This is a genomic window from Paramixta manurensis (assembly GCF_013285385.1).
GTDB classification, from domain to species: domain Bacteria; phylum Pseudomonadota; class Gammaproteobacteria; order Enterobacterales; family Enterobacteriaceae; genus Paramixta; species Paramixta manurensis.
Genome location: NZ_CP054212.1, coordinates 2,981,792 through 3,097,134 on the forward strand (window position 1 = coordinate 2,981,792; position 115,343 = coordinate 3,097,134).

The window sequence follows — 115,343 nt, forward strand, 5'->3', positions numbered from 1 at the left end:
ATCCGTCGATATGGGCCGGTTTAATCACGCTAATTGTTCTTGAGCTGGTGCTGGGTATCGATAATCTGGTTTTTATCGCCATTCTTGCCGAAAAGCTGCCAACCGCCCAGCGCGATAGAGCGCGCATCACCGGTCTATTGTTTGCGTTGTTAATGCGTCTATTGCTGCTGGCTTCCCTCTCGTGGCTCTCTACCCTCACCGCACCGCTTTTCACGTTTCCGGGGCACGCTTTTAGTGCACGTGACCTGATCATGCTCTGCGGCGGCGTCTTTTTGCTGTTCAAAGCGACCACCGAGTTAAATGAGCGGCTGGAAGGAAAAGACGAGGACGAGGAGGCTCAGCGGCGAGGCGCCGGTTTTTGGGCGGTGGTCGCGCAAATTGTGGTGTTGGACGCGATATTCTCCCTCGACTCGGTGATCACCGCCGTGGGCATGGTCGATAGCCTGCCGGTGATGATGGCGGCCGTTACCCTCGCTATCTTCCTGATGATGTTAGCCAGCAAGCCCCTGACACGTTTTGTGAACAGCCACCCGACCATCGTGATTCTTTGTCTCAGTTTTCTGCTGATGATCGGTTTCAGCCTGGTGGCAGAAGGATTTGGTTTCCCGATCCCGAAAGGCTATTTGTACGCTGCCATTGGCTTCTCGATCCTGATCGAAGGGCTGAACCAGTTGGCGCAATTCAATCGGCGCCGCTTTCTTTCGGCCCGTATGCCGTTGCGTAAGCGCACCGCCGAAGCCGTGCTGCGCTTGCTACGTGGGCACCATGAAACTGCGGAACTGGATAGCGAAACCTCTTCGCTGGTGGCGGATAACGCGGAAAATCGCGCCATCTTTAATAAGCAAGAACGATTAATGATTGTACGCGTAATGGGGATGGGGCAGCGTAGCGTCAGCAGTATTATGACCTCACGCCACGATATTCAGCATATCGATCTGGCCGACTCGCCGGAAGCAATCCTGTCTCAGCTCGATCGTAACCAACACACACGCATTTTAATTACTGATAACAGTGACGACCCGCTGGGCGTGGTACACATTATCGATTTGCTTCAGCAATCGCTACATGAGCACTCACTGGATTTGCGCGCGTTAATCCGCCAACCGCTGGTGTTCCCTGAACAATTAACCTTGCTACAGGCGCTGGAGCAATTTCGCCATGCACGCACCCACTTTGCCTTCGTGGTGGATGAGTTTGGTTCGGTAGAGGGCGTGGTCACGCTCAGCGATGTGATGGAGACCATTGCCGGGAACTTACCCAATGAAAGTAATGAGGTGGATGCCCGCCACGATATTGTGCATAACGAGGACGGGAGCTGGACGGCGAATGGTCATATGCCGCTCGACGATTTGGTGATGTACATTGAACTGCCGCTGGACGAAAAACGCGACTACCACACCATCGCCGGATTGTTGATGGAGCATTTACAACGCGTTCCGCAGCAAGGTGAGGAGGTACAAATCGGTGATTATCTGTTCCGTACGCTACAAGTTGAACATCATCGGGTACAAAAGGTGAACATCACCTTCGTCGCGCCCACGCCAGAGTGGGATTATGAAGTTTGACGGCGGGAAACCTCCCGCCGTGCTCTGTTAGGGTTGTTTTAGCAGCTTTTTAACATCATTGGCTTTATTGTTATCGGGATGGCGATCAACCCACTGATTTAAGCGCGACTTGGCGGCATCCTGCACCCGTTTACGCAGCAATTGATCGACCTGCAGTGAGTATTGCAGGCTGTCCCAGCTACCGTAAATACGCAACGGTACAGCCGTTTGCCTGAGGGTTTCCACCAGCGCGTCATCCCCTTTCCAACCGGCGGTGACCTTGATATTAAAGGTTATATCGCACTGCTGTTTCGCCATATCCACCGCGCCGCCGCCGGTTAAATTCAACCGGGAAGAGTTCCCTTCAAGTTGCGTCAAACTAAGCGTGCCATGATTCAGCGTGGTGCTCCCCTGTAACCGCTCAATCTGCGTATCATTACTTTCCGCATCATCGCCGCTAACCCGACCGCTGTTTCGTTCCACCGCGCGCTGGATCATTTGTTGGAAATTGAGGCCGGCAAAACGCGCGTTGGTCAACGCCACTGACGCCCTGCCCTGCCAGACTTGTCTAAAGGCGTCAACACTCAACCCTTCGCCTTGCAGAACACCTTGCAACGAAAGCAGGCCATCAACGGTGTCCGGTAGCGCAAATGCTTTCAAAAGCGGCGACAGAGCAATATCTTGCAAATCCGGCCGCAAATTGACCTGCGTCTGCGCGGCGCGAACATCAACCGAGCCAGGCAGTGAGAAACGCCCTTTGCCTTGCTGACCGGAGAAAGTATTTATCGCTAATAACCCTTGCTGGTTCTGCGCATCAAGGGTGACATTTTGTAGTTCTACTCCTCGCCAACGCAGCGCATCGAGCCGCATTTTCAGCGAGGCCACCATAAAGTTGAGCGGATTGTTCGCGTTGTCATGCTCCGTGCGCTCAGCAATCACTGGCGCGCGCGATATGCCAGCGCCTGCCGCGCCGCCAACCTGCCCGGCAGCATTGTCACTGCTAATACCCAGCAATTTGTCAAAATCCAGCCTCGGTGAATGTAACGCCACCTCAATCTGCGGTTTTGTACCGAGCGTACCGCTCAGAGTGCCATTTAACTGGCTTTCATTCGCTTTAAGCTGCAAATCACTCAGAGTGAAGCGCTGCGCATCGTTATCCCAACTGGCGCTCATCACTGCATCGCCCTGGATGCCCTGGGTTGGTAAATCGGCGCCATTGAGTTGGTAAGTCAGCTCATCAATCTTACCGGAGAGACGATGCGGATATTCGCTGACATCCATCGCGCCTTTTAGTGACAGCTGGAGTTTGCGTTGGTCGCGGTTAACCCGGGTACTGACTTCGAGGTTAGCCTGCTTTCTATCGCTCTGCTCCATATCCAGATTGAGATCGCGGAAGGTAATCTCTTCACCGCCCGGCGGTTGCCACACCAGCAAACTATCCACCACCTGAAGTTTACCGATATCAAACTTCCAGCCGCTAATGGCTTCAGGCGTTGATGAATCACGCGGGCCGACCGGCGCGTTCTCCGGCTTTTGCGTTTCGCTATCCGCGGTTACACGCACCACGGCATTTTTCAACAACACCTGTTTTACGCTGAGTTGATGGGAAAGAAGAGGAAGAAGATTAACGTCCAGACGCATGTTTTCCGCCGTCACTAACGGTTGATGCGCGCCGGGCGCGGTAACCGACATACGGCCAGCAAGGATGCTCAACTGCGGCCAGACATGCCAGCGCAGGCTACCTTCGAGATGTAATTGGTAACCGCTACGCTGCTCAACTTGTTGTACCATGTAAGCGCGAAAATCGTTGGGATTAACCAGCAACACCAACGCAGTCATACCGGCCACAACCACTACCAGCAAAATAGCCAGCGTGGTAATCAGTCTTCTCATCAGTTCCTCTGTTCAGGCGCTTAATCTTTATCGATACGGCTGGCCACGGCGCCCTGCTGGCCCTTGTATTTGGCATCCTGGCGGCGGTTGTAAGGACGTAACGCCGGGCCGGAAAGCGGCTCAAAACTTAATGCGCCAATCAACATGCCCGGACGTAATGCCAACGGTAATTTTCCGGAGTTATAGAACTCCAGCACAATACGGCCCTGCCACCCCGGATCAATACGATGCGCGGTAACATGAACCATTAACCCCAAACGCGCCAGCGAGGAGCGGCCATCCAGCCAGCCGACCAGATCATCCGGCAGCGTAACCGACTCAAAAGTTACCGCCAGCGCCAGTTCGCCCGGATGCAGGAAGAACGCTTCGCCTTCCGGCAGCACAATTTCATCGCTCATTACGCGATCCAATGCGGCGCTCACTTCATCTTTCGGGCCGCTTAAATCTATAAACGCGGCGGTATGCCCGCGAAAAGTGCGAAATTGATTACCTAAACGCACGTCCACCGTGGCGCCATTAATACGCTCTACCGGCGGGCGCGGCGTAATATCTAACTTGCCGCTATCAAGCCAGGCTTCGATATCGCGGTCGCATAATCTCATTGCCGTTTACTCCATTAACGTCGTCAGTATAGCTAACAGTACCGTGCTCTATTCAAAGAACTGATTGATTTTCGCCTTAAGAATATCAATCGCGATGCGGTTCTTACCGCCGCGGGGCACAATAATATCGGCGTATTGCTTCGAGGGCTCAATAAACTGTAAAAACATCGGGCGCACGGTTTTCTGATACTGCGCCATCACCGAGTCCATCGAACGACCGCGCTCATTTACATCACGCTTCATACGGCGCATCAGACAAATATCCAGCGGGGTATCGACAAAAATCGAGAAATTCATCTCCTGGCGCAAACGCGCATCGGTCAGCAACAAAATGCCTTCCAGGATAATGACTTTCTTCGGTTTAAGATGGATGGTTTCTTTGGTCCGCGTATGTTCGACATAGCTATACACCGGCAGTTCAATGTCCTGGCCGGATTTCAACATCTGCAAATGCTGAAACAAAAGGTTATGGTCCATTGCGCTTGGATGGTCATAGTTGGTCTTAACCCGCTCTTCCATCGTCAGATGACTCTGGTCTTTGTAGTAGCAATCTTCCGGGATCACACCAATATGCTCGTCACCGACGCGGTCACGGACTTCGCGGTACAACGTACTGGCAATTAAACTTTTTCCCGATGCTGATGCGCCTGCGATACCGACGATGACGCACTGATGAGACTTGTCAGTCATAAAATTAAAGACCTGATAACTGTGTGACATACCGCAGAGCTTTGCTTAAGAGCAAAACGGATGCGATTGGTCAGGGAATGAGAGGGTTGATTCGCGGCAATTATAGGGAGTTAGCGAATTTGATGCCACAAAAAAGCGGCCCTCACTTTTCAGATTAACCCCTTTTGCGCATTTATGTTTCACCGATAAACTAGCGTAAATGCGATCGCACTCTCATTGTCATCACAAAGATTCAGAGCAATCCGCTGGTACAATGCCGATCGTACATTATCGATAAAGGAAGGCTATGACCTGGAAAGTATTAACCTATTTTGGCGATAGCATGCTGCTGCTGCCAACCGCAGTGATTATTGCCTTAATCATGCCGTGGAAAAGCGATAATCGCCGCGCCGTGTGGTACTGGCTATTGGCCTTTGGCTTAGCGGGCCTGATCGTCAGCGTGTCTAAAATTCTATTTATGGCGTTTGGAATTGGTAGCGCACGCTATAACTTTACCGGGTTTAGCGGCCATAGCGCCATGTCCGCGACGCTTTGGCCGGTCATGCTGTGGCTGCTTTCAGGCCGCCTTCCCCCTGTTTGGCGCCGCATTACGCTGGTTATCGGTTACCTGATCCCACTGATGGTTGGCGTCTCTCGGTTGGCGATCCATGCGCACTCGGTTAGTGAAGTTATTGCCGGACTGATACTCGGTTATACGTTAAGTAGCCTATTTTTGCTTTCTCAACGTCGCTCACAGTTAAAGGGCTTTAATCTGCCGCAAATCGGCGCGGCGCTACTGGTCCCGTTATTGATTATGGGGCACGGGCGCATCGCAACCACGCAAAGTTTTCTGGAGCACCTCTCAATGAACCTGGCCGGTCTGGAGAAACCCTGGACACGGTCCGATCTGCTAAAACTGCGCCAGCCCACGTCGCACGCTGTCGGCGCCCCGCAGTCCGATACCGCGCCATTATGATAATTAATGGGTAAACCAGGCGTATGACTTGCGCCATGCCGCAATATGATGATTTGTAACGAGCGCGTCGCAACGAATGTGTTATCCTGGCTGAAGTATTGTTGGGCGCGCTAAATCAGCTTGTTCGGTTCATGGCGCGATGCATGGCTGGATCCATTGATGACCACAGACACCTTATCGTCGCCGCGACCTTACTGGCAGACCTTTAGCCAGGCGCTGCGGCTTGGCGCACTAAGCTTTATTCTCACACTGTTTTGCCTCTCGCTTATCGCCGCAGACGGGCAGCTCTCGCCTATCTGGTTTCCCACGACGCTTATCACCGTGGTGGTATTTCGCGCTTCATCGCGCGCCATTCCGTGGTTGGTACTCGGTTGCATGGCAGGCCTTCTCCTCGCCAGCGCCATCATTATTGCCCCTTCGATTACCAGCTTAAAATATGCCGCGGTGAACTTGCTGCAAGGGCTGGCAGGCGGCTATCTGTTACGTTTATTACTCAACCGCAACGCACCGCTTAACTCGTTGCTAAACTGGAGCAAAATGGCGGTCGCCGTCGGGCTATTTACGCCATTATTAGGGGCCCTACTGGCGCTATGGTGGCTGCCAAAATCCGGTAGTGGCGCACTATCCTTTTTTAATACTTGGGTCATTGCCGAAATCATCGGCATGCTCGCACTTGGCCCGGTATGCTTGCTTTGGCAACCGGATGATGTGAAAGCTAAGGTTCGGCAAACCCTGCTACTTGAAACGCTCCTCACTCTGTTGATCACGCTAACGCTTTGTTTCTGTGCATTACGCTTTCTCCCCTGGCCATATACCTTTGTAATTGTGATCTTATTTTGGAGCGCGATACGCTTGCCGCGCCTTGAAGCCCTGGTGGTGTTTTTAGCCACTATTGCCATGATGGCGCTGATGCTGGTTCATGGGTTGATGCCAATGCCGCCACCGGTGCATACCTCATCTCGCCTCTGGCTGGCGCCGTGGCTCCCGTTTCTGCTGGTGCTATTACCGGGTCATATCATGGCGCAGGTGATGCACTCATTTCGGGAAGAGCGCAAACATATCAGCGAAAGCGAAGCCCGTTTCCGCAACGCAATGGAGTATTCCGCCATCGGAATGGCGTTGGTTTCCCCTTCCGGCGTTTGGCTGCAGGCCAACCAGGCGCTCTGTCGACTGTTGGGGTATCGGCAGGATGAGTTGCGGGACTTGACCTTCCAACAAATCACCCATCCCGACGATCTGTATGTCGATTTACAACAGCTTGAAGCACTACTGGCGGGTGAGATTAATAGCTATACCCTGGAAAAGCGCTATCTGCATAAAGAGGGGCAAGTCGTCTGGGCGCTGCTGGCGGTTTCGCTGGTGCGAGATGCCGAACATCAGCCGCTGTACTTTATCTCGCAAATTGAAGACATTACCGAACTCAAACAGACCGAAGACGTTAACCGTAAGTTAATGGAGCGGATCACTTTAACCAACGAAGCGCTCTTTCAAGAGAAAGAGCGCATGTTAATTACGCTCGACTCCATCGGCGAGGCGGTGATTAGTACCGATGAGGATTTGCGCGTGACCTTTATGAACCCGGTCGCCGAAAAGATGAGTGGCTGGACGCAGCGCCACGCGGCAGGCAAACCGTTGCGTGAAATTTTGCACATTACGCAAGGCCGTGAAGGGCCGGAGATGGAAAACTTGCTGCTGTGCGCACTACCGGAGAGTAAAACCTCCCCAAACCTTGATCGTGATTTGGTGCTGCATAACCACGTGGGCGAACAGTTCGACATTCATTACAGCATCACCCCGCTGAAAACCCTTGCCGGCGACAATATTGGTAGCGTAATGGTCATTCAGGACGTGAGCGAATCACGGGAGATGATGAAGCACCTAAGCTATAGCGCCTCACATGATATGCTCACTCGCTTACCTAACCGTGTCAATTTCGAGCATCAACTCAAGCGCTTATTACACTCTGCTAACGAATTGGCGCATCAACATCTGTTGGCCTTTATCGATCTGGACCGTTTTAAGGCGGTGAACGATACCGCGGGCCATGCGGCGGGTGACGCGTTATTACGTGACCTGGCGGAGTTGATGCAACGCTCGCTGCGCAGTAGCGATTTCCTTGCCCGTCTCGGCGGCGATGAGTTTGGTCTATTGCTGCCGGACTGCGACATCGATAACGGCAGAGAGATTGTTCAGCGCATCGTTAATGCAATTAATGACTTTCGTTTTTTATGGGAAGGAAGGCTGTATCGGATTGGCGCCAGCGCCGGGTTAACCTGCATTCATCACGACAATAGCTCCGCCAGTGAAGTCATGGCGCAGGCCGATCTGGCCTGTTATAACGCCAAGCACAGCGGTCGTGGTCAACTCGCTTTCTATGAAGCGCGGCTACAGAGCGATAAACACGCGCAAACCAACCAACAAGAAAGTGAAAAAATCATTCAGGAAAACCCACTCCGCCTGGTCGCCTGGGCAGTCGCGCCGCCGCGCAAAACACAAGCTATCAGCTTCTACTTACTGGATGCGCAGAGCCATACGCACGACGGGGTTCTGGTGGAAGCCACGGCGCTACGCGCCAGTTTGCAAGATGACAGCGCACTCATTTTATTAGACAGGAAGCTGCTGGAGACTTTTTTCAATGACTACGCTGCGGATATTGCGCGCAAGGGGTTAACCGTTGCGTTACCGCTCTCTACCGCCGCGCTACGCGACAAAAACTTTGTCGACCAGCTTTGCCAGAACATCGCCGCTCATGCGCTCCCGGCGTCACAACTCTTATTCAGCGTGGATAGCGAGGCGGTACTCACGCAACATCCAGACCTCCGTTACCACTATCGTCGCTTACAGGCGCTCGGCTGCCGCCTGATCTTGCGTGAGTGTGGCCGCAATTTAGATATTTTCCAGCAGCTACACAGCGGCGATATTGATTATCTGCTGTTTAGCGCGGACCTAGTGGCTAACGTCCACTGTAATTTGATGGATGAAATGCTGGTCTCCATTATTCACGGGCATGCCTCACGGTTGAATATTGCGACAATCGCTGGTCCCATTGAGCTACCGATTGCGTTAACCACCCTCGCCGCAATCGGTGTTGATGGCGCATGGGGCGAAGCGATTGCCAGCCGGGAAGCACTTCGTCCGCTGCTCTCAAACGGCTATTTCGCGATTAAATAGCCTGAACGCCGGCAAGTTGCGTCAACGGGACGCCACCGCTCAACCGTATAAATAACGAACATATTGCCATCCTGGGCGTCGTGCGCTAAAGTTTGCCCCTTTTTTTCTCTACAGGGGGCGAGAAAATGTATATCGGTTTCGATTACGGTACGGCAAACTGTTCGGTCGCGGTGATGGAAAAAGACTCACCAAGGTTGCTGGCGCTGGAAAACGGTTCACCCTGGCTACCCTCCATGCTTTGCGCCCCCACGCGTGAGGCCATCAGCGAATGGCTCTTCCGTCAGCACCAAATTCCAACGCCGGATGAAGAGAGCCAGGCATTGTTGCGTCGCGCCATCCATTTCAATCGCGAAGAAGACATTGAGGTCACCGCGCATAGCGTACAGTTTGGCCTGGCGGCGCTGGCGCACTATATGGAAGACCCGGACGATGTCTGGTTTGTTAAATCCCCCAAATCCTTTCTCGGCGCCAGTGGCCTGAAACCACAACAAATTGCGTTATTTGAAGATCTGGTGTGCGCCATGATGTTGCATATCCGTCAGACCGCCGAGACGCAATTACAGCAACCCATTACCCAAGCGGTTATCGGGCGCCCGATTAACTTTCAGGGCCTGGGCGGCATTGATGCCAACCGCCAGGCGCAGGGAATTCTTGACCGGGCGGCGAAACGCGCCGGGTTCCAGCAGGTCGTCTTTCAGTTTGAACCTGTCGCCGCTGGGTTGGAATATGAAGCCACCCTACAACGGGAAACCCGGGTACTGGTGGTCGATATCGGCGGCGGCACCACCGACTGTAGCATGCTACTGATGGGGCCGGAGTGGCGGGCAAAAGCGGAACGCAGCGCCAGTTTGCTCGGTCATAGCGGCTGCCGCGTAGGCGGTAACGATCTTGATATTATGCTGGCGTTTAAAGAATTAATGCCGCACCTGGGCCTCGGCGGTCAAACCAATAAAGGGATGGCCCTCCCGGCACTCCCCTGGTGGAATGCGGTCGCTATCAACGATGTTCCGGCACAGAGTGATTTCTATGCTGCCGCCAACCGCAAACTCTTGTTGGATTTAATTCGCGATGCACAACATCCGGATCAGGTGAAACGTTTGCTGAAAGTACAAGAACAACGCTTAAGTTATCGTCTGGTACGCGCGGCGGAAGAGAGCAAAATTGCGCTATCGGCGCACAGTGAAAGCGAGGCGTCGTTGCGGTTTATTGAGGCTGCGCTGAGTACGCAAATCACGGTTGACGGTTTGAAAGCGGCCATTGCACAGCCGCTGGAACGTATTCAGGAACAGGTCAAACTGGCGTTAGAAACCAGCGATACCCGCCCTGATGTCATTTACCTAACCGGCGGGAGCGCCAAGTCGCCATTGCTGCGTCAGGCATTGCAGCAACAGCTCCCGTCGATCCCGCTTGCCAGCGGCGATGACTTCGGTTCAGTCACCGCCGGATTGGCACGCTGGGCGCAGGTGGTCTTTCAGTAACGGCTCGCGTCGGCAAGCTGTTTTATTTCGTCGGCGCTGAGCGTTAAGGTCGTGGCTTTTACCAACTCATCAACCTGCGGTAAAGAGGTGGCGCTAACAATTGGCGCGGTGATCCCCGGCCGGGCGATTAGCCACGCCAGCGCAACCTGTGAAGGGGATGCCTGATGAGCAGCGGCCACGTCATCCAGAGCCTGGATAATCCGCTCGCCACGCGCATTCAGGTATTGCTCCACCACTTTTGCGCCGCGTTGGCTTTTATTCGCGTCTTCCGCCTTACGGTATTTGCCACTCAGAAAGCCGCTGGCCAGTGAATAGTAGTTAATGACGCCAAGACCGTTATCAATCGCCACCTTCTCCAGCCCGCTTTCATACTCCTGACGGTCATACAGGTTATATTCCGGCTGTAGCGTCTCGTAACGTGCCAAGCCATGTTGATCGCTGATGTCTAATGCCTCGCTAAGCCGTTCCGCACTATAATTCGAGGCGCCAATCGCCCGGACCTTCCCTTCTTTGATCAGCGCATCGAAGGTCGCTAAGCTTTCTGCCAGCGGCGTATCCTGATCATCGCGGTGTGCCTGATACAGATCGATATAATCGGTTTGTAAGCGCCGCAATGAGTCTTCAACCGCCTGACGGATATAGCCAGGTGCTAAACCACTTTTCCCCGGCCCCATTTCAATTCCGACCTTGGTCGCCAGAATAATACGGTCGCGCTTACCGCTTTTCTTTAGCCATTCACCGATAATGGTTTCTGATTCGCCGCCTTGATTACCCGGCGCCCAGCGCGAATACACATCGGCGGTATCAATAAACCACAACCCTTTTTCTACCAATGCATCAAGCAGCGAAAACGAGGTATCCTTGTCGACCGTCCAGCCAAAAACATTGCCGCCAAATGTTAGATGTGGAACCTGAATATCGGTGCGGCCTAGTTGACGTGTAGCAGAGTGACTCATGATTGTTCTCCGTAAGCGTGAGTGATTTCTGGCAAGAGATTGAGCTTAGCAAACATTTTTCGATCCGCTTTGACGATTTCCGGCCCCGGTTATATACCCTAAATAATTCGGGTGAACGAATGCGGCTAACGCTCCTGCCGCTTGAAGTATGACGGGTATAGCTGAATACTTACGCTACCAATACAGTTATCCTTATTTCCTCCATTTTTTAGCGCAGTGACATGGCTACACTATTTATCGTGCGGGTTGTCGTTTTTTACCCCGCCAGGACCGCACGACTACACGCCGGAGAGCAATAAAACACGATGAATGCCACACGCCAGTTTCCTAAAAAAGTTCTGATTATCGCCCTTGCCGTCATCATAGCCGCAGGCGGCTATTACCTCTGGCAACATCATAACGGCAGCGCGCCCACGGCGGGAAAACAGGCCGCTGGCCAGTCGCACCGGGGTAAAGGCGGCCGTCGCAATATGCCGCTGGCGCCCGTGCAGGCAAGCAGCGCGCAAACGCAAAGTGTGCCGCAATACCTTTCCGGGCTGGGTACCGTCACCGCCGCCAATACGGTTACCGTGCGCAGCCGGGTTGATGGGCAACTGATGGCGCTTCATTTCACCGAAGGGCAACAGGTGCAAGCCGGTCAGTTGCTGGCGGAGATCGATCCGCGCCCTTTCCAGGTGGCGTTAACCCAGGCACAAGGGCAGTTAGCGAAGGATCAGGCCACGCTCGCCAACGCACGGCGTGACTTGGCGCGTTTTCAGAAACTGGTAAAAACCGGCTTAGTTTCGCAACAGGATTTTGATACTCAACAATCGCTGGTTAATGAAACGCTTGGCAGCATTAAAGCCGATGAAGGGAGCGTTGCCAGCGCACAGCTTAATCTGACCTATAGCCGCATTACCGCGCCGATTACCGGTCGGGTCGGCCTCAAGCAGGTGGATCTTGGTAACTATATTACCAGCGGCGATACCACCGGCATTGTGGTCATCACGCAAACGCATCCGATTGATGTGGTATTCAGTCTGCCGGAAAATGATATTTCGTTAATTCTTCAGGCGCAAAAAAGCGGTCAACCGGTTGAAGTGGACGCCTGGGATCGCAGCAATCAGACGCGTCTCGCCAGCGGGCAGTTACTGAGCCTCGATAACCAAATTGACACCACCACCGGCACCATCAAACTCAAAGCCCGTTTCACCAACGATGATGACGCCCTGTTTCCTAACCAGTTCGTTAACGCCCGGCTCAAAGTGAATACTCTGCAAGATGCGGTGGTTATCCCGGCGGCGGCGCTGCAAATGGGCAATGAAGGTAATTTTGTTTGGGTAGTGAATTCCGACAATAAAGTCAGTAAGAAGCGCGTCACGCCGGGTATTCAGGACAGCCAGAAAGTAGTGGTGCGCGATGGGCTGGAGGCGGGTGAACGCGTGGTAACCGATGGCTTAGACCGCCTAACCGAGGGCGCAAAAGTCGAAGTGGTCGCGCCACAATCAACGCCGCTCACCTCCGGCAAAAAAGTGCAGCCTGCCAAAGGGGATCGTGACTGATGCAGGTGATGCCTCCTAACGCGACCGGCGGTCCGTCGCGTCAGTTTATTCTTCGTCCGGTAGCCACTACCCTGCTGATGGTGGCGATTCTGCTGGCCGGGATTATCGGTTATCGCTTTTTGCCGGTCTCCGCCCTACCGGAAGTTGATTACCCCACCATTCAGGTGGTTACCCTTTATCCCGGCGCCAGCCCGGATGTGATTACCTCGGCGATTACCGCGCCGCTTGAACGTCAGTTTGGTCAAATGTCCGGCCTGAAACAGATGTCTTCGCAAAGCTCGGGCGGTGCTTCGGTAGTCACCCTGCAATTCCAACTGACTTTGCCGCTGGATGTCGCCGAGCAGGAGGTGCAAGCGGCGATTAACTCTGCCACCAACCTACTGCCTACCGACCTGCCGAACCCGCCGGTTTACAGCAAAGTTAACCCGGCCGATCCGCCGATTATGTCTCTGGCGGTCACCACCACCAGTATGCCAATGACCCAAGTGCAGGATATGGTTGAAACCCGTATCGCACAGAAAATTTCCCAGGTTTCCGGCGTGGGGCTGGTTACGCTTTCCGGTGGGCAACGCCCGGCGGTGCGGGTAAAAATGAATGCACAGGCGCTGGCGGCGCTCGGCCTGAATAGTGAGGATGTACGCACCGCTATCAGTAATGCCAACGTAAACTCCGCCAAAGGTAGCCTGGATGGCCCGGCACGCTCAATCACGCTTTCTGCCAACGATCAGATTCAATCGGCGGAAGATTATCGCCAGATTATTGTGTCCTATAACAACGGCGCGCCGGTTCGCTTACGCGATGTCGCCACCGTTGAACAGGGCGCGGAGAATAGCTGGCTTGGCGCCTGGGCCAATCGCCAGCAAGCGATCGTGATCAATGTTCAGCGTCAGCCGGGCGCCAATATTATTACCACGGCGGATAATATTCGGCAGATGTTACCAGGGCTAACCGCATCACTACCCAAATCGGTCGATGTGAAACTCCTCTCTGACCGCACCACCAATATCCGTGCCTCAGTACATGATGTTCAACTGGAACTGATGCTGTCGGTAGCGCTGGTGGTGATGATTATCTACCTGTTTTTGCGCAATGTTCCCGCCACCATTATTCCGGCGGTGGCGGTTCCGCTCTCGCTAGTCGGTACATTCGCCGCCATGTATCTGCTCGGCTTCTCGGTCAATAACCTGACCTTGATGGCGCTCACCATCGCCACCGGTTTCGTGGTGGATGACGCGATTGTGGTGATTGAAAATATCTCACGCTATATCGAACAAGGCGAAAAGCCGCTGGCCGCTGCGCTGAAGGGCGCCGGCGAGATCGGTTTTACCATTATCTCCCTCACCTTCTCACTGATTGCGGTTCTGATCCCGCTGCTGTTTATGGGTGATATTGTTGGTCGCCTGTTTCGTGAGTTCGCCGTCACGCTGGCGGTCGCGATTTTGGTGTCGGCTATCGTCTCGCTGACGCTGACGCCAATGATGTGCGCACGTATGCTTAGCGCGGAATCCTTACGTAAACAAAACCGCTTTTCTCGTGCCAGCGAAGCGATGTTTGAACGGGTGATCGCCGCCTACGGGCGTTTTCTGACCCGCGTATTGAACCACCCGTGGCTCACGCTCAGTGTTGCCATCGGCGCCCTGCTGCTCTCGGTGCTATTGTGGATTGTGATTCCAAAAGGGTTCTTCCCGGTGCAGGATAACGGCATCATTCAGGGAACGGTACAGGCACCGCAGTCGGTTTCTTACGCCAGCATGGCCCAGCGCACCCAAGATGTCGCCTCAATCATTATGAAAGATCCGGCGGTACAAAGTCTCACCTCGTTTGTCGGGGTTGACGGGACCAATCCGGCGTTAAACAGCGGGCGTCTGCAAATCAACCTCAAGCCGCTAGATGAACGTGATGATCGCATTCCGGCGGTGATCTCCCGCCTGCAAAATGAAGTGGCGAAGCAGCCTGGCGTGCAGCTTTATCTCCAGCCGGTGCAGGATTTAACCATTGATACCCAAGTCAGCCGCACGCAGTATCAATTCACCTTGCAGGCCGGATCGCTCACCTCATTGAGTAAATGGGTGCCGCAACTGTTAGAACGCCTGAAACAGCTACCGGAGCTGCAAGATGTCAGCAGCGACTGGCAGGACCAGGGGCTTGAGGCTTATGTAGAAGTCGATCGCGATAACGCTAGCCGCCTCGGCATTTCGATGTCTGATGTCGATAATGCGCTGTATAACGCCTTCGGGCAGCGCCTGATTTCAACCATTTATACCCAGGCTAACCAATACCGCGTAGTGCTGGAGCAGGATAATCGTGAAACACCCGGCCTTGCCGCGCTGGAGGGTATCCGCCTCACTAGCAGTGAAGGCGGTAGCGTGCCGCTAAGCGCCATTGCCACCATCCAGCAACGACACGGGGCACTTGCCGTTAACCATCTCGACCAGTTCCCGTCGACTACTTTTTCGTTCAACGTCACGCCAGGTCATTCACTGGGCGAAGCGGTGCAAGCAATCACCGAAGCGGAACAGCAGTTGGAGATGCCGTCGGAAATTATGACGCAGTTCCAGGGAAGCACCCTCGCCTTCCAGGCGGCGCTAAGTAGCACCGTTTGGCTGATTGTCGCGGCGGTGGTGGCGATGTATATCGTACTGGGCGTGCTATATGAAAGCTTTATCCATCCAATAACCATTCTCTCCACCTTGCCTACGGCGGGAGTCGGCGCGTTACTGGCGTTGATGTTAAGCGGTAATGAACTGGATATTATCGCCATCATCGGGATTATTTTGCTGATCGGCATCGTGAAAAAGAACGCCATCATGATGATTGATTTCGCGTTGGCCGCCGAGCGCGAACAGGGAAGAACGCCGTATGATGCCATTTATCAGGCCTGTTTATTGCGCTTCCGCCCAATTCTAATGACCACGCTGGCGGCGTTACTTGGCGCTCTGCCACTGATGCTCAGCACCGGCGTCGGCGCAGAACTACGTCGCCCGTTGGGGATTGCGATGGTTGGCGGTTTGATTTTGAGCCAGATACTGACGCTGTTTACCACGCCGGTTATCTACCTACTGTTTGATCGCCTGTCGCATGCCACGCGCCGCCGCTTCAAACGTGGGGAGGTTGCGTGAAGTTTTTCGCCCTGTTTATTCATCGCCCGGTGGCTACCTGCCTGTTAACACTGGCGATCGCGCTGGCCGGGATCCTCGGGTTCCGGTTGCTACCGGTGGCGCCGCTGCCGCAGGTGGATTTTCCGGTCATTATGATCAGCGCCTCGTTACCTGGCGCCTCGCCGGAAACCATGGCGTCTTCAGTCGCAACGCCGCTGGAGCGTTCGCTTGGGCGAATTGCGGGCGTCAGTGAAATGACCTCCACCAGTTCGCTCGGTAGCACGCGGATCATTCTGGTCTTTGATTTTGACCGTGATATCAATGGCGCGGCGCGTGACGTGCAGGCCGCCATCAATGCGGCGCAGAGTCTGTTGCCGACCGGGATGCCCAGCCGCCCCACTTACCGTAAAGCTAACCCGTCCGATGCGCCGATTATGATCATGACGCTAACGTCGGACACTTACTCTCCCGGCCAATTGTATGACTACGCCTCGACGCAACTGGCGCAAAAACTGTCGCAAATTGACGGCGTCGGTGACGTGACGGTTGGCGGTAGCTCTCTGCCCGCGGTGCGCGTAGAACTGAATCCACAAGCGCTATTTAATCAAGGCGTTTCGCTGGACGCAGTGCGTCAGGCCATTGCTGCCGCCAACGTACGCCGTCCGCAAGGCGCGCTCGAAGATCATCAGCAGCGCTGGCAGGTGCAAACTAACGATGAACTAAAAACGGCGAAGGACTATCAACCGTTGGTGGTGCATTACAACAACGGTGCGGCGGTACGGCTACGCGATGTCGCCACCGTGAATGACTCGGTGCAGGATGTGCGTAACGCCGGGATGTCCAACGCGCGTCCGGCGGTACTGCTGGTGGTGCGGAAAACCGCCGATGCCAACGTCATCGACACGGTGGATCGTATTCGCGCTGAAGTGCCGGAGCTGCAGGAAATCATGCCAGCGGCCATCAGTCTTGAAGTGGCGCAAGATCGTTCCCCCACTATTCGCGCCTCGCTGGATGAAGTCGAACAGTCGTTAGTGATTGCCGTGGCGCTGGTTATCCTGGTGGTGTTTTTATTCCTCGGTTCCGCCCGCGCCACCTTAATTCCGGCGGTAGCGGTTCCGGTCTCGCTGATCGGCACCTTTGCCGCAATGTATTTGTGCGGCTTTAGCCTCAATAACCTGTCGCTGATGGCGTTGACCATCGCCACCGGTTTCGTGGTCGATGACGCCATTGTGGTGCTGGAAAACATTGCGCGCCATATTGAGGCGGGATTAAAGCCGCTGCAGGCCGCGTTGCAAGGGGTGCGCGAAGTTGGCTTTACGGTGTTGTCGATGAGTATATCGCTGGTGGCGGTGTTTATTCCGCTGCTACTGATGGGCGGCATTGTCGGACGACTGTTTCGCGAATTCGCCGTGACATTATCGGTCGCGATTTTGATTTCATTGGCAATCTCTATCACCCTCACGCCGATGATGTGCGCGTATTTATTAAAAGGGCACAGTAAACACAGTCAGCCACGGATCCGCGGCTTTAATCGGCTATTGCTGGCGCTCCAGCGCGGCTATGGCCGCTCATTACATTGGGTACTGGCGCACGCGCGCTGGACGCTGTTTGCGCTGCTCGCAACCATCAGTTTGACCATTTATCTGTATATCTCCATTCCAAAAACCTTCTTCCCGGAGCAGGATACCGGTCGTCTGTTGGGCTTTATTTCCGCCGACCAGAGCATTTCATTCCAGGCGATGCGCGGGAAGTTGGAAGACTTTATGAAAATTGTCCGGGAAGACCCGGCGGTAGACAATGTGGTCGGTTTTACCGGCGGCTCGCGCACCAACAGCGGATCAATGTTTATTTCCCTAAAACCGCTGAGCGAACGGAAAGAAAACGCGCAGGAAGTGATCGCTCGCCTGCGTGGGAAACTGGCGAAAGAGCCAGGCGCCAGCCTGTATTTGAATGCAGTACAGGATATCCGTGTTGGCGGGCGCGAAGCTAACGCCAGCTATCAATACACCCTGCTGTCCGATAACCTGGCCGATTTGCGTGAGTGGGAGCCGAAAATCCGCCAGGCGTTTGCCAGCCTGCCAGAACTGGCGGATGTGAATTCCGATCAGCAAGATAAAGGCTCGGAAATGGCGCTGACGTATGACCGGCAAAGTATGTATCGCCTCGGTATTGACGTGTCGGACGTCAATGCTTTATTGAACAATGCCTTTGGTCAACGACAAATTTCCACTATCTATCAACCACTTAACCAGTACAAAGTGGTCATGGAGGTGGAGCCACGTTATACCCAAGACATTAGCGCGCTGGATCAGATGTTCGTGATCAATAAAGAGGGTAAATCCATCCCCCTCTCTTACTTTGCGCAATGGCAACCGGCTAACGCGCCACTCTCAGTCAACCACCAAGGGCTTTCCGCCGCCTCCACCATCTCGTTTAACCTGCCGGAAGGCGTTTCTCTGTCGCAAGCGTCCGATGCGATCGACCGTTCAATGGCCGCGCTTGGCGTACCATCCAGCGTGCGCGGCGCGTTTGCCGGTACCGCGCAAATCTTCCAGCAGACGCAGAGCAGCCAGATTTGGTTAATCATTGGGGCGATTGCCACGGTGTATATCGTGCTGGGTATTTTGTATGAGAGCTATGTACATCCGCTCACTATTCTGTCGACCTTGCCCTCAGCTGGCGTCGGAGCGTTACTGGCGCTGGAGTTATTTAGCGCGCCGTTTAGCCTGATCGCCCTGATTGGCATCATGCTGCTGATTGGCATCGTCAAAAAGAACGCCATCATGATGGTGGACTTCGCACTGGAAGCGCAACGTAATGATAATTTATCGGCGCGAGAGGCAATTTTTCAAGCCTGTTTACTGCGTTTTCGTCCCATTTTGATGACCACGATGGCGGCGCTGTTAGGCGCGCTGCCATTGGTGCTGACCAGCGGAGATGGCGCCGAATTGCGTCAACCGCTCGGTATTACGATTGCAGGTGGCCTGGTAATGAGCCAGTTGTTGACGCTGTATACCACGCCGGTGGTTTATCTCTTTATGGATAAACTGCGGCGGAAACGGAAGATAACGGTCGCCACGGCATCTTGATTGCCGAATGGTAAACAACCGAGGACGGCGTTCCCGCAGGCCGGTTAACAGCCTCTTGCGCTCGCCGCCAGAGGCGCTAAGTATCAGAGGATATTTTTGCTCATGAATACCCAACCCGCGACAATACGCTGGCAGTTGTGGATTGTTGCTTTTGGCTTCTTTATGCAAACGCTGGACACCACCATCGTCAATACCGCCCTGCCCTCTATGGCGCACGATCTTGGCGTCAGCCCCTTGCACATGCATTCGGTGATTGTCTCCTATGTATTGACCGTCGCCGTCACGCTGCCGGTAAGCGGTTGGTTGGCGGACCGTTTTGGCGTGCGCAATATTTTCTTCTCGGCGATTGTGCTGTTTAGCGTGGGGTCGCTGTTGTGCGCCATGGCCGGTAGCCTTGACCAATTGGTGATGGCGCGCGTGGTACAAGGCGTTGGCGGAGCGATGATGGTACCGGTGGGGAGACTTACGGTAATGAAAATTGTGCCGCGTGAGCAGTATATGGCGGCGATGACTTTCGTCACCCTGCCAGGCCAGGTTGGGCCGCTGATGGGACCGGCGCTCGGCGGTGTGCTGGTGCAATATGCAAGCTGGCACTGGATCTTTTTAATCAACTTACCGGTTGGATTAATTGGCGCAATTGCCACCATCACGCTGATGCCGAACTATTCGCTACAAACCCGCCGCTTTGATTTTCTCGGCTTTCTCCTGCTGGCGGTTGGTATGGCGACCTTAACCATGGCGCTGGATGGGCAGCGCGGTCTGGGTATTTCGCCATTGCTGCTCAGCATCTTGATCCTTGCCGGGGTCTTTTCATTGTTGTTTTACCTGCTGCACGCACGCGGCAACGACAATGCCTTATTTAGCCTGAAGCTGTTTGATAATCGCGTCTATTCGATTGGTTTACTGGGCAGCCTGACCGGACGTATTGGTAGCGGGATGCTGCCGTTTATGACGCCAATCTTCTTGCAAATCGGGCTGGGCTATAGCCCGTTTCACGCCGGTTTAATGATGATCCCGATGGTGTTGGGCAACATGGGCATGAAACGCATTGTGGTACAGATAGTCAACCGCTTCGGCTACCGCAACGTCTTGGTTGGCGGCACTCTGGCGCTCACGCTGGTGGTACTGTTATTTCCGCTGGTGGCGCTACTCGGCTGGACGTGGGCGCTACCGGTGGTGCTGTTTTTGCAGGGTATGGTCAACGCGATTCGCTTTTCCTCAATGAATACGCTGACCCTGAAAGAACTGCCGGATGAGTTAGCCTCCAGCGGTAATAGTCTGCTTTCAATGATTATGCAGTTGGCGATGAGTATTGGCGTCACCATTGCCGGTTTACTGCTGGGCGCGTTCGGTCATCCGGCGGCGGCGGATAGTAGCGTGGCGCATCACACCTTTATTTATACCTACCTGTGCATGGCAGTGGTGATTTTGCTCCCCGCGCTGGTGTTCTGGCGCGTGCCGACCGATATCAGTAAAAACGCAGCGTTTAACCGCAGGAGAAAATCATCATCATGAAGAGGATGCGAACCGGCATCAGCGCGAAACTGTTTTGTGCAATTTTCTCCACCTGCATGCTGGTGTTAATCACCATGCATTGGGGCGTGCGGCTCAGCTTTGAACATGGTTTTATCGATTACATTAAACGCGGTAATGAACAGCGTTTAATGATGCTTAGCGAAGCATTAGCCGATCAGTATCAGCAGCACGGTAACTGGGCGTTCTTACGCAACAATAATAAGTTGGTGTTTAATATTTTACGTTCGCTGGAGCAGAACCCGGACGCGAATAATCAGTTACCACCGCACGGCTGGCGTACACAATTCTGGATTATCGACCAGCAATACCACGTGCTGGTTGGCCCGCGCGCGCCGGTTCCGCCGGAAGGCTCAAGGCGTGATATCACTACAGATAACGGGCATGTGGTCGGTTGGGTCATCGGCTCACCATCGGAACGTTTAACCCGCAGTGCCGATATTAATTTCGATCAACAACAAAAACGGACCAGTTGGCTGATTGTCGGTCTCTCAACCTTGCTGGCGGCGGCGGTAACCTGGCTAATGTCGCGCGGCCTACTGGCACCGGTAAAACGGCTGGTCGACGGGACTCATCGTCTGGCGGCGGGCGATTTTGCCACGCGCGTTGAGGTGGGCAGCCGCGATGAGTTAGGCCGCCTGGGGCAAGACTTTAATCGCCTTGCCAGTTCGCTGGAAAAAAATGAAAGTATGCGCCGCGCTTTTATGGCTGACATCTCACACGAGCTACGGACGCCGTTAGCGATTTTGCGCGGCGAACTGGAAGCGATGCAAGATGGCGTGCGGAAATTGACCCCAGCGGCAATCGGCTCACTGCAGGCCGAAGTGGTCACCTTAACCAAGCTGGTGGATGATCTACACCAGCTTTCACTCTCTGACGAAGGCGCGCTGGCTTATCGTAAAGGCAATACCGATTTGGTCGCCCTGCTGGAGGTGGCCGCCGCCAGCTTTTATGAACGTTTTAATAGCCATCAGCTTTCGCTAACGCTCAACTTACCGGAATCGGCGGCATTTTTCGGCGATCCTGACCGCTTGATTCAGTTATTTACCAATTTAATGGAGAACAGCTTGCGTTATACCGACGCGGGCGGCGGGCTGCAAATCAGCCTGGTCGCCACACCGGATAAGCTTCTGCTCAATTTTGACGATTCGGCGCCAGGGGTCGATGACCGGCAACGTGAACAAATTTTCGAACGTTTTTACCGCACGGAGGGCTCGCGCAATCGCGCCAGCGGCGGCTCGGGGCTTGGGTTAGCCATCTGTCAAAATATTGTCGACGCACACGGCGGCAAAATCAGCGCGCAACACTCTGATTTAGGTGGGCTGCAAATAAGCGTAGTATTACCGAATGACAAACATTAGATAACCAAGCTATGAGCCAAGATTATTACGAACCCCTGATTCTGGTAGTGGAAGATGAGCCTAAACTCGCCCAGTTGGTGATTGATTATCTGCAGGCTTCCAACTACCGCACTCACCATATCGCACGCGGTGACGATGTGTTGGCATTTGTTCAGCAAACGCCGCCTGACCTGATTTTGCTGGATTTAATGCTGCCCGGCGTTGATGGCCTAACATTGTGTCGTGAAATACGGCGTTTCTCGGAACTGCCGATTGTTATCGTCACGGCGAAAATTGAGGAGATCGACCGCCTGCTGGGGCTGGAAATTGGCGCCGATGACTATATCTGCAAGCCGTTTAGCCCGCGTGAAGTGGTGGCGCGCGTTAAAACCATTCTCCGGCGCTGTAAACGCACGCCGGAAGAGGTTCAAAAAGCCTCGTTACTGGTAATGGATGAAAGCCGCTTTCAGGCTAACTGGTGCGAGAAACCGCTTGATTTAACGCCGGCGGAATTCCGTTTGCTAAAAACGCTCTCACAGGAGCCGGGTAAGGTATTTTCTCGTGAACAGTTGCTCAATCATCTGTATGACGATTACCGCGTAGTGACCGACCGTACCATCGATAGCCACATTAAAAACCTGCGTCGTAAGCTGGAAGCGCTCGACAGCGAACAGCCGTTTATACGCGCGGTATACGGTATGGGCTACCGCTGGGAGGCGGATGTCTGTCGTTTGATCTAGCGCAATTTACATTACGCGTCAGTCTGCTTAGAATCCCTCACCTTTTACAAGGCAATTGAACGGTGGCCGCTGGCCGCCGTAACAGCAATATCTGACCTGATATCAGACTGAGAATACCATGTTTAAACCGGAACTCCTTTCTCCGGCCGGCACGCTGAAAAATATGCGTTACGCATTCGCCTATGGCGCTGATGCGGTCTATGCCGGTCAACCTCGCTACAGCCTGCGCGTGCGCAATAATGAGTTTAACCACGAAAATCTCGCTAAAGGGATTAACGAAGCCCATCAGTTGGGCAAAAAGTTTTACGTGGTCGTCAACATTGCGCCGCATAATGCCAAACTGAAAACCTTTATTCGCGACTTACAACCGGTTATCGAGATGGGGCCGGATGCGCTGATTATGTCCGATCCGGGGCTAATTATGCTGGTGCGTGAGGCTTTCCCGACGATGCCGATTCATCTCTCAGTGCAGGCCAACGCGGTTAACTGGGCGACGGTGAAATTTTGGCAGCAAATGGGGCTGACGCGCGTGATTTTGTCGCGCGAGTTGTCGCTGGAAGAAATTGAAGAGATCCGCCAACAAGTTCCGGAGATGGAGATAGAAATCTTCGTCCACGGCGCGCTATGTATGGCCTACTCCGGGCGTTGCCTGCTCTCTGGCTATATCAATAAACGCGATCCGAATCAGGGAACTTGCACCAATGCCTGCCGCTGGGAATACAAGGTGCAGGAAGGTAAACAAGATGATATTGGGAATATTGTGCATCAACATCAACCGATTCCGGTGCACAATGTGGAACCTACTCTGGGTGAAGGTCAGCCGACCGATAAAGTGTTTATGATCGAAGAAGCCATGCGTCCCGGCGAATATATGACGGCGTTTGAAGATCAACACGGCACCTACATCATGAACTCGAAAGATTTGCGCGCCGTCGCGCATGTTGAGCGCCTGACGCAGATGGGCGTGCATTCGTTAAAAATCGAAGGCCGCACCAAATCATTCTATTATTGTGCGCGGACCGCTCAGGTCTATCGGCGGGCAATTGATGATGCCGCCGCCGGAAAACCGTTCGATCCTACTCTGCTGGAGACGCTGGAAGGCTTGGCGCACCGTGGCTATACCGAGGGGTTTTTACGCCGCCATACGCATGAGAGCTATCAAAACTATCAGCACGGTTACTCGGTTTCAGACCGCCAGCAATTTGTCGGAGAATTTACCGGCGAGCGGCGCGGTCATCTGGCGCAGGTTGACGTGAAGAATAAATTTTCACTGGGCGATAGTCTGGAACTGATGACACCCGCAGGTAACGTGACCTTTAGCCTGAACGAGTTGGAAAACCAGAAAGCGCAGGCGGTCGAGGTGGCGCCGGGTAACGGCCATTTGGTTTGGCTACCGGTTCCTGCCGATGTTGATTTACGCTACGCCTTGCTGATGCGTAATCTGCCCGGTACCACCACGCGCCAGCCACATGAACTCGCCTAATCTGGTGGTTATTAGAATTCGATCACAGTCAACGCATCATTTTCCGGCTACCATCGCGCTTGCTTAAAATGAGCAATAAAAAATAGCAGGTTATATCTAAGAACCACCTCATTCACCCGCCCGGCTCCCCCGAGCGGGTTTTTCTTTTTTCTCCCGCTAAGCGCTAACCTCGACTATCCTCCTATCGTTAAGATCATCCGCTCACCAAAGAGAAAAACTATGGAACAACAATCACTCACAATGGTGATTCTGAATGGTAAAGGCGCCGGTAATGATGTGCTGCGCGCGGCAATAGGCACCTTGCGGCAGGAAGGTTTTCCGATCGAGGTGCGTGTAACATGGGAACATGGCGACGGCGAACGTTATCTCAATGAAGCGATTGAGCGCGGCGCAGCTACCGTGGTGGCGGGCGGCGGCGACGGAACAATTAATGAAATCGCCAGCGCACTGGCGAAGCGCCCCCCTTCCCACCGTCCGGTACTGGGGGTTTTACCGTTGGGTACCGCCAACGATTTCGCCACCAGCGCCGGGATCCCTGAAGAAATGGAGCCAGCCCTTCGCCTGGCGATTGTTGGTAAAGCGGTAGATATTGATTTAGCGCGCGTCAATCACGATCACTATTTCATCAATATGGCGACCGGCGGCTTTGGCACCCGGATTACCACCGAAACACCGGAAAAACTCAAATCGGCGCTTGGCGGCGTCTCCTACATTATTCATGGCCTGATGCGGATGGACACCTTGAAAGCCGATCGCTGTGAAATTAACGGACCAGATTTTGCCTGGCAAGGCGATGCGCTGGTAATCGGCATTGGTAATGGCCGTCAGGCCGGCGGCGGACAGCGGTTATGTCCATCCGCGTTAATTAACGACGGTAAGCTTGAGCTCAGCATCGTCACGTCGCAGGAGCTGTTGCCAACGCTGCTACACTCCATCACCCGCGATGACGAAAACCCGAATATTGAAGCGGCCTCGCTGCCGTGGTTAACCATCCATGCGCCGCACCCAATGACCTTTAATTTGGATGGCGAACCGCTGAGCGGTACGGATTTCCGTATTGAGGTGATCCCCAACGCGCTCTCCTGCCGCCTGCCTCCTTCCTGCGCATTATTGGCCTAACCCCGACGAGGCGTTTCTACGCCTCGGCTTAATGCGTACAGAATTTCAACAACGTGATCCTGCTCGCGGCTTTTTTATCGCCAACTAGTATGGTAGTCAGCATAAAAATATCACCGTCATCTTTAATAACGATAAAGGCACGTTTATGACACAGACTGATTCCACGCTTGATTTAGGCCAGGCAGAGAAAAAATCGCTGATCCGCCGCGTTGCCACCGCATCGGCTATTGGTACCGCCGCTGAATATTACGACTTTTTCGCCTATGGTACGGCGGCAGTGTTGTTTTTCGGTCACCTGTTCTTTCCCTCCAGCGATCCACTGATTGGTACGCTCGCCGCCTTCGCCACTTATGCGGTCGGCTTTCTCGCCCGCCCGCTGGGCGGCATTGTCTTCGGCCATATTGGCGACAAGGTCGGACGAAAAAAGGCCTTGGTTATCACCATTCTGATCGTTGGGTTGGGAACCGTTTGTATTGGGCTGCTGCCCACGTATGACAAAATTGGCGTGTGGGCGCCAGTGCTACTGATTGCGATCCGCGTATTGCAAGGCTTTGGTGTTGGCGGTGAACAGGCTGGCGCGGTGTTGATGACCGCCGAATATGCAGAACCGCCGCGGCGCGGTTATTTTGCCAGTTGGGTACAGATTGGCGCGCCGGCCGGTTTCCTGCTGCCGCTGGCGCTCTTCACGCTGCTTAATGCGGTACTGACCCCCGACAGTATGATGGCATGGGGTTGGCGCGTACCGTTCTTGCTCAGCGCGGTGCTGGTTATCGTCGGCCTGTTTATTCGCCTGCGTATTGACGAGTCACCTGTGTTTGCGCAAATTCGCGCCACCAAAGCTGCCGAATCACGCCCATTACGCGAAGTGGTGCGTGATTATCCGGGCATTATCTTCTACGGCGTGCTGGCGAAACTGATTGAGGCCTGCGCTTTTGCCATGTTTACCGTGATCATTCTCGCCTGGGGAAAAGCCAATAATCTGGATTCCACACTGCTGATGGAGACCATGATTATCGCGGTTGTGCTGGAAATTATCGCCATTCCGCTAATGGGCCAACTCTCCGATCGTATTGGCCGTAAGCCGGTATATATGCTCGGCGCACTGCTGCTCACCCTCAGCATCGTCCCCTACTTTATCGCGCTTGGTCAAAACAGTTTTTGGTTAACGCAAATTGCAATGATCGTTGCGCTCACTCTCGGCCACAGTATGTGTTATGCGCCGCAGGCTTCCTGGTTTCCGGAACTGTTTCCAACCCATATTCGTTGTAGCGGTATTGCGCTGATCTGGCAGATTGGCTCACTGATCGGTAGCGGCGTATTGGGGCTGGTCGCGGTAAAAATTTTGCAACTGACCGGCGGTCACTATTATGGGTTGGCCATTTATGTGGTGGTACTGGGCGTGCTGTCGATAATCGGCCTCGCCAAGCTGCCGGAAACCGCGCCGTTAAAACGCGGCGCCGAGTATTGCGACTGGCACCAGCGTTAATCAAATTGGCGCGATTGCACTGTGATCGCACCGATAAAATTTGCATTCTCAACTTGTATGGTAGTAAACAAAAGATTATTTTTTCATCATTACAGCAGTCATAAAAGGCAATGGATATGAAAATCGTTAACGCTGAAGTCTTTGTCACCTGCCCCGGCAGGAACTTTGTTACCGTTAAAATTACCACCGACGAGGGGCTAACCGGCATCGGCGACGCGACCTTAAATGGGCGCGAGTTGCCGGTTGCGTCCTACCTGAAAGACCACCTTTGTCCGCAATTAATTGGTCGCGATGCGCACCAAATTGAGGACATTTGGCAGTTTTTCTATAAAGGCGCCTACTGGCGGCGTGGGCCGGTGACCATGTCGGCGATATCCGCCATTGATATGGCACTGTGGGATATTAAAGGGAAAGCCGCCAATATGCCGGTTTATCAACTATTGGGCGGCGCGTCGCGCACTGGCGTAATGGTGTATTGCCATACCACCGGGCACACCATTGATGAAGTGATGGATGATTACGCGAAACATAAAGAGATGGGGTTTAAAGCGATTCGCGCGCAGTGCGGCATTCCCGGTATGAAAACCACCTACGGCATGGCGAAAGGCAAAGGCATGGCCTATGAGCCCGCCACCAAAGGGAGCTGGCCGGAAGAGCAACTCTGGTCCACGGAAAAATACCTCGACTTCACGCCAAAACTGTTTGCCGCCATTCGCGATAAATTCGGTTTTGATCAACATTTACTGCATGACATGCACCACCGTCTGACGCCGATTGAAGCCGCCCGTTTCGGCAAAAGTATCGAAGATTATCGGCTGTTCTGGATGGAAGATCCCACCCCGGCAGAAAACCAGGAAAGCTTCCGCCTGATTCGTCAGCATACCGTAACGCCTATTGCCGTCGGCGAAGTATTTAACAGCATCTGGGATTGTAAGCAACTGATCGAAGAACAGCTTATTGACTATATCCGCACCACTATCACCCACGCGGGCGGGATTACCGGTATGCGCCGTATTGCGGACTTCGCTTCGCTCTATCAGGTGCGCACCGGCTCACACGGCCCCTCTGACCTCTCTCCGATTTGTATGGCCGCCGCGCTGCATTTCGATCTTTGGGTGCCTAACTTTGGCGTACAGGAATACATGGGGTATTCCGAGCAAATGCTGGAAGTGTTCCAACATAACTGGACCTTTGACAACGGCTATATGCATCCAGGCGACAAGCCTGGGCTGGGCATTGAGTTTGATGAAAAGCGCGCGGCGAAATATCCCTATGAAGCCGCCTATCTGCCGGTAGCCCGTCTGGAAGACGGCACGCTATGGAACTGGTAAGGAGCAAAGATGAAAAGCGTTGTGATTGAACGTCCTGAGGTGTTGCGCGTGCAGGAACGCGAACGCCCGCAACCGACAGCGGGCCAGGTGAGAGTAAAAGTACGTTATGCCAGTATCTGCGGTTCTGACGTGCATATTTGGCACGGTCATAATCCATTTGCTCGCTATCCCCGCGTGATTGGTCATGAGTTTTTTGGCGTGATTGACGCAGTTGGCGAAGGTGTTGACGCCGCACGCCTCGGCGAACGTGTCGCGGTCGACCCGGTGGTGAGCTGCGGTCATTGCTATCCCTGCTCGGTCGGGCGGCCCAATGTGTGTAGTGCGTTACAGGTGATCGGCGTCCATTTAGACGGTGGTTTTAGCGAGTACGCGCTGGCGCCGTCGGGCAATGCCTACAAGCTGCCCGAAAGTATCCCTGACCGGCTTGCCAGCCTGATTGAACCCTTCACCATTGCCGCCAATATCACCGCGTTCCTCAATCCGACCGGACAAGATATCGCGTTGGTTTACGGCGCGGGGCCAATGGGGCTCACTGCAGTGCAGGTATTGAAAGGGGTGTATGGCGTGAAACAGGTTATTGTCACCGACCGGTTACCGGAGCGGCTCGCAATGGCACAAGACAATGGTGCCGATCGGGTAATAAATAATAGCGAAATTTCACTGGCAGAGCAGTTAGCGGGAATACAACCCACGCTGATTATTGATGCCGCCTGTCATCCATCGATTTTGCCAGAAGCCATCGCGCTGGCTTCTCCTGCGGCGCGTATTGGTTTACTCGGCTTTTCCGGTGACACCTGCGCAATTACACAGCAAAGCCTGACCAGTAAAGAGCTCTCGCTGTTTACCTCACGTCTTAATAGCCGCCGTTTTCCGCAAGTCATTGAGTGGATAAACCAAGGGCACATCCAACCGGCAAAGCTGGTGACGCATACGCTGCCACTCAGCCAAATTGAGCAGGCGATGACGCTGTTTGAGAAACAACCGCGCACCTGCTGCAAAGTGATTATTGAGATGGATTAATTGTTTAGTCGCCGGTTAACCGGCGCTTACAGGGCCCCTTACCTTTACACTGACTATTATAATTATGACGGAGTTACCATGTTCAAAAACCTACGCTGGACCATTGTACTGCTGCTGTTTTTGGTTTACATGATCAACTACCTCGATCGTGTCGCCCTCTCTCTTACCGTTCCACTGATCGAGAAAGATCTGCTGCTTAATGCCGAGCAATTTGGTCTGATTTTTGGCAGCTTCTTCTTTGGTTATGCACTGTTCAACTTTATTGGCGGCCTGGCGACCGATAAATTCGGCCCGACGCTGGTAATGGGCATCGCGGTTGGCATGTGGTCGCTATTTTGCGGCATGACCGCGTTGGCGACCGGTTTCTGGTCGATGCTGATTTTACGCGTCTTGTTCGGCATGGCGGAAGGCCCAATTTGCGCCTCAGCTAACAAAGCGATTAATGGCTGGTTTCCCAAAAAACAGGCCGCTACTGCGATGGGATTACTGAGCGCCGGTTCTCCGCTCGGCGGCGCGGTTGCCGGGCCGATTATCGGCTATCTGGCGCTGGCCTTCGGCTGGCGTCCGGCCTTCGTGATTATTTGTTCGATTGGAATCATCTGGATGGTGATTTGGTTTTTCGTTGCGGCGGATAACCCAGCCAAAAGTAAGCGCGTCACCGAGCAGGAGCGCACGCTGGTTGATCAGTTAAAACAAGAATCACCAGGGAGTGAAGAAGATTTAACCCTGGCCCGACACGGACTTGGTTACTATCTACGTCAACCGATTATTCTGGTTACCGCCTTCGCCTTCTTCTGCTACAACTATATTTTGTTCTTTTTCCTCAGTTGGTTCCCGGCTTATCTGGTACAGGCGCATGGGCTGGATATCAAGTCAATGAGTATGACCACCACTATCCCATGGATTGTCGGTTTTGTTGGGTTGGCGCTCGGCGGTTGGATCTCTGACAAAATCTTCAATATTACCGGTAAGCTATTGCTTTCACGAAAAATTGTGTTGGTCGTCTCGTTACTGGCCGCTGCGGTTTGCGTTGCATTAGCCGGTACGGTACAAGGGGTTGGCTCCGCTGTTACCCTGATGTCGGTTTCGATCTTTTTCCTCTACATCACTGGCGCGATTTACTGGGCGATTATTCAGGATGTGGTGCATAAAAGCCGGGTCGGCGGAATCAGTGGCTTTATCCATTTGGTGGGCAGCATCTCCGGCATCATCGGCCCTATCGTGACTGGTTTTATCGTGCAGCATACCGGCAAGTTTGATAGCGCATTTGTACTGGCTGGCGTGGTTGCCGCACTCGGCGCCTTCCTGGTGTTGTTTGTAATTAAAAACCCGAAACCGAATAACACTCCGGTTTCCGTGTGAATTTCCAGGGCGCGCATGCCGCGCCCGCTGTCTTACAAGGATTGGCTATGTTATCCCTTGAATCATTGCCGCAAGGCACCCTTCTGCCTGACTACGACCGTAGCCGTTTACGTACCCGCATGCTGCATATTGGGTTTGGCGCCTTTCATCGCGCCCACCAGGCGGTCTGCAGCGATAAACTGGCGCGTGAGTTCGGCAGCGACTGGGGTTACTGTGAAGTGAATCTTAATAGTGGCGAGTTGATTGAGGCGCTCCGGGCGCAATCGCTGCTCTACAGCGTGACGGAGATGGCCGACGATCACCTCAGCACGCGCGTGGTTGGTGTGGTGACCGCCGCGCTGCACGGCAAGGGGGATGGTATTGAGGCGGTGATTAACGCTATGTGCCAGCCCGACATTGCGATCGTTTCAATGACGGTGACCGAGAAAGGTTATTGTCATCACCCTGCATCCCGCCAACTCAACCTTGACCATCCGGCGGTTCAGCACGATCTGGCGCACCCCGAGCAGCCGGTTTCGCTCCCCGGCGTAATTCTGGCCGCTATCAGGCGTCGTCGCGCGCAAAAGCTGCCGCCCTTTAGCGTGATGTCCTGCGATAACATGCCGGAAAATGGCCAGGTAACTCGCAATGTCATTATGCAACTGGCGCAGCAGCAAGATAGCGAACTGGCAGCCTATATTGGTCAACATCTCACTTTTCCTTCAACGATGGTGGACCGTATCGTACCGGCAATGACCGATGATGCATTGCAGATGTTAAGCACTAAACTGGGTTCCTACGATCCGGTGGCCGTGGAGTGTGAGCCGTTTTTCCAATGGGTCATTGAAGATAATTTCGTTAATGGGCGTCCGGCCTGGGAACAGGCTGGCGCCGAGCTGGTTAGCGATGTGTTACCGTTTGAAGAGATGAAACTGCGTATGCTTAACGGCAGCCACTCGTTTCTTGCCTACTTGGGTTACCTGGCGGGGTATCAGCATATTAGCGACTGCATGGCGGATGATAACTTTCTGATTGCCGCTCGCCAATTAATGCTGGCGGAACAGGCACCGACGCTACGCACTTCCGGTATCGATCTGGTGGCTTACGCCAATTCGCTAATTGCCCGCTATCAGAACCGGGCGATTAAACATCGCACCGGCCAAATTGCCACCGATGGTACACAAAAACTGCCTCAGCGTTGGCTCGACAGTATTCGCTGGCACCTGAAACAAGGCAGCCGGTTTGACCTGCTGGCACTCGGTGTGGCGGGCTGGATACGTTATGTCGGCGGCGTCGATGAACAAGGCAACGTTATTGAGATTAGAGACCCGCTTAAAGATCAGTTAGCGGAACGTGTGTCAGGCAGCGCTGACGGCGAGGCACGTCTTGATGCGCTGTTAAGCCTGGAAGCGGTATTTGGTCAGGATTTGGCGAAGGATGCGCGCTTCCGTGAGCGTGTGGCCTGTTTTTACCAGCAGTTACGTGAGCTTGGCGCACAAGAGACGGTAAAACGTCTGGTTGCCACCTACTGATTGCGTAGACGCGTACCCTAACGACGGTTTGCAGTATGACAGGCATAAAAGGGCTAGCGCTGGCGCAACAGGCTGTTTAGACTGAGTGTTTTATCGGGTGTATGCCCTCTGCTTTCAGGTCGCCGCATGTCAATCGCCTATACCATTACCGCCAGCGAACCGGTTAATCAGCAGATTTACCGGTTTTTACGCCAGGACATTGTCACTTGTGCGATCCATCCTGGCACGCTGTTATCGGAAAAAGAGGTTTCCGCCCGGTTCCAGGTGTCCCGTCAGCCGGTCCGCGAAGCGTTTATTAAACTGGCTGAGGCCGGGCTGGTTCAGATTCTGCCGCAACGCGGCACCTTCGTGCGGAAAATTTCCGCGCAGCGGGTGGCGGATGGCCGTTTTATCCGTGAAGCGGTAGAGGTCGCAGTGGTGCGGCGCGCGGCGGTCGAAGCGCCGCCGCAAGCGTTGATGGAACTTGAACATAATCTGCAATTGCAAAAACTGGCCGCGCAGCGCCACGATAGCCACGCCTTTTTATTACTGGATGACGAGTTTCACCGCTTAATTGCGCAAAGTATTCAGTGCGAGCTGGCATGGGAAACGGTGGAGAATATTAAAGCCACTATGGACCGGGTCCGTTTTCTCACCCTGAGTGAAGTTTCCCCGCCGGAAAGTTTGATTGAGCAGCATTATCAAATTTATCACGCCATTGTGGAAAAAAATGCCGACGCCGCCGAAGCTGCATTACGTCGCCATTTGCAAGAGATGATTTTCTCGATTACGCCGATAGCCGAGCAAAATAGCGACTGGTTTGAAACGTTTTAATCAGCGCTAAATCATCTGCATCGGTGACCAGATAAAGCCGGAAGTGAGTTATGCTGCCCTTCCGGCCTCTCTCATTAGGCGATAGTGACTTCTTTCGACAGATAGACATCCTGCACCGAGTTAATCAGCGCTACGCCCTCTTTCATCGACTTTTTAAATGCCTTACGCCCCAGGATTAGCCCCATGCCGCCTGCACGTTTATTAATTACCGCAGTCCGTACCGATTCGGCAGTATCGGTCTCCCCGGCCGAAGCCCCACCTGAGTTAATTAACCCGGCACGCCCCATATAACAGTTAGCCAGTTGATAACGAACCAGATCAATCGGATTATCGCTGGTCAGCTTGCTATAGACGCGCTCATCGGTATAACCGAATTTAACCGCGTTATACCCACCATTATTCTCAGCCATTTTCTGCTTAACAATATCGGCGCCAATGGTCGCCGCCAGATGATTCGCCTGCCCGCTTAAATCGGCGCTCACGTGGTAATCGGTACCGTCTTTCTTGAAATCATTGTTACGTAAATACGCCCACAACACCGTTACCATGCCTAGCTCATGCGCGCGTTCGAACGCCACGGAAATTTCTTCAATCTGGCGACGTGATTGCTCAGAACCAAAATAGATCGTCGCACCAACCGCCACCGCGCCGAGGTTAAACGCCTGTTCAACGCTGGCATACAAGGTTTGATCATACTGGGTCGGATAGCACAGAGTTTCGTTGTGATTCAGTTTGACCATAAACGGAATTTTATGCGCATAACGCCGTGAAACCGAGGCCAGTACGCCGTAAGTTGAAGCAACACAATTACAGCCCGCCTCAATCGCTAATTCGACGATATTTTTCGGATCAAAGTAGAGTGGATTCGCGGCAAAAGAGGCGCCCGCCGAGTGCTCCACACCCTGATCGACCGGCAATATGGATAAATAGCCGGTTCCTGCCAGACGGCCGGTGTTATACAAGGTTTGCATATTCCGCAGTACGGTGGGAGAGCGGTTATTATCGATCATCACCCGGTCGACATAATCCTTGCCCGGCAGATAAAGGCTTTCTGCCGGAATAGTCATGCAGCGATGTTGCAAAAGGGTGTCAGCTTCTTTGCCCAATAACTGTACGATGTCCGTCATGGTAACTCCTGTAGTAATTGAATAACCTGGCAGGTCCGTTAGTCGACGATGCCAATCCACAACAGCCTGGACCCGAAAGGACACGTAACGCAAATTGCTGACTCCATTTTTCAGAACGCTTCGCAGAAAAAAGTCGGCTTGCGGGCGCCGTTTTACCACCAGCGCCAGAAATGATGCACCGGGCCAATCCCCTGCCCGACTTCGAGTGAGTCCGCCTGTTGTAAAGCGCCCTGTAGCCACGCTTTTGCCGCCTCCACCGTACTGGCCCAACTGTCGTGACGTGGCCGTAGCGCCGCCAACGCCGCAGAGAGTGAGCAACCGGTACCGTGCGTGTGGCGTGTATTGACGCGTGGCGCGCTAAATCGTTGCTCACCTTGCGCGCTAAACAACCAGTCAGGGCTCTCTTCCTCGCTTAAATGTCCGCCCTTCATCAACACCGCCGCACATCCCATCTCGCGCAGCGCCCGCCCCTGCGCGCGCATTTCATCTTCGTTTTTCGCCGGCGCACACGCCAGCAGCGCCGCCGCTTCCGGTAGGTTCGGCGTAATCAGCGACACCTGCGGCAACAGGCGTTGACGTAGGGTAGATACCGCCTGTGGCGAAAGTAACGGATCGCCGCTTTTTGCCAGCATCACCGTATCCAGCACCACCCACGGTAGCGCCGCTTTTGCCAGCCGTTCGGCCACCACTTCAACAATCTCACTGTTTGCCAACATACCGATTTTGGCGCTATCGATGCGCACATCATCTAACACTGAATCAAGCTGCGCGCCGACAAAATCGGCATCAATCTGGTAGACCGACTGCACGCCCTGCGTGTTTTGCGCCACCAAGGCGGTAATCACGCTGGTACCGTAGGCGCCAAGCGCCGAGAACGCTTTTAGATCAGCCTGGATACCGGCGCCGCCGCTAGGATCGGTACCGGCAATGGTTAATGCATTAATGCGTTTCATATCAGCGCCTCCGCATTCAGCATCCACAACTCATCCAGAAACCCGGCGACAAAACTGCCCGGCCCGCTGGCCTGGCGAGTGGCGCGTTCACCGGCGCAGGCCATTACGCGGCACGCACTGGCGACATGTAACAACCGGTCGCCCGGCAACGCGGCAAACCCGGCCACCACCGCCGAAAGCGCACAACCGGTCCCCACTACGCGCGTCATTAATTTTGCGCCGCCATTTACCGCCAGTAGCCGATCGCCGTCTGTCACATAGTCAGTTTCGCCGGTTACCGCGACAATAGCACCGCTACGCTGCGCCAACTGTTGCGCCGCCTGTAGCGCCGCGCCGGACTCATGCAAACTGTCCACGCCGCGCCCGCTGCCGGCCTGCTGTGCGAGGGCGATAATTTCCGATGCGTTACCACGAATGGCGGCGGGATGCAGCGTCAGTAATTGTTGGCAAAATTCACTGCGTAGTTTTAAACCGCCAACCGCTACCGGGTCGAGTGTCCATGGCTTTGCGGCCTGATTTGCCGCATCAACCGCCGCGCGCATCGCTAATGCGCGCTCACCGGTCAGGGTACCAACATTAATTAATAACGCGTCGGCCAGCGCGCTGAATTGCGCGGCTTCTTCGCTGTCAATCACCATCGCCGGGGAAGCATTGAGCGCCAACAAAACGTTGGCGGTAAAGGTCTGTACCACATCATTGGTCATGCAGTGAACCAGCGGCGCGCGCTGGCGGAAAAGGTCGAGGGATTCGGCGACAAGGTCGCCAGAGATAACGGTAGGTTGTTGCATATGGCTCCCAACCGGCGTTCAGAAATCTGATGCGGTCAGGCATCTGACTTCCCTCCGCTGGCATTATCCAGTTCAGGTAATACGGGTCTATCTCAGCCTCTTATGGTAAAAGGCACCCCGAGTCATTTTTCACGCTAAATTTTAGCTGAGCGATAACGCTTAGCTATGCAGAATAAGCGCCAGCCTGCGAGAAGTAAACCGGGTACGGCGCACTCACCAAGATAACAAGCAATAAATACTCTTCGGCATAGTGGAAAATTTTCATCGGCGCCCGTATGGCTCTTTTTTAAGCTAGGGAAATCAACAGCATTCTGGTAACTTCCAGCCGTTTTATCCTGAAAACTGGCACTATCTTATCGGTGATAATATCTTTCGAAGGTCAAAACCCGAGTCTATACGCTGGATTAAGATAGGAGCTCTGATTCGAAGGAATAGCAGACCCCAACTTACTAATATTGAAAGACGCGGAATCTTCCGGAGATTACTCAGCAGCCAGGCCAAAGGTTTTACGATATACTTTGCTACTGCTACTCAGCGTTATAACATATCAATTGGAATGAACATAAGTGAGGGAGCACTTTCTATGAGCAATGCTGTATTTCCAGAAACGATGTGGTTTTCGACCATTCCTGACCAATATGGAAGCTGTGATTGACATAGAGGGGAAACGGTAATGCGTAATTTCATAATTTCTGCACTGGTTTTACTGTTATGTATCCTTAGCTATCTATTTATAGGTAAGCAGACTGTTTCTGTTATTGATGCGCATTATGATGGTAGCACAGCACAGATTATTGTTAACAGATTACCTATAACTGAGTCAGGAAAGATCGATTGGTGGAGAGATCACCAACAAAAAATCTTGGAAAAATACAACATCCCGTCTGGCAATAAAAGACCATTCCTTATTACAGTCTATGCTTTTGGTGATGGCTATAAAGAGGAAGGTAAAGAGGATCGACGTTGTTTCACAGATATAAAGCCGCCTAAAAACTGCATTGATAAAAACATCCTAATGATGATTTGGCGCACACGCGATGGTAGCGTTAAATATCAATTCTAATTACATTATCTACTAATAAAAAAACCTATCCACTCTTCAATGAGTATGGGTTTTTATTTTATCATGTTTATTGCTTAATCGATTTTGACTCGCCCTGTTTAGTCTTGGGTTCTTCAAAACTAAAATAATACATTACGCTTGGTTACTCTGCTTTTAAAAGCCCCAATAATGGGGGGGTTGAGAAAATAGCACTTAGCACACTCATGTTCCAGAGCCGAAACCCCGTTATATTCGAAACTAAAACGGGTGTGCTTACAAACAGCGGCGTTTAATTATCTCAAGTATATCTCTTACATCAGGAATACCTTGTCAGATTGCTTTTATGTTTACAATATAAAGATTATCAATTTCCTCTACCACTGGCGTGAACTACTGTAGCTCCCACTTTTGAGTGCCATACAATCTAGACCAATATTTGAACGCATGTTATGCTTCGATTGTGTTCTATATGGAAATGGATGAATAATTATGGATGCGAAGGTCATTGCAGAAGGGATATGGGATAGTCTCTCATCAATCCCAACGAGTTTGTACTATGGGGTGAAACGTACCTATATCAGTACTGGCCTATTGGGTTCTGACAGAAAAACAAGAAACGACTATGAGAATGAGCGCTTTTTTCGAATGATAAAGTCCCTGGCTCGAAATGAAGAACCTTTACGCCGCCTTGTAACTATAGTTATTACTGACTTCTATAATAAACTGGATGGTAGAGGACGAGAGACGATACATAACAAAATTGGTTATGGCATTGGCAGGTTATCTGGTCGTATGGGAGGACAGATTGCAGTCGCTCAAACTATCGCCGCTCTATTAATACATAGAGCAAAGATGGCATATGCCTATAAGAACTTCTTCCGCATAGCATCGAGTTTTACTATCAACATCGCATTGTTCCAGGGAGTAATAGAAGAAGCAGCCTTAGCTTCTCGTAGAATGCAAAACCATTATCCACAGACCTATGATAAAGTTTCTCCCTACGGTCTTGATATGATCTACTTTCTTGTTGAAACCCCGCTGAAACCGTACCTTGACTTCATTAATAGCCACGCAATGATCTGCAAAAGGGTAAACGATGAGCTTTTTAAAATCGGTCAGTAAATCTTTCGGTTGGCTCTTAGCACATGCAGTTGAGGGCACAATAACCTGTATATGTGCTTTTGCATCCCTCGCGTCGTTGTTCATTGCTGAAACTACCCTGATGAAGTTGGTGGGTTTCGTCGGTTTTTTTGTGATCGCATTAGTTGCAGGTTATGGCTTGGGTAGGTTACGTGGTGAAGATAAAAGTACTTCAAAACTAAAATAATACATTACGCCAGGTTACTCTGCATTTAAAAGCCCCAATAATGGGGCCTTGTGAGAAGATACGCGCATCAAAAACCAGCGTCGATAGCCTTACCAGCCGGTTGGTTTCGGATTACGCTCATCAAAGCCGGTTTGATGCCAATACGGATAGGTCGGAGTGGTATAACTCACTTCATCCAACCGGGCGATCTCTTCCGCGCTCAACGACCAACCCAACGCCTCAAGGTTTTGCTCAAGCTGGTTGCGGTTACGGGCGCCAATCACCACATTGGCGATGCCAGGGCGACTCAGCAGCCAGTTTAATGCCACCTGCGGAATGGATTTCCCGTGCTGCTCGCCAATATCATGTAACACATCAACAATATCAAACAGTTTCTCTTCCGCAACCGGCGGCCCGCCCTCGGCGCCGCCAGCAGCGATACGCCCGTCCTGTACCGGCGCGCCACGACGAATTTTACCGGTTAAACGCCCCCATCCCAGCGGGCTCCACACCATGGTACCCAGCCCCTGGTCGAGCGTCAGCGGCATCAGCTCCCATTCGTACTCGCGCCCCACCAGCGAATAGTATCCCTGATAGGCCACGTAACGGCCCAGCCCATATTTCTCAGAAGCCGCCAGCGATTTCATCACCTGCCAACCGGAAAAATTGGAGGCGCCGATATAACCAATCTTACCGCTGCTGGTCAGATCATCCAGCGCACGCAACGTCTCTTCAACCGGCGTCAACGCATCAAAACCATGCATAAAGTAAACATCAATATGGTCGGTTTTCAAACGGCGCAGGCTGGCTTCGCAGGCGCGAATCAAATGATAACGCGACGACCCTTTTTCATTCGGCCCGTCGCCGGTGGGAAACGTCGCTTTTGACGAGATCAAGACCTTGTCACGGCGCCCTTTTAACGCCTCGCCCAGTACCTCTTCCGCAGCGCCTTCCGAGTAAATATCGGCGGTATCGAAAAAATTCACTCCGCGTTCGAGGCACAAATCCACCATGTTGCGAGCTTCATCGACTTGGGTACTGCCCCAACGCTGAAAGAATTCGTTGCTGCCGCCAAACGTGGCGGTGCCAAGGCTAAATGCCGGAACCTTTAAACCTGATCGGCCAAGCTGTCGGTACTCCATCATAACTCCTTGCGGATTGTGATTTATCGAACTTACAGTATGGAAAGCTGAGGCAGACCTGCATGAGCGATTGGTGCCCTTTGGCAATTAATCTCGCGAGCTTAACCGCAGATCGCCGTAATGGCGTTCAGCGACGTCAGGATGGGAGCGCAATCGCCCTTTCAGGTAGTTCCATCCTACGTCGCGTAATAGTGGATTCTGTGGGTCGCTGGCCGGGCCGTGCGCCAGGTGCGCCAACGCCTGCGGGAGTTCAAACACCGGTACTACCGCATCCAGTTGCGCGCCAAGGAAAAAGGCAATCGACAGCCGCTCCTGATTTTCCGGCGGCGAAACCACCCGATGTACCGTGGCGCGTAAATATCCGTTGGTCGCTAACTCAAGCAGTTCGCCAATATTGACCACAAATGCGCCGGGTAACGGACGTGCGTCAATCCAGTTATCCGGTTCAACCTCCACCTGCAAACCGCGCTGCTCATCCTGTAACAGAAAGCTCAGGAAACCAGAATCTTTATGCGCACCAACGCCCTGATTCCCGGTTTGATGGGATTGTCCTGGATAGCGAATCAGCTTGATATGTTCATTCGGTTTATCACCGTATAAAGCATCAAAGGCCTCTTCCGGTAATGCCAGCGCCGTGGCGAAAGCGCGTAGCAAACGCAATGACATCGCCGTCATCGCTTGCTGCCAGGCCAACAGCACCGGTTTTAATTCCGGTAGCGCCGTCGGCCACTGGTTTGGCCCCTGCAAACGTCGCCAACCCGGATCGCCTGCCGCTACCGTCAACGGCACACGCTCCGCGCCAATATCAAACTGTTCTCGCCAGTCAGGCTGGCTACGTGTTAGCTCAGACCCCGCACGGTTGTAGCCGCGAAAATGCGGGGAATGCACCATGGCTACACGCAGTTTTTCCTCTTCCGGCAAGGCGAAAAAGGCGCGCGATAAGTGTTGTAGGCGTTGTGAGAGCGCGGCATCAACACCATGATTGATCAGATAAAAAAAGCCTACATCGCGTGCGGCAGCGCTCAGTTGACGCAAAAATGATGGCCGATGCTGGTCACTATCCAGATGGGAAAGATCGAGAATTGGCAGCGAAGTAATATGATCCATTCCAGACTCCTGTACGCACTGGCAAAGGTAGCTAATTACTATGGCAACGATATTTTTCGCTGCCTAATACCCTTCTCTTCTGGCTTAGAACCAAGCGCTATGAAGCTGCATGGCGGCGCCCCATCAGCAGCATCGCCAAACCGCCCATCAATAAGGCCGCGCCGCTATAGGCAATCGCGCCCGGCGCGCCGAAGCTATCCACTAACAGCCCGCCGGCTACCGCGCCGAGCGCGATCGCCACCTGAAAAGTTGTCACCAGCAAGGCACCTGCGGTTTCCGCATGGTCCGGCGCCGCCAGCGTATTCCAGGTTTGGATGCTGACCGGGAAACCGCCGAAGGCAAAGCCCCAACCCGCCGTGGCGGCAAAAGCCACCGAGGCCGAGACGCCCCACGTCAGCAGCACAAATGCCATCGCCGCCAGCATTAGCGCCGACAGCGCAACCGCCAGGCTGGCGCTACGTTCGGCAATAAATCCACCGGCCAGATTGCCGAAGAACCCACCGATACCAAACGCCAGTAGCAGCAATGAAATCATCTGCACATCAAGTTTAGGCACCTGCTCAAGGAAAGGGCGAATATAGGTAAAACCGGCGAAATGTCCCGAAATAACGAACATCACGGTGATCAGACCCAGCCGGACGCCCGGCCGCTTTAGCAATATGCCAAACGTCCCTAAATCCGGCACATCGGTAGAAGGCAGACGCGGCAGACGGATCAGTTGCGCCGCCAACGCCACAACGCCGATACCGGCCGCTGCCATAAAGGTAGTTCGCCAGCCCCACAAATCACCCAGCCAGGCGCCCATCCCCGGCGCACAGACCGTTGCTGCCGAAACGCCGGTAAAAATAATCATCATCGCGCGCGGTAACAAACGGGTGGGAACCAAACGCATCGCCAGCGCCGCCGCCAGTGACCAGACGCCGCCGAGGGCAATGCCCAACATGGCTCGCGCGGCAATCAACACGCCAATATTCGAGGCCTCAGCCGCCAGCAGGTTGGATAACACCAGCAACAGCGTCAGCCCCCATATCACGCTGCGTCGATCGATTTTACCGGTACCAATCACCACCGCCGGGCCAGCCAGCGCCGCTACCAGTGCCGTCGCAGTCACCGCTTGCCCGGCGGCGCCATCCGACACGCCAAGATCGGCGGCGATAGGGGTTAATAAACTGGCCGGTAAAAACTCCGCCGTTACCAGCGCAAAAATGCCCAGCGCCAGGGAGAAAACCGCGCCCCAGGCGGCTTCACGATGCTCATCATCGCGTTGCGATGCGGTGCAATCAAAGCCTTCTGCACCATTACATATTTTTTCTGACATTAGGTTTCCTGTACGGGCTCGCCCGCTATATCCAGAGATTGAGGCAAATGGTATAGTCGAGCGTCTGGAACATCCATGCCAGGAAAGCCGCAATGCTTGACAATTCGTCCAAAAATCCGCGTGACGAGCACTCCGATCCGCTAACAAATATGCTACAGGGTCTTCGCCTTGATGGCGTAGAGTATGGCCGTTTTAATCTCGGCGGCGAGTGGGCGTTTAGTTTTGCGCCTGCCCGTGAAGCCTGCTTTATTTTTGTGGCGGAAAAAGGCTGTTGGTTACAAACCCCTGATGGCGAATGGCAGCCGTTGAGCGCCGGTGATGCAGTGCTACTACCGCAGGGCAGCGCCCACGCATTAGCCAGCCATCCTGAAGCCTCTCCCCTGCCATTCCCGCGTTGGCAATGCATGAGCCTCAGCGGCAATGTTTTTGATTTCAGCGCCACGGCGAATCAAGAGAACTGTCGGCTGTTTTACGGCACCATGCGTTTTAATATTGATGGTCAGCATCCGTTATTACGCATGATGCCCGCCCTGATGCGTGCCAATGAATTGATGAAATATGAACCGGCTATCATCCATCTGCTGGAAGCCATGAGCAGCGAAGTCGCGTTAAATCGGGCGGGCGCTTGCGGCATTATCGCGCGTCTCGCGGATGTGCTGGCAGCGCAAATCATTCGCGCCTGGGTTGAGCATGGTTGCGGCGATGCCACCGGCTGGATAGCCGCGGTACGTAACCCGGAAATGGGCCGCGTACTGGCCGCCATTCATGCCCAGCCCCATCACGATTGGACGCTGGCTGAACTCTCCGCCTTGATGGGCGCTTCCCGCTCCAGTTTCGCCAGTAAATTTGCCGCTATCGTCGGTGAAACCCCGGCCCGTTATGTTGCGCAGGTGCGGATGCATTTAGCCCGGCGCTGGATTGTTGAAGATGCGGAGCGTATTTCTGAAGTGGCCCAGCGGCTAGGCTACGATTCCGAGGCCTCATTCAGCCGCGCGTTTAAACGCGTTATCGGCATGGCGCCCAGTCATTTTCGCGCCCGTTCTCGCGCCGAAATTACCTCCTCATTACGCTAAAACGCTACCCCCTGCCTGGCGATATTAATCTGCGGACCGGGCCATGACTCATGGCCTGCTCCCCGTACATTCAATCGTTTGATCGACTTCACCCTATTGATCCATCAGCATTATTGACCGGCTGTCATATTGATATGGCACAAAATAACCTTACCCATTCTGGGGTATAACGCTCCGCGTATTGGTCATCGAATAATTCAGGACCTCAACAGGAGTGAGTATGAAAAAAATAACGCCATCCGGCCGCGCCAGGTCAGGTTGGAAATGGAAAGGGATCGGTATCATTTCTGCCGGGATAGTCATCGGGATGTTGGTGTTAGCCGGCGGTTTTACCGTTATGCATAAAACCAGCGACACCGCGTTTTGCGTCGCGTGTCACTCCATGGAGCGACCGTTGGCGGAATATCAGGGGAGTATACATTTTCAAAATCATGCCGGGATCCGCGCCGAGTGCGCGGATTGCCACGTACCCAATCAGCCGCTGGCGTATTTACTGACCAAAGTCGGCGCCTTAAAAGATGTGTATGGCGAAGTCACCGGTAAGATTGATACACCGGAAAAATATAACGCGCACAAGCTCGCGATGGCGGAGTCGGTGTGGAAAACCATGAAGGAGAATGATTCCGCCACCTGCCGTTCCTGTCACAGTTTTGATGCCATGGATATTCTTGCGCAGCGAACCGAAGCGCGTCAGCAACATCCGGTCGCAATACGTGAGGGGCAAACCTGTATTGATTGCCACCGTGGCGTTGCGCATATTCTGCCGGATATGAGCGCCAGCAACTCTGCGGGCGCGAATAAACTGGCCGCCGCCGCTGCGCAGACTTCACCCGCCGCCAAAGCGCTGTATGCGATTAAAACCCAACCGTTTTCTCTCAACGCCGAACAAGATACCCCGGCAGGTACGCTGCTGCCTTCTACCCGGGTGGAGGTGGTACAACGCTCTGGAGAGGTTATTCAGGGCAGAATTAACGGCTGGCAGCAAGAGGGCGTGAATAACGTTATCTACGCCGCGCCGGGTAAACGCATTATCAGCGCCCTGGTGGATGAACACGCCGTCGCCTCCATTCATACATCCGGCACACAAACCGACAGTGAAACCGGCCTGGTATGGCATCAAGTCGCGCTGGATATTAGCCTTAACGCGAAATCACTGGTTCAGGATCAGCAGCAAATCTGGCAATACGCCGCCGGTTTAATGACGGCGAACTGTACCGGCTGCCACGGCCTCACCGCGCTAAAACATTACAACGCTAACCAATGGATCGGGGTGATCAAGGGGATGGCGCCGCGCACCTCGCTCGATCAAGAACAGCTCCGTTTACTCACCCAGTATGCACAAAAGCATGCCAGTGATATGGCGACATCGGAAAACGGCGCGTTAGAAGGAGAAGCTCCATGAAAAACCACCACCCAACAAACTTACCGCGCCGCCGTTTTTTACAGGCAGGCGGGGCGCTATTCGCACTTGGCGCGCTCAATACGTTGTATAGCAAATCAGCATTGGCCAAAGCGATTAGCCAGGCATTGCCGCAATTTGAAGCGCTGCGCCCGGCACAAAAAGGCATTCTCACCAGCGCCCACTGGGGCGCCTTTGAAGCGTTGGTCGAACAGGATCGGATGGTTGACGTTCGCCCAATACACGATGATCCCCACCCCAACGCGCTAATTAAAATGGCGCCGCATCAAGTGCACGCCGCGAATCGCATCAAATATCCGATGGTACGTAAAAGCTGGCTGGAGCATGGCCCCGGAAGCAGTAATAACTTGCGCGGTTGCGACCAATGGGTACGGGTAAGCTGGGAAAAAGCGATTGAACTGGTCAGCGGGGAGATAAGCCGCCTGCAAAGCCACTATGGCCCTTCATCAATTTATGCGGGTTCTTATGGCTGGAAAAGTACCGGGATGTTGCACAATTGCCGCGCCTTGCTCAATCGCTTAATGAATCTGTCGGGTGGTTTTTTAAGCTACAGCGGCGATTATTCTACCGGTGCGGCGCAGGTGATTATGTCGCATGTGGTCGGCTCCATGGAGGTCTATGAGCAACAAACCACCTGGCCGAATGTGGTGGATAACAGCACGTTGGTGATTCTGTGGGGCTGTAACCCGCTGACGACGTTAAAAAATAGCTGGAATGTGCCTGACCACGTCGGTCTTGAGGGCTTCGCCGCGCTGGCGAAAAAAGGAACCCGGGTAATTTGTATCGACCCGATTAATAACCCCAGCGCAAAAATGCTGAACGCCGAATGGATTGCGCCGCTGGCGTATACGGATTCCGCAATGATTCTGGGTATTGCGCATACGCTACTCAGTGAACAGCGTCATGATGAAAAGTTTCTTCAGCGCTATACGGTGGGTTTTGATAAGTTCCGCGCCTATCTGCTGGGCGAGCAGGATGGGACGCCGAAAAGTGCCGAATGGGCTGCCGCCATTTGCGGCATTGAGGCCAAGCAGTTGCGCCAGTTAGCGCGTGATATGGCGGAGAACCGCACCATGATCATGGCGGGCTGGGGCATACAACGCCAACACCACGGCGAACAGCCGCATTGGTTGCTGGTTACCCTTGCGGCAATGCTGGGGCAAATCGGCCTGCCAGGCGGCGGCTTTGGCTTTAGCTATCACTACTCATCCGGCGGTAGTCCAACGGCGAAAGGCGGCATTCTTTCCGGCATTAGCGCGGGCGAAGCGCCGAAAAATTCCCCGGCGCCGATTCCGGTGGCGCGCATTGCCGATTGCTTTGCTAATCCGGGCAAGACCATCGATTTTAACGGCCATCGGGTTACCTATCCGGAGGTTAAAATGGTGTATGTTGCTGGCGGAAACCCTTTCCACCACCATCAAGATACCAATAATCTGCAACAGGCATGGCGTAAACCGGAAACCATTGTGGTTCACGAACCTTACTGGACGGCGACGGCGAAGCAGGCGGATATTGTGTTGCCCTGCACCACCACCTATGAACGTAATGATCTGGATATGGGCGGCGATTATTCACAATTGTACGTCTTCCCGATGCATCAATGTGTTCCGCCGCAGCATGAAGCGCGCAACGACTTTGATATTTTCCGCGCCATCGCGGCAAAGTTGGGCGTTGAACCCGCCTTTACCGAAGGTAAAGATGAGCTGATGTGGCTGAAATCGATGTACGACAATATGAAAAGTCAGGCAAGAAATGCCGGAGTGGCGCTACCGCCGTTCGATATGTTCTGGCAATCGAATAACTACATCCGTTTCCCTATCCCGCAAGCCAATCAGCAGTGGGTACGTTTCGCCGATTTCCGCGCCGATCCACTATTAAATCCGCTCGGTACGCCATCGGGCAAAATTGAAATCTTCTCGCAAACGGTCGCCAAGATGAACTATGCCGATTGCCCGGGTCTGCCCGGCTGGCTACCCCCTTATGAGTGGCACGGTAGCCCAATCGCAGAGAAATATCCGCTGTCGCTTAACACCGCGCACCCGGAAAACCGGCTGCACTCCCAACTCGACAATACCCCGCTACGCGAAAAATATGCCGTCGCCGACCGGGAAGCGATACTGATTCATCCGCAAGATGCCGCGCCACGCGGTATTCAGAGTGGTGATGTGGTACGCGCGTTTAACGATCGCGGGCAGATTCTGGTGGGCGCGCGCGTAACCGAGGATATTCGCCCTGGCGTGGTACGAATTAGTGAAGGCGCCTGGTATGACCCGCTGGTTCCCGGCGAAGTGGGTACGCTCTGCAAAAACGGTAACGTCAATTGCCTAACGTTTGATATCGGCTCTTCGCCGTTGGCGCAGGGAAACTGCGGGCATATGGCGCAGTTAGATATTGAAAAATATCGCGGTACGCCACCGAAAAATAGCGCCCACGCGCTACCGGTCGGCGCGTAAACCGCGCCCCTTAGCGGAGCCGATACGCTTCGGCTCCGCCAGTTTACTGTTACCTCGGTGCGTGAAACCTGTTATTTTTTAGTTGAGCTATCAACCAGGAAATGTACTGTGCAAATTCGCTCGTTTACCGAAGCCGATCGGCCCTTTTTACGCACGCTTTTTTTGGCGGCACGCAAAACAAACTGGACATGGTTAGACCCACATCAGTGGCAACTGGAGGATTTTGATAGCGCGACATTAGAAGAGACCATTTGGGTGGCCGAAGGTGCCGGGCAACGTTTAGGGTTTGCCGCAGTACTGGAGAATGACAATTTTCTTCATAGCCTGTTCATCGATCCACGCTGCCAGGGGCAAGGTGTCGGAAGCGCGTTATTGCGCGAGGTGCAAGCGCGTTTTACCTCAACCGGTGCGTTAAAGTGCCTGGCGGCCAACGCACCAGCGCGGCGTTTTTATCGCCAGCACGGTTGGGAAGAGATTTCGCGTGGCCTAAGCGAGCACGGCGAATATATTTTGATGCACTATGTCTTGCCTGCCAGGCGGTAAACCCCGCAGGCAGGCTTGATAAAAAACCTTAAACCGCGCGGAATGCGATGTCGCCCGGAATGACCTCACCCTGCCAGTAAAGCTGTGCGGCAACCACCCCGGCCAGTTGACGATAGAGGGCGGTAAACTCGCTGTCCGGACGGCGGACAACCGTTGGTTCGCCCTCATCCAGATCCTGGCGCAACGTAATGTGCAGCGGTAACTGGCTGAGCAAACGCGTGTGATATTTTTCGACCAATGCTTGCGCGCCGCCGCTACCAAAAATCGCTTCATGGTGCCCACAGTTGCTGCAAATATGCATACTCATATTTTCCACCACGCCCAGCACCGGCACATCGACTTTTTCGAACATCACCAGCCCTTTACGCGCATCGATCAAGGCAATGTCCTGTGGCGTTGTCACCACCACCGCGCCGGTGACCGGGATATTTTGCGCCAGCGTCAATTGAATATCGCCGGTACCCGGCGGCATATCCAGCACCAGATAATCCAACTCCGGCCACAGCGTTTCATTCAACAACTGCATGAGCGCCTTACTTGCCATCGGACCACGCCAAACCATTGCGTTATCATCGGTGACCAAATATCCGATTGAGTTGGTAGCCAAACCATGCGCCATAATCGGCGCCATATGCGTGCCATCCGGCGAAGAGGGGCGTTGATCCTCGGTTCCCAGCATATTGGGTACTGACGGGCCGTAAATATCCGCATCCAGAATGCCCACTTTGGCGCCTTCGGCAGCCAACGCCAACGCCATATTGACGGCGGTGCTGGATTTCCCAACGCCACCTTTACCCGAACTCACCGCAATAATGTTTTTCACGCCATTAACGCCGGGCGTATTTTTGACCCGCTTCATGGTGGCGATATCGTGATTTAAACGCCAGTCGATGGCCTGAGCGCCGGTCATACGCAATAAATCTGCGCTGGTTTGTTCTTTCAAGTCTTCAAAGGCGCTGGTCCAGACAAACGGCATCACCAGTTCAATATGTAACTTGCCATTCATCAACGCGACATGACGCAACGCTTTTAGCGTGGTCAGATTATGTTTCAGGGTTGGGTGTTCAAAGGTGGTCAATACGCCTACCACCATCGCGCGTAGCGCTTCCGGGGTATGTTGACTGTGGGATTGTGAATTCATCCCGGCTCCTCAAAATAGTGTCATTGTGTGCCCATGTTACACGGACTTTTTCGTAAATTTACTCCCTAAGCATATCAGAAGCCTGGTCAAATAAACGGTTATCTTCAGTTGCCGCAAACCCTTTGTTTACGCCGGGTTGGCCTTTCGGTTAACATCTAAACCCCTTTTTCAATCAGGTATAGCAAGTCCTACTATGACTCAAGTCGCGAAAAAAATGATGGTAACGTGCGCTCTGCCGTACGCGAATGGCCCTATTCACCTTGGTCACATGCTCGAACACATCCAGGCGGATATTTGGGTTCGTTACCAGCGAATGCGCGGCAATGAGGTTTATTTCATCTGTGCCGATGACGCACACGGTACGCCAATCATGCTGAAAGCACAGCAATTGGGTATCACGCCGGAACAGATGATTGCTGATATGAGTCAAGAGCATCAGACTGATTTTGCTGGTTTTAATATCAGCTACGACAATTACCACTCAACGCATAGCGATGAGAATCGGGTGTTGTCGGAGCTTATCTATACGCGTTTAAAAGAGAATGGTTTTATCAAAAACCGCACTATTTCTCAGTTATACGATCCGGAAAAAGGCATGTTCCTGCCGGATCGTTTTGTGAAGGGAACCTGCCCGAAATGTAAATCGGCCGATCAGTATGGCGATAATTGTGAAGTCTGCGGCGCGACCTATAGCCCGACCGAGCTTATCGATCCGAAATCGGTGGTGTCCGGCGCGACCCCGGAGATGCGCGATTCTGAGCACTTCTTCTTTGACCTCCCCTCTTTTAGTGAAATGCTAAAAGCCTGGACACGGTCCGGCGCGCTGCAGGAGCAGGTAGCCAATAAAATGCAGGAGTGGTTCGAGTCTGGCTTACAGCAGTGGGATATTTCACGCGATGCGCCTTATTTCGGCTTCGAAATTCCGGACGCGCCGGGGAAATATTTTTACGTGTGGCTGGATGCGCCGATCGGTTATATGGGTTCCTTCAAAAATCTGTGTGATAAACGTGGCGACCTGGATTTTGATGAGTTTTGGCGTAAAGACTCCACGACAGAGCTGTATCACTTTATCGGTAAAGATATTGTCTACTTCCACAGCCTGTTCTGGCCGGCGATGCTGGAAGGAAGCCAGTTCAGAAAGCCGAATAATCTATTCGTGCATGGTTACGTAACGGTAAACGGCGCGAAAATGTCTAAATCGCGCGGGACGTTTATTAAAGCCAGCACCTGGCTTAACCATCTGGATGCCGATAGTCTGCGCTACTACTACGCCGCGAAGCTCTCTTCGCGCATTGATGATATCGACCTGAATCTGGAAGATTTTGTTCAGCGTGTTAACGCCGATATTGTCAATAAAGTGGTTAACCTTGCGTCGCGTAACGCCGGGTTTATTACGAAACGTTTTGGCGGCAAGCTCTCTGATACGCTGGCCGACCCGGCGCTGTACAAAACCTTTACCGATGCGGCACAGAGCATTGGCGATGCGTGGGCTAATCGCGAGTTTAACCGTGCTATCCGTGAAATTATGGCGCTGGCGGATCTCGCTAATCGGTATGTTGATGAGCAAGCCCCGTGGGTGGTGGCGAAACAGGAAGGCCGTGATGCCGATCTGCAAGCTATCTGCTCAATGGGTATTAATCTGTTCCGCATATTGATGACATGGCTCAAGCCGGTGTTACCGTCGCTCAGCCAGCGTGTGGAGGCCTTCCTTAATCAGGAACTGAGCTGGGAAGGGATTCAGCAGCCGCTGCTCGGTCATCAGATAGCGTCGTTTAAAGCGCTGTATAGCCGTATTGAGATGGATAAAATTAACGCCCTGATTGAAGCCTCGAAAGAGGATGCGGCGGCGGCAAAACCGGCGCAAAGCGGCCCGCTGGCGGAGGATCCGATCGCGGATACGATTAGCTTTGACGATTTCGCCAAAGTCGATATGCGCGTGGCGCTGATCAAAACCGCCGAGTTGGTCGATGGCTCGGACAAGCTGCTGCGTCTGGTGTTAGATCTGGGCGGTGAAACCCGGCAGATCTTCTCCGGTATTCGTGCTGCTTATCCGGACCCGTCAGTGCTGGAAGGCCGCATGACGGTGGTGGTCGCAAATTTGGCGCCGCGTAAAATGCGCTTTGGTGTGTCGGAAGGCATGGTGCTATCAGCCGGTCCTGGCGGAAAAGATCTGTTTATTCTCGGCGCAGATAGCGGCGCTCAGCCGGGCATGGCCGTAAAATAGTCGGTCTTTTGACGGGCTCCTGCTGTTTTCCAACCGGAAATGCAGCAGGAGCCGTTTACGTTCTACCGATCGAGTGTGTTCGGTAGCACGTCTGAGTGTTTGATCGTATGATTAAGGCATCGACACAGGAGCCTGTCATGCGTACCGCGCTATCTGTCTGCTGGCGTTATTTACGCGCCTTCATCATTCTTTATCTCTGCTTGTTTATCGGTAACGGTCTTTCCACGCTGCTGCCGATTGCCATTCCTGGCAGTATCCTCGGCATGCTGTTGCTGTTTGCCTTGCTGGTTGCGCGCATTGTCCCGGTCAAATGGGTACAGCCCGGTAGTTACCTGTTAATTCGTTATATGGCCCTGCTATTTGTCCCGATTAGCGTTGGCGTGATGGATTATACCGATATTTTACTGGCACAATTCGGCCCGATCGTGGTGTCCTGCGTGGTGAGTACGCTGTTGATATTGGTGGTGGTGGGCTATGGTTCACAGCGCCTGCATGACGCGCACCAACATCAGGAGGAGTCAGGCCATGAGTGATCTCTGGTGGTCATTGCCGCTGACGGTCGGTGTCTTTTTTGCTGCCCGCCGCTTAGCCGCGCAGGTCAAACTTTCTCTGGTTAACCCGTTGCTGGTTTCAATGGCGGTGATTATTCCGTTGTTATTACTGATTAATATGCCTTACGCGCGTTATTTTCAGGGGAGCGCGGTGCTTAATAACTTGTTGCAGCCGGCGGTGGTTGCACTGGCGGTACCGCTGTATGAGCAACTGCATCAGATCCGCGCCCGCTGGAAATCAATTATCGCCATCTGCTTTATCGGTAGCATGACGGCGATGGTTTCCGGCACCGCCATCGCCTTGTGGATGGGCGCCTCACCGGAAATCGCCGCCACCATTTTACCCAAGTCCGTCACCACGCCAATTGCAATGGCGGTATCCGCTTCCCTGCAGGGTATTCCGGCGATTAGCGCCATTTGTGTACTGGTCGCTGGCGTACTCGGCGCTGTGTTTGGTCACATGGTCCTTAATCTGCTGCACGTTCGCAATAAAGCGGCACGCGGCCTGGCGATTGGTAACGCCTCCCATGCACTGGGTACCGCGCGTTGTGCGGAAATTGATTTTCAGGAAGGCGCCTTTAGTTCACTGGCGCTGGTTATCTGCGGCATTATCACTTCATTGCTGGCCCCGTTTTTATACCCGCTATTATTGGGTCTGTTGCACTAAAAGGTGCGACAAGTCGCGCAAATTATAAATAAGTTTCACTCATTGCATTAATAGAGAGAGATAGATCACATATAAGCACCGAGTAGCCGTTTAGAATCACTGCCCGCTATCTCCGAACAGAAGGTATGTAATGCATCCACGTTTTCACGCCGCTTTTGCCGCTTTAGCCGATGAGCTACAGAACGCGCTACGCCCGATTTTGTCCGCCAACACCTTTTCCGCGTCATTCACGCCGGAGCAGGTTCAGCACATAAAACAGCAAACACAATTGGATGATGATGCGCTGGCGCTGGCGTTATTGCCGCTGGCGGCGGCCTGCGCGCGCGCCGCCCTCTCAAACTTTAATGTCGGCGCGGTGGCGCGCGGGAACAGCGGCCACTGGTATTTCGGCGCCAATATGGAGTTTATCGGCGCAACCATGCAGCAAACCGTGCATGCGGAACAAAGCGCGGTGACTCACGCCTGGCTGAAAGGTGAAACCGGGCTGACGGCAATTACGGTTAATTACACGCCATGCGGCCATTGCCGCCAGTTTATGAATGAGTTAAATAGCGGTACCACGCTACGTATTAACCTACCGGGACGCCCGTCTGCCACCCTCGGCGACTATTTGCCCGATGCGTTTGGGCCACGGGATTTAGCGATTAAAACGCTGCTGCTCGATCCGGTAGACCACGGTTACCAAGCTGAGGGCGATGCAGTCACCCAGGCGGCAATTCAGGCGACGAACCGCAGCCACGCGCCATACAGCCAGGCGCATAGCGGCGTGGCGCTGGAAATGCGCAGCGGTGCTATCTATGGCGGCAGCTACGCCGAAAATGCCGCGTTTAACCCAAGCTTACCGCCGCTGCAGGCTGCTTTGATTCTGGCTAATATGCACGGCGAGGATTGTGCTGCCATTGCACGCGCTGTGTTAGCTGAAACCGCCGACAGCAAACTGAGTCAAGCTCCCGCCACCGAAGCAACGCTCGCGGCGCTAGGTTGCCATCATTTCACAGCGCTAACCTTGCAAAAAGCGTAACCGCTCCCGCATCCTGTCGAGAAAAATCACAGCTTTTGTTATCAACCATTAACAAAAGCTGTACTTCTGCGTGAATTTTCATAGGATCGGGGCTGACCCCTCACCCTTACGCAACCAGGAAGTCAACAACCGGAGCTAATACCGCATGGAACTCGAATACGAGAGTAAACGTTCGCTTTATATCCCTTACGCTGGTCCGATTTTGTTGGAGTTTCCTCTACTCAACAAAGGTAGCGCTTTTTCCATCGAAGAGCGTAATGATTTCAACCTCAACGGCTTACTGCCGGAAACGGTTGAAACCATTGAAGAACAGGCGGAACGTGCCTGGCGCCAGTTTCAGGACTTTAAAAACGATAACGATAAACACGTCTATTTGCGCAATATTCAAGACACCAACGAAACCCTTTTCTATCGCTTGCTTGACAACCATCTCGAAGAGATGATGCCCATCATCTACACGCCAACGGTTGGTGCCGCCTGCGAACACTTTTCTGAAATTTATCGCCGCGCCCGCGGCCTGTTTATCTCCTACCCCAACCGTGCCAGCATCGAAGATATGCTGCAAAATGCCACCAAGCAGAACGTTAAAGTGATTGTTGTCACGGATGGCGAGCGCATCCTCGGCTTGGGCGATCAAGGTATTGGCGGGATGGGGATCCCGATCGGTAAACTTTCATTGTATACCGCCTGCGGCGGCATCAGCCCGGCGTATACGCTACCCGTGGTGCTGGATGTTGGGACCAATAATCAGCAGTTGCTTAACGATCCGCTGTATATGGGCTGGCGTCATCCGCGTATTACCGGCGAAGAGTACGAAAACTTCGTCCATGAGTTTATTCTGGCGGTGAAGAGCCGTTGGCCAAATGTGTTGCTCCAGTTTGAAGACTTCGCGCAGAAGAACGCCATGCCGTTGCTGGAGCGCTACCGTGATGAAGTGTGTTGCTTCAATGATGATATTCAGGGTACTGCGGCAGTCACGCTCGGCACATTGATTGCGGCCAGCCGTGCGGCAGGCAGTAAATTGCGCGAGCAAAAAGTGGTGTTCCTCGGCGCCGGGTCGGCGGGTTGCGGTATCGCTGAGCAGATTATCGCGCAGATGAAGTCGGAAGGGCTGAGCGATGACGAAGCGCGTGCGCGCGTCTTTATGGTTGATCGCTTTGGGCTACTGACTGATAAACTGCCCAACCTGCTTGATTTCCAGGGTAAGTTGGTACAAAAGAGCGATAACCTCAGTCAGTGGAATACCCACAGTGATTCGATTTCTCTGCTGGATGTGGTACGTAACGCGCAGCCGGATATTTTGATTGGCGTGTCGGGTCAGCCGGGTTTGTTTAGCGAAGAGATTATTCGCGAGATGCATAAACACTGCCCGCGTCCGATTGTTATGCCGCTCTCAAACCCTACTTCGCGCGTGGAGGCGACACCGGCAGATATTCTTGCCTGGACCGATGGCGCGGCGTTGGTTGCCACCGGGAGCCCGTTCTCGCCGGTGAGCTGGAAAGATAAAATCTTCCCTATCGCACAATGTAACAACTCCTATATCTTCCCCGGTATTGGGCTTGGCGTAGTCGCATCTGGCGCAACCCGCGTTACCGATAGCATGCTGATGGCTGCCAGCCGTGCGCTGGCCGATTGTTCGCCGCTGGTGAATGAGGGAGAAGGTTCCGTGCTACCGGAGATTAAGGATATTCAGGGCGTATCTAAACTGATTGCCATGGCGGTGGGTAAAGCTGCGCAATTGGCCGGGGTAGCGGTGGTCACGTCAGAAGATGTGCTGTCGAAATCCATCGCCAGCAACTTCTGGCTGCCGCAATACCGTAACTATCGTCGTACCTCGATCTAGTTTTTGCAGCGTCGGGCACATTTTGTGCCCGACATCGTGCAAAAATGCTGCGCCTGACCGCGGTTTGCTTGCTTCGTCGGTTCGGACCAGGTAGCCTTGGTGCATACTTTTTTTCCATCCTGAGCGCCTCAAAGCATGTTAAAACGCTTGATTTACGGTTTAATTATCATCATAACGCTGATGGTATTGACCGCGCTCGGCCTGGATCGCTGGATTAGCTGGAAAACCGCGCCCTATATTTATGACGATCTCACCTCACTGCCTCATCGTCAGGTCGGCGTCGTGTTGGGTACCGCGAAGTATTACCGTACCGGCGTAATCAATCAGTATTACCTTTACCGTATGCAAGGGGCGCTGAACGCTTATAACAGCGGTAAAATTAACTACTTATTGCTGAGCGGCGATAATGCGCAACAAAGCTATAATGAGCCGATGACTATGCGGCGCGATCTGATTGCCGCGGGCGTTGAGCCGTCTGACATTGTGCTGGACTTCGCCGGTTTCCGTACGCTGGATTCGATCGTGCGTACACGTAAAGTGTTCGATACCAATGATTTTATTATTATTACTCAACGTTTCCACTGCGAGCGTGCGTTGTTTATTGCGCTGCATATGGGGATCCAGGCGCAATGCTATGCGGTGCCCTCACCAAAAAACATGCTTAGTGTGCGGGTACGCGAGGTCGGCGCACGGCTTGGTGCGTTGGCCGATTTGTATTTGATGAAGCGTGAGCCGCGTTTTCTCGGCCCGTTGGTACCGATTCCCGCCGTTCATACGTTGCCGGAAGATACGCAAAGTTATCCGGCGGTGACGCCGGAACAGTTGTTAGAGTTGCAGCAGAGGTTGCAGAAGAAGCCGTAGCGCCGGCAAGATAATCCACCAAGAAAGCAGGTAGCTTTGTTCTGAATTACTGATTCACTACAGACAGACATAAAGCACCAGCAGGTGCCTTATTATTTTCCCAGCCAGCGCCCGGCTTTTGCCGAATCTATAAGCAGTTGGATGGTTAGCGGATCATGTACCTGGCTAAAATCCTCAGGGAAATAGTGCCCGAAGTCGATATCTGACGGCTCAATACCAAACCTGTCTACGTACTTTTCCAACAATTCATAGGCATCTAACGGATCCATGCGAAAATCCTCATTCAGGTCCGTTGTTAGCGTCAATGGGTAGGGTTTCATAGAAAACAGACGTCGGCCATTATATTCGCCCACCAGATCAAACACGGCCTGTTCAATATCGCCTGTCACCATATCTTGTCTTCCTTATTCACAATTCGGTTGTAGCGCACCATCGATTCATAGCTTATATAAGCCACATCAGCGGTGAGAACCGCCCAGCCAATAACCGGTATAGTCCTGCCGACGAATGTAGCAAGTTTATAAGTCATCACTCTTTTTACTTTAAACGGATTAACGGGAGACTGGATCCATGTCGGCAACTGAATGGGCATCATCCGCCCTCTAAGGAGCTTCCGGGAATATTGTGACGCGTAACTGGTGCCAGGAGTAGAATTACCAAATTTGCCGCTTACCTTAATTGTATTCTGCCCACTGTAAACCGCTGCGGCTGCGAACACATCCTTCGCACCAGTGAAATGCTCCGCGGTTACATCGATCATGATCCAGAAGAAAAGTTCACCCGACGATAGGTTAGTCAGACCACCATAAAAATAGGTGCCATTAAGTTGCTCCGTAGTATCCATTGCATCAATCCTCCTTCATTTGCATACATCTAAACATAACGTAAATTGCATTACTATTTTAAACACTCACCGAGGGGGTTTATACGACGCAGAACCCGGACACCAAATGAAAACGCAAGGGATCAGGCAAGTATCGTAATCTTTTTACGTACTCGCCTAATGATAAAACCGGTTCAGTCTCAGCGGCGCTAATGCCTCGGGAAGGTCAACACCCACGCTTTAGCATCAGAGTTAAGGTGAGTACCCTGTGTCCGCCATCCGCCACGCCTAAATAACACGCCACATGCCCGGATTAACATAAACAAAAAAGGCGCGGCAATGCCGCGCCTGTGCCACTGCTTCTTTTTTTATTTTTTACGTGCGTACTTCAGGGAATCGAGCGCTACGGCGAAGATGATGATGCCGCCCTTAATAATGTACTGCCAGTAAGGGTTAACGCCGATATAGGTCAAACCATAGTTAATAACCGTAAAGATGATCACCCCGGTTACCACACCTGCTACGGTACCCACGCCACCGGCAAACGACACGCCGCCGACCACGCACGCGGCAATCGCATCAAGTTCATACATAAAGCCGAGGTTGTTGGTGGCGCTACCGATACGCCCGGCTTCCAACATCCCGCCGAAGGCATAAAACACACCGGACAAGGCATACACCAAAATCAGGTTCAGGTTAACGTTCACACCAGACACTTTCGCTGCTTCGGGGTTACCGCCGATGGCGAAAATGTTTTTACCAAAACGCGTCTTGTTCCACAGGACCCAGACAAAAATAATCGCGATAATGGCGTAGAAAGTGATGTAGGACAGACGGAATTGACCAAAGCGGAAAAAGCCCTGGGCAAAGGTTGAGAAATGATCATCAAAACCGGCAATCGGCGATGCGCCCACGAAATCGTAATACAGCGAGTTAATCCCGTAGACAATAATCATGGTACCAAGGGTGGTAATGAATGGCGTCACTTTCAAATAAGCGATGACTAAACCGTTCACCAAACCAATGATCGCACCAATTACGCAGACAGTTAAAATCACTAGCGGAATCGGTACCGTATCCATATGAGGAAACACCTTATTGGCGTTATCCATAGCCTGTAGCAGCGTCGCCGCCACCACCGCCGCCAGACCAACCTGACGACCAGCCGACAAGTCAGTCCCCTGAGTCACAATCAGCCCTGCCACACCCAGCGCAATAATAATACGCACTGAGGATTGCGTCAGGATATTACTCAAGTTAATTAAACTGAGAAATGTCGGGTCCTGAAAGATAATAATCGCCAGCAGCACCAGCAAGACAACATATATCCCACCTTCTTTCAACAAGGTGAGCGCATTCTTTTTATTCACTGCATTCATGGTAACAGCCCTTACATCATTAAAGGTGTAACGATGCCAAACGCAAGATTTCGTTTTGCGTAGTCGTTTTAGTTTCGACAATGCCCGCGACCAGGCCGTTGCTCATCACAAGAATCCTATCGGTAATCCCTAATAACTCCGGCATTTCCGAGGAGATAATAATGATGCCCTTCTCTTTTTTCGCCAACTCAGCAATTAATTGATAGATTTCAAACTTCGCGCCGACATCAATCCCGCGCGTGGGTTCATCCAGCATTAATATTTCCGGTTGCGTCAACAGCCAGCGCCCAATAATAACCTTCTGTTGGTTACCGCCGGACAATGAACCGATTGAGGTACGATGACCGGGCGTTTTCACACGCATGGAATCAATCACCCACTGCGTGTCGCTTTTCATTCGGCTATTATCCAGCAGACCGACGCCATTTTTATACTTACGAATATTGGAGATTAGCGAGTTAAAGCCAATATCTAAAAAAGCGTAAATACCGGTTGAACGACGCTCTTCTGTTACCAACGCAAAGCCGTGGTTAATGGCCTCATTCGCGCTGTTATTATTGATGGCTTTACCGTGCAACTTAATGGTGCCCGCCGCCTTATCACGAATACCAAATAAGGTTTCGACAATATCGGTACGCTTAGCGCCCACCAGCCCGGCAATCCCTAAAATTTCGCCTTTGTGTAGATCAAACGAGATGTCGCGAATCGATGGCTGGCGCAGTGCGGTTAAGTTACGCACCTCCAGAATAACCTCACCCGGCGTGTTCGATTTATCCGGAAAACGTTGGTTCAGCGAACGCCCCACCATCATGGCGATAATTTTATCCATATCCAGCCCTTCTAGCGGCTGGGTGGCAATCCACTGCCCATCACGCAGGATGGTGATCTCATCGCATAGCTGAAATATCTCTTCCATTTTGTGAGAGATATAAACAATGCCACAACCGCGTTCTTTCAGTTTGCGGATAATGGTAAACAGATGATTGACTTCTTTTTCGGTCAGCGAGGAAGTCGGCTCATCCATAATCACGATTTTGGCGTCATAGGAAAACGCTTTGGCAATCTCAATCATCTGCATCTGTGAAACAGACAGATTCGCCACTTTATCTCGCGGATCGATATTAATATCTAATTCGTCAAAAATAGCTTTGGTGTCTTGGTACATTTTGTCTTGATCGACAAACAGTCCCTTTTTCGGATAGCGACCAAGCCACATGTTGTCCATTACGGTGCGTTGTAAAACCAGGTTTAATTCCTGATGCACCATCGACACGCCATTTTCAAGCGCTTCTTTCGAACTTTTGAAATCAATTTCCTGGCCCTGAAAAAGGATGCTCCCCGAATCCTTTTTATAAATACCGAACAGACATTTTAATAATGTCGATTTACCCGCGCCATTCTCGCCCATTAAAGCGTGAATAGAGTGTGGGCGAACCTTTAAGTTGACATTATCTAATGCCTTTACGCCAGGAAATGATTTATTGATATTGCTCATTTCCAGCAGCCATTCACGCTGCTCTACTACTTTATCACTGCACATAGTTCTACCTGGCAGGTAATATCAAAGGAACCGAACATCGCCGGCCCACAGCCTAAAAGCGGGCGCGGGTTAACGCGCCCGTGATACCCGCCATACTTCAAGCTGCATGTGTGTTAGCGACGTTCGCTCACCCGAATCACTTGATCTTAGTAAGCGCATCGGGATTCACTCTCTTGCTGCCTTTCTGCAACTTAAATTATTTAGGGTATAGGGTATTTATTTCTGGAACTGCGCAAGGTTGTCTTTATCAACCGCGACGTAAGGTACGCGAACAATTTTGTTTTCAATTTTGTACTGCGTCCCTTCTGCCGCTGGTTTGCCGGCAGCGAGGTTTTTCGCCAGTTCAAAGGTGGCTTTCGCCTGGTTCTCAGCATCGTTCAACACGGTACCGGCCATCGCACCGCTTTTCACCAGTGCCAACGCTTCTGGTAACGCATCTACGCCGAATACCGGAACGTTGCTCTTGTTATGCGCTTTCAGCGCTTCAACTGCGCCCATTGCCATCGCATCGTTGTTCGCGATAACCACTTCAATTTTGTCGCCGTTCGGGCCAGAGAGCCACGCATCGGTTTTATCTTTCGCCTGGGCGGTATCCCACATGGCGGTATCTAAGTGCAATTGTTGGGTTTTGATGCCGTCTTTATTCAGCGTATCAATAACATATTTGGTACGCGCTTCTGCATCAGGATGACCCGGTTCGCCTTTCAGCAGCACGAACTGAATCACGCCATCTTTATTCAAATCCCATGCCGGAGTCGCTTTCCAGTGTTTCTCAATCAACTCGCCCTGCTTAACGCCAGACTCTTTCGAATCCGTACCGACGTAGTAAGCTTTGTCGTAGCTCGCCAGCGCTTTGGCCGTCGGCTCTTTGTTAAAGAACACTACCGGTACATCAGAAGATTTGGCTTTATCAATAATGACGCCTGCGGCTGCCGGATCCACCAAGTTAATTGCCAGCGCTTTCACGCCTTTCGCCAACAAGACGTCAACCTGATCGTTCTGCGTAGACTGGCTGTTCTGCGAGTCATTCATCAGTAACTGAACGTCCGGGCTGCTCTTCGCGTCTTTCTCAATGTCTTTGCGTACTACAGACATAAAGTTGTCGTCGTATTTATAAATCGTCACGCCAATACGCGTGTCGGCTGCGTGAGCGGTAGCGCCAAACATCATGCTGGCAACCAATGCTGTGAGGGTGAAAACCTTCTTATTCATGCTATCTCCGGGTTTATGCAGGGTAGTACACGGTCTTGCCCTTTCACTCTCTGTTGATCGGGACAAAACAATCGGTTTGTAATAATCAGCGAGGCGATATGTTAAGAAAACGTTGCGCGAAGCCGATGATTTGCTAACACAAATCCTGACTTCCGTGTTGGGTAATGCTTCCAGACAGCGAGGGCGAACTGTTTCGCAGTTGTGTGGTAACGCGCCAGACGGGGAAGATGGTGCGTTACATTATGTTTCACCCTTGGTACGACGCTGTCATCATAGAGAGCGTGATGTTAATTAACTGTGAATTTACTCACAGATTGAAAACGGTTACATCGGTAAATCGGTTGAATTAGTGACCGGCTCCACACTTTGTTTCCCGGCGACCGAGTGACGCCGAACCAGCGTCGGCATAAAACAGTGTTGGGCGCTGGCATCTAACTGCCCTGCCGCACCTTTTAACGCCAGCTCAGTTGCCAATTTTGCCATCGAAACAATAGGATAACGCACGGTAGTCAATTGTGGATCGGTATAGCGCGACGCGGGAATATCATCAAATCCCACCACCGAGCAGTGCTGCGGAACCAGGATACCGTTATCTTTTAATGCGGTGAGCGCCCCGACCGCCATCCCGTCGTTATAAGCCAGTATCGCGGTAAGATGCAGGTTACGCCCCAGCAGTTCTACCATCGCCGCTTCGCCGCCTTGCATATCGGGTTCACCGCTGGCGACCCAGACTTCCGGCGGCACGATGCCCTGCTCGGCCAATGCCATTAACCAGCCTTCGCGCCGCTGCTCAACATCCTCAATCGGGTGGCTGGAACTCAAATAACCGATGCGCTGATGGCCGTACTGCTGCAACATACGGGTTGCCATTAGTGCCCCGCTGACGTTATCAAGACAGACACAGCGGTGCGCATAGCCGGGAATAATACGGTTGATGAGAACCATGCCTGGCACCTGTTCCATAAAACCGGCCAGTTCCCGATCGGAAAGCGTTTTTGCATGAACAATCAACGCACTACAACGCTGACGAATTAACACTTCAATCGCATGACGCTCTTTTTCTTCCTGATGCCAGGAGTTGCTGATTAAGACATGTTTTTGCAGGCGCTGCGCTACCGTATCGACCGCTTTAACCAATGCGCCGAAAAAGGGGTCGGAGACATCCATCACCACCACACCAATGGTATCGCTCACTTGGGTGGCTAACGCCTGCGCGTTGGCATTTGGCCGATAGCCCAGAGATTCAACCGCCTGTAATACCGCATCACGCGTTTCTTGCGTTACCGCATTGCTGTGATTTAACACACGCGATACCGTCGCGACCGACACCCCCGCCTGACGCGCAACGTCACGGATGGTAATCATGGGCGCATCCTGGTGAAAAAAGTGAAAAATTGCATAGCGTACCTGACACATGAAGCGTTTCTGGCGGCTATTCTGTCAGGGGTTGCCCTTCGGCTGCGTGAATCTCGTCACACTCATGAAAACGGTTACATACAATTCTGCAACCTTTGTGATGGCCGTCATTATCCTGGCAGAGAGTTTTTCGGCGATTGTCCGGCGCCGAGTGCGGTTAATTTGCGCCACACCCACTCCATCGGCCCCAGGCGGAAATAACGCAGCCAGAGCACGGAAAATATCAGGTTAATGACCCAGATCGCCGGGACCAGCGCCAAAAGCTGCAACCGGTCCAACTGCATAAACAGGTTAAAACGGTAAAAGAGCGTGCTGCAAATTAGCGTCTGTAGCAGGTAGTTACTTAATGCCATCCGCCCGGCGCAACAAATTGCCCGGGTTATTTTCAGCCTGGCTAATTGTGACCAAAAGCCAAAACAGAGTGCGGCGTAACCAAGACTTTGTAACGGTGCCGCTAAGTCACGCGGCGCCTGTAGAAAGAAGCCACACCAGCGAAATGCCCACTGCACTTGCCATTGTATGACGATTGAGGGAATTTGGATGACCGCGCTAAGCAGCAATAACAGCGCGGCCATACGGCGATAGTGACGTTGGCTAAAAGCGCCCCGCAGCCAGCCGTTACGCATTAACGCGCCGCCCATCATCATTAAACCGGCCAGTTGCCAGCCATACTGCGCGCCGAGCGCTAACAGCGAAGAGGAGAGAGACTGTAGACGGTTATGCACCGCTTCCCACCCTCCGGCTGGCTTCCACAACGCTTCGTATTGCACTTCCGCCGCGCCTGGCAGCCATGAATGACTCGGCTCCGGCGACGAAATCAGGCCGAAGACCACCAGCACCGCCACGCCGATCAGGTACAGCAATGCGCCGGTTTTAAACAAGGTACGAGTTGAAGGAACATCGCGGATTAATCGCCACGCAATCAGGCCAATAATGCCGTAATCCAGCAAAATATCGCCTTCCCAGAAAAACACTGCGTGGATAAAACCGAATAATGTGAGCCAGGTAAGCCGCGCCCGCAGCCAGGCTTTACCGCGCGGCTGCAACATCTGTAATCCGGCGCCGAACAACAGCGCAAACAACGTGAGAAATTTGACCTGCGCGAACAGATCTAACAGCGCCCAGGTCCAGCGATCGCTAACGGAGGGCGGCCCGTTCCAGGCAGGATTAAGATAAGCCGCAGAGGGAAGCGCAAAGCCGACAATATTGAGCAGTAAAATGCCCAAAATAGCCAAACCGCGGATGAAATCCAGCGTGATATTGCGTGGCATGACGCGCTTTCCTGTCCGCATTTATCCGGGTGAATGGCCCCACCATACAGTGAGGCACATCAGGCATTGATTAGTTGTGGCGTACCGCGCGCAGGAACTCCTGACGGGTATTCTGGCTCGACTTGAACAAACCACCAAGCGACGTCGTGGTCGTCGCGCTGGTTGCATCGCGAATGCCGCGCGCTTTCACGCAATAGTGAACCGCATCAATCGAAACCGCCACATTGTTGGTACCAAGTAGCGTTTGCAAAGCAATCAGCACCTGCTGCGTCAAACGTTCCTGTACCTGCGGGCGCTGGGCGAAGAACTGTACAATGCGGTTAATCTTCGACAAACCAATCACTTTATCTTTGGGGATATAGGCCACGGTCGCCTTACCATCAATAATCACGAAGTGATGTTCACAGGTACTGGTCAGGGTAATATCACGTACCGTGACCATTTCATCCACCTTCATTTTATTTTCAATCAAGGTGATTTTCGGGAAGTTCGCGTAATCCAGCCCGGAAAAAACTTCATCCACATACATTTTTGCAATGCGATGCGGCGTCTCAACCAGACTGTCATCTTCGAGATCAAGATTCAGCAACTGCATGATTTCGGTCATATGACCCGCGATCAGGCGCTTGCGCGTTTCATCATCCATTTCACGCGTTGGCGCGCGTAATGGGGTTTCCAGCCCACGCGCTAACAGCGCTTCATGAACCAGGGCCGCTTCCTGACTTAACGTCGTCATATTCTCTTCTCCGCAGGTATTTCACCCAACCGATGGATAAAACCCCGATGCATCGGTTGGGACATTATTACTTTGCGCGTATTCTGAAACACTCGGCCAGGTTAATCCAGTGAATCAATTTAATCGATAATGAAACTCTTTCATTTGGCCGATTTCCACACCAGCGCGCCTGCCAGTAATAACCCAAATCCCGCCACATACAGCGCCGGTTCGAGACGGTGAGTCAGCATGGTGGAAATAGACGACAACAGCGGCCCCACCAACTGCCCGATGGCATAACCAGTAGTGAGTAACCCCGCCAGATAGCGCGTGTGTTTCGGCGCCAGCTCGCGACCATACTGTAATGAGAGCTGAACCACGCAGAGAAACCCCCCGCCAATTAACGCGGCGCCAATGATCAGGCCGCTGATGCCGGGCAGTAAATCCGCGGCGAAGACGCCCAGCGCCTGCGCCCACAGCACCAACGCTAACCTAACGTGACTGGTAAAGAAGTGACGGGTCAAAATACCCAGTGCGATACCCAGCACCGACGCTCCACCAAATACCGGCCAGACAAACTGAGAAAATGCGCTGTCAGGAAAACGGGTTGCCGCCATTTGCGATAAAAAGGTCGCCGGTAAAATATAACCGAATCCGGCCAGGCTATAGCTTAATACCAGCCGTTTAAGGTTCGCATTCAGCACTAACGGTTCGGGGGCGGTTTCCGGCCGATGCAGTTCACCGGTACGCGGTAAGAAGCGGGCGATAAGCGCCACCAAGATCAACGCCAGTAAACCATAGGCGGCCCAGGCAAACGCGGCGCTCACGCCCAGCGCATGCAGTAACACCGCCAGCATACCGCTAATAAAAATACCGGTTCCCGGCCCGGCAAAAACCGCGGCAGATAACCCGGCGCGACCATGATGATGCAGTTGCTCATTACTCCATGCCGCCACCAGTACCATAGCCCAACCGCTGGCACAACCGATCAGGAAGCGCACCACGCCATGCCACCACGGGCCTTCAATAGTCGCAGAAAGCAGCGTCAGCAGCACCGCGCCCCACACCCCACTCTGCAAACGCCATTCGACACGGCGCCCGGCGCGCATCGCATCAAATGATCCGCACAGGTAGCCGAGGTAATTTAATGCCGCGACCACACTGGCGCTGGTCAGGCTAAGTTGGTGTTCATTAATCATTAACGGCACTTGGGGCGTAAAGGCAAACCGCCCAATCCCCATTGCCACCACCAGTGATAAAAATGCGCTGATTGCGACGCGCAACGCCATAACGCTCTCCTTAAATTGACAAGATAGTGATGCGACGAACCGGAGATCGATGTCGATTCGCATTCACCAGGGTTGTCAATATGATGGTGGATGGTTAAACTCACGAAAAGTGAATAATCATAACCAAGTTACTTCCAGGAAAAGAATAGATGGATTTAATCCAACTCCGCATGTTCTGTGCCGTGGCGGCAACCGGTTCGATTGTCCGGGCGGCCGACCAGTTGCACCGCGTGCCATCTAATCTCACTACCCGCCTGCGCCAACTTGAGCAAGAGCTGGGGACTGACCTGTTTATTCGCGAAAAGCAGCGCCTGCGCTTATCACCGATGGGCCATAATTTTCTCGGTTACGCACAACGCATTCTTAGTCTCAGTGAAGAGGCGCTTAATATGGGGCGCAGCGGCGACCCGGCCGGTAATTTTGCCCTGGGGTCGATGGAAAGTACTGCCGCCACCCGGCTCCCCGCCTTACTGGCTACCTATCATCAACGTTTTCCCGCCGTGGCGCTATCGCTGATCACCGGCACGTCAGGAGAAATCATTGAACGTGTGCGTGAAGGCACATTAGCCGCCGCGCTGGTTGACGGCCCAATAAACTATGATGAATTGAACGGTTGCATCGCTTTTCGCGAGCAAATGGTGCTGATTTCCAGCCCCGACCGCGCGCCGATAGCCAACGCGACGGATGCGAGCGGCGATACGCTGTTTGCCTTTCGCAGCAGTTGTTCTTACCGCTTGCGCATTGAAGCGTGGTTCCGTGAAAACGGCGCGCAGCCAGGCAACGTCATGGAGATTCAGTCTTACCATGCCATGCTGGCCTGCGTCGCCAGCGGCGCCGGGCTGGCGATGATCCCGCAATCGGTGCTGGCGCAAATGCCTGACCGGATGCGTGTTCAGGTGCATCCACTACCGCCGGCCTTTCGTGACACCGCCACGTGGCTTATCTGGCGACGGGATGCCTTTACCCCCAATATTGAAGCACTGAAGTACCTGATTATCGAACAGTTTGACGACAGACCGGAACAGGATGCGCTACTGCATCCGTTAACGGTAACCGAAACGCAATAAACACCATAGCCGAAGTTAAGGCCGCTACGAATACTAAACAGGAGAAGAGAATGGAAATGATCAAAACCCGCGCTGCCGTTGCCTGGGCGGCAGGCGAGCCGCTGAAAATCGAAGAAGTGGATTTGATGCCGCCGCAAAAGGGTGAGGTGTTGGTCCGTATCGTCGCAACCGGCGTGTGTCATACCGATGCTTATACCCTGTCGGGTAAAGATCCTGAGGGCGTTTTCCCTGCCATTCTTGGCCATGAGGGCGGCGGTGTTGTCGAAGCGGTAGGCGAAGGCGTCACCAGCGTCGCGGTTGGCGATCACGTCATCCCGCTGTATACCCCGGAATGCGGTAAATGTAAGTTTTGCCTATCCGGTAAAACCAACCTCTGTCAGGCGATCCGTACCACGCAGGGCAAAGGATTAATGCCGGATGGCACGACGCGCTTCTTCAAGGATGGCAAGCCGATTTTCCATTATATGGGTACCTCAACCTTCTCGGAATATACCGTAGTACCGGAAATCTCTCTGGCGAAAATCAGTAAAGAGGCCCCGCTGGAAGAAGTCTGCTTGTTAGGCTGCGGCGTTACCACCGGCATGGGCGCCGTGATGAACACGGCAAAAGTCAAAGAAGGCGACACCGTGGCGATTTTCGGCCTCGGCGGTATTGGCCTTTCGGCGATTATCGGTGCCAAAATGGCCAAAGCCGGTCGTATAATCGGGATTGATATTAATACCAGTAAGTTCGATTTAGCCACCAAACTGGGCGCCACCGATCTGATTAATCCTAAAGATTACGATAAGCCGATCCAGGAGGTGATTGTAGAAATGACCGATGGCGGCGTTGATTTCTCCTTTGAGTGTATTGGTAACGTCAACGTGATGCGTTCCGCACTGGAGTGTTGCCACAAAGGTTGGGGTGAGTCAGTGATTATCGGCGTGGCGGGCGCGGGTGAAGAGATCGCGACGCGTCCATTCCAGTTGGTAACCGGGCGCGTGTGGCGTGGCTCTGCTTTTGGCGGCGTCAAAGGCCGTTCACAGTTGCCGGGGATTGTGCAGCGCTATATGGATGGCGAGTTCCAGCTTAATGATTTCATTACCCATAATTTGCCGCTGGAACAGATTAACGAGGCGTTCGACCTGATGCATGAAGGGAAGTCGATCCGTACCGTGGTGCATTTTAGCAAGTAATCAGGAGGATTCATGGCATCCACGCTGGAGCTACTGGAAGAACATCGTTTATTTGGCGGCTGGCAACAACGCTGGCGTCATCTTTCATCCACCCTGAACTGCACCATGACGTTCAGCATCTTTCTGCCCGCCCCACAGGGCGAATCGCCGCCGCCGGTGGTCTGGTTCTTGTCTGGTCTCACCTGCACCGACGAGAACTTTACCACTAAGTCAGGCGCGCAGCGGGTGGCGGCGGAATTGGGCCTGGTGCTGGTCATGCCGGATACCAGCCCGCGCGGCGCTGAAGTCCCGAATGAGGAAGCCTATGATCTCGGTCAGGGCGCCGGGTTTTATCTCAACGCGACTCAAGCGCCGTGGGCGACGCATTTCCAGATGTATGACTATCTGAGTGCTGAACTTCCCGCGCTGATTGCCGATAACTTCAACATTAGCGATCGTCAGGCGATTGCCGGGCATTCAATGGGTGGACATGGCGCCATCATGCTGGCGCTGCGTAATCCCGGTCGTTTTGTCTCGGCATCGGCGCTCGCGCCGATCGTTAACCCATGCACCGTACCGTGGGGCGAAAAGGCGTTTCGCGCCTATCTCGGTGATGACCGTCAGGCATGGTTACCGTATGACAGTTGTTGGCTAATGCGCCAGGCGACGCAGACGTTGCCGATCTTGATCGACCAGGGCGATAGCGACCAATTCCTCGCCGATCAACTGCATCCGGAGCGGCTGGAGGAGATTGCGATAGAGAAAAACTGGCCGCTGACGTTACGTATCCAACCGGGGTACGACCACAGCTATTATTTCATCGCCAGTTTTATTGAAGACCATCTGCGGTTCCACGCTACGCATCTGCGAGCGTAATTAAACCGGGCGGTCAGGCTGACCGCCCTGCTCTGGCGCTAAAACGTTGGCTCGGTGACTAACCCATCAATTAACACTTGTGGCGTCCCCTGCGAACAGCGCTCGATCCGCCCTTTCACGCCATAGACCCGCGCCAGACTTTCCGGCGTAATCACCGTTTCCGGGCCACCGTTCGCGATAAGCTCGCCATTTTGCAACATCAAAACATGCTGACCATGGCGCAGCGCGATATTGATGTCATGAACCACCACCACGGTAACAATATTCCGCTTTTCGGTTTCCCGGCGTACCAGATCCATTACGTGGAATTGGTAGTTAAGATCGAGCGCGCTTAGCGGCTCGTCAAGCAGCAGTAGCGCCGGACGGCGAATCAACGATTGTGCCAGCCCTACCAACTGTTTTTGCCCGCCAGATAACTGATCCAGATAACTTAATGCCAAATGCGCGATGCCTAACTGTTCAAGCAACGCCATCACTTCATTTTCATCCACGGCGGTACTCCGCCCGCCGGAGGCGCGTTGCGCGACGATAATCGACTCCAACACGTGCAGGTGCACGCCCGCCGGTAACGACTGCGGCAGATAAACCACTTTTTCCGCCCGGCGAGAAAATGGCTGAGACATTAACTCTTCGCCATTTAGCCACACTTCGCCCTGCGCACGGTTAAGCCCGGCCAGCGAACGTAACAGCGTTGACTTGCCACAGCCATTCGGCCCAAGCAGCACGGTGATTTTACCGCGTGGCAAGGTTGGGACGTTCAGGTTTTCAATAATTTTGCGTTTCGGGTAGCCTGCGTTAAACCCACGAATTTCCAGCCCCTGCATTAGACGTTCCCCCGATGACGCAAAATAATACTCAAGAAGAACGGCACGCCAACCAACGATGTCACAATTCCCACCGGAATAATGACGCCTGGGATCAGGTTCTTGGAGGCGACCGACGCCATTGATAACACCAATGCGCCGGTCAACGCGCTGGCAGGCAAATAATAACGATGGTCCTCGCCAAAAATCAGACGGGCGATATGTGGCGCGACCAAGCCAATAAAGCCGATGGGCCCGACAAACGCCACCGCCAGCGCGGAAAGGATACTGATGCGTAACAGCGTCGCCAAACGTAAACGGCGAACGTCAATACCGAAGCTGACCGCCCGATCCTCGCCTAAACGCAACGCGGTCAGTTTCCAGGCGCTCATCATTGAGAACGGCAGTAAAATGACCAACGCCAGAACTAAAATCCCCAACTTCTGCCATGACGCGCGCGCCAGGCTACCCATGGTCCAGAACACCAGCCCCTGCAACGTGTCTTCGCTGGCTATGAACTGCATCATCGACACCAGCGCATTGAAGGTGAACACTAATGCAATCCCGAACAAGACCACGCCTGAGGTTGCCACCCGCGTCCAACGGGTCACGCCGTCTAACATCAGGGCGGCAAACAGCGCAAAGATAAAGGCGTTGGCGGAAATAAACCACTGATCGGAAATACCCGGAATACCAATGCCTAGCACAATCGCTAACGCCGCGCCAAACGCCGCAGCAGAGGAGACGCCAAGCGTAAAAGGGCTCGCCAGCGGGTTATTCAAGATGGTCTGCATTTCCGCGCCAGCGAGGCCCAGCGCAAGGCCGACCACCACCGCCATCAATGCATAGGGTAGACGAATATCCCACACGATCACACGCGTACCGGCATCGACACTGGCCGGATGCAGCAGCGTTTGCCACAGCGTACTGAGTGAAAGACCGGATGGCCCGAGGGTAAAATCCAGCACCAGCGATGCCAAAATCGCCAGCAGTAATACGCCCATAATCAGTAACCGATGGCGTAAAACCTGATGATACCGCCCCATCACGCCGCGAGCTGACGCTTTTCCGGCGTAGTGAGAAGGATCCTGTGTGACACTCATATGCGCTACCTGTTATTACTTCGCTTCAGTCCAGTAAGTCCCGCTCGGTTCAATCGCCAAAAACTGCTGATACAACTGTTTTTCCGTGGCGCTCACATCGAGCGAAGCAAACTGCTCGGGATAAAACCATTTCGCAAATGCTTGAATGGCCAGAATGTTATAGGGAGAATTGTAAAAGTTATGCCAGATTGCGTAACGGCGTCCTTCCCGCACCGCAGTTAACTGGTTGATCCCTTTACGGGCGGTGACGCTTGCCAAACTTGCGCGCGCTTGCTCTGGCGAGACGCCTGCGCCCAGTTTAATGCCTGGCCCCTGCGCATCCGCCGCTTTCCCACCGCTGGCGATATAAATGCGCGGATTGACGGCCATCACCTTTTCCAGGTTAACGGTCCCTAACGGCCCCGGTAACAGCGCCTTCGCGATATTATTACCACCGGCTTGATCGATAAAATCCCCCATATTGCCGCGCCCGGCAGTGCCGCAGCACTCCCCCATTGCCGCTGCACGCAACTCAATAAAAACCGTTGGTTTTTGTTCGGCAGGGATCGCCTGGGTAACCTCGGTTACGCGTTGCAGGTTCGCCTGATAAAACGCAATATAACGCTTTGCCTGTGCTTCGCGCTGCAATACTTTGCCCAATAGCCGCATGCTCGGCAATGTGTTTTTCATTGGATTAGCGCGAAAATCCACGAACACTACCGGCACGCCCGCCCGTTCAAATTGCTGGACCAGTTCACTGTTTTTACCTGGCCCATGTCCGCCGGAGAGGCCGAAAATCGCCACGTCAGGGCGCAGCATCAGCGCTTTTTCCGGGCTAAGGCTATCAACGCTGGTTTTACCAATCAGAGGGATGTCGTCAATAGTGGGGAATTTCGCTTTATATTGCGCGTAGGTTTGTGGATCTAACTGCCGGAAATCCCCTTGCCAGCCGACAATCCGCTTCAGCGGTTGGGCGCCTTCCAGTAGAGAGACGGCATAAAATAACCGCCCCTCGCCAAGCAATATACGTTCAACCTTTGGCGGAATGGTCACCTCACGCCCGGCAATATCCGTTACCGTTGCGGCATGTGCGCCAACCAGACTTCCCAGCGACAATACCAGGGCGAATACTGCCCTTTTCACTTTACTGTGATGATGTTTCACGGCCAACTCCATGGACGATTAAGAAAAAGTGTCGGCCAAAACAATAAAGCAAATGATAATGATTATCAATCTGGTTGGTTATTATTAGAAACAAATAACAAAGGCGCGGAACCCGCGCCTTTTAAAATGCCATCACACCACTCAGTTTTTAAAGATGGGAAACTCCATCTCCTGATAGTTAACCAGGCGACTTTTACGCACCAATTTGTAACCGAACCAGATGACCAAAAATAGCGGCAAGCCAATATAGGTGGCGGCCACACCATACCAATCAATCTTATCGGCAAGGAAAGCCTGGTAATTTTGCCCCAGCGTGATAATCAGGCACAACACAAAGGCAAACACCGGCCCCAACGGGAACAGGCCCGAGCGATACGGTAAATCCTCCACCGAGTTGCCCTGCGCCACATAACCACGACGAAAACGGTAGTGACTGATCGCAATCCCCAGCCAAGCGATAAAACCGGTCATCCCGGAGGTATTCAGCAACCATAGATAAACTTGTTGATTGCCAAACATTGACGTCAGGAAACATAACGCCGCCACAATGGTGGTAGCATACAGCGCGTTACGCGGTACGCCGCCCTTCGAGAGGCGAGCAAAAATACGCGGCGCTTTCCCTTCACTCGCTAAGGTAAACAGCATCCGCGTTGAAGCGTACATACCGGAGTTACCGGCAGACAGAACCGCCGTCAGGATCACCGCATTCATCACCGCCGCGGCGGAAAGCAAACCCGCGTGCTGGAACACCAGCGTAAAGGGGCTGACGCTGATATCTTTCACGTCATTACGCAGCAGACTCGGGTCGGTATAAGGAATGATCAGGCTAATAACCAGGATGGCGAAGATATAGAACAGCAAAATACGCCAAAACACCTGACGCACCGCGCGCGGAATATTTTTCGCCGGATCTTCCGACTCACCCGCCGCAATCCCGATCAATTCCGTCCCCTGGAACGAGAAGCCCACGATCATCGCCACGCCAATCATCGCTGAAAAGCCACCGGCGAATGGCGCATCGCCAATCTGCCAATTGTGCCAGCCTGCATGCTCGCCGCCGCGCAGAATGCCGACGACCATTAAAACGCCGACCACGATAAAGATAATGACCGTAGCCACTTTAATCAGCGAGAACCAATACTCCGCTTCGCCAAAGCCTTTTACCGAGATGTAGTTCAGCAGGAACATTAAACCGAGGAATAAGGCGCTCCAAATCCAGCCAGGCGTTGCCGGAAACCAATAATTCATCACTAATTGCGAGGCCACCAAGTCAACGGCAATGGTCACGGCCCAGTTGTACCAATAGTTCCAGCCAAGGGCGAAACCAAAGCCCTCTTCGACGTATTTGGCGCCGTAAGTGGAAAACGAACCCGAAACCGGCATAAATGCCGCCAGCTCGCCGAGACTGGTCATCAAAAAATAGACCATCAGGCCAATTAGCGCATACGAGAGCAGCGCCCCGCCCGGCCCTGCCTGAGAAATGGTGGCCCCGGAAGCCACAAACAGCCCGGTACCGATCGAACCGCCAATGGCAATCATGGTTAAATGACGCGCTTTCAGCGCGCGGCGTAATGCAGGTTGTTGTGTTGTTTTTTCGTCCTGAACCATAGCTAAATACTGTGTCTTATAAAAATGAGGCGCGATTGTAGCAACTCACCCGGTCAAGTATAGCGATAACGCATCGTTATAAGTTACCTTCATAACCGGGCGGCGATTATTAGCAACGCGTCGGTTTACCGCAGCTGCAGCCCGCAGGATTACTCCTGACAATAGGAGAGAAAACGGTTTAATGCCTTGGAAATATGCTTCTGCCGATGATGAATCCGGTACAACGTGCGTGACAGTTTCGGCAGCGGAAGCGGGACTTCCGCCAGCGTGCCCATGTCCAGTTGCTCAGCAATAACCCGCCGCGATAGACAACTAATCCCCATCCCATGCCGCACCGCATGTTTTATCGCTTCCGAGTTACCCAGCTCTAACGCCAGTTGAAAACGTGGTAAATGTGAGAGCAATAAATAGTCGACGATTTCACGGGTACCTGAACCATGTTCACGCAAAATCCACTGCTCAGCCGCCAATGTCTCAAGGGTCACCGGCTGCTGTAACAGTGGCGCATTCGGCGCGGCAAACACCACCAATTCATCCTCCAGCCACGGCTCGCTCACTAACTCGCTCATGTGGCATGGCCCTTCAATCAGACCAATGTCGACACGGAAATCCGCGACGGCGTTAATTACATCCTGGCTATTGCCAACGCTGAGCTCTAACGGCAGGCCCGGAAAATCACGGCGATAGCGCGCAATCATACCTGGCAGCAGATAATTGCCGATGGTACTACTGGCTGAAATGCGAATAGCGCCATTATCTTCCTGGAACAGTTGCTCAATTTCACTGGCCTGCTCCAGTAACCCAATGGCGCGCGGGTAAAGTAAACGACCGTGTTCATTCAGCACTAAGCGTTTCCCAACCCGGTCGAATAGCTGGACATTAAGCTGGCCTTCCAGATCGGCTAACGCCGCGCTGACTGCCGACTGCGACAGCGCCAGAACCTGAGATGCCTGGGTGGTGGAACCGCTCTTCAGCACCTCGGTAAACACTTCAATTTGACGCAGGGTAATATGCATCAGCCATCCTCGTAGTCCTAAAGCAACGCGCTTATACCGCACTGGGTATATCACTTATTCCGATTGATTATAAATATATAATCAATTTCTCTTTTAAACCAGCCTCACGCACACTCTCTTCATCGACACAGGAGAGACACGATGGCTGAGATAACACTAACCAAACATCATCATGGCCCCGGCCATTTTCTGCCGGGATTACTCCTTACCGCAGTGATTGCCGGAGCCGCAATTTGGCTTGGCAATCTTCCCTCCATCGCCGGCCTGGGATTAGGCGCGCTTACGCTGGCAATCGTGGTGGGAATTATTGCGGGTAACACCTTCTATCCCAAAATCTACAACGTTTGTGATGGCGGCGTGATTCTGGCGAAACAGCGTTTATTGCGATTAGGCATTATTCTGTATGGTTTTCACCTGACCTTTCAGCAAATTGCCGATGTTGGTATCAGCGGTATTGTGATTGATATTCTGACGCTTAGCTCAACGTTCTTTGTTGCTTGCTGGCTGGGACGCCGCGTTTTCGGGCTGGATCGCGATACCGCCTGGCTTATTGGCGCAGGTAGCAGTATTTGTGGCGCGGCGGCGGTGTTGGCGACAGAGCCTGTGATCAAAGCCGAGCCGTCAAAGGTTGCGGTCGCCATCGCTACGGTGGTGATCTTCGGCACGCTGGCCATCTTTATTTACCCATTAATGTATCCGCTGGTCACCACCGTTTTCCCTTGGGTTACCCCCACCGACTACGGCATTTACACCGGTTCGACGATGCATGAAGTGGCGCAGGTAGTGGCGGCAGGGCACGCGATAAGCCCGGAAACCGAAAACGCAGCGGTAATTGCCAAAATGCTACGCGTTATGATGCTAGCTCCCTTCTTACTGTTGCTTGGCGCACGGGTTCAGCGCGGCGCGCCGGCCCAGCAGAACGGAGCACGTCAGCGGATTACCTTCCCCTGGTTTGCCTTGCTGTTTATTCTGGTGGCACTGTTTAACTCGTTCCATCTGCTGCCGGGTAACATGGTTAACGCCATGAACCAACTGGATACACTATTATTGGCGATGGCAATGGCAGCGTTGGGGTTAACCACCCATATCAGTGCGTTAAAACGGGCAGGACTGCGCCCGCTGCTAATGGGCCTGACGCTGTTTATCTGGCTGATTATCGGTGGCGGAACGATTAATCTCTTGGTTCACCACTTGCTGCCCTAAACGGTTCAGTTATGATGGCTCGCTGTATTGCAGAGCCATCATAAGGAGACCGGCATGAAATATATCGGCGCCCACGTTAGCGCATCGGGCGGAGTGGATCAGGCAGTGATTCGCGCCCACGAACTGGAAGCCACGGCGTTTGCGCTGTTTACAAAAAACCAGCGCCAATGGCGCGCCGCGCCGCTAACCGATGACGTGATCGCCGCTTTTCGGGCGGCCTGTGAAAAATATCACTTTACCGATAAACAGATTCTTCCTCACGACAGTTACTTAATTAATCTTGGGCACCCGGTAGCAGATGCGTTGGAAAAATCGCGCGAAGCCTTTATTGATGAAATGACCCGCTGTCAGCAATTAGGCCTGTCATTACTGAACTTCCATCCGGGCAGCCATCTGCAACAAATTGAAGAGCAAAAGTGCCTGCAGCGCATTGCCGATTCGATTAACCTCGCATTAGAAAAAACCGAAGGCGTGACAGCGGTGATTGAAAATACCGCCGGTCAGGGCAGCAATCTCGGCTTTCGTTTTGAACACTTGGCGGCAATTATCGACGGCGTGGAAGATAAATCACGGGTCGGCGTTTGCATTGATACCTGCCATGCCTTTGCCGGCGGATACGATTTACGCACCGAAGAAACCTGTGAGGAAACCTTCGCTGAGTTTGAGCGTGTGGTTGGGTTCAGGTATTTACGCGGCATGCATCTTAACGATGCGAAAAGCGAGTTTAATAGTCGTGTTGACCGTCACCACAGCCTCGGCGAAGGGAACATTGGTAAAACCGCGTTTAGCTGGATGATGAAAGATAGCCGTTTCGATGGTATTCCGCTGATTTTGGAAACCGTTAACCCGGAAATCTGGAAAGATGAGATTGCGTGGCTGAAGTCAGAGCAACAGAGCTAAGCGTGTGGCATTGGCCGGGCAAAGAGAAAAATACCTCCTCTTTGCCCAACCACCAGGGTTACGCTGAAACCGCCTCCGGGCGTTTTAACAGCGCGTAACTCAAGCCCGCTAACAGTGTACCGACCACTATCGCCAGCAGATACCCCAATATCGGGGTGATGGCTCCGGGGATCAACAGCACGAAGAGCCCGCCGTGCGGCGCCATCAGTTTCGCGCCAACCGCCATAGAGATAGCGCCGGTTACCGCGCCGCCAACGATGCAACAAGGCAAGACGCGCATCGGGTCACGCGCGGCAAACGGAATCGCGCCTTCAGAAATAAAGCACAACCCCAGCACCAGCGCGGCCTTGCCCCCTTCTCGCTGACCTTGGTTAAATTTATGACGCGCTACCAGCGTCGCCACACCCATCGCCAGCGGCGGCACCATACCGGCCGCCATAATAGCTGCCATTGGCGCATAGGTTTGTGAACTTAATAACCCGACGCCAAATGCATAGGCAACTTTGTTCACCGGCCCTCCCATATCGGTACACATCATTCCGCCCAAGATCGCCCCGAGCAAAATAGCGTTCGCCGTCCCCATATTTGCCAGCCAGCCGGTCAGGCCAGACATAATTCCGGCAACCGGTTTCCCCACCACATAAATCATCAGCAGGCCGGTAATCAAACTGGCAAACAGCGGGATAATCAAAATTGGCTTTAGCGCATCCATACTGGGCGGCAGTTTCACTTTGGTGCTGATAAGCCGCGCCACATAACCGGCAATGAAACCGGCGATAATTCCACCAAGAAAACCGGCGTTAATACTGGTTGCCAGCATCCCGCCAATCAAGCCCGGCGTTAGCCCCGGACGGTCGGCGATGGAAAAGGCGATGTAACCGGCTAATACCGGTACCATCAAGGCAAAAGCGCTGTCGCCGCCAATGTGCATCAACGCGGCGGCTAGCGTTCCTTGTTGTTTAAACGCGGTGATACCAAAAGCGAACGACAGTGCGATACACAAACCGCCCGCCACCACCATCGGTAACATATAGGAGACGCCGGTCAGCAAATGGCGATAGGCACCCGCGCCCTCTTTTTTCTGCCCATCGTTTTGCTGAGTTTGGCCTTCCGGCTGGTAAGGCCTGGCCTCCGTCAGCGCTTTATCCAACTCCTGGGCAGTCTTTTTCAGCGCCAAACCGGTCGAGGTGCGATACATCGGCTTACCGGCGAATTTCGACAAATCGACTTCAATATCGGCCGCCACCAGCACCACATCCGCCGCCGCGATCTCTTCAGCGGTAATGGCGTTGCCCGCGCCAACCGAGCCGCGGGTTTCTACTTTCACCCACCAGCCGCGCTTCGTCGCTTCTGCCTGAATGGCTTCCGCCGCCATAAAGGTATGGGCTACGCCGGTCGGACACGCGGTTACCGCCACGATACGCTTGGTTGCCGACGCGGCTTCTGCCACAACAGGTGTATCGCTCTGCCACAGTTGCGCTTCGGTTTGCGATTGGGCAATAAAGACATCGGGCTGACGTAGAGTTTCAGCCACCTCTGCTTGCCAAACGCGCTTGCCGTTCAACGCCGCATCATGGGGAACGGAGTCGCCCACCACCGCAACGCATTCCGCTTCTGCCGGATTGTCAGTCAGCGTAATACCCGCTTTATGTGCCGCAGCGGTAACCCGTTGTCTGACCATATAGCCGGAGGCAAGCCCCAGCGAAGAATCAATCATCAGCAGCGTTTTCATTATGCCTCTCCTGCTGTTAGTTAAAGGGGGTAAGCTCGACGCGCGCCATCATGGCGGCTAACTGGGTACGGTCAGTAATGCCAACATTACTTTGGCTGACCGCCATGGCGGCGACGGCGGTCGCTAAACGCAACGTATGTTCACTGGACTCACGCATCAGCAAGCCATAAATCAGGCCGCCAACCATCGAATCGCCAGCACCAACCGTACTCACTACCTCACACTTCGGCGGTTTCGCAATCCATTCACCGGAAGCGTTGACCCACAGCGCGCCTTCCGCACCGAGAGAAATCACTACGTGTGCAATACCCTGTTCACGCAGCGCGTGCGCCGCATTAATCACATCCTGTAAGGTAGGGAGTTTGCGCCCTGCCCAAATCTCTAATTCGCGACGATTCGGTTTTACCAGCCACGGCGCCGCTTTCAGCCCGGCCACCAGCGCTTCGCGACTACTGTCGAAAATAATGCATGGACAATGTGAACGGAGATCGGTCATCCAGCGGGTAAACGCATCTGGCGCGACGCCTGCCGGTAAACTACCGCTGACGCAAACCATATCAAACTGACCGAGCCAACTTAGCGAATCCGTCGTGAAGCGTTCCCAATCTTGTGGCCCGACTTCAAAACCCGAGAAATTAAGGTCGGTGACCTCGCCTGCTTTTTCCGTCAGTTTTACGTTGATGCGTGTCCGCCCCGCGACTACCTGAAAGCGGTTGGCAATACCCAGTTCGCTGAACAGGTGCTGAAAGCCTTCCTGATTCTCTTTGCCAAGAAAGCCGCCGACCGTGACATCAATGCCCAGATCCTTGAGAACTTTGGCGACATTAATGCCTTTTCCCGCCGCGTGCAGGCCAGTGGTTTTCACCAGATTGACTTCTCCACGCTCAATTTCCGCGCAGTACCCCACCAAGTCATAGGCTGGGTTAAGCGTAATAGTGGCTACACGCCTGCTCATGCCGCCCCCTCGCCCAGACCGGCCGCTATCGCTTCACCGATAGCATCCAGTGCCTGTTGTGCGTCTTCACCACTGGCGGTAAAGCGCAGCCGGTGTCCCTTTTTCACGCCTAATGCGACCACTTTCATTAAACTACGTCCATTTGCCGGCTTACCGCTGCCATCAAGATTGGTAACGGTAATCTCACTGTTAAATTGCTTAATAATATTCACCAACGCGGTACCCGGACGGGCATGCAAGCCATGCTCATTACGCACGGTAAACTCGGCGCTCAGCAGGTTATCTTGCTGTGCAGCCGCCGCGCCGGTGAGCAGCGCTAACACCCCTGCCGCATCCGCCTTCAGCAACCGTTCAGCTTGCTGTTGCGTCAGCAAATCGCTGAGATGATTCAGTACCGCCAGCGGTTGATCATCAATCACCGCCACGGTAATTAATAACGCCGCCGGTTCGCCGTCATGTTCAAACGGCTGCGTGGCGCGGCTGACTGCCACCGCGCTGGCGAGGTTGCCATCGGTACTGTCATTAAGCCAAATACCCTGCCCCAAATGCAGCGGTTTACCGGAAATGACATGGCTAACAAAGTGCGTATCTACCGCGCCAGCCTGTTGTAAACGTCCGGCATTCAGCGCCTGTAACGTCAGTAAGTCGGTTGCCGCAACGTCTAGCGCAATCAGGGATGCGTCAAATTTCAACTGTGTGCTTTGCGTTTGGCCGGTCAAAATGTCGCGCACGGTTTCTGCTGACGCGCGCTTTAATTGTTCTGCCGCTTCCTCATCGCTTAGCACATGAGTTAACTGGCGCAACAGGGCCAAGTGCTCGTCCGAGCGCGCGGCAATCCCAATCACGATCCAGGCGGTTTGCCCCTCGCCCCAACTCACGCCAGCAGGAAACTGAAATACCTGCACGCCCGTTTTTAGCACCAAGTCACGCGTCTCGGTGGTGCCGTGCGGAATCGCGATGCCATTGCCTAAATAGGTGGACGTCTGTGTTTCGCGGGCCAGCATGCCATCAATATAAGCCTCTCCGACATTACCGGCGGCAGCCAACGCCGCGGCAACCTGGCGGATAGCCTCTTCTTTCGTGGCGGCAACGGCGCCGGTATGAATTGCGTTCAGTTCAAGCTGGAACATAGTTCTCCTCTCCTGCTGAATATTGAATCGTTTCAGCTTTAAATTCGAAAAATGGCGTACTGATTTTCTCACTACACCGCCGTTACCGCTGAAACGTTTCAATTACTGTGTAATAGTGAGGACTTGCTAAGCAAGTTATAAGCGACCTGGCGTAACAGATTTTTGATCCGCCGCACATTTCGGCAGTTATCCGCCCTATGCGTAACACCCATAGCGGAAGCAAGCTGACGCCTACCAATAAAACAAGGCAAACGTCAGCAAAGTTTCAGCCAACCAAGATTTTGCGCAAAAAATGCGAAAAGCGGATTAACAAATACAATTCATTTGAAACGGCTTTTTTAAAAAACCGGTCGAGCGTAGAATCCGCGCGTCCCGTTTATTTAACTGAATATCTCCCCATGCAAACTCCTGGTGTGGCTACCCGCCGCCTGCCCGATTTTCGTTCTGCGGCATTCTTGATTGTCGCCTTTCTTACCGGCATCGCTGGCGCGCTTCAAACCCCAACGCTTAGCCTGTTCTTATCAACCGAAGTCCATGCGCGTCCTTTTATGGTTGGGCTATTTTTTACCGGCAGCGCAGTGATCGGTATCATCGTGAGCCAACTGCTGGCGGCCCGCTCAGACCGTAAAGGCGATCGCAAATCACTGATCTTCATCTGCTGCCTGTTGGGCGCGTTAGCCTGTATTTTGTTTGCGTGGAATCGTAACTATTTTGTCCTGCTGTTTGTCGGCGTACTGCTCTCAAGCTTTGGCTCTACCGCTAACCCACAAATGTTCGCCCTCGCGCGCGAACACGCCGACCGTACCGGGCGCGAAGCGGTGATGTTCAGCTCCATCATGCGGGCGCAGGTTTCTCTGGCCTGGGTTGTCGGGCCACCAATTGCCTTTGCGTTGGCGTTGGGCTATGGCTTTCCGGTGATGTATGCCAGCGCGGCGGTGGCGTTTGTGGTCTGTGCGGTGATTGTCAAATATTTGCTGCCATCAATGCAAAAGGTCGAGGTGAAAACCACCGACACGTTACAAGCGCCAGCACGCAACCGCCGCGACACCTTGCTGCTATTCGTCGCCTGCACCTTGATGTGGGCCTGCAACAGCATCTACCTGATCAATATGCCGCTGTATGTGGTTCACGAACTAAACCTACCGGAAACCCTGGCGGGTGAATTGATGGGGATAGCCGCTGGCTTAGAAATTCCGGTGATGTTACTGGCCGGTTACCTGGCGAAGCGCATCGGCAAGCGGAGTATGATGCGCTTTTCTACCTTTGCCGGGCTGCTGTTCTATGGCGCGCTGCTGTTTATCCATGACGCCGTTCCATTGATGCTGCTGCAACTGTTGAATGCAATTTTTATCGGTATTCTTGCCGGTATTGGCATGATCTACTTTCAGGATTTGATGCCCGGCCAGGCAGGTGCCGCAACCACGTTATTTACCAACTCGACACGCGTAGGATGGATTATTGCCGGCTCGCTGGCAGGCGTAGTCGCCGAAGTCTGGAACTATCATGCGGTGTTTTATTTTACCCTGCTGATGATAGCCGGCACGCTCTACTGCATGTGGCGTATTAAAGAAGCCTGATGACTCAGGGCGCGGTATCCGCCTCAAGCTGAAGTAACCACGTCATCGCCTGTTCACGTCGGTTACCGCACATCTCTGCCGAGGGTTGTAAACCGGCGCAGACTGCCGGGCGCAACGGCGAGCCGAAAATCTTGCAGCGCTGGTGTTCATCTAGCTGTATGCAGGGAGTATTGGCCGGTTTACCGGTAGGCATACCGGGGATCGGCGAAGAGATAGAAGGCGCGGTACAGCAGGCGCCGCAGCCAGTACGACACTCCATCATGCCTCCCTTAAGTAACAGAAAGCGCGACAATAGCAGGCCGCTGGTTTGAAATCTATGTTTTACCCTGCGTTTAGTTGCGCGATATTGCGCAATTTGCATTTTCTTACCGCGCTTTATCTTGCCTGAATGCCCCGGCGCGAGTACCTTGTCGCGATAAATTTCAATCACGGTTTAGTGAGAAACACCATGCCAAGAGCAAATGAGATTAAACGCGGAATGGCCGTCACCTGGAACGGCAAATTATTGTTGGTGAAAGATATTGATGTACAGAGTCCGAGCGCGCGCGGTGCCTCCACGCTGTATAAAATGCGCTTTACCGATATCCGCACCGGCTTAAAAGTTGAAGAGCGTTTTAAAGGCGACGACATTCTGGATGCTATTTCACTCAGCCGCCGTACCGTTACCTTCTCTTATGTTGATGGTGACGAATATGTCTTTATGGATGATGAAGACTATACGCCTTACAACTTTAAAAAAGACCAGATTGAGGAAGAGCTGTTATTTATTCCTGAAGGCGGTATTCCGGGTATACAGGTGTTAACCATGGATGGACAAGTGCTGGCGCTGGAGCTACCGCAAACGGTTGATATGGAGATTGTTGATACCTCTCCCGGCATCAAAGGCGCTTCGGCCAGCGCCCGTACTAAACCGGCGGCCATGAGCACCGGGCTGGTCATTCAGGTACCCGAATATCTGAGTAATGGCGATAAAATCCGCATCCATATTCCTGAGCGTCGTTATATGGGGCGCGCGGACTGATTGCGTTTAGCGGTTGCGAGACGGGGATTGTTATATTATAACAATCCCCGTTTTGTTAGCGGCGAGGTTATCGATACTCGACCGTCAATACCCCCAGTTGGTGCTGCTTATCGAGCCATTGCAGGCGAGTTGTTCCCGCATTGTTCGGTAGCGTATAGGCGGTTAATAATAAGGGTTGGATTTCGCTTGATTGTCGTTGCCAGCGCCCGTTGTGAAAGCAGGCGGTTTGCACAGCGCCCTGTTTAACATTGATGTTGCATCCCTCTTCTACTATCGCGCCGGTAAAACGTATCGTTCCACCCGTAGCGGATGCGCTTTCCGTCCCGGAAAACAAGCACAGCAGTGGAATCAAAGCATTGAGGTATTTCATCATTGCGGCACCCTATTGGTATGCGACCTTATTGTTTATAGCTTCGAACACTACTATCGACACGTTTTGGCACGATCTTTAGCACCCCCAGCCACAGAAAGAGGCAATGATGACCAAAGTCAATTTAATAACCGGTTTCCTCGGTAGCGGTAAAACCACCACATTGCGACATCTGTTAGCGCATAAGCCAGCGGATGAAAAGTGGGCCGTGTTGGTGAATGAGTTTGGCGAAATCGGCATTGATGGCGCGCTACTGGCCGACAGCGGCGCGGTACTGAAAGAGATTCCGGGCGGTTGTATGTGCTGCGTCAACGGCCTGCCAATGCAGGTAGGGCTGAATATGCTACTAAAACAAGCCAAGCCAGACCGTTTACTGATTGAACCGACCGGCCTCGGCCACCCGAAACAGATCCTCGATATGCTCGGCGCGGCGGTTTATCAGCCCTGGTTAACCCTGCACGCTTCCCTCACGCTGCTCGATCCACGCCAATTGCGGGATGAACGCGTGGTACAGAATGAAAATTTTCGCGATCAGCTGGCGGCGGCGGATATTATTGTCGCCAATAAGCAGGACCGTCAGGAACCGGCGGATCGTGACCTTTTGCAGCACTGGCAAGCGGCTAACCTGAAAGGGCGGCGCTTAGTTGAAGCCGAGTTTGGGAAAATCGATCCCGCGTTGTTGGATGAACCACGCCTCAATCAACGCGTGCTGCCCGATGCCGCTGAGCATCATGCTCATAGTCATCCGCCTTCGGCGCTTTCAGCGTTGCGGTTGGATAATAATACGCGCTGGCGGCGTGCGCTAAACCAAGGTCAGGGCTATTATGCATGTGGCTGGGTTTTTGATGCGGACACGGTTTTTGACACCATTGGCCTACTCGAATGGGCGCGTCTGGCGCCAGTGAGCCGGGTAAAAGGGGTAATGCGCATTCCTGAAGGGTTAATCAGCATTAATCGCCAGGGTGCCGATCTGCAAATTGAAACGCGCCAATCCACACCGCCGGACAGTCGCATTGAACTGATCGATGAGCAGGCCGCTGAGTGGAATACTTTGCAAAGCGCCTTGTTGAAGCTTCGTTTAGAAAACAAGGCATAATCTACGCCGTTATTTTGCTTTCTTACACGAGCCCTTATGAACGCTAAACGTTTAGCAACCATCTTGCTGTTGAATATTTTGGGGATTGCGCTGTTTTTATCCTGGTATTTGCCGGTCAATCATGGTTTTTGGTTCTCCGTCGATAAATCGATCTTCTTTTGGTTCAATGACCGTATGGTCGACCATCATGGGTTCGCTTTACTGGTTGCCATCACCAACTATCGTGGCTTTGATGTCGTCTCATTGATTGCAATGGGGTTGTTATACCTCTGGTACTGGCGGCGAGAAACGCCACAAGGGCGTCGGCGCATGCTGGCTATTGGTATCACGATGTTGCTTACCGCGGTAGTGCTTAATCAATTGGGCCACCTGATACCGGTAAAACACGCCAGCCCAACCCTGTTTTTTGAACATGCCCATCGCGTAGGCGAGCTAACCGGCATTCCAACCAAAGACGCGTCCAGCGATAGTTTTCCTGGCGACCACGGTATGATGCTGATTATTTTTACCTGCTTTATGCTGCGCTACTTTAGTAAGAGCGCGTTTGCCGTGGGCGTGTTGATTGTACTGGTCTTCGCCCTGCCCCGCGTTATGGCTGGCGCGCACTGGTTTACCGACATTGCCGTTGGTTCACTCTCGGTGGTGTTGGTAGGGCTAAGTTGGTGGCTGTTAACGCCGGCCAGCGATGCGCTGGTGAATTGGTTCTACCGTTCTCTGCCGGGTAAATATAAACCTGCGGCATAATATAGGTAGGCTGTCCGAAATTATTTCGGGCAGCGATTAATTACCCCCACCACTGAATAATTAGCTGGCTAATCATTTGCATTTCAAAAGAAATAACTATGATCGGTAAAACCGGAAAAAAGCTTTTCATTGCTTATTGTCCAGCGGAAATTATCTTAAATTTGCTTTCATACGTTAACTTATCCCATCAATTGCACTTATTTTCTCCTTTACTCACTTTAAAATGACGATAATTTAACCAGATTATTACACGCTTGTTGTACATCAAAAAAACCTATAAAAAAGTGGATAAAACCCCTCGCCACCGGGCTTGTAATCGGGTAACCTCCTCTTCGATTAGATCAATGCGTATCCAATTTTCCCTTTTTTACAATTAAAATGTGCTCCTTAACACATTTTAGTAATTCAGGAATTGTCTTACACAGAGTCCCTAATTAATCTCAGTTGGTTTTGCAACTTTACTAACGGCTTCGTCGTTAAGGACTTCAAGGGATAACAAACATAATGGTCAAGTCTCAACCAATTCTGAGATATATCCTCCGGGCATTGCCCGCTGTCGCGCTGGCGACATTACTCTCAGCATGTAGCACGAATGGTGGACAGAACGCACAAACTGAGACGCATGCAGTTAAGAACCAGAACGGTTTTTTACTTCAAGCTTCTCAGGATGAATTTGAACAGATGGTTCAGAACGTGGATGTTAAATCACGGATCATGGATCAATATGCGGATTGGAAAGGCGTACGTTATCGCCTGGGCGGCACGACAAAGCGCGGTATTGATTGCTCCGCTTTTGTTCAGACCACTTTCCGCGAACAATTTGGGCTTGACCTGCCACGTTCAACGTGGGAGCAGCAAGGTAGCGGTAAAGAAGTTTCCCGCAATAAGCTGCGCCCCGGTGATTTGGTGCTGTTTCGCGCCGGTTCTACCGGTCGCCACGTAGGCATTTATTTGGGAAATGATAACTTTGTTCATGCCTCAACCAGTAGCGGTGTGATGATCTCCAATCTGAATGACTCCTACTGGAAGAATCGCTACCGGGAAGCACGGCGAGTTCTGAGCAAAACGCAGAGTTGATGTTATCCCACTGAAGTCTGCAAAACATGAGAAAAGACGCTGCTACGGCAGCGTTTTTTTTTGCCTGTGTATAAAGCTCCCGGCAAGCCGCTTTTTCTGTGCTTGCTCACGCGGTTTTAATAAAACGTTTTTGAATCAAAAGAATAACGAGACAGCGCGCTTTGGCCGTTATATTCTCCTTTACTTGTCATTCGTCTCTGAATAGCCGCTTATTAAAAATAAAACCCGGCGAAAATGAGGGATAAAAGCAATGCCACTATCCACAAAATCATTCAGGTTGCGTCGAGGCGGCGAAGACGTGAACGCCTGTCAGCTTATGTCGGTGAGCGGGCGGGGTGAAAACGTGCAGCCAACCATGAGGCAGCCTGAAGAATAATGGGTATCTCAACGGCAGTGACACGCCACACGGCCAATCCGCGAAAAATAGCGTGGATTAGTGCAGTGATCGGTTTTATTTGCTCCCTCATCGTTATCACCTTAGCGTTCGGCTTTATTTACCAGAAACGCGCGCAACAGCATGACCAATTGGTGAATGTCACGCGTCAATTTGTCATTAACGCCTTTAACGAACTGACTCACACCCTGCTACCGTTGCTTCCCTTAGTTGGCACTGAATGCCACAATGTTAACAGTGAACTCACCTCACGGGCGGCGTTTGCCAGTAATATCCGGGCGATTTTGCTCGTGCATGACGGCAACGCCTACTGCTCTTCCGCGACCGGGGCTTTTTTACTGTCTACCCATAAAATCTCACCGAAAACAGCGCTGAATAAAATACGCGATCTTACCTTGTTGCCCGGTACGCCAATGTTGCCGCATAAACCCGCGATGGTGTTATGGCTGCGCAAACCCGGCACAGCCAACGATGGCATCATGACCACCCTGAATCTTAATTTTACGCCCTTCCTGTTACTGACATCGCGCCATCAGGAAATGCAGGGAATGGCGCTGGTTTCAGGTAATCAGGCATTAACCACCTGGAATAATCGGGTAATTGATGTGGCAGCCTTACCCGCCCATCCGCTACGCCAATTCAGTATTCCGGGCTACCCGTTAACCCTGCTTTTGTATGGCGAGGCGCTACCGGAACGCGATATACATTTGGTATTACTGGCGGGGTTACTGTTAGCGATGTTGATTGGCAGTAGCTGCTTTGTCTGGCTGACACGCCGTGTTCGCCCCGGTAAAGAAATTCTGTTGGGGATAAAACGTGGGGAGTTCTATGTCGAATATCAGCCGCTTATCGAGGCCTCGACCGGTCACGCTTGCGCACTAGAAGCCTTGCTGCGCTGGACACACCCGAGCGAAGGGCCAATTCCTCCAGATGCCTTTATCAGTTACGCCGAAGGGCAAAACCTAATCATTCCCCTCACTCGCCATCTGTTTGATTTGGTTGCGCGCGATGCCAAAAAATTAAAATATGCGCTGCCGGCAGGAATGCATATCGGCCTCAACCTGTCGCCGAGCCATCTCGCCTCCCCTGACTTTCAGCGCGATGTTATGGCGTGGATTGATGCCATGCCTGCCGACCATTTCAACTATGTTTTTGAAATTACGGAACGTACTATGGTGTCGGAAAAGAACGCCGGTGAAATTTTCGCCTGGTTGCATCAAAAGGGCATTCAGATCGCCATTGATGATTTTGGTACGGGGCATAGTGCGCTGATTTATCTTGAAAAATTCAAATTCGATTATTTAAAAATCGATCGTGGCTTTGTGCAAAGTATCGGCATGGAAACCGTGACCTCCCCGGTCTTGGATGCAGTATTGAATTTAGCAAAGAAACTAAATCTCCAGACCGTTGCCGAAGGGGTGGAAACTGGCGAACAGGCTGCCTGGTTGGTTAACCGTGGCGTCACGTATCTACAAGGTTACTTATTCAGTTATCCGTTAAACGCCCAGCGACTGATTCGCTGGTTTCGGCAGCAAGAACGTTTACCCTGAGGCGCGCGGCAGGGATAATAGACCGCCACGATTCATTCTATTTTCATGGAGCCTTTTGACACGATGTTACCGCGCCTGATGGTCTTTTGGTTATTAAGCCTTATTTCGCTCACGGGACAGGCGGACACCATTCATGAAAGCTATTCCTTCGCCAAACTCGGCGAACCGAAATATGCCGCCGGTTTTACCCATTATGACTATGTAAACCCGGCTGCGCCCAAAGGCGGCCAGATGACGCTGGCAGCGATTGGGACCTACGATAATTTCAACCGCTTTGCTTCACGCGGCAACCCTGGCGCCGGTACCGATACGCTGTACGATAGTTTATTTACCACCTCGGATGATGAACCTGGTAGCTATTACCCGCTGATCGCTGAATCTGCGCGCTATCCGGATAATTTCCAATGGGCGGAGATCCGCATTAATCCGCGCGCCCGTTTTCAAGACGGGTCGCCGATCACCGCCAATGACGTTGCCTTTACTTTCCAGAAATTTATGACAGAGGGCGTCCCGCAATTTCGGGTGATTTATAAAGGCGTTACTATCAAAGCTATCTCACGCCTAACCGTGCGGATTGAGCTTGCGAAACCCGATCGGGAAATGATGCTTGGCCTGTTCAGCCTGCCGATTTTGGCGGAAAAGTTTTGGCAACATCATAAATTTAACGAACCGCTGGGATTTCCGCCCCTCTCCAGCGGCCCTTATCGCATTACTTCGTATAAAATGGGCCAGTACATTACCTACTCACGCGTGAAAAATTACTGGGCGGCTAATCTGCCGGTTAATAAAGGCCGCTTTAATTTCGATACCCTGCGTTACGACTATTATCTGGACGATAATGTTGCCTTTGAAGCCTTCAAAGCAGGCGCCTATGACTTACGTCCGGAAGGTTCGGCCAGAAAATGGGCCACGCAGTATCACGGTAACAACTTCTCGCATCACTACATCGTCAAAGCGGCACGCGCCAATACCGTCGCTACCGATACGCGCTGGCTGGCGATGAATAACGAAAAAGCGCGCTTTGCCGACCGCCGTGTACGCGAGGCGTTGACGCTGGCGTTTGATTTTAACTGGATGAATAAGGCGCTGTTTTATCATGCGTACAAACGGACCAGCAGCTATTTTCAAAATACCGAATACGCGGCACAGGGTTATCCTGACGCGCAGCAGTTGGAAATAGTCGCCCCGTATAAAGGCCGTATTCCGGATGAGGTATTTAGCGGGCAATTCCAGCCGCCCTCCTCCGATGCAAGCGGTTATGATCGCGCTAACTTGCTAAAAGCGCTGGCGCTATTGAAACAAGCGGGTTGGCAATTAAAAAATCAACGGCTGGTTAATGACCAAACCGGCAAGCCTTTCACCATTGAGCTACTACTGCGTAGCGGTGAAAATATTGAGTGGGTATTGCCGTTTAAACATAACCTTTCCCGCCTCGGGATCACGCTCGATCTGCGTCAGGTTGATAGTTCACAATACCTGCGTCGCCTGCGTAAAGGCGATTATGACATGATCCCTTCCACCTATTACGCCTCGCCTTCGCCGGGCCAATCGCTGCAAATTATGTGGGATTCGCGCTATATCGAATCAAGCTGGAACCAGGCACGCGTTAAAAATCCGGTGGTCGATGATCTCATCGCACGTATCATGCAGCATCAGGGCGATGAGAAAGCGCTGGTGCCGCTGGGCCGCGCGCTCGATCGGGTTTTATTATGGAACTATTACATGATCCCAATGTGGTATAACGCGGAAGATCGTTTTGCTTACTGGAATAAATTCTCGATGCCATCAGTGGCGCCGGCCTATTCTCTCGGCAGTGATAACTGGTGGTACGATGTTAACAAAGCCGCACAGCTACCGGCCCAGCGTCGTTAAGGGGTAGAACTTGGGCGCCTATATTCTTCGTCGACTCTTACTGGTGATCCCCACGCTATGGGCGATTATTACCATTAACTTTTTTATTGTACAAATTGCGCCTGGCGGGCCGGTCGATCAAGCCATCGCCAATATTCAGTTCGGGCAAACCAGCGGCCTGCCCGCAGAGGGCGGCGGCGGCCAAAGCCGCGCGGCATTGAAAGCGAATAATCCCGGTGATAGCCAGTACCGCGGCTCGCGCGGGCTTGATCCGGAGGTGATTGCGGAAATTACCAAACGCTACGGTTTCGATAAGCCATTGCATGAGCGCTATTTCACCTTACTGTGGAATTATCTGCGGTTCGATTTTGGCGATAGTCTGTTTCGCAGCGCCTCGGTAATTGAACTGATTAAGTCCAGCCTGCCGGTTTCGATTACCCTCGGCTTATGGAGCACGCTAATCATTTATCTGGTTTCTATTCCATTGGGCATCAAAAAGGCGGTGCGCAATGGCAGTGCCTTCGACATTTGGAGTAGTACCTTAATCATCATCGGTTATGCGATTCCGGCGTTTCTGTTCGGCATTATGTTGATCGTGTTGTTCGCCGGCGGCAGCTATTTGGATTGGTTCCCGCTACGCGGCTTAACCTCGCCGCAATTCGATACGTTGCCGTGGTATGGCAAAGTCACCGATTATCTGTGGCATATCGCGTTGCCAGTATTGGCAACCGTGATTGGCGGTTTCGCAACGTTGACCATGCTGACCAAAAATTCGTTTATGGATGAGATCCGCAAACAATATGTGGTAACCGCGCGCGCCAAAGGATTAGATGAGCAAAAAATTCTTTACCGCCACGTTTTTCGTAATGCCATGCTGCTGGTAATCGCTGGTTTTCCCGCCACCTTTATCAGCATGTTTTTTACCGGTTCGCTACTGATTGAGGTGATGTTCTCACTTAACGGGCTCGGCCTGTTGGGCTATGACGCAACGATTCAGCGTGATTATCCGGTGATGTTCGGTACCTTGTATATTTTCACCCTGATCGGCCTGCTGCTTAATATTCTTAGCGACGTGACCTATACCCTGGTCGATCCACGCATTGATTTTGAGGGACGCTAATGACATTAAGTCCAATTAATCAGGCGCGCTGGCAGCGTTTTAAACACAATCGCCGTGGCTATTGGTCGCTATGGATTTTCCTGATTCTGTTTCTGTTTTCGCTGTTCGCCGAGTTACTGGCGAATGACAAACCGCTGGTCGTGCATTATCAGAATCGTTGGTATGCGCCGCTGATTTTTACCTACACCGAAAGTGATTTTGGCGGCCCATTCGCCACGCCTGCCGACTATCAGGATCCGTGGCTGAAAACGCGAATTAGCCAGCAAGGATGGGCGCTGTGGGCACCGATCCGCTTTAGTGATAACACCATAAATTACGCGACCACTACGCCGTTTCCCTCGCCGCCCTCGCGGCAAAACTGGTTGGGTACCGATGCCAACGGCGGCGATGTGCTCGCACGTATTCTTTACGGCGCGCGCATCTCGCTGCTGTTCGGACTGATGCTCACCATTCTTTCCAGCGCAATCGGCATTGTGGTGGGCGCTACCCAAGGCTATTTTGGCGGTAAGATCGATTTATGGGGACAACGTTTTATTGAAGTGTGGTCAGGTATGCCAACGTTGTTCTTAATTATTCTGCTCTCCAGCGTAGTCCAGCCCGGCTTCTGGTGGCTACTGGCGATTACCGTCATCTTTGGCTGGATGAGCCTGGTTGGCGTGGTACGCGCAGAGTTTTTGCGTACGCGCAATTTTGACTATATCCGCGCGGCGTTGGCGCTAGGGGTTAGCGATCGGCGAATTATGCTGCGCCATATGCTACCGAACGCAATGGTGGCAACCTTAACCTATCTGCCGTTTATTCTTTGCGGTTCGATCACTACCCTCACCTCGCTTGATTTTCTCGGCTTTGGTTTGCCGCTGGGTTCGCCTTCGCTTGGCGAGTTGTTGTTACAGGGAAAAAATAATTTACAGGCGCCTTGGTTGGGGCTTGCCGGGTTTTTCTCACTGGCGATCTTATTGTCGCTGCTGATTTTTATTGGCGAAGCGGTTCGTGACGCCTTCGATCCGTCCAAGGTGCATTGATATGACCACTCCTCTTCTCACTATCCGCGATCTGAGCATCGCTTTCCGTCAGGGCGAGACGGAAAATCGCGTGGTAGATACGCTCTCGCTAACGGTAGATGCCGGTGAAACACGGGCCTTGGTGGGTGAATCGGGTTCAGGAAAAAGCGTTACTGCGCTATCGATTATGCGTTTACTGCCCTCACCGCCCGTTTGTTATCCGCATGGCGATATTCTGTTTGATGGTCACAGCGTACTGCAAGCCGATGAAAAAACCCTGCGCCGCCTACGCGGGAATCGTATGGCGATGATTTTTCAGGAGCCAATGGTGTCCCTGAACCCGTTGCATACCATTGAAAAGCAACTGTATGAGGTCTTGTCGCTGCATCGTGGAATGCGGCGCGAAGCCGCGCGCGCAGAAATGCTGACTTGCCTTGAAAGGGTCGGCATTCGTCAGGCAAAAGCACGCCTGAACGATTATCCTCATCAGCTTTCCGGCGGCGAACGTCAACGCGTGATGATCGCTATGGCGCTGCTAACCCAGCCTGAATTATTGATTGCCGACGAGCCCACCACCGCGTTAGATGTTACGGTTCAGGCGCAAATCTTAACCCTGCTAAAAGAGCTTAAGCAGGAGTTGAATATGGGGCTGCTGTTTATTACGCATAACCTAAATATCGTGCGCCAAATCGCCGATAACGTCACGGTGATGCGCCATGGACAGGCGGTAGAGCACAACACCTGCCAACAGTTGTTCCACGCACCACAGCATGCGTATACCCGTCAGTTGATTGATGCGGAGCCAGAAGGCCGTCCGATTAGCGCCGATTTGGATAAACCGCCGCTGTTACGGGTGAATAATTTGCAGGTCTCTTTCCCGATTAAGCGTGGTTTCATGAAGCGTACCGTCGGCCATCATCATGCGTTGAAGTCACTCAGTTTTGATTTACGCCCGGGTGAAAGTCTGGGTCTGGTGGGCGAATCCGGTTCGGGGAAAAGTACCACTGGTTTGGCGCTGCTACGCTTAATTGCCTCACAAGGGGATATTTGGTTTAGCGACCAGCCGCTCCATACGCTGAATCGCCGACAGATGCTGCCGGTTCGGCCCCGTATGCAGGTGGTTTTTCAGGATCCTAACTCCTCGCTTAATCCACGTCTCAACGTGGTGCAAATTATTGCGGAAGGTTTGCAAGTGCATCGCCCAGGCTTGAGCGAGCAACAACGAGAGGAGTTGGTGATTCAGGCAATGCAAGAAGTGGGGCTCGACCCTGCGACGCGTCATCGCTATCCGGCAGAGTTTTCTGGCGGCCAGCGCCAGCGAATTGCCATCGCCCGCGCGCTGATCCTACAACCCGAATTAATTATCCTTGATGAACCGACCTCATCACTCGATCGTTCGGTGCAGAAACAAATCCTCACGTTGCTGAAAACGCTTCAACAACAACATCGCCTAAGTTACGTATTTATCAGCCACGATCTACAGGTGGTTCGCGCGCTGTGCCATCAGGTGATTGTGTTGCGCCAGGGCGAAGTGGTTGAACAAGGTGATTGCGAGCAAATTTTTGCCGCGCCGCAACAAGCGTATACGCGGCAATTACTGTCGCTGGCCTAAGGCAGGATGAGAAACTTAGCCGTAATCGGCAGGTGAGAAGGTTTCGGCGATCGCCACGCCCTGATTTTTCAGGCGACCGGTCGCCGCACACTCATCGACGCGCTGAACGAATAAGCAAGGCTCGCCTTCCCACTCCAACAGCGCGCATTCCAGTTGAATATCCGCCAACGCGGCTTTCAGAACCGCCATCACATCCCACGCCGGCGCGCCGTTGTGGCTTAACAGTTTCAGGCCGATCAAGTCGTTTTCATTGCCTGATTCGCTAAGCGTATACGGCTCTACTCGACTGCCGGCTAATCCAGCCGACCAGCGGTAGTATTGTGGCAAGCGATGCACCACCGACATTGGTAACATGGTCAAATCCTATCCCCGAAATAATGAACATCGACAATTTCACGGCAGCCATCCGTATCGCGTGAATCCCATTCTCCTGGTCAACGGCGACGAAAAATGTCATATCGGCTGTCGCGGGTTTAAAGCACTGCAGTTCTGAGTGATTGTTTTTGAGAGTTCGCTCTCATTTTGTCGTTATATTTACCGCGTTCGGATGCTGATAACAACCTCTTTTGCTGCAATTTGGTTACTTTTTTGCGCAAAACATTTTACATACAACCAACAAATGAGGGGATGTGGGCCAGCTCGCCCGCTACGGCGAGGAGGTGCCATTGAGGCTCACAGCAAGCAGGCGCCGCCAGCCTCGCATGCTGGCCCTTAATATGGCGACTCAGGCCGGGTTCTTGCGGGCACGGCTGGCGTAAAAATAGAGCAGTAGTGAGAGCGTGGCGCACAGTGCTATCGACCACACCATCGGCCAGGCGCTGGTAAAATTCGCCTGAGAAAGGAAGGCCCCGACCAGCGCGCCCACGCCAAAACGCAGCGTACCGGCCAGCGAAGATGCAGTTCCGGCCATATGCGGAAACTCATCAAGAATCACCGCCATCGCGTTAGAAGACACCATCGCGACGCAACCGATAAACATCGCCACGCCAAAAACCAGTGGCAGAAAACCGAGGTTAAACGCACTCACAATCAATAGCCACATCCCCATGGCGAACTGAATCAGCAGACCAAAGCGGAACATAGCCAGCGGGCCAAAACGGCGCACCGAGCGGCTGTTTATCAGCGTCATAATAAACAGGAACACCACATTCAGGGCAAAGTAGTAGCCAAAGTGCTGCGGAGAAATATGGTTGATTTCAATATAAACAAACGGCCCGGCATTGAGGAACGAGAACAGCCCGGCAAACGAAAAGCCGCTGGCCAGCATATAACTAAATGCTCGCTTATGGCGAAACAGCGATAAGAAGTTGATCAGTGTGGTTCGAAGATGAAATTTTTGGCGCTTCTCAACCGGCAAAGTTTCACGAATCTGCGTCACGACCAGGAACGTCGTCAAAATGGCCGCGATCGAAATAGTCCAAAAAATCGCATGCCAGCTCCACAGCACCAGCAACCAGCCGCCGATAATCGGCGCCAACAATGGCGCAATGGTGGTCACCAACATGACAAATGACATCATGCGCGAAAACTCTTCCTTCGAATAGGTATCACGCATCACCGCGTTGATCACCACGCTGGCCGCCGCCGCAGACAAACCATGCAGAAAACGCATATTGATCAATTGTTCAACGCTTTGCGACATCGCGCAGGCCGCCGCCGCCAAAGCGAAAATCAACGTACCAATGGTAATCACTGGTTTACGACCGAAGCTATCTGCCATCGGCCCGTAAAATAGCTGCCCGAGGGCGAAGCCGAGAATATAGGCACTCAGCGTCATCTGTACGCTGCCTGCCGAAACCGAAAATGCTTTCGCTATCTGCGGCATTGCCGGTAAATACATATCAATCGATAGCGGCATTAACATCGCCAGCAAACCGAGAATCACCACCAACCCTGGCGATGAGTTTTTATCCTTACGCACGTAAACTCCTCAATAATCAATGCGGCACGCCGACGCTGGCAATCTCTTCTTCGGTCAGCGGACGATATTCTCCCGGCGCCAGCTCAGCGTCGAGCACAATATCCCCAATCCGTTCACGGTGCAGCGCATCCACATGATTACCGATAGCGGCAAACATACGTTTAACCTGATGATAGCGCCCTTCGCTAATCGTCACACGCACCTGAGTATCACTTACCTCTTCCAGCGTGGCGGGTTTAGTCAGATTCTTTTCGCCGTGAAGCTGAATACCTTGCGCAAACTGTTCCGCCGCACCCGCCGCCAGCGGCGCAGAAAGCGTCACCAGATAGGTTTTTTCGCAATGATGGCGCGGTGACGTAACCCGATGCGACCACTGACCATCATCCGTCATTAGCACCAGACCGGTCGTGTCAATATCCAGACGCCCCGCCGCATGTAGCTTGTGCGCGGTGGGCTCTTCAAGAAAATAAAGCACCGTCGGGTGATCGGGATCGTCGGTTGAACAGACGTAACCCACCGGTTTGTTCAACATAAAATAACGAGGCCCACGCTGTTGTTGCAGCAGGTTTCCTTCGTACTCAACTTGGCTGTCAACCGACAGTTTAAAAGCGCCATCGCGAATAATTTCGCCATCTACCGTAACGCGTTTTGCGCGCAGTTCGCGCAATGCAATGGCCCGGCTAATTTCCAGTTGTTGAGATAAAAATTTATCAAGTCGCATGACGTTCTGTTGTGCCTGTCTGAATATCTGAAATGAAAATCTGGCGCTTGCGCGCGCTGAAAGGAAAGACAGTATAACCAGTGTTACGTCTTGCTAACAGCGGATTAACCCTGTTACACCGCTTTCATGGCATAATGCGGGCCGGTTTCCAAAATTTCGACTCGCGATGTCATTTACCCTACGCTCCTATCAGCAAGAAGCGGTTGACGCCACGCTTCATTACTTCCGCCATTCATCCCATCCGGCGGTTATCGTCCTGCCCACCGGCGCGGGAAAAAGCCTGGTGATCGCGGAGCTGGCACGCCTGGCGCGCGGGCGCGTCTTGGTTTTGGCGCATGTCAAAGAATTGGTGGCGCAAAATCACGCCAAGTATCAGGCATGGGGCTTACAGGCGGATATTTTTGCCGCCGGTTTACAGCGCAAAGAGAGTCACAGCAAAGTGGTCTTCGGCAGCGTCCAGTCAGTGGCGCGTAACCTTGATCGTTTTGATAGTGCGTTTTCGCTGCTGATCGTTGATGAATGCCACCGCATTAGCGACGAGGATGACAGCCAGTACCAGCAAATTTTAACCCATCTGCGTCGCTATAATCCGCAATTACGCCTGTTGGGGCTAACCGCGACGCCTTATCGTCTTGGGAAAGGCTGGATTTACCAGTTTCATTATCACGGCATGGTGCGCGGCGATGAACATGCCCTATTTCGCGACTGTATTTATGAATTACCGTTGCGCTATATGATTAAACACGGATTTCTGGTCACCCCTGAACGCCTGGATATGCCGGTAGTGCAGTATGATTTCAGCCGGTTAACGCCGCAGAGCCATGGCTTATTTCGCGAAAGCGATCTGAATCGGGAGCTTAAGCAGCAGCAGCGCGTCACCCCGCAAATTATCCGCCAGATTGTCGAGTTTGCCGAACAACGTCGCGGCGTGATGATTTTTGCCGCCACCGTCGAACACGCCAAAGAGATATTGTCGCTACTGCCGGATAAAAAAGCGCTGGTCAGTGCCGACACGCCAGGCAACCAGCGCGATACGCTAATTGACGATTTTAAGCAGCAGCGTCTGAAATATATGGTGAACGTTGCGGTACTGACCACCGGTTTCGATGCCCCGCACGTTGATTTGATCGCCATTTTGCGTCCAACAGAATCGGTTAGCCTCTACCAGCAGATCATTGGGCGTGGTTTACGGCTATTCCCCGGAAAAACCGACTGCCTCATCCTTGATTATGCGGGTAATCCGCACGATGTTTTCACGCCGGAGGTCGGCACGCCAAAAGGCGCAAGCGATAACCAACCGGTACAAGTGTTTTGTCCTTCCTGCGGCTTTGCCAATACTTTCTGGGGAAAAACCACCGCCGATGGCACGCTGATTGAACATTTTGGTCGACGTTGCCAGGGCGTGCTGGAAGAGGATACCGGCGAACGTAGGCAATGCGACTATCGCTTTCGCTTTAAACATTGCCCGCAATGTAATGCAGAGAATGATATCGCCGCCCGACGCTGCCATCAGTGCGATGTGGTATTGGTCGATCCCGACGATATGCTGAAAGCCGCGCTGAAGTTAAAGGATGCGTTAATTCTGCGTTGCGGCGGAATGACACTGGCGGCCGGGGGTGATGAAAAAGGCGAATGGCTGACAGTGAATTATTTCGATGAGGATGGCACCCGCGTTAGCGAACGTTTTCGGCTGCAAACGCCCGCACAACGTAAAGCTTTTGAGCAACTGTTTATGCGCCCACACCAACGTGCGCCGGGCGTACCGCTCGGCTGGCGTAATGCGGCAGATGTGGTAGCGTTGGCCCCTTTATTGCGCCATCCGGATTTTGTGGTGGCGCGTCAGCGCGGCGCGTTTTGGCAAATACGGGAAAAGTTATTTGATTATCAAGGCCGCTTTCGGCGCGCCAATAGGTTGCGTTAGCAAGAATAATGCCAGCAACCGGGCGCTATCGGTTGCCCGGTCGGTCAAACGTCGCTATAATGCGCCCGCTTTTGCTGACGCGAAAGCTGAACAATCCTACCTGTTGCTGGGTCGCCTGTAACAGGACAATCTATTGAAGAGAATTAACAATGTTCACTATTAATGCAGTAGAACGTAAAGAGCAGGGTAAGGGTGCGAGCCGCCGCCTGCGCGCAGCGAATAAATTCCCGGCCATCATCTATGGTGGTAAGGAAGCCGCTGTTTCTATCGAACTGGATCACGACAGCGTGATGAACATGCAGGCTAAGCCTGGGTTCTATGACGGCGAACTGACTCTGGTTGTCGACGGTAAAGAAACCAAGGTAAAAGTTCAGGCGGTACAGCGTCACCCGTTCAAGCCTAAACTGCACCACATCGACTTCGTTCGCGTTTAATCGCCAACGTTGTTGAAGAAAAAACGCCGCTTATGCGGCGTTTTTTTTCGTCCATACATGCTGTCAGTTGCCGCTGGTGCGGCGCTGTAACTGGTCACGCAGGTTCGGCGGCGTGCCCTTAATCGTCAATGTATCGGTAGTGGGATCCCAGAAGATCCGCTCCCCCAGCAACATCGCATCAAAATTCAGCGTCAATCCACCGCCGCTACCGGCAAACTTCGTCAATTGGCGCAAGGTACCGCGATCGGCCGGGAAACTCTCCTCCAGCGCATAGCCCTGTTCTTGCGTAAAAGTCTGGAAATTTTTCTCGCCTAAAGGCGGCAGTTCATTGGAAAGATCCTGCAGCGCAATCTCTTCGCCCGCCTGCAATTGCTCGTTACAATAGCTGTAAACTTGCTGGCGATAGTTCTGCCGCTCATTTTTATCCAGGCTCGATTCGGCGCAATAGTCATCCACCGCCTGTAATAAACCACGATTCTGCGCTTTAGTATCCAACCCGACGCTGGCGCCAAGAAAATCCATAAAAAAGTCCGCCACTTTACGGCCTACACGCCCGCGCAGAAACGTTAAGTAACGGGTAGATTCTGGGTTGGTTTCCCATTCCGTCAGATCAATGCGCGCCACGATGTCGGCGTGGTGAATATCCAGATAATGCGTGGTACTGATATCCAGCTCTTCATTAACGCGCATACTGCTTTGGCTGCTCAGTACCGTCACCAACAGATATTCAACCGCCAGGTAGCGATAGTGGCAAAACAGCACGATACCGCCTTCTGCAAAAGGATATTTCGCCAACTCATCGCGTAGCCGCCCGGTTGCCGCCCGGCTAAAGGCCAGAAAATCATCCTCACCTTTTCGACACTGACGTAATGCATCGGCCAGTTCGCTCTCTTCATTAAACAGGCCATACGCTTTACTTTTCGCACTGTAGACGCGATGCAACTCTTCCACCATCGCTTCTACCGTCGCATTCGCCGGTAGCAACGAATCACGCAATACCAGTTCCAGCGTCTGTTCATCACGTTTAATTAACTGATGAAGGGCAATCTGGTCGATATCCAGACTCATGTTAGACTCTCCTCTAGGTTCAGGCGCGTATTCAAACACTGCCCGCGCCCGCTTTCAACCGTGCTTACGCATTAACACAACGCTTACGATAAAAGTGCGGAAAAAATCGCGTTCTTACGGTAAGATACCGCCTTTTGAGACTGTAATAATTCAACGTTATGCCACAATCATCTCGATACAGTGACGAACGCGTGGAACAACTCCTCGCGGAAATGGTTCAGGTTCTGGAAAAACACCAGACCCCCACCGATCTTTCCCTGATGGTGCTGGGAAATATGGTGACCAATTTACTTAATACCAGCATTGCGCCGGCACAACGTCGATCGCTGGCCCGTTCCTTCGCCGAGGCGCTACAAGCGTCTGTGCGCGAAGATAAAGCCCATTAATGTGATTATTTGACCTCAAATATGGTAACCAATCGGCAACGCTACCGTGAAAAAGTCTCCCAGATGATTAGCTGGGGGCACTGGTTCGCGTTGTTTAATATCATCTTTGCCCTCATCCTCGGCAGCCGCTACCTGTTTGTGGCCGACTGGCCGGGTTCATTGACCGGGCGTATTTACGCCTATATCAGTTGGATTGGTCATTTTAGCTTCATTGTTTTCGCCGCCTATTTACTGATTATCTTTCCGCTGACGTTTGTCGCCATGTCGCAGCGTCTGCTGCGCTTCTTGTCGGCGATTTTCGCCACTGCGGGTCTGACGTTAGTGTTGGTTGATGGCACGGTGTTTAACCGCTTCCATCTGCACCTGAATCCGGTGGTGTGGGAACTGGTGGTGAATCCCGACCAGAGTGAAATGGCGCGTGATTGGCAACTGATGTTTATTAGCGTACCGGCCATTTTCCTGGTGGAGATGTTGTTCGCCACCTGGAGCTGGCAAAAACTGCGCAGCCTCAATCGGCGCCACTTTGGTAAGCCACTGGCGGCATTGTTTATTACCGCTTTTTTCGCCAGTCATCTGATGTATATCTGGGCCGATGCCAATTTTTATCGCCCGATCACTATGCAACGCGCGAACTTGCCGCTCTCCTATCCGATGACCGCCCGGCGCTTTCTGGAGCGGCATGGCCTGCTGGATGCGCAAGAGTATCAACGACGCTTGGTACAACAGGGGAATCCTGAAGCGGTGTCCGTGGAGTATCCGCTGAATGACATTACTTTCCGCGATGGCGGTAGCCGTCAGAACCTGTTGGTGATTACCGTTGATGGGTTGAATGAAGCAACACTGGATAAAACGTTGCCCAATCTGGCGCGTTTCGCGGCGGGAAATGTGCGTTTTAACCAGCATTTTAGCGCCGGAAATAGCGACGATAGCGGGTTATTTGGCCTGTTTTATGGTATTTCGCCAAGCTACATGGATGGCGTTTTATCGGCACGTATTCCTTCAACGTTGATTAACGCGCTGAATCAGCAGGGCTACCAATTTGGCCTGTTCGCGTCCGACGGGTTTAGTTCGCCACTTTATCGCCAGGCTTTATTGGCTGATTATTCTCTGCCCTCTTCCGAGAGCCAGCCGAATACGCAAACCACCGCGCAATGGCAACGTTGGCTGGAGAGCCAAAAACAGAATCGCGCGCCCTGGTTCTCTTATATCTCATACAATGTGTTACGCGATCAGTCAGATAGCGGCAAGGCGCTGGTTAAGCGCTATACCCGCAATGCTGGCGCCATCGACCAACAAATCCAGAAAGTATTGGATACGTTGCAGGCGCAGGATTTGCTGAAGAATACCGTGGTGGTGATCACCGCACAGCGCGGGGTTGTATTGGATGGTGAGCATGATGGCGCGGGAAATCGCGCGGCATTGCAGGTTCCGTTAATCGTTCATTGGCCTGATACACCAGCGCAAACTATCCGGAAACTCACCGATCATCAGGATGTGATGACGACGCTGATGCAACGCTTACTGCATGTACGCACCGCGCCTGGCGACTATTCGCAGGGTGAGGATTTGTTTGCCGCACAGCGGCGTCATAACTGGGTTTCCGCCACCGACGATCGTCAGTTAGTGATTACCACGCCGCATACGACGCTGGTTCTTGATAGTAGCGGTAACTACAAAGCGTATGACAGTAGCGGTAAGCTGTTGAAAGATCATAAACCGCAGCTTGCCCTGTTGCTGCAAGTGTTGACAGAAGAGAAGCGTTTTATCGCTAACTGATTATTAATAAAGCAGTTAGCGCATCAACACCTTGCAATCATGTCAGGAAACGGTAGTATAAGCGTCCACATGTCGGCACGTAGCGCAGCCTGGTAGCGCACTGTCATGGGGTGTCAGGGGTCGGAGGTTCAAATCCTCTCGTGCCGACCAAAATTCCCTAAAAAAAGCAGCCATTTACGGCTGCTTTTTTGTTTTATAGAAATTCAATAAGGTGAAACTAAGGTGAAATGAAGGAGGAACCATTGACACAGATTGTCTTGATTGCTGCGGTTTCAACTCCCACCATATTAAGTTGTATTTTGTTCAAAATGGTAGACCATCTTCTTCCACTGCGGTTATGAAGTGTGTCACTGTTCCTGTAACTTCGACTTCATCGAGATCGTCACCTTCTATCGCTTCTCCGTCATCAGTGATAAATGCGTATCCTTGTCTGCTTGCAAACTGGGCGCGTCCATAAAAATATTACTAATGCAGTGCCTGAAAAGATGTTTGAAGAAGCGAATATGTGGCTGGTTAGTGACACCTGATAAATAACCAGGTTTTTTGTCCATCAAGTCCAGCGTATGATTAATGCGTCTTATTATTTCTGTTTAAGGGAATGCTATGCAGATTTGCATGATGGACTACAGTAATCTATCTCCCGATGGGAAAAGAGTTAAGTTACACTGTTACGGCATTGGAACGTTCGATGTTTTGTCTGGAATTGACCGATATATTAATAAACCTAACTGCTCTGATATTGAGAAGGCTGCAATACCGCCGGGCACATACTGGATCGTGGACCGTCCCACTGGCAGCTTTGTTAACCAGGTTCGGGCTGAGTTGATTGATATGGCGCATTTTTATAAAAATCATCACTCTGAATGGTTCGGTTTATTTAGCGCACAGACAATGACCGATCATGTATTTGTCAATGGAGTAAGGAGAGGAAGTTTTCGATTGCATCCGTTGAATACAGATGGCTCAGGCGTTTCCTGGGGGTGTATCACTCTTTACCGTTCAACCGATTTCCAGATTCTTCGTCGCTCGTTGTTAAGCAGAAAAAAGGTCGTTGTCCCAGGCGGCAGGGGATTGATGGCCTATGGTCGCATTGATGTGCGCGGTAAACCAGATTTCAGTAAGTGTGATGTCAAATGAAACTTATAATTTTTCTGGCTATTTTCGTGGCGGGGATGTATCTCATCCCTGATAATTTTGTTTCGTCACTTGTGCAGAATCACATGCACATCAACGGAGACGGAGAGGAAGCAATGGATAATGCCGATTTTACAGCGATTATGATAAAAGCAGCGTTATCGGCCATCGTAGCAATTGCTTTACTATGGTTTTATAGGCTGATTAAAACAAGATAGTAAAACTGCTTATAAATTATTGATGTATATAATGCAGTTTTCGCAAAAAGATCACTGTTTATTTAGATGCCCTCAACTAAGCCAGTAGTGGCTCGGGTTTTAGAACGTTTTAAACACCGTCATGGGATATCAGCGGTCGGGGTTTCAAACCCTCTCGTGCCAACCAAAACTTCCTAAAAAAATCAGCGCCCTGGCAGGGATGGATAAGCTTTTATTGCTCATCAATCATAACCTCAATTGTTCCGAATGTTAATTAACCCATTGGTGAGCTTTTTGATAACGCTTGAAGATGATTAAAATTTACTCATCTGCGAGTGGACTAATCTGTTTTATTCCATTGTTGTTCACAGTAAATTCAACAGAGAAATAATGAGAACGTTCCGTTCGGCTCTTTGCAACCGCGTAATGGGCTGTATAGGTACGATCTGGTTTGAAATCATAATTAAATACAGGCAAACACTCACCCGCAGATACAGTTATTGGTTTTTCATTTAATGTCTTATCCAGGTTATTGTTTTCACCATCAGAAATCTCAACTGAGGCAATGTATTCCCCCGATTCAGTCGGCACTGTAATACAAACTTGCTTATCTCGCATCGTGACATTAGCTGGTTTATCAACTGGCAATCTATCCATAGGCCCAGGGCAACCTGAAAGTAAAAATGCCATGGCTACAATTGTAAATTTTTTATGCATATTCATCCTCTTCCCGTGACAATTTTTTTATAAAGACCCGGTATCTCCCTGACAGGCCGCTTCCCTCTTTAATAGCTGGAGTGCTCTGTTTATTTCCATCCATTCATTAGATCCCTCTAATTAGTTAACGCATTTTATGATATCGCGCTTTGATTTCCAGGCAAGTCTAAAGACTTTAGGTTTGATGTGGACTGATAATATTATTTCTCAGAAAGCGGACTAGTTTGATGTATGCCGTTTCTATCGATAGAAAACTCAACCGAAAAATATTTCGTTTTATCAAAATTATTTCCCTCAATGTTATAATACACCACATAATTATGATTAGTTTTAAAATCATAATTCAACGTAGGCAGGCATTGCCCATTTGATACCTTGATAGGATCTTTATTAAACGTTTTACGAAGGTTGTTATCTTTACCATCCGAGATCTGAACTGACGATACATACTCTCCCGGTCTAGTAGGCGCTGTAATACAAAGCTGATTATCTCGCATTATGACATTAGCTGGTTTATCAACTGGCAATCTATCCATAGGTCCAGGACAACCTGAAAGGAAGAAGACTAAAGCTATAACTACAAATTTTTTCGACATCATCATTTTTTACCTGTAACTATCTTTTTATAAAGGGCTGGTATGTCTCTTAATGGCCGCTTCCCACGATATTTACCCTCACGTGCAGGATCTTGCTGATATATCCACTCATTAATATCATAAACCAGCAATAGCCAGTAATCCGCAATAATCGATGCCTGCTGTTCTAAAGAGTAGTCAGTTAATTTTTTTATCCAGATCATAGGTATAATTAGCAGCCCAGCTAAAAGTGCCACGTAATCTGACCCACTGTCCGGTTTGATGCTGCCAGACGTGGCCTAATTCATGAATAAAAATCCACTTCATCTCTGTACGTACAGTTATAGAAGAAAAATCTGGTCGGTACATTTTCTCTCTGAACCAAAGTTCACCGTTGGGTGTCATAGCATAGTCAGGATTTTGCATGCCGAAAGGGAGATAACTGTCACAATGGATCCAGACACGATTATACGCAATTGAATTACCGAAGACGCGTTTAGCCATTGCGATTTCACCTAACGTGATTAGGCGCAGACTTCCCTCTTTAATAGCCGGAGCGCTCTGTTTATTTCCATCCATTCATTAGATCCCTCTAATTAGTTAACGCATTTTATGATATCGCATTTTTATTTTCAGGCAAGTCTAAAGACTTCAGAAGAGATTCCCCCCTTTTGTAGAAAATAAAACTATGCCGTTAGGTCAACGACAGAACTGGCCTTTAAATGGCTATAGCGTACCAACATACCGATATTTTCTGCCCTGATATACATTGAAGCTGAATGTGATTGATGATAATTAATTGCTATTGATTTAACTGTTGTATGCCGTTTTCATCTAAAGAAAATTCAGCAGAAAAATATCTTGCTCTCTCAGTTTCATTTTTTGCGACTGCAAAATAGGCCGTATAGGTATGAGTTGGTTTGAAATCGTAATTAAGGGTTGGTAAACACGCTCCGACAGCCACTTTTAGTGGCTCTCTTAACAATTTGAGCATATTGTTATCTCCGCCATCAGAGATCTGAATAGAGACGACATAGTCACCCGGTTGAGTAGGTGCGGTGATGCAAACGTGATTATCTCTCATTGCTACATTAGCAGGCTCTTTTGGGGTAACTCTATCCCCTGAGCCGGGGCAACCTGAAAGTAAAAACGCCGTGGCTATAATTGTAAATTTTTTATGCATAGAGCCAACGCCCTGCTTTAGCTGATTCAATGAGCATTTCTACCGTAAGGGGACTTGGATCGTGATGATCAGTTCTTAGATATTTCGGCAGTATTGAATTGGGCAGAAACCGAACACCGCTATTGGGATAATACCTTCTGAAGTTAAAATTAGCTGAATCAATGTTCAGAGTATCGAAATATTTTTCGAAAAAATCCCAAGCATCCTCTGGTAGAAAAGGCAGATCTGTACTGATAGAAACCGTTGACGGAATGTCACCAAAGTAATAACTAACGAGTTCCATCACTTTTTTTTCGACATCATTCATTGAAGACGATCCTCCGGTCTCACAATGAGATTATAGCGTCTGACGCTATGCCAAGTGATCATGCTCACGTCATAGGCTGTAATCACCACACCAAGCCACGGAATCCAACGACCTATGTATCCAGCAAGGCTCTTAGTGTAACTCCATTTGCCTCTAACCAGCATTCCCCAAGTTGGGGTTCTTTTATACGTATTAAAACGAAAGCGGATGAGATGTCGCAATGCCCACGAAAGCGTACTTGTATTCCTGGTCGCGCCACCTCCCATTTTGCCACTGACAGGTATTATCGGCCAACTACCGACAATCGAAGACAGTGCAAGAATATCCTCAACACCGCCAAATTGTTTTACTGCCTCATCAAGTACAATCCAAAAAAAAGCTCCTCACTATCCAGGTTAGTCATACCATTAAAAAAATAGGTGTTATTTAGCTATTCAGTTGTATCCATACACATTCACTCCAGTTGGCTAAGCGGTTGTTAACGTAGCGCTCTACTCGTCGCCGCTCCAGAATGTAGACAATTTGAATCATTTGACCCAATTTATCCCTAAACGCTATATTTCACGCGTTTTTCTCTTTGTGCTCCAATAAAATGCATCCCAACATTTTGATAATACTCCAAACATCCGAAACTTGAATAGAAAACCAGCGAATCCGCAAAAACCGAAATGGCATTATGACTGAATGGTGCGCTGACGGCGCGCCTGCCAGCTATTCAGCACAGCGCCAATCGCCATCACCCCGCAGGTAGTCAGGAACACGGTACGCATCCCAATCGAGCCACCAATAAAACCGCCAAACAACGGGCCGGTCACCTGACCAATGTATTGCGCCGAAGTCGAATAACCCAGCATCCGCCCCACCTGCCCTTCCGGCACATTGTGGCGAATAATCGCCGTCACACAAGGCAGCAACCCGCCGAGCGCCATACCCATCAGAAAACGCAGCGCAACCAGTTGCCACGCGGCGGTAATAAAAGCCTGGGGAATCAGTAACACGGCGCAACAAGCCAGCCCGCCGGTTAACACTTTCCAGTGCCCGATGCGATCCGCCAAACGCCCCAGGCGCGGCGCGGAAAGTATGCTGCCGAGCGCTGCCGCCGACATGACCAACCCGGCAGTTAACGTTATTTGATGATCACCCTGAACAAATTGCCCAACGTATAAAGTAATAATCGGCTCAATCGACATATTGGCGAAAATCAGCAGCATACCGGACAGCCACATCATCGCCACCACCGGTCGATTAACCTTCTCTTCCCCGGCGGTTGCCGCTACCGCCTTCTTGCCGCCTGCCGGACGCGGCGCTTCTTTTAACAAAAACGTTGTTGCCAGGAAGGCCAGAAAAATAACGCCGCCGATCAGCCAAAAAGTCTGCCGAATACCGATCAATGGCGGCAGTACCCCACCAATTAGCGGCCCGACCACATTACCGGCCATAATACCTGCCGACAAAACGCCCAGCGCCCAGCCGGTTTGCTCTTTCGGCGTTTGCGCTGCGACCATGATGGTTGAGCCAGAAGCATAACCGCCCAACAACCCCGCCAGCAGACGTAGCGCAACCAATTGCCAGGGCGCAGTCGCCATACCAATCAGTGACATCGCGATCGACATCCCGAGGCTGGCGCGGATCAACATCAGCTTACGGCCATAACGATCCGCCAGTTTTCCCCACAATGGCGCGGTGAGCGCCGCGCTAAAAAAAGTGGCGCCATAGGCCACCCCGGACCAACGTGCAATCGCGGCGTTATCCTGTACGCCGAGTTGATGAATATAGAGCGGCAGAAAAGGAAGCAACAGCGTCATCGCCACAATGGTGGTGAAAGAACCGGCGAAACAGACAAACAGATTACGTTTCCAGTGAATATTTCCATTGGCAGTCATTGTGGCTGGCTGACTCATTATTATTTTCTCGTCAATAGCGAATAGCGTGGTCTTACAAGCTAACAATCGGCGCAGTATAACAACAGTATCCGGGAGATAATTCCCTGCGAACGTCAGATTGTTGCCAACCAGCAACAATCACGCTTGGCTCAAGGCCATCACCAAACTATCGCATAATAAACTGACCGGCGAGGAAGGCATTTGCGGATGCTTTAGCAATAAATAACTCTGAAAACGATCAAGCCGCCATTCCGGCAACACACGTTCGATACGGCCTTGTTGTAATGCCTCACGCGTCATATAGGAAGGTAACCAGGCAATGCCGTTTCCTGCCAACGCCGCGTTGAGCAACGCCATACTATTATTGGCGCGAAAACGGCTACGCGCGGCAATGGTAATACGTTGCTTCTCGCGCCGGAACGCTAATGACGCGGTTTGTGCCGCACCATGAAACAGCAGTAAATCGTGGCGTGCAAGCATAGTGGGATGGCTGACAGGTGAACGGTTTAGTAGATAAGCGGGTGCGGCATACAACCCCCACTCTATTTCTGAAAGCAGCCGAAAATAGCCGCTCTCCGGCGCCCGCTGCCGCACCACAATCGCAATATCAAAGTTATCCTGGTCAACCTCTACCGCCCGATCGGTCAGTTCAAGATCCACGTTGATGTGTACATGCGCCGCAATAAAACCATTCAACGCGGGCACCACACACTGGCAACCAAAAGTCACTGGCGCGATGAGCCGCACATTACCGGCTGGTTGTTGGTGCACCTGGCGCACAAAGTCACTGGCTTGCGTCATTTCGTCACGTACTCGCGTGCAAAAATGGTAGTAAGCGTGTCCTAATTCGGTTAACGCCAACCGCCGCGTGGTACGTTGCAATAATCGAATGCCCAGCCGCACCTCTAGCCGGGCGATTTCACGGCTAACGTGAGATTTTGACAGGCCCAGTGTTCTGGCCGCCTCGCTAAAACTTTGGGTCTCTACCACGCGGGCAAACAACAGCATTGCGGTCAGATTTTCTGTTTCGTCCATGGGCGTCATCGGCTCAGAGTGGGAGGTTGATAGTAGCGGTAGTTAATAACACGGTTAACTGCCGCAGATCGAGCCTCGCGTAATCTCACATTACGGCGCCGCTTCATCAAACTGACATAAAAATGTCATACGCGACATCTATGCTACGGGCTCCAATTCTGCTCACGACAGGATAACCGCCATGACAATTGTCAAAGCGAAAAACGTCAAAGATACCGAAGAGTTACTCTATTCCGGCATCAACAAAGTGGAGCTTGACTGGGAAATTGGCAGTGATGATTTTTTCCGCCTCGCCAGCCGCTGGTGTGAGAAAGGCGCGAAAATTACCCGGGGACAAGCACATTTTATCGTCTCGCTAAAAGGGATGGCGATTCCACCTAACGATTAATGCGCTAACGGTTAAGGATGACCGGTTTTATTTGCGCTTCCTGCACATCATTGCTTAAATCTCGCCATCCGTTATTTAAGCGAATGCCTATGTTTTCCCAATTCCGCCAACACACTCTGCCGACCTGGCCTTTCTTTCACCTGTTACGTCAGGCGCAGTTGGCGGATTTTCCCGACATCCTGTTCAGCGAAATCCGCTTTTCACTGGCGGATTTCGATCCCTCTCTGTTCGCTGCCTGCGGCATTCCGCCACCGGCACACCTCTCAAAAGCGGTAAAGAAACGGCAAGCGGAGTACCTTGCGAGCCGTTATCTGGCGCAACAGGTCATGTCGCACTATGGCATCGGGCATTTTTTGCTGCAAAACAGTAGAGACCGCGCGCCCATCTGGCCGTTGGGCATTGCGGCATCCCTTTCACATACGCATCACTGCGCGGTGTTGCTGTCGACGGATACAGACCAGCTTGTCGGCGTTGATATTGAGCAATTGATCGCAGCAGAGGTGGCGGCAGGGTTACAGGAGACATTGCTGGTTGCTGCCGAATCGCAGCGTTTGGCCCGCAGCGGCCTGAGTTTTACGCAAGCCATAACGGTCGCTTTCTCGTTAAAAGAGAGCTTATATAAAGCGCTCTATCCTCACAGCCAACAATTTATCGGCTTTCATGACGCCATGGTGATTGAGGTGGATGCAGTGAACGGTACCGCCTGTCTGCAATTGACGAAAAACATTGGCGCCGCCTTTCCCGCCGGCCGTCAGTTCAACGGCTATTTTCAGTTGCGGCGGGAAGAGGTTATCACCTTGGTCATTGACTAGCGCGTTGGCGGCGGTTCAATGTCCAGCCGCTGCGACGGCAGTTCGTGGATGTCCATACCGTAGAGCTCAACCATCGGCATCATCGCTTCAATCACACGACAACTGTCGAGGGTCGCGAATCCGGGCGGGACAGAAAACAGACGGGTAAAATGCAGCCATAAACCTTTCATCATGCGCTCTCCTCAGGAAACATTGCCGTATTAGAGCGCATCGCCGTTGCGGGACAAATTCTGATTTCTGCGAACCTCATGCAGAAATGCGTTAATCGCCAAATAGTCATAAAAAAACCGGTTTATCAATCAGATAAACCGGTGGTAACCATTTGGTAAGACGACAGAAAAGTCCAGGTTAAACGAAGGCGCAATGGCTTCGTCCGGCTGTCACCTTAGCGTTTTTCCCCTTCGGCTGGCTAATAACAATAAATGCAGAGGTTATGCGCGCCAGGGCTAGTAGCCGGTGTCGGTTCTTTCTACTGCATCCAGCGTCGCTTTTTCACGCTCGTTGCCGGTTAGCTCGTAAAGCTTACCGTCACGCATTTCTAATAAGCGATCGGCATGAATGAAGTAATGATCATCATGGCTGATAGCGAAGACCGTTTTCCCCATTTCGCGCAGCCACGGCAGCAGTTCACGGTAGAAAATACGCCGAAAATGCGGATCCTGATCGGCAGCCCATTCATCCAACAGTAAAATATCGCGCTGTTCCGCGGTCGCTAACAGTAACGCCAGGCGTTTGCTCTGCCCTTTCGATAGCTGCAAATTGAGCACCTTATTGCCTTCCAGCTTTAACTTGTCCTGCATTTTCAGGCGCTCAAGCCACTGTTGGACGCGGGCCGGATCGGCCGGTTCACCGCCACGACCAATCAACCGATCAAACAGGTGTACATCAGTAAAGACGGCGGAAAAAAGCTGGCGATACTCATCCATCTGCGCCAAATCCACCGCTTCATCATCCACCAATAACGTACCGGAAACCGGCTGGTATAACCCGGTAAGCAGCATCGCCAGCGTTGATTTACCGCTACCGTTACCGCCAATCAGGAACACCAGTTCACCGCGTTTAAGCGTCAGATTAACCGGCCCAACGGCAAAGCCCTTCTCACCGTAGTGGAAAACCACTTCGCGTAACTCCAGCGTTTGCCAGTTTTTTACCGCCGGGAGCACCGTGAAGGTTTCACGGTAGTCAGCCAAACGGAACGCCCGTAATTTATTAAAGGCCACTTGGGCGGTGAGTAAGGTCGGCAACGCGCCAACCGCCTGCAACAATGGCGTGCGTAAGAACAACAGCGTCAGTGAATAGGTCGCCGCCACGGCGGTATCCGCCCAGCCAAGACTGTTCGCCATAAAGAATGCCACGCCAATCGCGCCCAGCATCATGATATTTGACCAGTTAACCGCGCTAAGGTGAAAGGTATCAGCACGCACAATATGATGGCGGTAGTCACGCGCATCAACCTGATAAACCGTGTCATAAATTTGCTGTGCCCGATCGCGGTTTAGCGCTAACTCTTTACGCCCTTCAATGACCGTTTGGTAATCGTGATACAGACGGTCTTCAATGTCGCGCAGCTTTGCCATATGGCGGTAAACCCGCGCCACCAGCAACCAGCCGCCAATAATGGTAATCGCTACCCAAATTGCAGTCACTAACAGCATACGCGGCGATAACCACGCCAGGTAAGCCGCCGAGCCGAGAGTGAGAATAATGCCCTGAATCAATTCCGGCAGGCGAACAAAGGCGATGGTGATATTGCGAATATCGCTGGTTAGCCCCGCCAGCAACTGAGCGTTGCCGATCTGTTCGATACGCGCAATCTGCGTATCCAGAATACGTTTAATAAACTCACCGCGCAGGCGATAAACGAAATGGTGACCCAGCAACGTCAGCGCCAATTGAGAGGCTAACGTCACGGCCATTAACAGCAGTAACAGACCAAGAAACTGCGGTAAAACGGCGAGTGAAGAGTTAATAGTGACAATCAGTTCGCGATTGATAAAGGCAATCAACCCAATCCCTAACGCGGCACTGAGTAGGCTCAGTAAGATAACGGTAATAAACGGCCAGCGGTATTGCTTATAAACAACGCGGAGCAACTCCATAACAACATCCTGGTTAAACAAAAGCAGCCTGCAGTTTAATCAGAAGATAATCGATAGCAATAATAATTCTCATTTTGCTTTGCTAACGATGTCGTTTTAAACGTTTTCTGGCTTAACGTACCCGGCGAAAAGTGAGATTGTAGCGAAACGCACCGGCGAGCGGATGGATGCCGGGTTTTACCGGCAAAATGCCATGAAACCGCAGGCGTGAAGGGCCGCCCCATACCACCACATCCCCATGCTCCAGCAAGACACGCTGTGTTGCATCGCCACGCTCAAAACCGCCGAACAAAAACACCGCCGGTAACCCCAACGAGACCGATACAATCGGCTGATGAAAATCCTTCTCATCTTTATCCTGATGCAGGGTTAGCTTGGCGCCCGGTTCATAGCGATTAATCAGACATGCATCGGGATTAAACCGGGGGAAACCCGCTTGCTCCGCCGCCGCGATCGCCAAATGACGAAAGTGTTCCGGCATCGGCGGCCATGTCTTGCCGCTGGCTGGCTCCCGATCGCTATATTGATAACCGCGCGCGTTGCTGGTCCAGCCCAGGTCACCGCAGTTGGTCATTGCCACCGACATGCGGTGCCCGCCCGGCGTGATGCGATGTTCGAAGGGATTACCGGCGGCAATCTCATTAATAGCAGCCAGTAAGCTCTCTGCCCGATCCCGCGCCAGGCGGCGGATGATCAATGCGCCTTCCGCGAGCGGCTCCGTCCATGGCGCTTCGTCGTTAAAAAGATCAAGCATGATGGCTCCGGTTAGGTGGCAGTGTCGGGTCAGGTATTTGTCAGCTCATCATAAAGATTACGCAGGCGGTAGCGCCGATAACGCTTCCTGCAACTCATTCCAGACAACTTCGCTGAGGTAGTTATCTTCCGGCGGTTGGCGGTGGGTTTCCGCTTCACGCGGCGTTCCACACTCTGTGTCATGCGCAGGCTGCCGATCGTGTTCCCGCCAATGAGCATGACCGCCAGCATGATGATGGCCGTGACGCCCAAACCCTTGATGACGTTGCCGAATAAACTGTTCGCGCTGTTCCGGCGTCATCTGCATCCAACGTTGATGCATGCGGCGATGTTCACGTGCCATACCAAACATCCCCGGACGGAAGCCCAATCCGCCGAACAGAATACGGCACAGTACCAGTATCCCCAGCGCTTGCCAAAAACCGATGCTTTTCACACCGAGTAAGGCGGGCAACAACGCATTCCACAGGGACATTACCAGCAAACCCAGCACCGCAACCAGCACTACGCCGAGCAGTAACGGCTTCGACATCGAACGACCGCCGAATCGGTGCCCATGCGTATGCCGGTGTATATCAAAATCTCTCATCTTATTTTCTCCTCACGGTATAACCTGATTATGGCTTCTGGTGAGTTAGACGAATGAGCCGCAGAAATATTGTCAAAAAAAATGCTTTTTTTACTTAGTGGCAAAGCATTGAGTAATGGCTACAACATAACTTACTGATGGCTATGGCTTTTGGATAAAGGCGGCGAATTGCGGCGACATCCAGATACTGAAACCTTGTTGCTGTTTAGTAATCAGATAAACCGCCAGTTGCTGTTGTAGCGCCAGCTGTTTCGCTTTTTCGGTGCCCAATACCATTAGCCCGGTATCCCAGGCGTCGGCTTCCAGTGCCGTGGTCGCAATCACCGTGGCGGATACCAGGCGGTGTTCAATTGGCCGACCGGTTACCGGGTCGATAACATGGGAAATCCGTTTGCCGTCCAGTTCATAATAGTTGCGATAACTCCCGGAGGTACTGATGCCATGCCCCTGGAGATCAACAATCGCCTGTACCGCATTTTCCTGGTCGGTGGGCTTTTGAATCGCCACGCGCCACGCCTTACCTTGTGGATTCTGCCCACGGCTTAACACCGCCCCACCAACCGAAACCAGATAATTATTGATCCCTTCTTTTTCCATCAAACGCGCTAAATGGTCGGTGGCAAAACCTTCGCCCACGGTGGAAAGGTCAACATACAGCGTTGGCAGATCCTTCTGAAGCCAGGCGCCATCGACACGGCGAATCACCTGTAAATGCGCCAGGCCGGTTTGCGCGCGCGCGGCATCGATCTTAGCCTGGCTAGGGGTCTTCTGCGGCTGACGATTTGGCCCGAACCCCCACAGATTAACCAGTGGGCCAACGGTAATATCCATTGCGCCGCCGGTTTGTTTGCCGACGCGCAACGCCAGCGTGACAATATCTGCCATCTCATCGCTCACCGGCTGCGGCTGGTTTCCCCGGTATTGGTTGAAGCGTGAAAGTACCGAATCATGTTTCCAGGTTGAAAGCTGGTGGTCATCCTCATCAAGCTGCTGTTGGATCTTGTGCCTGAGCGTCGATTCCCGTTGCGCATCCACCCCCGCCAGACTGACTCGCCATACCGTGCCCATGGTTTTTCCTTCCAGCACTAGCGCAGCAGTTGAAGTTTGATGACGCGTATTATCATCACAGGCGGAAACAGTCAGTAATGCCAAAAAAGTGGCATACCGCAGAGTAAAAGAACGCATGAAAAATCCTTATAAAGTGCATTATCAGTGGCAGCCGAACCGCACAAATCGCTTGTAAAATAAGCAAATCTGCCTTGACCGCTGGGCTAATACCCCGCAGAATGGCCTTTCTGAGACGGAAATCTCAGGTTAAGTTAATACTTTTTGCAGTAACAAAGGAGACCCTTATGCAAAATATCGTGCTCCTCCTGGTACTTACGGGGATCTTAATCTTCTCCGGCTATAAATATTATAAAGAGACACGTAATAAAATCGTGTCTCCTCGTCAACGCCATCACCAGAAATAGCTTTCCGCCCCGCCCTACGCGGGGCTTTTTCCTGGTGCGCTACAGCCCTAATGCGCTCAGGCTGGCATGATCGTCCGGCCTTCTACCCAGCGGCCAGTGAAACAGACGCTCACTCTCATCAATCGGCACATCGTTAATGCAGGCGAAGCGTTCGATCATCAAGCCATCTGCGCCAAAACGCCAGTTTTCATTACCGTAACTGCGGTACCAGTGCCCATTATCATCATGCCACTCATAGGCGAAACGGACCGCGATCACATCATTTTGCCAAGCCCACAGCTCCTTGATTAAACGGTACTCAAGCTCTTTTGCCCATTTACGGGTTAAGAACTGCACCACTTCCGCGCGGCCATTGACGAACTCGGCGCGATTCCGCCAACGCGTGTCTTGGGTATAAACTTGCGATACCCGTTGTGGATCGCGTGAATTCCACGCATCTTCCGCTAATCGAACTTTTTGCGTGGCGCTCTCAAAATCAAACGGGGGAACCAAAGCCATAATGCCTCCAGAGTCAGGTAGACAGATTTGTCTACTTAATTTATACTGTCGCATGTAGACAGACTTGTCTACTTAAATTTTTCATGGAGTTTTTATGCTGTCGCCTGAACCATTTGATCCCCATGCCAGCGCCCAGGAACGTATCCTGAATTGCGCCCATCAGTTGTTTTACCAGAACGGGATTCGCGCCACCGGGGTGGATAAAATTATTGCGGGCGCCGGGGTCACTAAAGTGACTTTTTACCGCCATTTTCCGGCGAAAAATGCCTTGGTGCTGGCGTTTCTACGTCGACGACATCAGCGCTGGATGCAAGGGTTTAGTCAGACGTTGGCGGATGCCTTGCGGCAAGAAACGCTGGCCGATGCTCTGCCGCATGCGCTGGAAAGCTGG

General features: G+C 52.4%; 99 protein-coding genes, 1 tRNA gene, 3 pseudogenes and 1 riboswitch (2 of these 104 running past the window's edge). Of the genes and pseudogenes, 55 read left to right on the plus strand and 48 right to left on the minus strand.

The window, feature by feature from the left end; genetic code table 11:
* Positions 1-1,565 carry the 3' portion of a TerC family protein gene (locus tag PMPD1_RS14455; RefSeq protein WP_173634709.1) on the plus strand. Its footprint begins 16 nt before the window's first position, so 1,565 of the gene's 1,581 nt are visible here — the last part of the coding sequence; its start codon lies off the left edge, out of view; its stop codon occupies positions 1,563-1,565.
* A 27-nt stretch (positions 1,566-1,592) separates the two neighbouring features.
* Here the strand turns inward: PMPD1_RS14455 and asmA are convergent, their stop codons facing one another.
* Genes asmA through udk form a run of 3 tightly spaced genes read right to left on the minus strand, consistent with a single transcriptional unit; the run spans position 1,593 to position 4,729 of the window.
* Positions 1,593-3,437 carry an outer membrane assembly protein AsmA gene (gene asmA, locus PMPD1_RS14460; RefSeq protein ID WP_173634710.1) on the minus strand — a complete coding sequence of 615 codons (1,845 nt, stop codon included), beginning with the start codon at positions 3,435-3,437 and terminating at the stop codon, positions 1,593-1,595.
* 20 nt (positions 3,438-3,457) lie between these two features.
* The gene (gene dcd, locus PMPD1_RS14465) at positions 3,458-4,039 is read right to left on the minus strand and encodes a dCTP deaminase (protein ID WP_173634711.1); all 582 of its coding nucleotides are present in this window, start codon (positions 4,037-4,039) and stop codon (positions 3,458-3,460) included.
* A gap of 48 nt (positions 4,040-4,087) precedes the next feature.
* Positions 4,088-4,729: a uridine kinase gene (gene udk, locus PMPD1_RS14470; RefSeq protein ID WP_173634712.1), complete on the minus strand. Its 642-nt coding sequence runs from the start codon at positions 4,727-4,729 to the stop codon at positions 4,088-4,090.
* Between the two features lie 286 nt (positions 4,730-5,015).
* On the opposite strand from udk, the gene PMPD1_RS14475 reads away from it, so the two are divergent.
* From PMPD1_RS14475 to yegD, 3 genes are all read left to right on the plus strand, one after another.
* Entirely contained in the window at positions 5,016-5,684 is a 669-nt protein-coding gene (locus PMPD1_RS14475; RefSeq protein ID WP_173634713.1) for a phosphatase PAP2 family protein, read from the plus strand.
* Positions 5,685-5,843: 159 nt separating this feature from the next.
* Positions 5,844-8,855 carry a diguanylate cyclase domain-containing protein gene (locus tag PMPD1_RS14480; RefSeq protein ID WP_173634714.1) on the plus strand — a complete coding sequence of 1,004 codons (3,012 nt, stop codon included), beginning with the start codon at positions 5,844-5,846 and terminating at the stop codon, positions 8,853-8,855.
* 125 nt (positions 8,856-8,980) lie between these two features.
* Positions 8,981-10,333: a molecular chaperone gene (gene yegD / locus PMPD1_RS14485; protein WP_173634715.1), complete on the plus strand. Its 1,353-nt coding sequence runs from the start codon at positions 8,981-8,983 to the stop codon at positions 10,331-10,333.
* On the opposite strand, the gene PMPD1_RS14490 is transcribed toward yegD, so the two are convergent.
* The gene (locus PMPD1_RS14490; RefSeq protein ID WP_173634716.1) at positions 10,327-11,289 is read right to left on the minus strand and encodes an aldo/keto reductase; all 963 of its coding nucleotides are present in this window, start codon (positions 11,287-11,289) and stop codon (positions 10,327-10,329) included. The genes yegD and PMPD1_RS14490 overlap by 7 nt on opposite strands.
* 305 nt (positions 11,290-11,594) lie before the next feature.
* Here PMPD1_RS14490 and PMPD1_RS14495 point away from each other — a divergent pair, with 305 nt between their 5' ends.
* The 14 genes from PMPD1_RS14495 to PMPD1_RS14560 all read left to right on the plus strand — a co-directional run bounded on the left by PMPD1_RS14495 (position 11,595) and on the right by PMPD1_RS14560 (position 32,755).
* Positions 11,595-12,830 (plus strand): MdtA/MuxA family multidrug efflux RND transporter periplasmic adaptor subunit, encoded by a 1,236-nt coding sequence (locus tag PMPD1_RS14495; RefSeq protein WP_173634717.1) that lies wholly within the window; start codon positions 11,595-11,597, stop codon positions 12,828-12,830.
* Positions 12,830-15,949 carry an MdtB/MuxB family multidrug efflux RND transporter permease subunit gene (locus PMPD1_RS14500; protein WP_173634718.1) on the plus strand — a complete coding sequence of 1,040 codons (3,120 nt, stop codon included), beginning with the start codon at positions 12,830-12,832 and terminating at the stop codon, positions 15,947-15,949. Before PMPD1_RS14495 ends, PMPD1_RS14500 begins: the two co-directional genes overlap by 1 nt.
* Positions 15,946-19,017, plus strand: coding sequence for a multidrug efflux RND transporter permease subunit MdtC (gene mdtC, locus PMPD1_RS14505; protein ID WP_173634719.1), 3,072 nt, complete (start codon positions 15,946-15,948; stop codon positions 19,015-19,017). Before PMPD1_RS14500 ends, mdtC begins: the two co-directional genes overlap by 4 nt.
* A 102-nt stretch (positions 19,018-19,119) precedes the next feature.
* Positions 19,120-20,532 (plus strand): multidrug transporter subunit MdtD, encoded by a 1,413-nt coding sequence (gene mdtD, locus PMPD1_RS14510; RefSeq protein ID WP_173634720.1) that lies wholly within the window; start codon positions 19,120-19,122, stop codon positions 20,530-20,532.
* Positions 20,529-21,911, plus strand: a complete 1,383-nt coding sequence (gene baeS / locus PMPD1_RS14515; RefSeq protein WP_173634721.1) for an envelope stress sensor histidine kinase BaeS — start codon at positions 20,529-20,531, stop codon at positions 21,909-21,911. Before mdtD ends, baeS begins: the two co-directional genes overlap by 4 nt.
* An 11-nt stretch (positions 21,912-21,922) precedes the next feature.
* Positions 21,923-22,630, plus strand: coding sequence for an envelope stress response regulator BaeR (gene baeR, locus PMPD1_RS14520; RefSeq protein WP_173634722.1), 708 nt, complete (start codon positions 21,923-21,925; stop codon positions 22,628-22,630).
* A gap of 118 nt (positions 22,631-22,748) precedes the next feature.
* A complete protein-coding gene (gene trhP, locus PMPD1_RS14525) occupies positions 22,749-24,113 on the plus strand; it encodes a prephenate-dependent tRNA uridine(34) hydroxylase TrhP (protein WP_173634723.1) in 1,365 nt (454 codons plus the stop codon).
* A gap of 219 nt (positions 24,114-24,332) precedes the next feature.
* On the plus strand, positions 24,333-25,232 hold the full coding sequence (gene yegS, locus PMPD1_RS14530) for a lipid kinase YegS (protein WP_173634724.1): 900 nt from the start codon (positions 24,333-24,335) through the stop codon (positions 25,230-25,232).
* A 145-nt stretch (positions 25,233-25,377) separates the two neighbouring features.
* Positions 25,378-26,718 carry an MFS transporter gene (locus tag PMPD1_RS14535; RefSeq protein ID WP_173634725.1) on the plus strand — a complete coding sequence of 447 codons (1,341 nt, stop codon included), beginning with the start codon at positions 25,378-25,380 and terminating at the stop codon, positions 26,716-26,718.
* Positions 26,719-26,834: 116 nt separating this feature from the next.
* A complete protein-coding gene (gene manD / locus PMPD1_RS14540) occupies positions 26,835-28,049 on the plus strand; it encodes a D-mannonate dehydratase ManD (protein ID WP_173634726.1) in 1,215 nt (404 codons plus the stop codon).
* A gap of 9 nt (positions 28,050-28,058) precedes the next feature.
* Complete coding sequence (locus PMPD1_RS14545; protein WP_173634727.1) at positions 28,059-29,069, plus strand: Zn-dependent oxidoreductase; 1,011 nt, start codon at positions 28,059-28,061, stop codon at positions 29,067-29,069.
* 78 nt (positions 29,070-29,147) lie between these two features.
* Positions 29,148-30,431, plus strand: coding sequence for an MFS transporter (locus PMPD1_RS14550; RefSeq protein WP_173634728.1), 1,284 nt, complete (start codon positions 29,148-29,150; stop codon positions 30,429-30,431).
* Between the two features lie 47 nt (positions 30,432-30,478).
* Complete coding sequence (locus PMPD1_RS14555) at positions 30,479-31,942, plus strand: mannitol dehydrogenase family protein (RefSeq protein WP_173634729.1); 1,464 nt, start codon at positions 30,479-30,481, stop codon at positions 31,940-31,942.
* 126 nt (positions 31,943-32,068) lie between these two features.
* Positions 32,069-32,755 carry a GntR family transcriptional regulator gene (locus PMPD1_RS14560; protein ID WP_173634730.1) on the plus strand — a complete coding sequence of 229 codons (687 nt, stop codon included), beginning with the start codon at positions 32,069-32,071 and terminating at the stop codon, positions 32,753-32,755.
* A gap of 74 nt (positions 32,756-32,829) precedes the next feature.
* Here PMPD1_RS14560 and fbaB read toward each other — a convergent pair whose 3' ends face one another.
* The 3 genes from fbaB to thiM form a co-directional block, all read right to left on the minus strand.
* Positions 32,830-33,882: a class I fructose-bisphosphate aldolase gene (gene fbaB, locus PMPD1_RS14565; protein WP_173634731.1), complete on the minus strand. Its 1,053-nt coding sequence runs from the start codon at positions 33,880-33,882 to the stop codon at positions 32,830-32,832.
* A gap of 152 nt (positions 33,883-34,034) precedes the next feature.
* A complete protein-coding gene (gene thiD, locus PMPD1_RS14570; protein WP_173634732.1) occupies positions 34,035-34,835 on the minus strand; it encodes a bifunctional hydroxymethylpyrimidine kinase/phosphomethylpyrimidine kinase in 801 nt (266 codons plus the stop codon).
* Entirely contained in the window at positions 34,832-35,623 is a 792-nt protein-coding gene (gene thiM / locus PMPD1_RS14575) for a hydroxyethylthiazole kinase (protein WP_173634733.1), read from the minus strand. Before thiM ends, thiD begins: the two co-directional genes overlap by 4 nt.
* A 32-nt stretch (positions 35,624-35,655) precedes the next feature.
* A riboswitch (TPP riboswitch) is annotated at positions 35,656-35,753 on the minus strand.
* A gap of 543 nt (positions 35,754-36,296) precedes the next feature.
* Here thiM and PMPD1_RS14580 point away from each other — a divergent pair.
* Both PMPD1_RS14580 and PMPD1_RS14585 read left to right on the plus strand, forming a co-directional pair.
* Complete coding sequence (locus PMPD1_RS14580; RefSeq protein WP_173634734.1) at positions 36,297-36,686, plus strand: DUF943 family protein; 390 nt, start codon at positions 36,297-36,299, stop codon at positions 36,684-36,686.
* 468 nt (positions 36,687-37,154) lie between these two features.
* Positions 37,155-37,787, plus strand: a complete 633-nt coding sequence (locus PMPD1_RS14585; RefSeq protein ID WP_173634735.1) for a hypothetical protein — start codon at positions 37,155-37,157, stop codon at positions 37,785-37,787.
* A gap of 294 nt (positions 37,788-38,081) precedes the next feature.
* On the opposite strand, the gene PMPD1_RS14590 is transcribed toward PMPD1_RS14585, so the two are convergent.
* The 3 genes from PMPD1_RS14590 to PMPD1_RS14600 all read right to left on the minus strand — a co-directional run bounded on the left by PMPD1_RS14590 (position 38,082) and on the right by PMPD1_RS14600 (position 41,538).
* Complete coding sequence (locus tag PMPD1_RS14590) at positions 38,082-39,116, minus strand: aldo/keto reductase (RefSeq protein ID WP_354292640.1); 1,035 nt, start codon at positions 39,114-39,116, stop codon at positions 38,082-38,084.
* A gap of 84 nt (positions 39,117-39,200) precedes the next feature.
* Complete coding sequence (locus PMPD1_RS14595; protein ID WP_173634736.1) at positions 39,201-40,220, minus strand: isopenicillin N synthase family dioxygenase; 1,020 nt, start codon at positions 40,218-40,220, stop codon at positions 39,201-39,203.
* A 97-nt stretch (positions 40,221-40,317) separates the two neighbouring features.
* Entirely contained in the window at positions 40,318-41,538 is a 1,221-nt protein-coding gene (locus PMPD1_RS14600; protein WP_173634737.1) for an MFS transporter, read from the minus strand.
* Positions 41,539-41,630: 92 nt separating this feature from the next.
* Here PMPD1_RS14600 and PMPD1_RS14605 point away from each other — a divergent pair, with 92 nt between their 5' ends.
* From PMPD1_RS14605 to PMPD1_RS14620, 4 genes are all read left to right on the plus strand, one after another.
* Entirely contained in the window at positions 41,631-42,611 is a 981-nt protein-coding gene (locus tag PMPD1_RS14605; protein WP_173634738.1) for an AraC family transcriptional regulator, read from the plus strand.
* A gap of 220 nt (positions 42,612-42,831) precedes the next feature.
* A complete protein-coding gene (locus PMPD1_RS14610) occupies positions 42,832-44,013 on the plus strand; it encodes a NapC/NirT family cytochrome c (RefSeq protein WP_173634739.1) in 1,182 nt (393 codons plus the stop codon).
* On the plus strand, positions 44,010-46,484 hold the full coding sequence (torA, locus tag PMPD1_RS14615) for a trimethylamine-N-oxide reductase TorA (RefSeq protein WP_173634740.1): 2,475 nt from the start codon (positions 44,010-44,012) through the stop codon (positions 46,482-46,484). Before PMPD1_RS14610 ends, torA begins: the two co-directional genes overlap by 4 nt.
* Positions 46,485-46,592: 108 nt before the next feature.
* Positions 46,593-47,027 (plus strand): GNAT family N-acetyltransferase, encoded by a 435-nt coding sequence (locus PMPD1_RS14620; protein WP_173634741.1) that lies wholly within the window; start codon positions 46,593-46,595, stop codon positions 47,025-47,027.
* Positions 47,028-47,055: 28 nt separating this feature from the next.
* Here PMPD1_RS14620 and apbC read toward each other — a convergent pair whose 3' ends face one another.
* A complete protein-coding gene (gene apbC, locus PMPD1_RS14625) occupies positions 47,056-48,168 on the minus strand; it encodes an iron-sulfur cluster carrier protein ApbC (RefSeq protein WP_173634742.1) in 1,113 nt (370 codons plus the stop codon).
* Positions 48,169-48,361: 193 nt separating this feature from the next.
* On the opposite strand from apbC, the gene metG reads away from it, so the two are divergent.
* The 6 genes from metG (at position 48,362) to sanA (ending at position 55,335) form a co-directional block, all read left to right on the plus strand.
* Complete coding sequence (metG, locus tag PMPD1_RS14630) at positions 48,362-50,392, plus strand: methionine--tRNA ligase (RefSeq protein WP_173634743.1); 2,031 nt, start codon at positions 48,362-48,364, stop codon at positions 50,390-50,392.
* A gap of 137 nt (positions 50,393-50,529) precedes the next feature.
* Positions 50,530-50,925, plus strand: coding sequence for a CidA/LrgA family protein (locus tag PMPD1_RS14635; protein ID WP_173634744.1), 396 nt, complete (start codon positions 50,530-50,532; stop codon positions 50,923-50,925).
* Positions 50,918-51,610, plus strand: coding sequence for a CidB/LrgB family autolysis modulator (locus PMPD1_RS14640; RefSeq protein WP_173634745.1), 693 nt, complete (start codon positions 50,918-50,920; stop codon positions 51,608-51,610). The genes PMPD1_RS14635 and PMPD1_RS14640 overlap by 8 nt, the downstream gene beginning before the upstream one ends.
* A 130-nt stretch (positions 51,611-51,740) precedes the next feature.
* Positions 51,741-52,631, plus strand: a complete 891-nt coding sequence (cdd, locus tag PMPD1_RS14645; RefSeq protein WP_173634746.1) for a cytidine deaminase — start codon at positions 51,741-51,743, stop codon at positions 52,629-52,631.
* A gap of 145 nt (positions 52,632-52,776) precedes the next feature.
* The gene (locus tag PMPD1_RS14650) at positions 52,777-54,474 is read left to right on the plus strand and encodes an NAD-dependent malic enzyme (RefSeq protein WP_173634747.1); all 1,698 of its coding nucleotides are present in this window, start codon (positions 52,777-52,779) and stop codon (positions 54,472-54,474) included.
* Positions 54,475-54,609: 135 nt separating this feature from the next.
* The gene (sanA, locus tag PMPD1_RS14655) at positions 54,610-55,335 is read left to right on the plus strand and encodes an outer membrane permeability protein SanA (RefSeq protein ID WP_173634748.1); all 726 of its coding nucleotides are present in this window, start codon (positions 54,610-54,612) and stop codon (positions 55,333-55,335) included.
* 92 nt (positions 55,336-55,427) lie between these two features.
* On the opposite strand, the gene PMPD1_RS14660 is transcribed toward sanA, so the two are convergent.
* From PMPD1_RS14660 to PMPD1_RS14700, 9 genes are all read right to left on the minus strand, one after another.
* Positions 55,428-55,727: a DUF1493 family protein gene (locus PMPD1_RS14660; protein WP_173634749.1), complete on the minus strand. Its 300-nt coding sequence runs from the start codon at positions 55,725-55,727 to the stop codon at positions 55,428-55,430.
* Positions 55,721-56,179, minus strand: a complete 459-nt coding sequence (locus PMPD1_RS14665; RefSeq protein WP_173634750.1) for an STM2901 family protein — start codon at positions 56,177-56,179, stop codon at positions 55,721-55,723. The genes PMPD1_RS14660 and PMPD1_RS14665 overlap by 7 nt, the downstream gene beginning before the upstream one ends.
* A gap of 347 nt (positions 56,180-56,526) precedes the next feature.
* Positions 56,527-57,537, minus strand: coding sequence for a galactose/methyl galactoside ABC transporter permease MglC (gene mglC / locus PMPD1_RS14670; RefSeq protein WP_173634751.1), 1,011 nt, complete (start codon positions 57,535-57,537; stop codon positions 56,527-56,529).
* Between the two features lie 19 nt (positions 57,538-57,556).
* Complete coding sequence (mglA, locus tag PMPD1_RS14675; RefSeq protein ID WP_173634752.1) at positions 57,557-59,077, minus strand: galactose/methyl galactoside ABC transporter ATP-binding protein MglA; 1,521 nt, start codon at positions 59,075-59,077, stop codon at positions 57,557-57,559.
* 216 nt (positions 59,078-59,293) lie between these two features.
* Entirely contained in the window at positions 59,294-60,289 is a 996-nt protein-coding gene (gene mglB, locus PMPD1_RS14680; RefSeq protein WP_173634753.1) for a galactose/glucose ABC transporter substrate-binding protein MglB, read from the minus strand.
* A gap of 324 nt (positions 60,290-60,613) precedes the next feature.
* Positions 60,614-61,654, minus strand: coding sequence for an HTH-type transcriptional regulator GalS (gene galS, locus PMPD1_RS14685; RefSeq protein WP_173634754.1), 1,041 nt, complete (start codon positions 61,652-61,654; stop codon positions 60,614-60,616).
* 161 nt (positions 61,655-61,815) lie between these two features.
* On the minus strand, positions 61,816-62,976 hold the full coding sequence (gene yeiB / locus PMPD1_RS14690) for a DUF418 domain-containing protein YeiB (protein WP_173634755.1): 1,161 nt from the start codon (positions 62,974-62,976) through the stop codon (positions 61,816-61,818).
* Positions 62,977-63,046: 70 nt separating this feature from the next.
* On the minus strand, positions 63,047-63,712 hold the full coding sequence (gene folE, locus PMPD1_RS14695; RefSeq protein ID WP_173634756.1) for a GTP cyclohydrolase I FolE: 666 nt from the start codon (positions 63,710-63,712) through the stop codon (positions 63,047-63,049).
* A gap of 140 nt (positions 63,713-63,852) precedes the next feature.
* A complete protein-coding gene (locus PMPD1_RS14700; RefSeq protein WP_173634757.1) occupies positions 63,853-64,980 on the minus strand; it encodes a YbfB/YjiJ family MFS transporter in 1,128 nt (375 codons plus the stop codon).
* A 149-nt stretch (positions 64,981-65,129) separates the two neighbouring features.
* Here PMPD1_RS14700 and ptrR point away from each other — a divergent pair, with 149 nt between their 5' ends.
* Genes ptrR through fghA form a run of 3 tightly spaced genes read left to right on the plus strand, consistent with a single transcriptional unit; the run spans position 65,130 to position 68,077 of the window.
* A complete protein-coding gene (gene ptrR, locus PMPD1_RS14705) occupies positions 65,130-66,047 on the plus strand; it encodes a putrescine utilization regulator PtrR (RefSeq protein WP_173634758.1) in 918 nt (305 codons plus the stop codon).
* A gap of 50 nt (positions 66,048-66,097) precedes the next feature.
* A complete protein-coding gene (locus PMPD1_RS14710) occupies positions 66,098-67,222 on the plus strand; it encodes an S-(hydroxymethyl)glutathione dehydrogenase/class III alcohol dehydrogenase (protein WP_354292642.1) in 1,125 nt (374 codons plus the stop codon).
* A 12-nt stretch (positions 67,223-67,234) separates the two neighbouring features.
* Positions 67,235-68,077 carry an S-formylglutathione hydrolase gene (gene fghA / locus PMPD1_RS14715; protein WP_173634759.1) on the plus strand — a complete coding sequence of 281 codons (843 nt, stop codon included), beginning with the start codon at positions 67,235-67,237 and terminating at the stop codon, positions 68,075-68,077.
* Positions 68,078-68,115: 38 nt separating this feature from the next.
* On the opposite strand, the gene PMPD1_RS14720 is transcribed toward fghA, so the two are convergent.
* From PMPD1_RS14720 to yieE, 5 genes are all read right to left on the minus strand, one after another.
* Positions 68,116-68,901, minus strand: a complete 786-nt coding sequence (locus PMPD1_RS14720) for an ABC transporter ATP-binding protein (RefSeq protein WP_173634760.1) — start codon at positions 68,899-68,901, stop codon at positions 68,116-68,118.
* Positions 68,901-69,983, minus strand: coding sequence for a FecCD family ABC transporter permease (locus PMPD1_RS14725; protein WP_173634761.1), 1,083 nt, complete (start codon positions 69,981-69,983; stop codon positions 68,901-68,903). The genes PMPD1_RS14720 and PMPD1_RS14725 overlap by 1 nt, the downstream gene beginning before the upstream one ends.
* A gap of 15 nt (positions 69,984-69,998) precedes the next feature.
* Complete coding sequence (locus PMPD1_RS14730) at positions 69,999-71,138, minus strand: ABC transporter substrate-binding protein (RefSeq protein WP_173634762.1); 1,140 nt, start codon at positions 71,136-71,138, stop codon at positions 69,999-70,001.
* A gap of 129 nt (positions 71,139-71,267) precedes the next feature.
* Complete coding sequence (locus tag PMPD1_RS14735; RefSeq protein ID WP_173634763.1) at positions 71,268-72,734, minus strand: amino acid permease; 1,467 nt, start codon at positions 72,732-72,734, stop codon at positions 71,268-71,270.
* Positions 72,735-72,883: 149 nt separating this feature from the next.
* Positions 72,884-73,750 carry a DNA-binding transcriptional regulator YeiE gene (gene yieE / locus PMPD1_RS14740; protein WP_173634764.1) on the minus strand — a complete coding sequence of 289 codons (867 nt, stop codon included), beginning with the start codon at positions 73,748-73,750 and terminating at the stop codon, positions 72,884-72,886.
* Positions 73,751-73,891: 141 nt separating this feature from the next.
* Here yieE and PMPD1_RS14745 point away from each other — a divergent pair, with 141 nt between their 5' ends.
* Entirely contained in the window at positions 73,892-74,953 is a 1,062-nt protein-coding gene (locus PMPD1_RS14745; protein ID WP_173634765.1) for a YeiH family putative sulfate export transporter, read from the plus strand.
* A gap of 54 nt (positions 74,954-75,007) precedes the next feature.
* Positions 75,008-75,853, plus strand: coding sequence for a deoxyribonuclease IV (nfo, locus tag PMPD1_RS14750; RefSeq protein WP_173634766.1), 846 nt, complete (start codon positions 75,008-75,010; stop codon positions 75,851-75,853).
* 58 nt (positions 75,854-75,911) lie between these two features.
* Here the strand turns inward: nfo and fruA are convergent, their stop codons facing one another.
* The 3 genes from fruA to fruB are packed head-to-tail and all read right to left on the minus strand — an operon-like array spanning position 75,912 to position 79,670.
* The gene (gene fruA, locus PMPD1_RS14755; protein WP_173634767.1) at positions 75,912-77,585 is read right to left on the minus strand and encodes a PTS fructose transporter subunit IIBC; all 1,674 of its coding nucleotides are present in this window, start codon (positions 77,583-77,585) and stop codon (positions 75,912-75,914) included.
* Between the two features lie 16 nt (positions 77,586-77,601).
* Positions 77,602-78,540, minus strand: a complete 939-nt coding sequence (gene fruK / locus PMPD1_RS14760; protein ID WP_173634768.1) for a 1-phosphofructokinase — start codon at positions 78,538-78,540, stop codon at positions 77,602-77,604.
* Positions 78,537-79,670, minus strand: coding sequence for a fused PTS fructose transporter subunit IIA/HPr protein (fruB, locus tag PMPD1_RS14765; protein WP_173634769.1), 1,134 nt, complete (start codon positions 79,668-79,670; stop codon positions 78,537-78,539). Before fruB ends, fruK begins: the two co-directional genes overlap by 4 nt.
* A 398-nt stretch (positions 79,671-80,068) precedes the next feature.
* Here fruB and PMPD1_RS14770 point away from each other — a divergent pair, with 398 nt between their 5' ends.
* Positions 80,069-81,247 (plus strand): sugar efflux transporter, encoded by a 1,179-nt coding sequence (locus PMPD1_RS14770; protein ID WP_173634770.1) that lies wholly within the window; start codon positions 80,069-80,071, stop codon positions 81,245-81,247.
* A gap of 4 nt (positions 81,248-81,251) precedes the next feature.
* Here PMPD1_RS14770 and PMPD1_RS14775 read toward each other — a convergent pair whose 3' ends face one another.
* Positions 81,252-81,506 carry a YkgJ family cysteine cluster protein gene (locus PMPD1_RS14775; protein WP_173636235.1) on the minus strand — a complete coding sequence of 85 codons (255 nt, stop codon included), beginning with the start codon at positions 81,504-81,506 and terminating at the stop codon, positions 81,252-81,254.
* Positions 81,507-81,695: 189 nt separating this feature from the next.
* On the opposite strand from PMPD1_RS14775, the gene yeiP reads away from it, so the two are divergent.
* Entirely contained in the window at positions 81,696-82,268 is a 573-nt protein-coding gene (yeiP, locus tag PMPD1_RS14780; protein WP_173634771.1) for an elongation factor P-like protein YeiP, read from the plus strand.
* A gap of 67 nt (positions 82,269-82,335) precedes the next feature.
* Here the strand turns inward: yeiP and PMPD1_RS14785 are convergent, their stop codons facing one another.
* Positions 82,336-82,641, minus strand: a complete 306-nt coding sequence (locus tag PMPD1_RS14785) for a type 1 fimbrial protein (protein ID WP_173634772.1) — start codon at positions 82,639-82,641, stop codon at positions 82,336-82,338.
* Positions 82,642-82,747: 106 nt separating this feature from the next.
* Between PMPD1_RS14785 and PMPD1_RS14790 the strand changes: the two genes are divergently transcribed.
* The 8 genes from PMPD1_RS14790 to yejF all read left to right on the plus strand — a co-directional run bounded on the left by PMPD1_RS14790 (position 82,748) and on the right by yejF (position 93,083).
* Entirely contained in the window at positions 82,748-83,734 is a 987-nt protein-coding gene (locus PMPD1_RS14790) for a CobW family GTP-binding protein (RefSeq protein WP_173636236.1), read from the plus strand.
* A gap of 36 nt (positions 83,735-83,770) precedes the next feature.
* A complete protein-coding gene (locus PMPD1_RS14795; protein WP_173634773.1) occupies positions 83,771-84,478 on the plus strand; it encodes a phosphatase PAP2 family protein in 708 nt (235 codons plus the stop codon).
* 504 nt (positions 84,479-84,982) lie between these two features.
* Positions 84,983-85,555, plus strand: a complete 573-nt coding sequence (gene mepS / locus PMPD1_RS14800) for a bifunctional murein DD-endopeptidase/murein LD-carboxypeptidase (RefSeq protein ID WP_173634774.1) — start codon at positions 84,983-84,985, stop codon at positions 85,553-85,555.
* Positions 85,556-85,930: 375 nt separating this feature from the next.
* Positions 85,931-87,499, plus strand: coding sequence for a cyclic di-GMP phosphodiesterase (locus PMPD1_RS14805; protein ID WP_173634775.1), 1,569 nt, complete (start codon positions 85,931-85,933; stop codon positions 87,497-87,499).
* Positions 87,500-87,562: 63 nt separating this feature from the next.
* On the plus strand, positions 87,563-89,371 hold the full coding sequence (locus PMPD1_RS14810; protein ID WP_173634776.1) for an extracellular solute-binding protein: 1,809 nt from the start codon (positions 87,563-87,565) through the stop codon (positions 89,369-89,371).
* A 10-nt stretch (positions 89,372-89,381) separates the two neighbouring features.
* On the plus strand, positions 89,382-90,470 hold the full coding sequence (locus PMPD1_RS14815) for a microcin C ABC transporter permease YejB (RefSeq protein WP_173634777.1): 1,089 nt from the start codon (positions 89,382-89,384) through the stop codon (positions 90,468-90,470).
* On the plus strand, positions 90,470-91,492 hold the full coding sequence (locus PMPD1_RS14820) for a microcin C ABC transporter permease (RefSeq protein WP_173634778.1): 1,023 nt from the start codon (positions 90,470-90,472) through the stop codon (positions 91,490-91,492). The genes PMPD1_RS14815 and PMPD1_RS14820 overlap by 1 nt, the downstream gene beginning before the upstream one ends.
* Position 91,493: 1 nt before the next feature.
* Complete coding sequence (yejF, locus tag PMPD1_RS14825) at positions 91,494-93,083, plus strand: microcin C ABC transporter ATP-binding protein YejF (RefSeq protein WP_173634779.1); 1,590 nt, start codon at positions 91,494-91,496, stop codon at positions 93,081-93,083.
* 15 nt (positions 93,084-93,098) lie between these two features.
* On the opposite strand, the gene PMPD1_RS14830 is transcribed toward yejF, so the two are convergent.
* The 3 genes from PMPD1_RS14830 to rsuA form a co-directional block, all read right to left on the minus strand.
* Complete coding sequence (locus PMPD1_RS14830) at positions 93,099-93,437, minus strand: YejG family protein (protein WP_173636237.1); 339 nt, start codon at positions 93,435-93,437, stop codon at positions 93,099-93,101.
* Positions 93,438-93,807: 370 nt separating this feature from the next.
* Positions 93,808-95,004: a Bcr/CflA family multidrug efflux MFS transporter gene (locus PMPD1_RS14835; protein ID WP_173634780.1), complete on the minus strand. Its 1,197-nt coding sequence runs from the start codon at positions 95,002-95,004 to the stop codon at positions 93,808-93,810.
* A 16-nt stretch (positions 95,005-95,020) separates the two neighbouring features.
* Complete coding sequence (gene rsuA / locus PMPD1_RS14840) at positions 95,021-95,725, minus strand: 16S rRNA pseudouridine(516) synthase RsuA (RefSeq protein WP_173634781.1); 705 nt, start codon at positions 95,723-95,725, stop codon at positions 95,021-95,023.
* Between the two features lie 166 nt (positions 95,726-95,891).
* Between rsuA and radD the strand changes: the two genes are divergently transcribed.
* Entirely contained in the window at positions 95,892-97,646 is a 1,755-nt protein-coding gene (gene radD, locus PMPD1_RS14845) for a DNA repair helicase RadD (protein WP_173634782.1), read from the plus strand.
* A 149-nt stretch (positions 97,647-97,795) separates the two neighbouring features.
* Positions 97,796-98,080 (plus strand): 50S ribosomal protein L25, encoded by a 285-nt coding sequence (gene rplY, locus PMPD1_RS14850; protein ID WP_173634783.1) that lies wholly within the window; start codon positions 97,796-97,798, stop codon positions 98,078-98,080.
* Between the two features lie 63 nt (positions 98,081-98,143).
* Here the strand turns inward: rplY and yejK are convergent, their stop codons facing one another.
* The gene (gene yejK, locus PMPD1_RS14855; protein ID WP_173634784.1) at positions 98,144-99,148 is read right to left on the minus strand and encodes a nucleoid-associated protein YejK; all 1,005 of its coding nucleotides are present in this window, start codon (positions 99,146-99,148) and stop codon (positions 98,144-98,146) included.
* 158 nt (positions 99,149-99,306) lie between these two features.
* On the opposite strand from yejK, the gene PMPD1_RS14860 reads away from it, so the two are divergent.
* From PMPD1_RS14860 to PMPD1_RS14880, 5 genes are all read left to right on the plus strand, one after another.
* Positions 99,307-99,534, plus strand: coding sequence for a YejL family protein (locus tag PMPD1_RS14860; RefSeq protein WP_173634785.1), 228 nt, complete (start codon positions 99,307-99,309; stop codon positions 99,532-99,534).
* A 21-nt stretch (positions 99,535-99,555) separates the two neighbouring features.
* Entirely contained in the window at positions 99,556-101,310 is a 1,755-nt protein-coding gene (gene yejM, locus PMPD1_RS14865; RefSeq protein WP_173636238.1) for an LPS biosynthesis-modulating metalloenzyme YejM, read from the plus strand.
* Between the two features lie 73 nt (positions 101,311-101,383).
* A tRNA-Pro gene (locus PMPD1_RS14870) sits at positions 101,384-101,460 on the plus strand.
* Positions 101,461-101,913: 453 nt separating this feature from the next.
* A complete protein-coding gene (locus tag PMPD1_RS14875; protein ID WP_173634786.1) occupies positions 101,914-102,447 on the plus strand; it encodes a DUF2778 domain-containing protein in 534 nt (177 codons plus the stop codon).
* The gene (locus tag PMPD1_RS14880; protein WP_173634787.1) at positions 102,444-102,662 is read left to right on the plus strand and encodes a hypothetical protein; all 219 of its coding nucleotides are present in this window, start codon (positions 102,444-102,446) and stop codon (positions 102,660-102,662) included. The genes PMPD1_RS14875 and PMPD1_RS14880 overlap by 4 nt, the downstream gene beginning before the upstream one ends.
* A gap of 300 nt (positions 102,663-102,962) precedes the next feature.
* On the opposite strand, the gene PMPD1_RS14885 is transcribed toward PMPD1_RS14880, so the two are convergent.
* The 8 genes and pseudogenes from PMPD1_RS14885 to PMPD1_RS14915 form a co-directional block, all read right to left on the minus strand.
* On the minus strand, positions 102,963-103,364 hold the full coding sequence (locus PMPD1_RS14885) for a putative T6SS immunity periplasmic lipoprotein (protein ID WP_173634788.1): 402 nt from the start codon (positions 103,362-103,364) through the stop codon (positions 102,963-102,965).
* Between the two features lie 194 nt (positions 103,365-103,558).
* A complete protein-coding gene (locus tag PMPD1_RS14890) occupies positions 103,559-103,960 on the minus strand; it encodes a putative T6SS immunity periplasmic lipoprotein (RefSeq protein WP_173634789.1) in 402 nt (133 codons plus the stop codon).
* A pseudogene (locus tag PMPD1_RS14895) lies at positions 103,957-104,512 on the minus strand (type IV secretion protein Rhs). Before PMPD1_RS14895 ends, PMPD1_RS14890 begins: the two are co-directional and overlap by 4 nt.
* A gap of 223 nt (positions 104,513-104,735) precedes the next feature.
* Positions 104,736-105,116: a putative T6SS immunity periplasmic lipoprotein gene (locus PMPD1_RS14900; protein ID WP_173634790.1), complete on the minus strand. Its 381-nt coding sequence runs from the start codon at positions 105,114-105,116 to the stop codon at positions 104,736-104,738.
* Positions 105,109-105,423 carry a DUF1493 family protein gene (locus tag PMPD1_RS14905; RefSeq protein WP_173634791.1) on the minus strand — a complete coding sequence of 105 codons (315 nt, stop codon included), beginning with the start codon at positions 105,421-105,423 and terminating at the stop codon, positions 105,109-105,111. The genes PMPD1_RS14900 and PMPD1_RS14905 overlap by 8 nt, the downstream gene beginning before the upstream one ends.
* Positions 105,420-105,826, minus strand: a pseudogene (locus tag PMPD1_RS22775) (STM2901 family protein). The gene PMPD1_RS14905 and the pseudogene PMPD1_RS22775 overlap by 4 nt, the downstream one beginning before the upstream one ends.
* Before the next feature lie 271 nt (positions 105,827-106,097).
* Entirely contained in the window at positions 106,098-107,324 is a 1,227-nt protein-coding gene (locus tag PMPD1_RS14910) for an MFS transporter (RefSeq protein WP_354292643.1), read from the minus strand.
* A gap of 120 nt (positions 107,325-107,444) precedes the next feature.
* Positions 107,445-108,341, minus strand: coding sequence for a LysR family transcriptional regulator (locus PMPD1_RS14915; protein WP_173634792.1), 897 nt, complete (start codon positions 108,339-108,341; stop codon positions 107,445-107,447).
* A 181-nt stretch (positions 108,342-108,522) separates the two neighbouring features.
* Between PMPD1_RS14915 and PMPD1_RS14920 the strand changes: the two genes are divergently transcribed.
* Entirely contained in the window at positions 108,523-108,729 is a 207-nt protein-coding gene (locus tag PMPD1_RS14920; protein WP_173634793.1) for a hypothetical protein, read from the plus strand.
* A gap of 89 nt (positions 108,730-108,818) precedes the next feature.
* Positions 108,819-109,541 carry a 4'-phosphopantetheinyl transferase family protein gene (locus tag PMPD1_RS14925; RefSeq protein WP_173634794.1) on the plus strand — a complete coding sequence of 241 codons (723 nt, stop codon included), beginning with the start codon at positions 108,819-108,821 and terminating at the stop codon, positions 109,539-109,541.
* Here the strand turns inward: PMPD1_RS14925 and PMPD1_RS14930 are convergent.
* From PMPD1_RS14930 to PMPD1_RS14955, 6 genes and pseudogenes are all read right to left on the minus strand, one after another.
* The gene (locus PMPD1_RS14930; protein WP_173632122.1) at positions 109,538-109,714 is read right to left on the minus strand and encodes a hypothetical protein; all 177 of its coding nucleotides are present in this window, start codon (positions 109,712-109,714) and stop codon (positions 109,538-109,540) included. The genes PMPD1_RS14925 and PMPD1_RS14930 overlap by 4 nt on opposite strands.
* Positions 109,715-109,987: 273 nt before the next feature.
* Entirely contained in the window at positions 109,988-111,640 is a 1,653-nt protein-coding gene (locus PMPD1_RS14935) for a multidrug ABC transporter permease/ATP-binding protein (protein ID WP_173634795.1), read from the minus strand.
* Positions 111,641-111,752: 112 nt separating this feature from the next.
* A complete protein-coding gene (gene alkB, locus PMPD1_RS14940) occupies positions 111,753-112,394 on the minus strand; it encodes a DNA oxidative demethylase AlkB (RefSeq protein ID WP_173634796.1) in 642 nt (213 codons plus the stop codon).
* 183 nt (positions 112,395-112,577) lie between these two features.
* Positions 112,578-112,982, minus strand: a pseudogene (locus PMPD1_RS14945) (hypothetical protein); the annotation flags it as partial.
* Positions 112,983-113,123: 141 nt separating this feature from the next.
* Positions 113,124-114,167 carry an FAD:protein FMN transferase ApbE gene (apbE, locus tag PMPD1_RS14950; RefSeq protein WP_173634797.1) on the minus strand — a complete coding sequence of 348 codons (1,044 nt, stop codon included), beginning with the start codon at positions 114,165-114,167 and terminating at the stop codon, positions 113,124-113,126.
* Positions 114,168-114,493: 326 nt separating this feature from the next.
* On the minus strand, positions 114,494-114,952 hold the full coding sequence (locus tag PMPD1_RS14955) for a nuclear transport factor 2 family protein (RefSeq protein ID WP_354292645.1): 459 nt from the start codon (positions 114,950-114,952) through the stop codon (positions 114,494-114,496).
* A gap of 94 nt (positions 114,953-115,046) precedes the next feature.
* Between PMPD1_RS14955 and PMPD1_RS14960 the strand changes: the two genes are divergently transcribed.
* Positions 115,047-115,343, plus strand: partial view of a TetR/AcrR family transcriptional regulator gene (locus PMPD1_RS14960; protein ID WP_173634798.1) — the 5' portion only. 288 nt of this gene lie beyond the right edge of the window; the window shows 297 of its 585 coding nt (coding positions 1-297); it begins with the start codon at positions 115,047-115,049; the stop codon falls past the right edge of the window.

Excerpts from the sequence above, each read along its gene's own strand:
- PMPD1_RS14785 (WP_173634772.1), bottom strand. The coding sequence starts at position 82,641 with ATGATGAAATACCTCAATGCTTTGATTCCACTGCTGTGCTTGTTTTCC.
- PMPD1_RS14585 (WP_173634735.1), top strand. The coding sequence starts at position 37,155 with ATGGATGCGAAGGTCATTGCAGAAGGGATATGGGATAGTCTCTCATCA.
- yegD (WP_173634715.1), top strand. The coding sequence starts at position 8,981 with ATGTATATCGGTTTCGATTACGGTACGGCAAACTGTTCGGTCGCGGTG.
- PMPD1_RS14920 (WP_173634793.1), top strand. The coding sequence starts at position 108,523 with ATGACAATTGTCAAAGCGAAAAACGTCAAAGATACCGAAGAGTTACTC.
- yeiP (WP_173634771.1), top strand. The coding sequence starts at position 81,696 with ATGCCAAGAGCAAATGAGATTAAACGCGGAATGGCCGTCACCTGGAAC.
- yeiB (WP_173634755.1), bottom strand. The coding sequence starts at position 62,976 with ATGCCACGCAATATCACGCTGGATTTCATCCGCGGTTTGGCTATTTTG.
- PMPD1_RS14735 (WP_173634763.1), bottom strand. The coding sequence starts at position 72,734 with ATGGTTCAGGACGAAAAAACAACACAACAACCTGCATTACGCCGCGCG.
- galS (WP_173634754.1), bottom strand. The coding sequence starts at position 61,654 with ATGATTACCATCCGTGACGTTGCGCGTCAGGCGGGGGTGTCGGTCGCG.
- alkB (WP_173634796.1), bottom strand. The coding sequence starts at position 112,394 with ATGCTTGATCTTTTTAACGACGAAGCGCCATGGACGGAGCCGCTCGCG.
- PMPD1_RS14700 (WP_173634757.1), bottom strand. The coding sequence starts at position 64,980 with ATGGCGTTGCGCGTCGCAATCAGCGCATTTTTATCACTGGTGGTGGCA.
- PMPD1_RS14885 (WP_173634788.1), bottom strand. The coding sequence starts at position 103,364 with ATGAATATGCATAAAAAATTTACAATTGTAGCCATGGCATTTTTACTT.
- PMPD1_RS14805 (WP_173634775.1), top strand. The coding sequence starts at position 85,931 with ATGGGTATCTCAACGGCAGTGACACGCCACACGGCCAATCCGCGAAAA.
- yejF (WP_173634779.1), top strand. The coding sequence starts at position 91,494 with ATGACCACTCCTCTTCTCACTATCCGCGATCTGAGCATCGCTTTCCGT.
- asmA (WP_173634710.1), bottom strand. The coding sequence starts at position 3,437 with ATGAGAAGACTGATTACCACGCTGGCTATTTTGCTGGTAGTGGTTGTG.
- apbC (WP_173634742.1), bottom strand. The coding sequence starts at position 48,168 with ATGAATTCACAATCCCACAGTCAACATACCCCGGAAGCGCTACGCGCG.
- baeS (WP_173634721.1), top strand. The coding sequence starts at position 20,529 with ATGAAGAGGATGCGAACCGGCATCAGCGCGAAACTGTTTTGTGCAATT.
- thiM (WP_173634733.1), bottom strand. The coding sequence starts at position 35,623 with ATGCAACAACCTACCGTTATCTCTGGCGACCTTGTCGCCGAATCCCTC.
- apbE (WP_173634797.1), bottom strand. The coding sequence starts at position 114,167 with ATGCGTTCTTTTACTCTGCGGTATGCCACTTTTTTGGCATTACTGACT.
- radD (WP_173634782.1), top strand. The coding sequence starts at position 95,892 with ATGTCATTTACCCTACGCTCCTATCAGCAAGAAGCGGTTGACGCCACG.
- PMPD1_RS14925 (WP_173634794.1), top strand. The coding sequence starts at position 108,819 with ATGTTTTCCCAATTCCGCCAACACACTCTGCCGACCTGGCCTTTCTTT.
- rsuA (WP_173634781.1), bottom strand. The coding sequence starts at position 95,725 with ATGCGACTTGATAAATTTTTATCTCAACAACTGGAAATTAGCCGGGCC.
- fbaB (WP_173634731.1), bottom strand. The coding sequence starts at position 33,882 with ATGACGGACATCGTACAGTTATTGGGCAAAGAAGCTGACACCCTTTTG.
- PMPD1_RS14590 (WP_354292640.1), bottom strand. The coding sequence starts at position 39,116 with ATGATGGAGTACCGACAGCTTGGCCGATCAGGTTTAAAGGTTCCGGCA.
- PMPD1_RS14545 (WP_173634727.1), top strand. The coding sequence starts at position 28,059 with ATGAAAAGCGTTGTGATTGAACGTCCTGAGGTGTTGCGCGTGCAGGAA.
- PMPD1_RS14860 (WP_173634785.1), top strand. The coding sequence starts at position 99,307 with ATGCCACAATCATCTCGATACAGTGACGAACGCGTGGAACAACTCCTC.
- folE (WP_173634756.1), bottom strand. The coding sequence starts at position 63,712 with ATGACGACGTTAAGTCAGGAAGCGGCCCTGGTTCATGAAGCGCTGTTA.
- thiD (WP_173634732.1), bottom strand. The coding sequence starts at position 34,835 with ATGAAACGCATTAATGCATTAACCATTGCCGGTACCGATCCTAGCGGC.
- PMPD1_RS14900 (WP_173634790.1), bottom strand. The coding sequence starts at position 105,116 with ATGCATAAAAAATTTACAATTATAGCCACGGCGTTTTTACTTTCAGGT.
- sanA (WP_173634748.1), top strand. The coding sequence starts at position 54,610 with ATGTTAAAACGCTTGATTTACGGTTTAATTATCATCATAACGCTGATG.
- PMPD1_RS14890 (WP_173634789.1), bottom strand. The coding sequence starts at position 103,960 with ATGATGATGTCGAAAAAATTTGTAGTTATAGCTTTAGTCTTCTTCCTT.
- PMPD1_RS14910 (WP_354292643.1), bottom strand. The coding sequence starts at position 107,324 with ATGAGTCAGCCAGCCACAATGACTGCCAATGGAAATATTCACTGGAAA.
- PMPD1_RS14725 (WP_173634761.1), bottom strand. The coding sequence starts at position 69,983 with ATGAGTGTCACACAGGATCCTTCTCACTACGCCGGAAAAGCGTCAGCT.
- PMPD1_RS14810 (WP_173634776.1), top strand. The coding sequence starts at position 87,563 with ATGTTACCGCGCCTGATGGTCTTTTGGTTATTAAGCCTTATTTCGCTC.
- PMPD1_RS14640 (WP_173634745.1), top strand. The coding sequence starts at position 50,918 with ATGAGTGATCTCTGGTGGTCATTGCCGCTGACGGTCGGTGTCTTTTTT.
- mglC (WP_173634751.1), bottom strand. The coding sequence starts at position 57,537 with ATGAATGCAGTGAATAAAAAGAATGCGCTCACCTTGTTGAAAGAAGGT.
- PMPD1_RS14770 (WP_173634770.1), top strand. The coding sequence starts at position 80,069 with ATGCAAACTCCTGGTGTGGCTACCCGCCGCCTGCCCGATTTTCGTTCT.
- PMPD1_RS14790 (WP_173636236.1), top strand. The coding sequence starts at position 82,748 with ATGACCAAAGTCAATTTAATAACCGGTTTCCTCGGTAGCGGTAAAACC.
- metG (WP_173634743.1), top strand. The coding sequence starts at position 48,362 with ATGACTCAAGTCGCGAAAAAAATGATGGTAACGTGCGCTCTGCCGTAC.
- fruA (WP_173634767.1), bottom strand. The coding sequence starts at position 77,585 with ATGAAAACGCTGCTGATGATTGATTCTTCGCTGGGGCTTGCCTCCGGC.
- PMPD1_RS14880 (WP_173634787.1), top strand. The coding sequence starts at position 102,444 with ATGAAACTTATAATTTTTCTGGCTATTTTCGTGGCGGGGATGTATCTC.
- PMPD1_RS14935 (WP_173634795.1), bottom strand. The coding sequence starts at position 111,640 with ATGGAGTTGCTCCGCGTTGTTTATAAGCAATACCGCTGGCCGTTTATT.
- PMPD1_RS14905 (WP_173634791.1), bottom strand. The coding sequence starts at position 105,423 with ATGAATGATGTCGAAAAAAAAGTGATGGAACTCGTTAGTTATTACTTT.
- fghA (WP_173634759.1), top strand. The coding sequence starts at position 67,235 with ATGGCATCCACGCTGGAGCTACTGGAAGAACATCGTTTATTTGGCGGC.
- PMPD1_RS14710 (WP_354292642.1), top strand. The coding sequence starts at position 66,098 with ATGGAAATGATCAAAACCCGCGCTGCCGTTGCCTGGGCGGCAGGCGAG.
- PMPD1_RS14730 (WP_173634762.1), bottom strand. The coding sequence starts at position 71,138 with ATGGAGTTGGCCGTGAAACATCATCACAGTAAAGTGAAAAGGGCAGTA.
- PMPD1_RS14490 (WP_173634716.1), bottom strand. The coding sequence starts at position 11,289 with ATGAGTCACTCTGCTACACGTCAACTAGGCCGCACCGATATTCAGGTT.
- PMPD1_RS14650 (WP_173634747.1), top strand. The coding sequence starts at position 52,777 with ATGGAACTCGAATACGAGAGTAAACGTTCGCTTTATATCCCTTACGCT.
- yieE (WP_173634764.1), bottom strand. The coding sequence starts at position 73,750 with ATGCATATTACCCTGCGTCAAATTGAAGTGTTTACCGAGGTGCTGAAG.
- trhP (WP_173634723.1), top strand. The coding sequence starts at position 22,749 with ATGTTTAAACCGGAACTCCTTTCTCCGGCCGGCACGCTGAAAAATATG.
- cdd (WP_173634746.1), top strand. The coding sequence starts at position 51,741 with ATGCATCCACGTTTTCACGCCGCTTTTGCCGCTTTAGCCGATGAGCTA.
- yegS (WP_173634724.1), top strand. The coding sequence starts at position 24,333 with ATGGAACAACAATCACTCACAATGGTGATTCTGAATGGTAAAGGCGCC.
- mdtD (WP_173634720.1), top strand. The coding sequence starts at position 19,120 with ATGAATACCCAACCCGCGACAATACGCTGGCAGTTGTGGATTGTTGCT.
- PMPD1_RS14635 (WP_173634744.1), top strand. The coding sequence starts at position 50,530 with ATGCGTACCGCGCTATCTGTCTGCTGGCGTTATTTACGCGCCTTCATC.
- PMPD1_RS14660 (WP_173634749.1), bottom strand. The coding sequence starts at position 55,727 with ATGGTGACAGGCGATATTGAACAGGCCGTGTTTGATCTGGTGGGCGAA.
- PMPD1_RS14500 (WP_173634718.1), top strand. The coding sequence starts at position 12,830 with ATGCAGGTGATGCCTCCTAACGCGACCGGCGGTCCGTCGCGTCAGTTT.
- baeR (WP_173634722.1), top strand. The coding sequence starts at position 21,923 with ATGAGCCAAGATTATTACGAACCCCTGATTCTGGTAGTGGAAGATGAG.
- torA (WP_173634740.1), top strand. The coding sequence starts at position 44,010 with ATGAAAAACCACCACCCAACAAACTTACCGCGCCGCCGTTTTTTACAG.
- mepS (WP_173634774.1), top strand. The coding sequence starts at position 84,983 with ATGGTCAAGTCTCAACCAATTCTGAGATATATCCTCCGGGCATTGCCC.
- PMPD1_RS14595 (WP_173634736.1), bottom strand. The coding sequence starts at position 40,220 with ATGGATCATATTACTTCGCTGCCAATTCTCGATCTTTCCCATCTGGAT.
- nfo (WP_173634766.1), top strand. The coding sequence starts at position 75,008 with ATGAAATATATCGGCGCCCACGTTAGCGCATCGGGCGGAGTGGATCAG.
- PMPD1_RS14560 (WP_173634730.1), top strand. The coding sequence starts at position 32,069 with ATGTCAATCGCCTATACCATTACCGCCAGCGAACCGGTTAATCAGCAG.
- PMPD1_RS14555 (WP_173634729.1), top strand. The coding sequence starts at position 30,479 with ATGTTATCCCTTGAATCATTGCCGCAAGGCACCCTTCTGCCTGACTAC.
- fruK (WP_173634768.1), bottom strand. The coding sequence starts at position 78,540 with ATGAGCAGGCGTGTAGCCACTATTACGCTTAACCCAGCCTATGACTTG.
- fruB (WP_173634769.1), bottom strand. The coding sequence starts at position 79,670 with ATGTTCCAGCTTGAACTGAACGCAATTCATACCGGCGCCGTTGCCGCC.
- PMPD1_RS14955 (WP_354292645.1), bottom strand. The coding sequence starts at position 114,952 with ATGGCTTTGGTTCCCCCGTTTGATTTTGAGAGCGCCACGCAAAAAGTT.
- yejM (WP_173636238.1), top strand. The coding sequence starts at position 99,556 with ATGGTAACCAATCGGCAACGCTACCGTGAAAAAGTCTCCCAGATGATT.
- PMPD1_RS14830 (WP_173636237.1), bottom strand. The coding sequence starts at position 93,437 with ATGTTACCAATGTCGGTGGTGCATCGCTTGCCACAATACTACCGCTGG.
- PMPD1_RS14745 (WP_173634765.1), top strand. The coding sequence starts at position 73,892 with ATGGCTGAGATAACACTAACCAAACATCATCATGGCCCCGGCCATTTT.
- PMPD1_RS14775 (WP_173636235.1), bottom strand. The coding sequence starts at position 81,506 with ATGGAGTGTCGTACTGGCTGCGGCGCCTGCTGTACCGCGCCTTCTATC.
- PMPD1_RS14875 (WP_173634786.1), top strand. The coding sequence starts at position 101,914 with ATGCAGATTTGCATGATGGACTACAGTAATCTATCTCCCGATGGGAAA.
- mglA (WP_173634752.1), bottom strand. The coding sequence starts at position 59,077 with ATGTGCAGTGATAAAGTAGTAGAGCAGCGTGAATGGCTGCTGGAAATG.
- manD (WP_173634726.1), top strand. The coding sequence starts at position 26,835 with ATGAAAATCGTTAACGCTGAAGTCTTTGTCACCTGCCCCGGCAGGAAC.
- PMPD1_RS14580 (WP_173634734.1), top strand. The coding sequence starts at position 36,297 with ATGCGTAATTTCATAATTTCTGCACTGGTTTTACTGTTATGTATCCTT.
- PMPD1_RS14495 (WP_173634717.1), top strand. The coding sequence starts at position 11,595 with ATGAATGCCACACGCCAGTTTCCTAAAAAAGTTCTGATTATCGCCCTT.
- PMPD1_RS14550 (WP_173634728.1), top strand. The coding sequence starts at position 29,148 with ATGTTCAAAAACCTACGCTGGACCATTGTACTGCTGCTGTTTTTGGTT.
- PMPD1_RS14475 (WP_173634713.1), top strand. The coding sequence starts at position 5,016 with ATGACCTGGAAAGTATTAACCTATTTTGGCGATAGCATGCTGCTGCTG.
- dcd (WP_173634711.1), bottom strand. The coding sequence starts at position 4,039 with ATGAGATTATGCGACCGCGATATCGAAGCCTGGCTTGATAGCGGCAAG.
- PMPD1_RS14720 (WP_173634760.1), bottom strand. The coding sequence starts at position 68,901 with ATGCAGGGGCTGGAAATTCGTGGGTTTAACGCAGGCTACCCGAAACGC.
- mglB (WP_173634753.1), bottom strand. The coding sequence starts at position 60,289 with ATGAATAAGAAGGTTTTCACCCTCACAGCATTGGTTGCCAGCATGATG.
- rplY (WP_173634783.1), top strand. The coding sequence starts at position 97,796 with ATGTTCACTATTAATGCAGTAGAACGTAAAGAGCAGGGTAAGGGTGCG.
- PMPD1_RS14795 (WP_173634773.1), top strand. The coding sequence starts at position 83,771 with ATGAACGCTAAACGTTTAGCAACCATCTTGCTGTTGAATATTTTGGGG.
- yejK (WP_173634784.1), bottom strand. The coding sequence starts at position 99,148 with ATGAGTCTGGATATCGACCAGATTGCCCTTCATCAGTTAATTAAACGT.
- PMPD1_RS14480 (WP_173634714.1), top strand. The coding sequence starts at position 5,844 with ATGACCACAGACACCTTATCGTCGCCGCGACCTTACTGGCAGACCTTT.
- PMPD1_RS14930 (WP_173632122.1), bottom strand. The coding sequence starts at position 109,714 with ATGATGAAAGGTTTATGGCTGCATTTTACCCGTCTGTTTTCTGTCCCG.
- PMPD1_RS14665 (WP_173634750.1), bottom strand. The coding sequence starts at position 56,179 with ATGGATACTACGGAGCAACTTAATGGCACCTATTTTTATGGTGGTCTG.
- PMPD1_RS14535 (WP_173634725.1), top strand. The coding sequence starts at position 25,378 with ATGACACAGACTGATTCCACGCTTGATTTAGGCCAGGCAGAGAAAAAA.
- udk (WP_173634712.1), bottom strand. The coding sequence starts at position 4,729 with ATGACTGACAAGTCTCATCAGTGCGTCATCGTCGGTATCGCAGGCGCA.
- PMPD1_RS14820 (WP_173634778.1), top strand. The coding sequence starts at position 90,470 with ATGACATTAAGTCCAATTAATCAGGCGCGCTGGCAGCGTTTTAAACAC.
- PMPD1_RS14600 (WP_173634737.1), bottom strand. The coding sequence starts at position 41,538 with ATGTCAGAAAAAATATGTAATGGTGCAGAAGGCTTTGATTGCACCGCA.
- PMPD1_RS14610 (WP_173634739.1), top strand. The coding sequence starts at position 42,832 with ATGAAAAAAATAACGCCATCCGGCCGCGCCAGGTCAGGTTGGAAATGG.
- ptrR (WP_173634758.1), top strand. The coding sequence starts at position 65,130 with ATGGATTTAATCCAACTCCGCATGTTCTGTGCCGTGGCGGCAACCGGT.
- PMPD1_RS14915 (WP_173634792.1), bottom strand. The coding sequence starts at position 108,341 with ATGGACGAAACAGAAAATCTGACCGCAATGCTGTTGTTTGCCCGCGTG.
- PMPD1_RS14605 (WP_173634738.1), top strand. The coding sequence starts at position 41,631 with ATGCTTGACAATTCGTCCAAAAATCCGCGTGACGAGCACTCCGATCCG.